Source organism: Prevotella sp. tc2-28 (assembly GCF_900107705.1).
Classification (GTDB): domain Bacteria; phylum Bacteroidota; class Bacteroidia; order Bacteroidales; family Bacteroidaceae; genus Prevotella.
This window is the reverse complement of the sequence record NZ_FNRE01000002.1, coordinates 287,797-372,130: the sequence shown is the minus strand read 5'-3', so window position 1 is coordinate 372,130 and position 84,334 is coordinate 287,797. Positions and strand designations below refer to the sequence as shown.

General features: G+C 51.7%; 64 protein-coding genes and 1 other RNA gene (1 of these 65 cut by a window edge). 33 read left to right on the top strand and 32 right to left on the bottom strand.

All coding sequences use genetic code 11. The annotated features are described in order from the left end of the window. On the top strand, positions 1-580 hold a 580-nt coding region (locus BLU47_RS14655; protein ID WP_091958300.1), incomplete at its 5' end, for an HU family DNA-binding protein. A gap of 77 nt (positions 581-657) precedes the next feature. Here BLU47_RS14655 and uvrA read toward each other — a convergent pair. From uvrA to ruvC, 4 genes are read right to left on the bottom strand one after another with little or no spacing between them, the layout of a single operon-like run. Next, positions 658-3,501: an excinuclease ABC subunit UvrA gene (gene uvrA, locus BLU47_RS03270; RefSeq protein WP_091958297.1), complete on the bottom strand. Its 2,844-nt coding sequence runs from the start codon at positions 3,499-3,501 to the stop codon at positions 658-660. A gap of 6 nt (positions 3,502-3,507) precedes the next feature. Next, positions 3,508-6,036, bottom strand: coding sequence for an ATP-dependent Clp protease ATP-binding subunit (locus BLU47_RS03265; RefSeq protein ID WP_091958295.1), 2,529 nt, complete (start codon positions 6,034-6,036; stop codon positions 3,508-3,510). 37 nt (positions 6,037-6,073) lie between these two features. Next, a complete protein-coding gene (locus BLU47_RS03260) occupies positions 6,074-7,423 on the bottom strand; it encodes an ATP-binding cassette domain-containing protein (protein WP_255402067.1) in 1,350 nt (449 codons plus the stop codon). Continuing rightward, positions 7,411-7,980: a crossover junction endodeoxyribonuclease RuvC gene (ruvC, locus tag BLU47_RS03255; protein WP_091958290.1), complete on the bottom strand. Its 570-nt coding sequence runs from the start codon at positions 7,978-7,980 to the stop codon at positions 7,411-7,413. The genes BLU47_RS03260 and ruvC overlap by 13 nt, the downstream gene beginning before the upstream one ends. Positions 7,981-8,097: 117 nt before the next feature. Between ruvC and BLU47_RS03250 the strand changes: the two genes are divergently transcribed. Continuing rightward, a complete protein-coding gene (locus tag BLU47_RS03250) occupies positions 8,098-10,404 on the top strand; it encodes a glycoside hydrolase family 3 N-terminal domain-containing protein (RefSeq protein WP_091958389.1) in 2,307 nt (768 codons plus the stop codon). A gap of 50 nt (positions 10,405-10,454) precedes the next feature. Continuing rightward, on the top strand, positions 10,455-11,603 hold the full coding sequence (locus tag BLU47_RS03245) for a GDSL-type esterase/lipase family protein (protein ID WP_091958287.1): 1,149 nt from the start codon (positions 10,455-10,457) through the stop codon (positions 11,601-11,603). Here BLU47_RS03245 and BLU47_RS03240 read toward each other — a convergent pair. From BLU47_RS03240 to BLU47_RS03190, 11 genes are all read right to left on the bottom strand, one after another. After that, the gene (locus BLU47_RS03240) at positions 11,551-12,174 is read right to left on the bottom strand and encodes a LolA family protein (protein WP_091958285.1); all 624 of its coding nucleotides are present in this window, start codon (positions 12,172-12,174) and stop codon (positions 11,551-11,553) included. The genes BLU47_RS03245 and BLU47_RS03240 overlap by 53 nt on opposite strands. A 57-nt stretch (positions 12,175-12,231) precedes the next feature. Beyond that, positions 12,232-14,130 (bottom strand): RecQ family ATP-dependent DNA helicase, encoded by a 1,899-nt coding sequence (locus tag BLU47_RS03235; RefSeq protein WP_091958282.1) that lies wholly within the window; start codon positions 14,128-14,130, stop codon positions 12,232-12,234. A 3-nt stretch (positions 14,131-14,133) separates the two neighbouring features. Beyond that, positions 14,134-15,852 carry a single-stranded-DNA-specific exonuclease RecJ gene (gene recJ, locus BLU47_RS03230; RefSeq protein ID WP_091958280.1) on the bottom strand — a complete coding sequence of 573 codons (1,719 nt, stop codon included), beginning with the start codon at positions 15,850-15,852 and terminating at the stop codon, positions 14,134-14,136. 157 nt (positions 15,853-16,009) lie between these two features. Next, the gene (locus BLU47_RS03225) at positions 16,010-16,609 is read right to left on the bottom strand and encodes a NanQ anomerase/TabA/YiaL family protein (protein ID WP_091958386.1); all 600 of its coding nucleotides are present in this window, start codon (positions 16,607-16,609) and stop codon (positions 16,010-16,012) included. After that, entirely contained in the window at positions 16,606-17,778 is a 1,173-nt protein-coding gene (locus BLU47_RS03220) for a UxaA family hydrolase (protein WP_091958277.1), read from the bottom strand. Before BLU47_RS03220 ends, BLU47_RS03225 begins: the two co-directional genes overlap by 4 nt. Beyond that, positions 17,775-18,896 (bottom strand): enolase C-terminal domain-like protein, encoded by a 1,122-nt coding sequence (locus BLU47_RS03215; protein WP_091958274.1) that lies wholly within the window; start codon positions 18,894-18,896, stop codon positions 17,775-17,777. The genes BLU47_RS03220 and BLU47_RS03215 overlap by 4 nt, the downstream gene beginning before the upstream one ends. Positions 18,897-18,898: 2 nt before the next feature. Further along, positions 18,899-20,182, bottom strand: a complete 1,284-nt coding sequence (locus BLU47_RS03210; protein ID WP_091958272.1) for an MFS transporter — start codon at positions 20,180-20,182, stop codon at positions 18,899-18,901. Between the two features lie 18 nt (positions 20,183-20,200). Then, complete coding sequence (locus tag BLU47_RS03205) at positions 20,201-20,944, bottom strand: SDR family NAD(P)-dependent oxidoreductase (protein WP_091958269.1); 744 nt, start codon at positions 20,942-20,944, stop codon at positions 20,201-20,203. Between the two features lie 12 nt (positions 20,945-20,956). Continuing rightward, positions 20,957-21,652, bottom strand: a complete 696-nt coding sequence (locus tag BLU47_RS03200; protein WP_091958267.1) for an RraA family protein — start codon at positions 21,650-21,652, stop codon at positions 20,957-20,959. 64 nt (positions 21,653-21,716) lie between these two features. Then, the gene (locus BLU47_RS03195) at positions 21,717-22,922 is read right to left on the bottom strand and encodes a C1 family peptidase (RefSeq protein ID WP_091958264.1); all 1,206 of its coding nucleotides are present in this window, start codon (positions 22,920-22,922) and stop codon (positions 21,717-21,719) included. A gap of 6 nt (positions 22,923-22,928) precedes the next feature. Continuing rightward, entirely contained in the window at positions 22,929-24,344 is a 1,416-nt protein-coding gene (locus BLU47_RS03190) for an aminopeptidase P family protein (protein WP_091958262.1), read from the bottom strand. Positions 24,345-24,437: 93 nt separating this feature from the next. Between BLU47_RS03190 and BLU47_RS03185 the strand changes: the two genes are divergently transcribed. Beyond that, positions 24,438-25,286, top strand: coding sequence for a patatin-like phospholipase family protein (locus BLU47_RS03185; protein WP_091958259.1), 849 nt, complete (start codon positions 24,438-24,440; stop codon positions 25,284-25,286). Here the strand turns inward: BLU47_RS03185 and trmD are convergent. The 5 genes from trmD to BLU47_RS03160 form a co-directional block, all read right to left on the bottom strand. Beyond that, positions 25,261-25,938 (bottom strand): tRNA (guanosine(37)-N1)-methyltransferase TrmD, encoded by a 678-nt coding sequence (gene trmD, locus BLU47_RS03180; RefSeq protein ID WP_091958383.1) that lies wholly within the window; start codon positions 25,936-25,938, stop codon positions 25,261-25,263. The genes BLU47_RS03185 and trmD overlap by 26 nt on opposite strands. A gap of 19 nt (positions 25,939-25,957) precedes the next feature. Continuing rightward, the gene (locus BLU47_RS03175) at positions 25,958-26,821 is read right to left on the bottom strand and encodes a patatin-like phospholipase family protein (protein ID WP_091958256.1); all 864 of its coding nucleotides are present in this window, start codon (positions 26,819-26,821) and stop codon (positions 25,958-25,960) included. Between the two features lie 30 nt (positions 26,822-26,851). After that, entirely contained in the window at positions 26,852-30,079 is a 3,228-nt protein-coding gene (gene carB / locus BLU47_RS03170; protein WP_091958253.1) for a carbamoyl-phosphate synthase (glutamine-hydrolyzing) large subunit, read from the bottom strand. 126 nt (positions 30,080-30,205) lie between these two features. After that, complete coding sequence (locus BLU47_RS03165; RefSeq protein ID WP_091958251.1) at positions 30,206-32,275, bottom strand: GH3 family acyl-acid amido synthetase; 2,070 nt, start codon at positions 32,273-32,275, stop codon at positions 30,206-30,208. A gap of 24 nt (positions 32,276-32,299) precedes the next feature. Next, the gene (locus tag BLU47_RS03160; protein WP_176780425.1) at positions 32,300-33,310 is read right to left on the bottom strand and encodes an NAD(P)/FAD-dependent oxidoreductase; all 1,011 of its coding nucleotides are present in this window, start codon (positions 33,308-33,310) and stop codon (positions 32,300-32,302) included. Between the two features lie 195 nt (positions 33,311-33,505). Here BLU47_RS03160 and rnpB point away from each other — a divergent pair. Then, positions 33,506-33,902: RNase P RNA component class A (gene rnpB / locus BLU47_RS03155), an RNA gene on the top strand. A 47-nt stretch (positions 33,903-33,949) separates the two neighbouring features. Further along, the gene (locus BLU47_RS03150; RefSeq protein WP_091958247.1) at positions 33,950-35,257 is read left to right on the top strand and encodes a YihY/virulence factor BrkB family protein; all 1,308 of its coding nucleotides are present in this window, start codon (positions 33,950-33,952) and stop codon (positions 35,255-35,257) included. Positions 35,258-35,263: 6 nt separating this feature from the next. On the opposite strand, the gene recQ is transcribed toward BLU47_RS03150, so the two are convergent. Continuing rightward, positions 35,264-37,090 (bottom strand): DNA helicase RecQ, encoded by a 1,827-nt coding sequence (gene recQ, locus BLU47_RS03145; protein ID WP_091958245.1) that lies wholly within the window; start codon positions 37,088-37,090, stop codon positions 35,264-35,266. A gap of 111 nt (positions 37,091-37,201) precedes the next feature. On the opposite strand from recQ, the gene BLU47_RS03140 reads away from it, so the two are divergent. The 7 genes from BLU47_RS03140 (at position 37,202) to BLU47_RS03110 (ending at position 44,315) form a co-directional block, all read left to right on the top strand. Beyond that, complete coding sequence (locus BLU47_RS03140; RefSeq protein WP_091958242.1) at positions 37,202-37,672, top strand: helix-turn-helix domain-containing protein; 471 nt, start codon at positions 37,202-37,204, stop codon at positions 37,670-37,672. Next, positions 37,669-39,612, top strand: coding sequence for a dipeptidyl-peptidase 3 family protein (locus tag BLU47_RS03135; protein ID WP_091958240.1), 1,944 nt, complete (start codon positions 37,669-37,671; stop codon positions 39,610-39,612). Before BLU47_RS03140 ends, BLU47_RS03135 begins: the two co-directional genes overlap by 4 nt. Beyond that, on the top strand, positions 39,609-40,229 hold the full coding sequence (locus BLU47_RS03130; RefSeq protein WP_091958237.1) for a DNA alkylation repair protein: 621 nt from the start codon (positions 39,609-39,611) through the stop codon (positions 40,227-40,229). Before BLU47_RS03135 ends, BLU47_RS03130 begins: the two co-directional genes overlap by 4 nt. A 70-nt stretch (positions 40,230-40,299) precedes the next feature. Next, the gene (locus BLU47_RS03125) at positions 40,300-40,803 is read left to right on the top strand and encodes a Fur family transcriptional regulator (protein ID WP_091958234.1); all 504 of its coding nucleotides are present in this window, start codon (positions 40,300-40,302) and stop codon (positions 40,801-40,803) included. Next, complete coding sequence (locus tag BLU47_RS03120) at positions 40,800-42,074, top strand: adenylosuccinate synthase (protein WP_091958232.1); 1,275 nt, start codon at positions 40,800-40,802, stop codon at positions 42,072-42,074. The genes BLU47_RS03125 and BLU47_RS03120 overlap by 4 nt, the downstream gene beginning before the upstream one ends. 37 nt (positions 42,075-42,111) lie before the next feature. Further along, positions 42,112-43,473, top strand: coding sequence for a histidine--tRNA ligase (gene hisS, locus BLU47_RS03115; RefSeq protein ID WP_091958229.1), 1,362 nt, complete (start codon positions 42,112-42,114; stop codon positions 43,471-43,473). Further along, entirely contained in the window at positions 43,470-44,315 is an 846-nt protein-coding gene (locus tag BLU47_RS03110; protein WP_091958226.1) for a rhamnogalacturonan acetylesterase, read from the top strand. Before hisS ends, BLU47_RS03110 begins: the two co-directional genes overlap by 4 nt. 33 nt (positions 44,316-44,348) lie before the next feature. On the opposite strand, the gene BLU47_RS03105 is transcribed toward BLU47_RS03110, so the two are convergent. From BLU47_RS03105 to BLU47_RS03080, 6 genes are all read right to left on the bottom strand, one after another. Continuing rightward, on the bottom strand, positions 44,349-44,804 hold the full coding sequence (locus tag BLU47_RS03105) for a hypothetical protein (protein WP_143025441.1): 456 nt from the start codon (positions 44,802-44,804) through the stop codon (positions 44,349-44,351). Further along, positions 44,801-45,664 carry a sigma-70 family RNA polymerase sigma factor gene (locus BLU47_RS03100; RefSeq protein WP_091958221.1) on the bottom strand — a complete coding sequence of 288 codons (864 nt, stop codon included), beginning with the start codon at positions 45,662-45,664 and terminating at the stop codon, positions 44,801-44,803. The genes BLU47_RS03105 and BLU47_RS03100 overlap by 4 nt, the downstream gene beginning before the upstream one ends. A 115-nt stretch (positions 45,665-45,779) precedes the next feature. Further along, a complete protein-coding gene (locus BLU47_RS03095) occupies positions 45,780-47,249 on the bottom strand; it encodes a trypsin-like peptidase domain-containing protein (protein ID WP_091958218.1) in 1,470 nt (489 codons plus the stop codon). Positions 47,250-47,557: 308 nt separating this feature from the next. Beyond that, a complete protein-coding gene (locus tag BLU47_RS03090; RefSeq protein WP_091958215.1) occupies positions 47,558-49,144 on the bottom strand; it encodes a mannitol dehydrogenase family protein in 1,587 nt (528 codons plus the stop codon). A gap of 93 nt (positions 49,145-49,237) precedes the next feature. Further along, positions 49,238-50,485 carry an ABC transporter permease gene (locus BLU47_RS03085; protein WP_091958213.1) on the bottom strand — a complete coding sequence of 416 codons (1,248 nt, stop codon included), beginning with the start codon at positions 50,483-50,485 and terminating at the stop codon, positions 49,238-49,240. 23 nt (positions 50,486-50,508) lie between these two features. Continuing rightward, a complete protein-coding gene (locus tag BLU47_RS03080; protein WP_091958210.1) occupies positions 50,509-51,708 on the bottom strand; it encodes a pyridoxal phosphate-dependent aminotransferase in 1,200 nt (399 codons plus the stop codon). Between the two features lie 92 nt (positions 51,709-51,800). On the opposite strand from BLU47_RS03080, the gene BLU47_RS03075 reads away from it, so the two are divergent. The 3 genes from BLU47_RS03075 to BLU47_RS03065 all read left to right on the top strand — a co-directional run bounded on the left by BLU47_RS03075 (position 51,801) and on the right by BLU47_RS03065 (position 54,357). Next, a complete protein-coding gene (locus BLU47_RS03075) occupies positions 51,801-53,069 on the top strand; it encodes a protein kinase domain-containing protein (protein WP_176780424.1) in 1,269 nt (422 codons plus the stop codon). Positions 53,070-53,086: 17 nt separating this feature from the next. Beyond that, positions 53,087-53,557: a DUF4494 domain-containing protein gene (locus BLU47_RS03070; RefSeq protein ID WP_091958205.1), complete on the top strand. Its 471-nt coding sequence runs from the start codon at positions 53,087-53,089 to the stop codon at positions 53,555-53,557. A gap of 128 nt (positions 53,558-53,685) precedes the next feature. Continuing rightward, complete coding sequence (locus tag BLU47_RS03065; protein WP_091958202.1) at positions 53,686-54,357, top strand: YggS family pyridoxal phosphate-dependent enzyme; 672 nt, start codon at positions 53,686-53,688, stop codon at positions 54,355-54,357. Between the two features lie 3 nt (positions 54,358-54,360). On the opposite strand, the gene BLU47_RS03060 is transcribed toward BLU47_RS03065, so the two are convergent. After that, positions 54,361-55,119 (bottom strand): EFR1 family ferrodoxin, encoded by a 759-nt coding sequence (locus BLU47_RS03060; RefSeq protein WP_091958199.1) that lies wholly within the window; start codon positions 55,117-55,119, stop codon positions 54,361-54,363. A 103-nt stretch (positions 55,120-55,222) separates the two neighbouring features. Between BLU47_RS03060 and truA the strand changes: the two genes are divergently transcribed. Continuing rightward, entirely contained in the window at positions 55,223-55,954 is a 732-nt protein-coding gene (truA, locus tag BLU47_RS03055) for a tRNA pseudouridine(38-40) synthase TruA (RefSeq protein WP_091958380.1), read from the top strand. 86 nt (positions 55,955-56,040) lie between these two features. Next, complete coding sequence (locus tag BLU47_RS03050; RefSeq protein WP_091958196.1) at positions 56,041-56,961, top strand: DMT family transporter; 921 nt, start codon at positions 56,041-56,043, stop codon at positions 56,959-56,961. Here the strand turns inward: BLU47_RS03050 and BLU47_RS03045 are convergent. Next, positions 56,917-57,504 (bottom strand): FHA domain-containing protein, encoded by a 588-nt coding sequence (locus BLU47_RS03045; RefSeq protein WP_091958194.1) that lies wholly within the window; start codon positions 57,502-57,504, stop codon positions 56,917-56,919. The genes BLU47_RS03050 and BLU47_RS03045 overlap by 45 nt on opposite strands. Before the next feature lie 3 nt (positions 57,505-57,507). After that, positions 57,508-58,581, bottom strand: a complete 1,074-nt coding sequence (locus tag BLU47_RS03040; RefSeq protein WP_091958191.1) for an HU domain-containing protein — start codon at positions 58,579-58,581, stop codon at positions 57,508-57,510. 96 nt (positions 58,582-58,677) lie between these two features. On the opposite strand from BLU47_RS03040, the gene rfbC reads away from it, so the two are divergent. From rfbC to BLU47_RS03010, 6 genes are all read left to right on the top strand, one after another. Then, positions 58,678-59,226 (top strand): dTDP-4-dehydrorhamnose 3,5-epimerase, encoded by a 549-nt coding sequence (gene rfbC / locus BLU47_RS03035; RefSeq protein WP_091958188.1) that lies wholly within the window; start codon positions 58,678-58,680, stop codon positions 59,224-59,226. Positions 59,227-59,277: 51 nt separating this feature from the next. Further along, on the top strand, positions 59,278-60,597 hold the full coding sequence (locus BLU47_RS03030; RefSeq protein WP_091958186.1) for a UDP-glucose dehydrogenase family protein: 1,320 nt from the start codon (positions 59,278-59,280) through the stop codon (positions 60,595-60,597). After that, on the top strand, positions 60,598-61,392 hold the full coding sequence (locus BLU47_RS03025) for a DUF4738 domain-containing protein (RefSeq protein ID WP_091958183.1): 795 nt from the start codon (positions 60,598-60,600) through the stop codon (positions 61,390-61,392). It abuts the gene before it with no gap. Next, complete coding sequence (locus tag BLU47_RS03020) at positions 61,389-62,153, top strand: nitrilase-related carbon-nitrogen hydrolase (RefSeq protein WP_091958181.1); 765 nt, start codon at positions 61,389-61,391, stop codon at positions 62,151-62,153. Before BLU47_RS03025 ends, BLU47_RS03020 begins: the two co-directional genes overlap by 4 nt. 360 nt (positions 62,154-62,513) lie before the next feature. After that, the gene (gene gyrA / locus BLU47_RS03015; RefSeq protein ID WP_091958178.1) at positions 62,514-65,024 is read left to right on the top strand and encodes a DNA gyrase subunit A; all 2,511 of its coding nucleotides are present in this window, start codon (positions 62,514-62,516) and stop codon (positions 65,022-65,024) included. Positions 65,025-65,050: 26 nt separating this feature from the next. Further along, positions 65,051-66,256 (top strand): tetratricopeptide repeat protein, encoded by a 1,206-nt coding sequence (locus BLU47_RS03010; RefSeq protein WP_091958175.1) that lies wholly within the window; start codon positions 65,051-65,053, stop codon positions 66,254-66,256. Positions 66,257-66,346: 90 nt separating this feature from the next. Here the strand turns inward: BLU47_RS03010 and BLU47_RS03005 are convergent, their stop codons facing one another. Beyond that, a complete protein-coding gene (locus BLU47_RS03005) occupies positions 66,347-67,585 on the bottom strand; it encodes a cofactor-independent phosphoglycerate mutase (RefSeq protein ID WP_091958173.1) in 1,239 nt (412 codons plus the stop codon). A gap of 6 nt (positions 67,586-67,591) precedes the next feature. Beyond that, positions 67,592-70,048 carry a bifunctional aspartate kinase/homoserine dehydrogenase I gene (thrA, locus tag BLU47_RS03000; protein ID WP_091958171.1) on the bottom strand — a complete coding sequence of 819 codons (2,457 nt, stop codon included), beginning with the start codon at positions 70,046-70,048 and terminating at the stop codon, positions 67,592-67,594. A gap of 155 nt (positions 70,049-70,203) precedes the next feature. On the opposite strand from thrA, the gene BLU47_RS02995 reads away from it, so the two are divergent. The 9 genes from BLU47_RS02995 to BLU47_RS02955 all read left to right on the top strand — a co-directional run. Next, a complete protein-coding gene (locus BLU47_RS02995; RefSeq protein ID WP_091958168.1) occupies positions 70,204-71,463 on the top strand; it encodes an S-adenosylmethionine:tRNA ribosyltransferase-isomerase in 1,260 nt (419 codons plus the stop codon). A gap of 48 nt (positions 71,464-71,511) precedes the next feature. Continuing rightward, positions 71,512-73,437, top strand: coding sequence for an NAD(+) synthase (locus BLU47_RS02990; protein ID WP_091958165.1), 1,926 nt, complete (start codon positions 71,512-71,514; stop codon positions 73,435-73,437). 2 nt (positions 73,438-73,439) lie between these two features. Further along, positions 73,440-74,225 (top strand): TrmH family RNA methyltransferase, encoded by a 786-nt coding sequence (locus tag BLU47_RS02985; protein WP_091958162.1) that lies wholly within the window; start codon positions 73,440-73,442, stop codon positions 74,223-74,225. Positions 74,226-74,496: 271 nt separating this feature from the next. Then, positions 74,497-76,872, top strand: a complete 2,376-nt coding sequence (locus tag BLU47_RS02980) for a TonB-dependent receptor (RefSeq protein WP_091958161.1) — start codon at positions 74,497-74,499, stop codon at positions 76,870-76,872. Positions 76,873-76,970: 98 nt separating this feature from the next. Further along, a complete protein-coding gene (locus BLU47_RS02975) occupies positions 76,971-78,536 on the top strand; it encodes a sensor histidine kinase (RefSeq protein WP_091958159.1) in 1,566 nt (521 codons plus the stop codon). Positions 78,537-78,606: 70 nt separating this feature from the next. After that, a complete protein-coding gene (locus tag BLU47_RS02970) occupies positions 78,607-79,305 on the top strand; it encodes a response regulator transcription factor RprY (protein ID WP_091958157.1) in 699 nt (232 codons plus the stop codon). Positions 79,306-80,123: 818 nt separating this feature from the next. After that, positions 80,124-80,699 (top strand): UpxY family transcription antiterminator, encoded by a 576-nt coding sequence (locus BLU47_RS02965; RefSeq protein ID WP_091958154.1) that lies wholly within the window; start codon positions 80,124-80,126, stop codon positions 80,697-80,699. Between the two features lie 215 nt (positions 80,700-80,914). Then, entirely contained in the window at positions 80,915-83,377 is a 2,463-nt protein-coding gene (locus BLU47_RS02960; protein WP_218131530.1) for an SLBB domain-containing protein, read from the top strand. 182 nt (positions 83,378-83,559) lie between these two features. After that, positions 83,560-84,334, top strand: partial view of a GumC domain-containing protein gene (locus tag BLU47_RS02955; protein WP_091958149.1) — the 5' portion only. Its footprint extends 374 nt past the window's final position; the window shows 775 of its 1,149 coding nt (coding positions 1-775); it begins with the start codon at positions 83,560-83,562; its stop codon lies off the right edge, out of view.

Below are 84,334 nucleotides of genomic sequence, written 5' to 3'. Positions count from 1 at the left end.
TTCGGAATCTGAACAGGCGGGCAAGCTGTACGCCCGCGTGAGTTACAAACAAACGATGGACCTGCACGACATGGCTCAGCACATGGCGGAGCACAACACGGCCTTCTCCGAGGGTTTGATAGTGGGTGTGCTGACCGACTTCGTGAAGTGCGTGCGCGAGATGGTGCTCAACGGCAACACGGTCAAGGTGGGCAACCTGGCTATCTTCAAGGCTACCGTGGAGTCTAACGGGTTGGAGGTGCTCTACGACGCTCAGAGCGACAAGGTGGCTTCGGCTACAATGGGCACACTGAAGGAGGGCGACAAGACCGGTCCTGCCGTGAAGACCATCAAGTTGCTGGCGCAGTCTACAGGCGACTTCACCCGCGACGAGCTGAAAAAGGATGCCAAGTTGGCGTGGACCGACAAGACCAAGGCGGAGATTGCGGCGGCTAAAGGTGACAACGGGAACGTTAACGGGAACGCTAACCCTAACCCTAACCCTAACGCTAACGCTAACGCTAACGATAACACTGGTGGCGACAACCAGGGTGGTGGCGGTGACAGCGGCAGCATTGTCGACGGAGTTGACGAGGGTTAAGCGACTGAACCCAAAGTGGAAAGGGGACTGGCAATCAATGCCGGCCCCTTTTTTTCTTATCTCATCCCTCTCACCTCTTACCTCTTACCACTCACCTCTAACTTCAGATACTTTCCCGTGAGGCTTTGCTCGCAGGCGATGATCTGCTCAGGGGTTCCGGTGGCCACCACCTCGCCTCCGCGGTCGCCTCCGTCGGGTCCCATGTCGATGATGTGGTCGGCACACTTGATGATCTCCATGTTGTGCTCGATGATGAGGATGGAGTGGCCGCGCGCGATGAGGGCATTGAAGGCAGCCAGCAGGCGCTCGATGTCGTGGAAATGGAGGCCGGTGGTAGGCTCGTCGAAGATGAAGAGGGTGGGTTCCTGCTTCTCCTGTCCGATGAAGTAGGCCAGCTTGACGCGCTGGTTCTCGCCACCGGAGAGCGTTGATGAGTTCTGTCCGAGTTTGATATAGCCGAGTCCGACATCCTCGAGCGGCTTCAGTCGGTTGACGATGGTTTTCTGTCCGTGGGCGGCAAAGAATTCGAGGGCCTCGCTGATGGTCATGTTCAGCACGTCGTCGATGTTCTTGCCTTCGTATCTGACGTCGAGGATGTCGCGCTTGAATCGGCGGCCGTGACACGCCTCGCATTGCAGCACGAGGTCGGCCATGAACTGCATCTCAACGGTGATGACGCCGGCACCCTTACACTCGTCGCAGCGGCCTCCGTCGGCATTGAACGAGAAGTACTGCGCCGTGAAGCCCATCTGCTTGGAGAGCGGTTGGTCGGCAAAGAGGTCGCGGATGGCGTCGTAAGCCTTGACATAGGTGGCGGGGTTGGAGCGTGTGGACTTGCCGATAGGGTTCTGGTCGACAAACTCGACATGCTTGACGGCCAGGTAGTCGCCATCGAGTCCCATATATTCGCCCGGCACGTCGGCCACCTCGCCAAGATGGCGCTTGAGGGCGGGGTAGAGGATGCCCTTGATGAGCGACGACTTGCCGCTGCCGCTGACGCCGGTGACGACGGTCATGACGTTGAGCGGTATCTCGACGGTGACGCCCTTGAGGTTGTTCATGCGGGCTCCCTTGATGATGATCTTGCGGTTCCATGGGCGACGGCTCTGGGGGACGGGAATCTCGTCCTCATGCGTCAGGTAGCGAACGGTATAGCTCTTGGGGTATTTCTTCAGCGCCGCTTTCGTGACCTCCTCGGCATTGCCCTGGAAGACGATTTCACCACCCAGTCGGCCGGCATCAGGACCGACATCGATGAGGTAGTCGGCAGCGCGCATGATTTCCTCGTCGTGTTCGACGATGACAACGGTATTGCCGAGGTCGCGCAACTCTTTCAGCACCTTGATGAGCCGGTCAGTGTCGCGCGGATGGAGTCCGATGCTGGGCTCGTCGAGGATATAGAGCGAGCCCACGAGCGATGACCCCAGCGAGGTGGTCAGGTTGATGCGCTGGCTCTCGCCGCCGCTGAGCGAGTTGGACATGCGGTTGAGCGTGAGGTAGCCCAGTCCGACGTCGAGCAGGAATTGCAGTCGGGCATTGATCTCGGTGAGCAGCCGGCGCCCGGTCTGCTGTTCCAGTTCGGTCAGTTCCAGCTGGTCGAACCATTGCTTCAGCCGCACGATGGGCATCTGCACAAGGTCGCTGATGCTGCGCCCGCCAATCTTGACATAGTCAGCCTCGGGTTTCAGTCGGGTGCCGTGACACTTCGGACAGTCGGTCTTGCCCCGATAGCGGCTCAGCATGACGCGGTATTGTATCTTGTACTGGTTCTCCTTGACCATCTGGAAGAAGGCGTCGATGGACACCTGGTCGTGAATGTCGCGATGGCGGTCGGAGGGCAGCCCGTGCCACAGCTGGTCCTTCTGCTGCTGTGTCAGGTTATAATAGGGTTCGAAAATGGGAAAACCGACTCCGTTGGCGTCGCAGTTTTCTTTCAGGGCAGCGCGCCGGCAGAACTCGTCCTTCCACATCTTCATCTTCTCGCCGTGCCAGCAAACCACACAACCGTCGTAGACGGAGAGCGTGGTGTTGGGGATGACCAGATGTTCGTCGATGCCGATAATCTTGCCGAAGCCCTGACACTCAGGACAGGCACCGGCAGGCGAGTTGAATGAGAACATGTTGTCGGAAGGCTCCTCGAAGGTGATGCCGTCGGCCTCGAAGCGCATCGAGAAGTCGTAGCAGATATTGGAGGGCAGGAACATCAGCCGGCAGCTTCCGTTGCCCTCGTAGAACGCCGTCTCGGCAGAGTCGACGAGTCGGGAAACGACATCCTTGGCATCGTCGACAGACAAGCGGTCGATGACGAGGTATAGTTCCGAGTGCTGGTCAATCTCAGCATGTTCGGCCAGAAAGTCGTCGATGCGTTGGATATTGCCGTTGACAGCCATGCGGGCATAACCGTTCTGGATGTACAGCTGGAGCTGTTGTTCGACGGTTCGTCCCTCAGCCGGTCGGATAGGAGCCATCACCACATATTTGGTGCCTTGCGCATATTGCCGGGTACATTGGATGATGTCCTCGGTGGAATGCTTCTTGACCTCCTGTCCGCTGATGGGCGAATAGGTGTGTCCGATGCGGGCATAGAGCAGTCGCAGGTATTCGTAGATTTCCGTCGTGGTGCCGACGGTAGAGCGCGGGTTGCGCGAGATGACCTTCTGCTCGATGGCGATGGCGGGCGGGATGCCCTTAATGAAGTCGCACTCCGGCTTGTTCATGCGCCCCAGAAACTGGCGGGCATAGCTGGACAGGCTCTCCACATAGCGACGCTGTCCCTCGGCATAGAGCGTGTCGAAAGCCAGCGACGACTTTCCGCTACCCGACACCCCGGCAACGACAACCAGTTTGTCGCGGGGAATCTTGACGTCGATATTCTTCAGGTTGTTGACCCTGGCTCCCTTGATCTCTATGCAGTCACTCATCGGCTATCAGTTGCTTTTGGCATCGAACGACAATTCGTCTTTTCCGTCTACCTTATTTATATATATCGTAGCGCCTGCAGGCAGGTCGCCGTTGACAATCAGTTCGGAGATGCCGTCTTCGATATAGCTCTGGATGGCTCGCTTCAGCGGACGGGCACCAAACTGCACGTCGTAGCCCTTCTCGGCCACAAAGGCCTTGGCCTCGTCGCTCAGCTCAATCTGGAAGCCCAGTTCGCCGATGCGCTTGTAGAGCCCCTTCAGTTCGACATCGATAATCTGCTTGATGGCAGCCAGGTCGAGCTGGTCGAAGGTGATAATCTCGTCCAGGCGGTTGAGGAACTCCGGCGAGAACTGCTTCGAGAGCGCTTTCTGCACAATCTGGCGGGCATGCTCCTTGTCCTGTTCGTTGAGCATGAGTGCCGACGAGGACGTGTTGAAGCCCACGCCGCGACCGAAGTCCTTCAGCTGGCGCGTACCGGCATTCGAGGTCATGATGATGACCGTGTTGCGGAAGTCGACGAAACGACCGTTGCCATCCGTCAGGCGACCTTCGTCGAGCACCTGCAGCAGCAGGTTGAACACATTGCCGTGAGCCTTCTCTATCTCGTCAAGCAAGACGATGGAGTAGGGGCGACGGCGAACGCGCTCGGTGAGTTGTCCGCCCTCCTCGTAGCCTACATATCCCGGAGGTGCTCCGATGAGTCGCGACACGTTGAACGACTCGGTATATTCGCTCATGTCGACGCGTATCAGGGCATCGGCAGAGCCAAACATGAACTCAGCCAGTTTCTTAGCCAGATAGGTCTTGCCGACACCAGTGGGACCGAGGAACATGAAGGCTCCGATAGGATGGTTGGGGTCTTTCAGTCCGACACGGTTGCGCTGGATGGCCTTGACCATCTTGTCGATAGCCTTGTCCTGGGCGATAACCTGGCTTTTCAGCTCCTGAGCCATTCCCCTCAGGCGGATACCTTCCTCCTGAGCCATGCGCTGGACGGGAACACCGGTCATCATGCTGACCACGTCGGCAACTTCCTCGGCGGTAACCGTCTGGCGGACATCGGTTTCGCCTTCCAGCCATTTGCGGTTCATTTCCTGCAGTTCCTTTTCCAACACGGTCTGGCGGTCACGATAGCTGGCTGCCAGTTCGAAGTTCTGGTTGCTGACGGCCTGTTGCTTCTTCTCCGTGACGTGCTTGATTTCCTGTTCCTTCTCCGTGATTTCCGGTGGGATGTTGGCATTCTTCAAATGTACGCGCGAGCCTACCTCGTCGAGCGCATCGATGGCCTTGTCGGGCATGAAGCGGTCGGTGACATAGCGGGCTGTCAGTTTGACACATGCCTCGAGAGCCTCGTCGGTATAGTTGACATGATGATGGTACTCGTAGCGGTCGCGCAGGTTGTGCAGAATCTCGAGCGTCTCCTCGTTGGATGTCGGTTCCACAACCACCTTCTGGAATCTGCGCTCCAGGGCGCCGTCCTTCTCGATGGAGTTGCGATACTCGTCGAGTGTCGTTGCTCCGATACATTGGATGGTGCCGCGCGCCAACGCTGGTTTCAGGATGTTGGCAGCATCCATCGAACCCGGTGTGGAACCAGCTCCGATGAGGGTGTGTATCTCGTCGACGAAGACGATGATGTCGGGGTTCTGCTCGAGTTCCTTCACCAGCATCTTCATGCGCTCCTCAAACTGTCCGCGATACTTGGTGCCAGCCACCACTCCCGTCATGTCGAGGGTGACCAGCCGCTTGTTGAACAGGGTGGGAGAGCAATGGCGATGGCTGATCATCTGAGCCAGTCCTTCGACGATGGCACTCTTTCCGACACCAGGCTCGCCAATCAGGATGGGGTTGTTCTTCTTGCGGCGCCCCAGAATCTCGATGACACGCTGTATCTCGCGCTCGCGACCCACACAAGGGTCCAGCTTGCCTTCAGCAGCCTGACGCGTCAGGTCGGTGCCGAAGTTGTCGAGCACAGGCGTCTTCGACTTCGTCTTTTGCTGCGTGGTGGTCTGTGTCGTTCCCGACTGATGGCTACCGCTGGCAGCATTGCCGGTCTGCTCTTCTTCTTCATAGTCTTCGTCGGGCAGACCTATACCGTTTTTCACGCTGAACAAGGTCAGCGCGTCTTCATAATTCACATTGTTCATTTCCAATACATGTTTTGCTCCGTTGTCCACTTGGTCGTGCAGGATAGCCAACAGCAAATGCTGTTCCTCCACTCGCGTTGTCCGTTGCAGGCGTGCCTCGAGGACAGCCAGTTTCAGAATGTTGCTGGCTTTCTCGTTGAGCACGAGGTCGCGGGTGTGTATGGGCATTCCTATCTCATCCTCCTTGACGCGCATCTCCAGTTCGGTCTTCACCGACTGGATATTGATGTTCAGCCGTTGTAGCAGTTCCGTTACCGGCCCGTCTTTGACACGCATGAGTCCGAGCAAGAGATGCTCAGGGCCCACGCTGCTGCTGGCGAGGCGGCTGGCTTCGTCGCGTGAGAAGGCGAGGACTTCAGATACTTTTGGTGAGAATTGACTAGTCACGGGATTTAATGATTTTACAATTTTACAATTTAGCAGGTTACAAATTCCGTGCCAAAAACAATTTGTTAGTTATGCCTTTGGGCAATTCGGTCTCGTAGTGTGTCACCATGACCATGGTCTTGTTGCGGCGCTGACAAAACGTCTCAATGACATCCTTGGCCAGTCGGCGGTTCCAGAGGTCGAGTCCGTGAAGGGGCTCGTCGAGGATGAGCAGCTGCGGGTCTTTGACGAAGGCACGGGCCAGCAGAATCAGTCGTTGTTCGCCACTTGACAACTGCAGGAAGCGGCGTTCTGCCAGATGGCCGATGCCGAAGATGTCGAGCCACCAGCGGCACTTGTCGTAGTCTTGCTCGTTGGGAACGGCATAGAGTCCGATGGAGTCCATGAGTCCGCTGGCCACGATGCGGATGGCAGGCAGGTCGCGTTTGTAGGAGCGGTGCATCTCGGGTGACACATAGCCGATGTGTTTCTTGATGTCCCAGATGCTTTCGCCAGAGCCTCGCGGACGGTCGAAGAGGGTGATGTCGCAGGCATAGCTCTGCGGATTGTCGGCACAGACAAGTGACAACAGGGTAGACTTGCCGCTGCCATTTTGTCCTGACAGCGCCCACCGTTCGCCATTCATCACAGTCCAGTCGAGGTCTTTCAGAATGGTGCGCTCGCCATAGCGGATACTGACACCCTTCATCTCCACCACGCGCTGGCAGTCGTAGTCGTTGTCGTGATAGGGCAGGTCAAGGATGGCCTGTCGCTTCTCGTCGCTCAGCACGTGAGGCGGAACGGGTTGCTGATGGGCATAGTAGTCGGAGGGCGTGGGATATTCGGCACTTTCGGCATCGTCGGAAATCTCGATAATCTTGTCGACGAAATCAGGAATGTCGTCGGTCTTCGAGAGTACCAGCATGATTTCCATGTCGCGCTCCTCGGACAGCATCCTCAGGAGTTCCTTCAACTGGTCGCGCGTCTCGGCATCCAGTCCGATAAAGGGGTTGTCCATGATAAGCAACCGAGGATTGGAGAACAGTGTCTTCGTCAGTTGGAACTTGCGCAGTTCGCCACTCGAGAGCGTGATGATGTATTTGTCCAGGAACTCCTCCATGTGGAAGAGACGGTACAAGTGCTTTTGCAACTGGCGGCGCTCATCGGTGTCGTCGCCCGCCAAATGGTAGGCACGCTCCAAGAGTTCGCCAACGGTAGGCGTCTCGTGGTCGATGTCGTGCTGGTTCCATCGCAGTTGTAGGTAATATTGTCCGTCAACATTGACTCCATAGGAGTCGGTGAAGGCCATATAGCGCACGCGGTCAGAGGCCAGCGTCTTGCGCAGTTGGTCGATATAGCGCGTCTTTCCGCTTCCGTTTCGTCCTACGACGGCTGTTACTTTTTGCATATCGTCTTGCTTACTTTGTCTTGGTTCTTGTTTACGAAATCTTTCCATCCCTTATAGTGGGCTTGGCTCTCCGGGCGGTTCATCTGCATGAAGTGGCAGTAGGCAGCTCCCAGGGCGTCGGTGGCATCCATGAACTTGCCCAGCGCCTCCTTGTCGAACTTCAGCAGTCGTTGGAGCATGCCGGCAACCTGTTCCTTCGAGGCGGCTCCGTTGCCCGTGATGGCCATCTTGATTTTCATCGGGGCATATTCGTGAATGGGAACCCCGTGGTGGATAGCAGCGGCAATGGCCGTTCCCTGGGCGCGTCCCAGTTTCAGCATGGTCTGCACGTTCTTTCCGAAGAAAGGAGCCTCGATGGCCATCTCGTCGGGCAGGTAGGCGTTGATGATGCCCGTCACTCGTTCGAAGATATGGCCCAGTTTCAGATAACCGTCACCAAATTTGCGCAGGTCGATGACACCCATCGTGATCATCTCTGCCTTGCCGTCCTTCACCTTGATGACGCCATAGCCCATGATATTCGTTCCAGGGTCGATGCCCAGTATGATCTTTTCCATTCCAATTTGCAAAGATATGATAAAAAGCGTGAAAAACCAAATTTATTAAGATAAATTGCGTAACTTTGCACTCACCTCTGACCTAAGAAAATATTAAAGTATATGAGAACTATTGTAATGACAGTCGTTATGGCTTGTATCCTGCCAATGGGGATGCAGGCGCAGAATCGTGTGAAACCGGCCATCCCCCGAGATGCCAAGTTGGAAAGCAGCATAGAGAAGACCCTGTCGAGGATGACACTCGACGAGAAAATCGGACAGATGCTCGAACTGAACCTGGACATCATGGGAAAGTACGACCCCACAGGCACCTGGAAACTGAACGAGACGATGCTCGACACCTTGATTTCAAAGTGGAAGGTGGGCTCGCTGCTGAATGCTCCAGGAACGCGTGCTGCTACCGTTGAGCAATGGCAATACTGGATTCAGCTGATTCAGAAGAAGTCGATGACCTATCTTGGCATTCCCGATATCTATGGACTCGACCATAACCACGGAGTGACTTATACCCAGGGGGGAACACTCTTCCCGCAACCCATCAACCTCGGTGCTTCGTTCAATGTGGAACTGGCACGCGAGATGGCTGAGGTGACGGCTTATGAGAGTCGCGCAGCTAATTGTCCGTGGGTATACAATCCCGTTGTCGACCTAGGGCGTGATGCCCGCTGGCCACGCATCTACGAGAGTTTCGGTGAGGATGCCGTCGTCAACTCCAAGATGGTTGTTGCCGAGGTGAAAGGCTATCAGGGCGAGGATAACAACCACATAGACCGCTATCATGTGGGAACCAGCACGAAGCATTATTTTGCCTATGGAGCACCCTGGACGGGAAAAGACCGCACGCCCGCCTACCTCTCGCCGCAAATGTTGCGCGAGAAGTATTTCGAGCCTTTCCGTCAGGCTGCATTGGCAGGAACGCTGACGATGATGGTGAACTCGGCTTCTGTCAATGGGGTTCCCTTGCATGCCAGCTATGAATACCTGACACAATGGCTGAAGGAAGACTTGCAATGGGACGGCATGCTGGTTACCGACTGGGCTGATATCAATAACCTGTTCCAGCGGGAGCATGTGGCCAAGGACAAGAAAGATGCTGTTCGGATAGCCGTCAATGCAGGTATCGATATGTCGATGGACCCCTATAGCGTTGACTTCTGCATCCTGCTGAAGGAACTGGTAACGGAGGGCAAGGTGAGCATGACGCGCATCGACGATGCCGTTCGTCGAATCCTTCGTGTCAAATATCGTCTCGGATTGTTCGAGCAACCCAATACCGGAGGCAAGGGCTACGAGAAGTTCGGTAGTGCTGAGTTTGCTGCCAAATCACTACGCGCAGCTGAGGAGAGTGAGGTGCTGCTGAAGAATGAAGGCGGAATCCTGCCATTGGCAAAGGGCAAGAAGATACTGCTCACTGGACCGAATGCCAACCAGATGCGTTGTCTGAACGGTGGCTGGTCATACACTTGGCAGGGTTCGAAGGCTGAAGACCTGAGTGAAAAGTATAACACCATCTATGAAGCACTATGCCTGGAATACGGAAAAGAGAACGTTATCCTGGAACAAGGTGTCGTTTACAACGAAGAAGGGGCCTACTACGAAGAAAAGGAACCGCAGATAGCCAAGGCTGTCAATGCTGCACAGAAGGCTGACATCATCATAGCCTGTATCGGTGAGAACTCCTATACAGAGACTCCAGGAAACCTCTCAGACCTGTGGCTCTCGGAGAACCAGCGTGAACTGGTCAAGCAGTTGGCAAAGACCGGCAAACCTATCATTCTGATACTGAACGAAGGACGTCCACGCCTGATTGCAGACATCGAACCGCTTGCCAAAGCGGTCGTCGACATCCTGCTACCAGGAAACTATGGTGCTGATGCGTTGGCCAACCTGCTCAGCGGCAAGGCTAACTTCTCTGCCAAGATGCCTTACACCTATCCGCGTGAGATTAACTCGCTCTATACCTATGACTATAAGGTCAGCGAAGAGGTGGGCACAATGGCTGGCGCCTATAACTATGACGCTAAGGTCAGTCTGCAATGGCCTTTTGGCTTTGGCTTGAGTTATACCACCTTCGCTTACTCCAACCTTCGTGTGGACAAGACATCGTTTAAGGCTGACGACGTGTTGACCATCAGCGTAGACGTGAAGAACAATGGCCAGCGTGCAGGCAAGGAACCTGTATTGCTGTATTCTAGCGACCTCGTGGCTTCCATCGTTCCTGACAACAAGCGGCTTAGAGATTTCACGAAGGTAGACTTGCAACCCGGTCAACAGCAGACCGTTACGTTCCGTCTTCCGGCACGTGAACTGGCATTTGTCGGAGCCGACGGCCAATGGCTACTTGAGGAGGGTGACTTCCAGTTGAAGGTCGGTGGGTTGTCGGTTCCTGTCACATGTACCCAGACTTTGTCATTCAAAAAATAGACTGTTGAAGATGTTGCTTGTTTTTGTTGGATATTATTTAGATTTAGTTAATGATTAATCACAAATGGGTGGCTTGCTGGGGTAATGCCACCTCTATCACCAACCGGCGTGAAGCCACCTATGCCAAAGACCTCACGCTGCGTTACCCCGTCAGGATGTGCTTTAGTGGCAGCATGCTCCGTTTCAGGTTCTCCAACCTTACAGGCACGGAACCGGTGACCTTGTCGAAGCTCTTTGTCGGTCATACGCCGATTACCTTTTCCGGAGGGCCAAGTGTCTGTCTCATGCCAGGCAAGGAGGTAGAGAGCGATGCCATCAGCTATGCCGTGAGTTGTGGTGATACCATTGTAGTGAGCTTCTATCTGGCTGACTATACGCAGATGAACAGCGGGACGCTGATAACTGGACCGCTGTCGAAAGGATACTTTGCCTACGGCGACTTTACCGAGGCCGACGCGTTGCCGCCCGACCTGTCACGTAGTACCAACTGGTTCTATTTCCTGAACACTATCGATGTGCTGACATCGGCTGACAACCATGCGGTGGTGTGCTATGGCGACTCCATCACTGCCCAGTCGTGGCCGGACTATCTGGCACAGCTTGCCTTCGGTTCCAAGGTATCTGTTATTCGTCGTGCCGTAAGTGGTACACGCATTTTGCGCCAGTACGACTGCATCACATACCAGGCCTATGGCTTGAAGGGCGCTACGCGTTTCCCCATAGAAATGAACGTTGCCGGAGCTACCGATGTGATTATCCAACACGGCATCAACGACATCATCCACCCCGTGGGAACCGGTGTGAATCCCTTCCGTCCGTGGAGTGACTTGCCAACGGTAGCGGAGATGGAACAAGGTGTGGAGGATATCTACGTCAAACCAGCCAAGGCAATGGGCTTGAAGGTATGGAGTGGAACGTTACTGCCTATCTTGGGATGGCGTACCTATAATGAAGAAAGAGAGTCGATGCGACAGGCATTCAATCAATGGCTGCGCACATCAACCATCTTCGACGGCTGCGTTGATTTCGACGAGGCTGTTCGCAGCACGGCTAATCCCAAGGCGTTTGCCGACGGCTATGACAGTGGTGACCACCTGCATCCCAGCGAGCGTGCCTACGAAGCTATGGCGCAGGCCGCCCATGAGGCTATCTGTGGTCTTCAAACTCACAATGCTTGTATTGCTCGCGAGGAAACTTGAACAGGTCGTCGCTGATACCGCCTATCTTGAAGTCGGAAATCTTGATGGTGGTATGGAAAATGCCCAGTTTGATGCGAATGCTGGTCGGATACTGGGTGTGCTTGTCTAACATGATGCGAGCCTCCTTGATGCCCTTGACGCCCTTCTTGGCTTTCAGCGTGATGGCTAAGCCTTTCTTGTCGTCCTTGATACTATAAGTGTAGTTGGTAGGGACGAACTTAAACTTCGTGGCATACTTGTCGCGATCGTCGGAGTGGGCATCGTAAACGACCACGCGGTTCTTCTTACGCTCTAGCCTGTAGAAAGTCACGTCGTCGTTCCATGCAATATATCGCTCGTCGATGAATTTGCTCTTCTTCTCCTTCATCCATATCGTGCCTTCGGTCTTGTAGATACCGATGATGTTCACCTTGTAATGCAGCGAACCGCCTTCCGGACCGTATAGCTTGTTGTAGATGTCCATGAAGATGCGTCGTGCCTGCTGAGCGTTCGGAGTTTCATGTTCCTGTGCTTGTACCTGAATACTGAATGCGGCTAATAAAAAGCCTAATGCTAATACTATTTTTCTCATATCGTGTGCAAAGTTACGATTAAGTGGGCAAATTGCCAAATATAACCGGACATTTCTTTATGTTACCTGCAACTGTCCGTCTTGTTGCTCAACCTGTTCCTCCTGTATGAGTTGGGTGAGGACATGGCTGACATCGTCGGTGGAATAGGGCAGCGAAGATAGCTCGCCTATCGGGTGTGGCTGGTGGTCGTTCAGCAACGTGAGGACGTGTTGCCGGATAGCATCAGCATCTTGTGGCTTTGACTGGCAGACATCACATAGTCCACAGTTATGCGTGATGTTCTCACCAAAGTATGCCAGCAGTTGGCGCGAACGACACAGGTCGTCGGAAGTGGCATAGTGCAGCATGGCATGGATGCGCTCCCGGTACTGCTCACGTCTTTCTTCGTAAACGTGAGGCGGGATGACGATGTGTTCCGCGTCCTCGCGTCGCTGCATATACCGGATGGTCGGGATGTTACGACGCGGTATGAAGTGAAGCAGACGGCGTTGCGAGAGTTCTTTCAGTATCTCGTAGGTTTGCGGTGGCGTCAGTCCGGCTTGCTGAGCAACGATACTCTCGTCGATGAACGCATAGTCTGCAAACAAGCCGCCATAATTGCGTAACAGGGCGACAACGACACGTTCTTCGTCGGGTGACAGATGGTCGAGTTGGTAAAGGTCGTCACGACCTACGAGAAAACGTACACGCGCCTGGTTGTCTGCTTCTTCGTCGTATTCAATATATCCGGAACGTTGCAATATCTGGAGGGCGGCATGCACCCGCACGGGGAAGTGTCGGAAACGCTGACAGAACGCTTCGATATTGAATTCGCGCAAAACGCCGTATCCGTCTCCGGTGGCTATCTGGAAGAAATAAGCCAGATGCTCGTAAACCTGTCGGATATAGTCCTTTTCCGGGAAGGTGTCGCTGATGCGCTTTTCCAGTTTCGCCCGGTCGCTGTTGTTATATAGCAAGACGGCTCGTGCGGTCTTGCCGTCGCGCCCCGCACGTCCTGCTTCTTGGAAATAGGCTTCGATGGAATCCGGACAGTCGTAGTGTAACACCAGTCGCACGTCGGGTTTGTCAATACCCATGCCAAAGGCATTGGTTGCCACCATGATGCGCGTCTGGTCCTGTTGCCATTGCTGTTGCCGCTCGTCTTTCTGGGCATGGTCAAGACCGGCATGGTAGAATGTGGTACTCAGACCCGCGTCAGACAGGTGCTCGGCTATCTCACGCGCATGACGACGGCTGCGCACATAAATAATGGCAGCTCCGTCGTAGCGTTGTAGCCAATGAACCAGCTCGTTCAACTTATCACCCGTCTTGCAAACGATATACGACAGGTTCTTCCGTTCGAAAGACATGCGGAAGACGTTGAAGGGCTGAGCGCTGAGGTCTGATGTCTGACGAGCAAGCTTCTGGCAGATGTCCTCCACGACGGTAGGAGTCGCAGTGGCGGTCAGTGCCAACACAGGTACATCAGGATGTATTTCGCGGATGATGGAAATCTCCAGGTATGAAGGACGGAAATCGTAACCCCATTGAGAGATGCAGTGGGCTTCGTCGACGGTGATAAACGACACTTTCATGTGGCGCAGCTTCGTCTGGAAGAGCGGTGACGAGAGTCGCTCGGGCGACACATAGAGCAACTTGATACCACCAAAAATGGTGTTTTCCAGGATGCGAAGTATCTCGTCGTGTTGCATACCGCTATAAATGGCCGCCGCACGGATACCCCGCTGACGGAGGTGCTGCACCTGGTCTTTCATCAGGGCAATCAAGGGAGTGATGACGATGCAGACACCTTCCATGGCAAGTGCCGGCACTTGGAAGGTTATTGACTTGCCGCCTCCCGTGGGCATCAGTCCCAGGGTATCATGACCGATGCACACTGACTCGATGATGTCGCGCTGAATACCCCTGAAATCATCATACCCCCAATATTTTTTAAGTAAATGAGTAATGTCCATTTCTCATTCCGAAGGCTTAATGTCTTCTATCTGCAACTGTATCTCACCGCGCTTATAACTGTTTTCCTCGATGGTATAGATGATGTCGAACGATCGCTTGCTCTTGATATAGTGCGCCGCAGCTGACTGTCCGAAGGCGATGCCGTTCATGACTACTGCCGACTTCGAGTCTACCAGTTCAAGCTTGATATGTTCTTGATGGCGCCCCACCACCTTCGATGTACCGTAGTCGTAAACATTACGTGTGAGGAATAGCGGTTTCTCGTTGCCCGGTCCGTGCGGAGCCAACCGTTTCAGTTCGCCCAGCAGTCGCTTCGAAATGTCGTGGAAGTCTAATGCCATGTCCACCTCCATCGTCTGTTGCGTCTGCTCGGGAAGGATATGCTGACTGACATATTCCTGAAAACGACGACGGAACTCAGGGATGTTCTCCTGACGAAGTGTCAACCCGACGGCATAGGTGTGACCCCCGAAGTTTTCCAATAGGTCACGACAGGATTTGACAGCATCATAGATGTCGAAACCCGCTACCGAACGAGCAGAACCAGACGCGATGCCGTCGATGATGGTCAGTACGACGGTGGGACGGAAATACAGTTCCGTCAGTCGAGATGCGACGATGCCCACGACTCCCTTCTTCCATCCCTCGTCATAAAGTACGATGCTCTGCATGTGCTGCTGACTTTCCAGACGCGCCACGATTTCGTTGGCTTCTTCAGTCATCTGCTTGTCCACGTCCTTTCGCTGTTCGTTGAGTTCGTTGATGCGCAGAGCCTGTGTGAGCGCCTTCTGCATGTCGCGCTCCACGAGCAACTCCACGGCTTCGCGGCCGTTCATCATGCGTCCTGAGGCATTGATGCGTGGACCTATCTTGAACACAATGTCACTCATGGTGAGTTCACGGTTCGTCAGTCCGCAAATCTCAATAATCGATTTCAGACCGATACTCGGACTCTGATTCAACAGTTTCAGTCCGTGGAAGGCTAGGATGCGGTTCTCACCAACCACCGGCACCAAGTCTGCTGCTATCGACACAGCACAGAAATCAAGCAAAGGTATCAGCCGGGAAAACGGGATGCCGTTGTTCTTGGCAAATGCTTGCATCAGCTTAAAGCCTACACCACACCCGCAGAGTTGCTTGAAAGGATAGGTGGAGTCCGTGCGCTTAGGATTGAGGATAGCCACTGCCGGCGGCAACTCGTCGTCAGGCACGTGGTGGTCGCAAATAATAAAATCAATGCCTCGCTGTTTCGCATAGGCTATCTCGTCAATAGCCTTGATGCCACAGTCCAGCACGATAATCAGTTTAACACCATTCTCTGCCGCATAGTCTATGCCCTGACGACTCACACCGTATCCCTCACCTTCGCGGTTGGGAATGTAGTAGTCGATGTTGGAATAGAACTGCTGCAGAAACTTGTAGACCAATGCTACCGCCGTACATCCGTCGACATCGTAGTCGCCGTAGACCATGATGCGCTCTTTGCGCCCCATTGCATCGTTCAGACGGTCTACCGCCACGTCCATGTCGTTCATCAGGAAAGGGTCTATCAGCTCGTTCAGCATCGGACGGAAGAAGCGCTTCGCTGCACTCTCTGTCTTGATGCCCCGCTGAATGAGCAAACCGGCCAGAATAGGACTCGCTCCAATCTTCTCGGCCAGTTCGTTAGCCGCCTGTTGCTTCTCTGGTGTAGGTGGTTCGTAATTCCATTTAAGTTGCATTTATATTTATTTTTATTTCTTTCGTCACTACGGCATATGGTACACTTCAGTCCATAATACGTTGCGAAGTTACGAAGAAAAAACAAAAAAACGGAAAATCCTGTCGTTTTTTTAACAGTTATATTCCGTTTTTATCATTTATAATGCTTTTTACCCCTTACTCCACGTAGTCCATCTTAACCACGATGACTCTGATCCGCTGGTCCTTCTTCTTGGTTTGTACCTTGGCAATATGCCAATCTGTAGGGAAGAAAATAACGAAATTCCCCTCCTTTACATCGAAGAAATGCGTTTTTTCTTTCTGATAATGATAGCGCATGACATCTTTTTTCTCGTCGTAGGGAACGCTGATGGTACTTGTCTGATGGTCAAGCAATGCAAATCCTTCTGTACCGCAAACCACTAGTTGAAAGTCAATCTTGCGCTTATGACTTTCTGTGTTGCGTTTCTCCAGAGGACCATTCTCTGAGTCTTCAACGCTGGCCACTAACGTTGAGTTAGGGATGGGGTGCTTACCTTTGGAAATGGTCTTCAAATCGGTGTCACGAAGCCATTGGAAAAGTATATCCCATTGTGCTTTGTTCTTCTCGTATTGTGAATAGAATTCGTTAATGTTCAACGTCTTATGAGGTTTCGCTTTTGTGAAACCTTGACGCCATTCACCTTGTTTTAGCCATTGCTTGGCTTCCTTGTTGGTTTGTGCTGATGCTGTTATGGTCAGCAGGCAGACGAGGATGGTCGTGATGATTTTTTTCATATACATATTTTTTTGAATGATTTATATACTAAACTGTATTCCCGGTGTCCTAGCAATTCCGATTTGGTGGGTACACCTGAAGCCGTTTTCTCGATACATTGCAACAATAGGTCGCGGACATCGTTAAATGATTGTCCGTCTGTTACGATGGCACCTGCATTGATGTCCATATCGTCAACCATTTGCTGATAGGTAATAGGATTGGAACAAACTTTCACCACGGGCGAGATAGCTGAGCCTGCTACAGAGCCTCGTCCGGTGGTGTAGAGTACCAAATGGCATCCGCAAGCAATCATCTCCATGATTTCTGCGTTGTCGTTGATATTCGGGAAACCCCAACGTGCCTCTCCGTCGGGAACGACGTCCATCATCCATAGTCCTGCAGATATCGGTCGAATGCCAGGATAGGTTAGTCCTTGTATGGGGCGGCTGCCGCTTTTGCAGTAGGATCCTAGCGACTTTTCCTCGATGGTGGTCAGTCCGCCTGTTGCGTTTCCTGCTGAGAAGCTGTCATGCCCCATCTGTTTATAATAATTGTTGGCTTTAACGATGCAGTTATATAATTGTACTCCCAATTCCGGAGTGACGGCTCTGTCCTGCAGCAGCTGTTCGCAACCGATGAGTTCGCCAGGCTCTTCGAAAATACAGGTTGCACCTTGGTCGATAAGATAGTCGAACGTGCAACCTACAGCAGGATTAGCCGTGATACCACTATATCCGTCTGATCCACCGCAAACAGTACCTATGACGAGGTTTGACCATTGAATGTTGACAACGGGAACTGTTTGTCTTTGTTCCAGTAAAGAGTTGATGATAGAAATGCCCTTTTGTATAGAAGGCATCGTACCACCTTCTTCTTGGATGACAATCAGAGAGGCTGGTCGCCCACTTTCCTTAATGTCTTTCAAGAGGCGATTACGTTGAAAGTTCTCACACCCCAACGACACTAGCAGTACAGCTCCAACATTGGGATGCGTGCATAATTGGCGCATCATCAACTCTGCATAGTCATTCGGAGCGCATCCGCTGAACCCAATCAAATGAACGTCATCGTCTTGAAAATGCTGGGCAATGCGAGAAGCCACATGGTGGGCACACTCTACCAGATACGTGACCACGACGACGTTACGGATACCCTTTCGTCCGTCTTTGCGCAGATAACCTTTCATGACAGTTCCAGAATCTTGTAAGACACACAGTTGTCATGGATGAGTTGCCAGTCGAGTTCCACACCAATACCGGGCTTCTTGGGTACGGTAATCATGCCTTTGGCATCGATGGGCAGCAGTCCCTTCATGGGAAATTGAAAATCTTCCTCTGGCACGAAGTATTCGAACCATTTGCAGTTGCGGATGGCACAAGAAACGTGTAGATTCACAATGTCCATATAGTTCATTGTCGTGGTATGTACCTCGCAGTTCATGCCGAAAGCCTCTGCCAGATGGGCTATTTTCAGAGTACCTGTGATGCCACACTTCCAGGACACGTCAGCGCGTACGATGTCTGCTGCTTGTTGGTTGATGACCTGCGCAACACCCCAGTGACACCCTCGTGTGGTCTCCGTAGCAGCGATGGGAATGTCAAGTGCTTTGCATAGCTGGGTGTACTTATAGAGTTCGAAATCGCGGAATGGTTCCTCCAACCAAATATAGTTCAATCGTTCCAGTTGACGACCTACGCGGATGGCTTCGTCGAGGGTGTATTCTGCCACGGGGTCACTCATCAGCCCGAAGTTTTCTCCGACGGCCTTGCGCAGATTCTCGTGAATGCGCATGTCCGTCTCGACAGGTCCGCAAGGATGCACTTTGTAGCAATTGATACCTCTTTGTTGGTAGAACAAAGCCTCGTCGATATATGCTTGTTCTGAGGTATGGAACAAACCGCTTGCATAGACGGGTAATTGTTCACGATAGGCTCCGATGTACTGGTAGAGTGGGAGTCCTGCTGCCTTGGCACAGATGTCCCACAGCGCTACATCAATGGGACCAGGAAGGTAGACGGGGAAGAACGTCAGATGACGATCAATATTCCACAACTCATGCCATATCTTCTCGTGTTCATAGGGCGAGCGACCCAGCACGACAGGGGCTATATTGTCGTGAATATATGCCTCTGTGACATTTCCCGAGCGGGCTGCCAGGGCGGTGGCTATTCCCTCGATACCGGTGTCGGTGGTCAGTTTCAGTACCAGCACGTCCCAGTCCATCGCACTTTTTCCCTTGCGCTTGTCGTCGAACAGGCACTTGTTACGACGTACCCACCATGTTTCAATCTTTTGTATTACCATAGTTATTTCGTGAAATCAATTTGTCTGATAGGAACGAACAGCCTCAGCGTGAGCCAGGCCACCAGATACATCGTGCTGGCAATCATGAAGATAGAGGCATAGCTGCCTGTCAACTCCAAGATTAGTCCGACAAAGGAAGAGGCGAGTGCACCTCCAACGGCTCCTCCGACGCTGCTGATGCCCGTCATCGAACCTACCACCTGTTTGGGATAGACGTCGGAAACGATGGTGAAAATATTCGATGCCCATGCCTGATGAGTACTCGTGGCCAGTCCGATGATGAACACCACCATCCAAAGGTTGTCGATATAGGGAACCGCATTCAGGGGAAGCACAAGTAGTGCAAACAGCAGAATCGTTGTCTTACGTGCAAAGTCGATGCTGCGTCCAAGGCGAATGAATTGTGAGGAGACATGTCCGCCATATATTCCTCCGATACTTGACATCGTATAAATAATGATAAGGGGCAGCACGGTGGCTTTCAGGTCTACACCATGTGTCTTGTTCAGAAAGTCTGGTGTCCAGAACAGGAAGAACCACCACACCCAGTCGGTGACAAAGCGCGAGAAGAGTATGGCATAGGTCTGCCGATGCTGGAACAGTTGCCGCCAAGTGACAGCCGCCCCATAAGCCCCATCGGCCTCATTGGCCCTATTAGCCCTATCTTCCTCCTCCTCCCCCTTGATATACTCCAGTTCCGCCTGATTCACGCCTCGGTGCTTGTCGGGGGAATGATAAAGTATCCACCAGATGACCACCCAGACGAATCCCAGCATACCAGTAACGATGAAAGCCCACCGCCAACCCCATTCCAGCGTGATGGCCGTCACAATGATGGGGGCGATGATGGCGCCAATGGTTGTTCCGGAATTGAACAGACCGGTAGCATAGGCTCGGTCGCGCTTGGGAAACCATTCTGCGATGACCTTCACAGCTGCGGGAAAGTTTCCTGCCTCACCCAAGCCAAGGATGGCACGTGCTGCTCCAAAACCAGTTACGGAGCGCACCGTGGCATGTAGTACGGCACCGATGCTCCACACGATAATGGCTATAGAGTATCCGCTCTTGCTGCCTAGCCGGTCGAGCATCCGTCCGCCTAACAGCATGCCAATGCCATAAGCTACCTGGAATGCGGTGACGATATACCCATAGTCTGCCTCTGTCCATCCAAGGTCATCTTGGATATAGGGCTTCAGCAGTCCGATAACCTGACGGTCGATGTAGTTGATGGTGGTGGCAAAGAAGATAAGGGCCACCACCGTCCAACGGATATTCGTTTTCTTCATAGTCGCAGTCCTTGCTCCTTAGAATGCTTCTGATGCTCCAGCGTCTACAGGAAGGAACACACCGTTCACGTAACTGCCTGCCGGAGATGAGAGGTAGAGTGCTGCATAGCCGATATCCTCTGGCTGGCCAAAGGTTTTCATGGGAATGCGGCGCAGGATATTGGCCTTGCGCTGGGGGTCGTTGTCAGTGGCTTTATGGAACATGGGCGTGTCTATCCAGCCTGGAGCAATGGTGTTGACACGTATGCCCTTGGGTGACAGTTCTGCCACCAAACTGCGTTGTAATCCGAGTACGGCTGATTTTGCCGTTGTGTAGGCAACGACTTGCTCCATCCCCATGATGGCTGTCATCGAACTAATCATGATGATAGAACCTTTGCCTCGCTCTACCATCAGTTTGGCAAACTCGCGACTCAGGGCGAAGACACTCATCACGTGGACGTTCAGCACGCTCAGAAATTCTTCGTCGCTGACATCGAGCGCCCATTTCTTCAGGTGTACTCCAGCGCAGTTAACCAGTATGTCGACTGCTCCGATGTCTTGTACAAGAGCTGGAATCTCATTGGTATTGGTAACATCGAAAGCCCGATAGCTGCATTTTTCTCCCAGTTGTTGCTGAGCCTTGCGTAATTTCTCTTCGTTTCTACCGATGATGATTACTTCGGCGCCGGCCTCTACAAATACTTTGGCAATACCCAGACCCAGTCCGCTGCCTCCTCCTGTTACGACGGCTCGTTGTCCGTCAATTCTAAATGCATTCATATTTGATTTGTTTTACATGATTCCAAATTTGGCAAAAGCTTCTACGGTGCTCATGCCTTGCTCCAGGGCTTGCTTGACCAGCTTTTCGCCACGGGCCTTCTCAATGGCTCCGGCAAAGGCTTCTTCCTCAGCCTCGCGGGGTACGATGATCACACCGTCAAGGTCGCCAAAGACAATGTCGCCAGGACGAACGGGAATGCCTCCGAACTCGATGGGTACCCGATAGTCTATCACTTTTCCGCGAGGTCCTTGGTCTTGTGCATAGGTGCCTTGTGAAAAAGTGGGAAAGTTCAGACGCAGTATCTCGTTGGTGTCTCGTGAGAAACCGTCAACCACTGCGCCAGCTGCTCCTATGGCAATAGCTCGTGTGCTCATCAGTCCGCCCCATAGTGCATAGCGTGGTGACGAACCACTACAGATATATACCTCACCGGCCTTCAGTTGGTCAAGTGCCTCAAACATGATTCCAAAGGGTTTCCGCATCACGTCGAGCTGTGTCTCCTGCTGTCGCTCTGCAAAGACGTCAGCTTCCAACACGGGCATTGCGCGTCCGATGACTACCATGTCACGTCGTAAGGGTTTGATATGTGGGGGCAGGAATTGGTGCAGATACCCCATTTTGTCCAGGACATCGCCTATCAAGGCTGTGAAGAGTTCGTTACGGGCTATACGGAACAGTTCTTCATCATTTTTCCATAGGTTTGTCATAAGTAGTTTGTTTTAGGTGAAAGAAATGAAAGGGATGCGCATGATGGCACACCCCTTCCATGGTTTAAAGTCCTAGCTTCTTGCGAATCTCAGCGGGAATAGCATTTTTGTTGATGAGGAAGTCCATGGTGTTGGCAGCGATGAAAGCCTTGGTCATATACCAGATGCCCTTGTAGTCGCCCGTCTTGCCCCATGAGTTCTGTACCATATAGTACTCCTTACCGTTCTGGTCCTTGGCAACACCGAAGATGTGCATGCCATGGTCGTCAGTCAGTTCCCAGTTGTCGAAGCGCTCCTGACGCATCTCCTGAGTAGGAACAATCTCAGGCACGGTGCAGCCCAGCGAGTCGATGATGTCACGCTTCTTGGCGGCAGTCATCTTCAGCCATTTGGCCATGTCGCTGCCTTGCAGGCTCTGTGTCTTTTTGTCATCTACAGCATAGGCCAGTCCCTTGCGGGTGAAGCCAGGCTCACTGACGTCACCGCCCCAGGCTACGGTATAGCCGTTCTTCACAGCGTTGTCGATAATCTGCATCATCTCGTCCATTGGCACGTTGTAGCTCAATGGGAAGCGCCAGTTGTCCTGTACCTCAACGGCGAAGGCGGTGTAGAAGGGATGGTGGGTATAGCTGGTGATGCTCACATAGTCGTCGAGATTGATACCCAGCGATGCCATGAAACTTTTCGGGGTATATTCCTTGCCTTCGTAGGTGAACTTCTCAGGGCACTTTCCTAGATAGGCGTCGAGTATGCCTTGCATACCGGTCTTCCATGCCTTGCTGAGTTTCTTGGCATCGCTCTTGGCGACAGCGGCTACGTATGGCTCCAGCACGCTGAAGAACTCGTTGAAGTTGTTCAGCGAGTCACCATAGAGTGAACCGGGGAAAGGCATTGCCTCGATGGGGCAGATACCATGGGTCTTCAGCGTGTGAAGCACGTCCTCAGAACTTCCGCCCTGTGCAAACTGGCAGTCACCGTGATAGCGAACCACTTGGATGGCACGCTCCATATAGGTCTTGTTGGCTACGAAAGCTTCACAGAGGGTGTACTTCTTGCCGGTAGCCTTCAGAATCTCAGCCTCAAAGAAGGAGAGGGTAGAGTAGTCCCAGCACGTACCCGAGCGGTTCTGGTCCTTGATGGTCGTGATAGGATTTTCCTTGACGACGGTGAATACGGGTTTGTTCTCATTTTTTGCAGGTGCCTTTTTCTTGGCAGCCTGAGCACCAACGGCAACGAATGCCATGAGTGCAAAGGTTAAAATTTTTTTCATAATTATCTATTGGTTTTTACTCATAAATGCTTCCAGCTCTGCAGGGTGGTACGGGATGCGCTTCGTTCCGAGGAATCTGCAGCCGTCTTTGGTAATCAGTACATCATCCTCGATGCGGATGCCGCCAAAGTCCTTGTAGGTCTCCAACTTCTCGTAGTTGATAAACTCCTTGCAGTGTCCGCTGGCTTTCCACTCGTCGATGAGGGCAGGGATAAAGTAGATGCCGGGCTCGTCAGTAACGACAAAGCCTTCCTGTAGCCTTCGACCCATGCGCAGACAGTTGGTGCCAAACTGCTCCAGATTGGGACGTGTCTCCTCGTCGAAGCCAACATAAATCTGTCCTAGACCTTCCATGTCGTGAACGTCCATACCCATCATGTGACCTAATCCGTGAGGCAGGAACATAGCGTGGGCACCAGCCTTTACAGCCTCGTCCGTGTCGCCCTTCATCAGTCCCAGTTCCTTGAGTCGTTCGGTCATCATCCGACAGACAGCAAAGTGGACATCCATATATTTCACACCAGGCTTTGCCACTTCCAAGACGTAGTCGTGACATGCTTCCACAATGCTGTAGATTTCCAGCTGACGCTGGGTGAACTTGCCGTTGACAGGCATCGTACGGGTATGATCACTACAGTAGTCGTCCAGTTCACAACCAGCATCACACAATACCAGACGACCATCCTCCAGTTTGTTTGCCGTTGGATTGCCGTGCATAATCTCGCCATGTTGCGAGAAGATGGTGGCGAAACTTGTCTGGTCGGCCAGTGAACGGGCAATGCCATCCACCTGTCCGCCAATGAAGCGTTCTGTCACTCCCGGCTTAATCAGCAATTGGGCGGTGGTGTGCATCGCATAGCCCACATCACAAGCACGATCAATAGCTTCTATTTCCTGTGCTTCTTTGGTGGAGCGCATCTTTACAACAGCTTGGATGAGCTCAAGTGATGCTGCCTCCTTTTGTTTTGATGGATGAATACCCAGCAAGTCCATGATTTGGATTTGGGTATCATGACGATAGGGTGGCAGGAAGTGGATGTTTTTAGTGGTGAGAGGTGAGTGGTGAGAGTTGAGCGGTGAGAGGTGAGCGGTAAGAGATTTCATGGGGGCAGTCTTCGTCACACCCACCTCAGCAGCCAAGTCAGCTACCGATGGTGTGAAGCCCATCCATACAATGTCTTCCACGTCAATGTCGTCACCGAACAGCCACTCTTCGTCGTTGTCGATGTCAATCACACCTACCAGTCCATTACGATGCTGTCCGAAGTAATACAGGAACGAGGAGTCCTGTCGCATCGGAGCATAGCAGTTGGCGGGATAGTTGCACGGTGCATCGTTGTTGCCAAACAGCACGATAACACCTTCGCCCACTATTTTTTTCAGTTCGGCACGTCGCCGGATATACGTATCTTTGCTAAACATTTATCAAAAAATCGGTTTGTTTGTCCATTTTGTTCGCAAAGGTACACATTATTTATTTATTTGCACTAACTTTGCACCCTAAAAAGTATTAAAATGCAAATATCATCCAACACAGGTCTGGTTCTCGAGGGTGGCGGCATGCGAGGCGTGTTCACGTCGGGTGTGCTCGACGCCTTGATGAAGCATGAGGTCTATTTCCCTTATGTAGTGGCTGTGTCGGCAGGAGCTTGCAATGCCATGTCGTATATGAGTCGGCAGCCTCGAAGAGCGCGCTGGTCGAACATCGACATGTTGCAGAAGTATGATTATATCTCACTGAAAGGTCTGGTACAGAAAGGTAGCATCTTCGATACCGACATCCTCTACGAGCGTTTTCCTAACGAGTTGGTGCCCTTCGACTATGCAGCGTATGAAGCAAATGCGGCAACCTTTGAGATGGTGACTACCAACTGCAGGACGGGTCGTGCGATGTATCTCTCGGAGCGTCATGACCATCAGCGACTCACCCAGATAGTGAAGGCGACGAGTGCGCTGCCTTTTGTGGCGCATATCGTAGATGTCGATGGCATCCCGATGCTCGATGGTGGTATTGTCGACAGTATTCCTATCGTGCGTAGCATTGATACAGGACATCAGGAGAATGTGGTCGTCTTAACGCGTAATCGTGGTTATCGTTCGTCGGAACCCGACATTAAGATGCCAAAGTTCATCTATCGGGAGTATCCCCGTCTGCGTGTGGCGTTAAGCAGACGTACGGCGGAATACAACAAACAACTCGACTTGATAGAACGGATGGAAGACTGGGGTGAGATAACCGTCATCCGTCCGGAGGCACCTATGGAAGTTGGGCGCATCACTCAGGATGTAGAGAAGTTGGAACGCCTATATGAAGAGGGGTTCCGCTTAGGTGAGCGCTTTATTCTTTCAGCAGGTCTGGTCTGAGGCGACGGGTGCGCTCCATCGCCTGTTCCAATTCCCAGTTGCGTATCTTGGCTTCGTTGCCCGAGAGCAGTATCTCAGGCACCTTCCATCCTTTATAGTCTGCCGGACGCGTATAGATGGGGGCGGCCAGCAGGTCGTCCTGAAAACAGTCGGAGAGGGCACTCTGCTCGTCACCGATGACACCAGGAACTACGCGGACTATCGCGTCAGCTATCATGGCGGCCACCAGTTCGCCTCCCGTCAGTACGAAGTCGCCAATAGAAATCTCTTTCGTAATCAGGTGGTCGCGAACACGCTGGTCAATGCCCTTGTAGTGACCGGCAAGGATAATCAGGTTTCCCTTCAGCGACAACTCGTTGGCCATGTGCTGGTCGAAACGTTCACCGTCGGGTGAGGTGAAGATGACCTCGTCGTAGTCACGCTCTGCCTTCAGTGCCGTGATACAACGGTCTATGGGTTCGCATTGCATCACCATACCCGCACTACCGCCATAGGGATAGTCGTCAACGCGACGCCATTTATCCAGCGTGTAGTCGCGCAGGTTGTGCAGTCGAATCTCAGCAAGTCCTTTCTTCTCAGCCCTTGCCAGAATACTCTCGTGTACGAAGCCCTCCAGCATTTCGGGCAGTACGGTGATGATGTCTATTCTCATAACAATGATGAATGATGCATTATGAATGATGAATTCCATAGAACGCTTGGATGCGGTCAATATACCTTTCGCCCACCTTTCGCCCCAGTTCGTAGACGTGGTGCATCTGTTCTGGGTTGTGTGAGATGTGGCCGATGGGTATCTTCTCATCCGGACGGATGACCAGACAACGACCCAGTCGCTCTGCATTCGCCACATATTCCAACTGGTAGTTGTACATCTGGTGGCGCTCGTCCAATGCTTTTAGGAAGTGGGGGTAGCGATGTAATGCAAGGCGCATTAGCGGCATCAGTCTGTTGTGCGCCTTCTGGTATCCCTGAGGCTGCGTCAGGATGACCACGTTGCGGTCATATCCCTTGCGCTCGAAGTATTCCAAGGGGATGCTGTCTGCCACCCCACCGTCAAGCAACAGGTGACCTTGCACCTTCACGACTTTCGACGCCAGCGGCATTGATGCAGAGGCTCGCAACCACTCCAGTTCGTCGTAGTCTACGTGGTCCATTACATGATATACCGGTTGACCCGTCTGCACATCCGTACAAACGATGGTAAACTCCAGGGGATTCTCCTCGAAGGTCTTGATGTCGAAGAGGTCGTACTCGTAGGGAACTACATGATAACCGAACTTCGCATTGAAGTAGTCGCCCGTGGTCAGCAGTGACCTCACACCACTGTACCTGGGGTCCTTGGCAAAGCGGGTGTTGTAGCGGATGGCGCGTCCGATCTGCTTCGATTTATAGTTGCAGCCAAACGCAGCCCCCGCAGAGACACCAATCAGTCCGTCTGGCCAGATGTCGTGTTCCATCATGACATCTGTCACGCCTGCTGTCCATAGTCCACGCATGGCGCCGCCTTCCAGAACCAGCCCCTTCTTCCCTGTCATCTCTTACCTCTTACCTCTCACCTCTTACCTCTAAGCATTATACTCCTGCCAAGACTTGATCTTGATGTCGTTCTCGCTGAGCGCGGTGAACGCCTCAATGTAGGCCTTTGCCAGACGCACATTGGTCATCAGAGGGATGTTGTGGTCGATGGCACCACGACGGATGCGGTAGCCGTTGGTCAGCTCACGCTTCGTGTGGTTTTTCGGTACGTTCACGATGAGTGCAAACTGGTGCTGGGCAATCATGTCCATCACATTGTTGTCGCCTTCCTCGTCAGGCCAGCTGACGGCTGTAGCCTCCACACCGTTATCGTTGAAGAACTTGGCAGTACCACCTGTGGCATAAACCTTGTAACCCTTTTTCACCAGGTCCTTGGCGGGCTCCAGCAGACTGACCTTACCCTTGGCAGCACCACTTGAAATAAGGATGTTTGCTCCTTGCTTCGGCAAGCGATAGCCTGTGGCAATCAGAGCGTTCAGCATGGCCTCGTTCAGGTCGTCACCCAGACAACCTACCTCACCCGTTGACGACATGTCTACACCCAAGACGGGGTCGGCATTCTGCAGACGGGCAAACGAGAACTGTGAGGCCTTGACACCGATGCGGTCGATGTCGAACTCCGAACGATCAGGACGAGAGTAGGGCGCGTCGAGCATAATCTTCGTAGCCGTCTCGATGAAGTTGCGTTTCAGGATTTTCGATACGAAGGGGAACGAACGTGATGCACGCAGGTTACACTCGATGACCTTCACCTCGCGGTTCTTGGCAAGGAACTGTATGTTGAATGGACCGCTGATGTTCAGCTCTTTGGCTATCTTGCGGGCAATCTTCTTAATCTGGCGAACGGTAGAGAAGTAGATGTGCTGGGCGGGGAACACCATCGTGGCGTCACCAGAGTGAACACCGGCATACTCTACATGCTCTGAGATGGCATACTCAACAACCTCACCCTTGTCAGCAACGGCATCGAACTCTATCTCCTTGGTCTCCGTCATGAACTTCGAAACCACTACAGGGAACTCCTTCGACACCTCGGTGGCCATTGACAGGAAACGGTGCAGTTCCTCGTCGTCGTAGCACACGTTCATGGCTGCACCCGACAGCACATACGAAGGACGTACCAGTACGGGATAGCCTACCTCAGCGACAAATTCCTTGATGTCGTCGAAAGAGGTCAGCGCACGCCATGCAGGCTGGTCAATGCCCAACTTGTCGAGCATGGCCGAGAACTTGTCACGATTCTCTGCACGGTCAATGTCCACAGGACTTGTTCCCAGTACGGGAACACCCTGGCGGTGCAGTTTCATGGCCAGGTTGTTAGGAATCTGACCACCCACGCTGACGATGACACCACGTGGCTGTTCCAGGTCTATCACGTCGAGTACGCGCTCCAGGGAGAGCTCGTCGAAGTACAGACGGTCACACATGTCATAGTCTGTAGATACCGTCTCGGGGTTATAGTTAATCATAATCGACTTGTAGCCCAGCTTACGCGCTGTGTTGATGGCGTTCACCGAGCACCAGTCGAACTCTACTGACGAACCGATGCGATAGGCACCTGAACCCAGAACGATGACCGATTTCTCATTTTTATAATAGGGTATGTCGTGACCTTCTACTGCATAGGTGAAATACAGGTAGTTGGTCAGCTCGGGATGCTCCGAGGCTACCGTGTTGATGCGCTTCACGGCAGGTACGATGCCCTGCTGTTTGCGGTATTGGCGAACAGCCAGATTCTCTTTCTCCATGTTGCCGTTCTGTGGCTTCAGCACGAAGCGGGCTATCTGGAAGTCGGAGAATCCGCATATCTTCACCTCTTTCAGCAAAGCGTTGGGCACGTCTTCCAACTTGTTGTACTGCTGCAACTGGTGTTTCAGGTCGACGATATGTTTCAGACGCTCCAGGAACCATACGTCAATCTTGGTCAGTTCCTCGATACGCTCAATGGAGTAGCCCTCTTCCAGCGCCTGTGCGATAGCGAAGATACGCAGGTCGGTGGGGTTTGCCAGCTCCTCGTCGAGGTTGTCGAATTTTGTGTGGTCGTTACCCACAAAACCGTGCATGCCCTGTCCGATCATACGGAGTCCCTTCTGGATCATCTCCTCGAAGGAGCGTCCGATGGACATGATTTCACCTACTGACTTCATCGAACTGCCTATCTGGCGACTCACACCAGCAAACTTTGTCAGGTCCCAACGGGGAATCTTACAGATCATATAGTCCAGTTGCGGAGCCACATAGGCAGAGTTGGGGGTTCCCATCTCACCAATCTGGTCGAGCGTATAACCTAATGCAATCTTGGCAGCCACAAAGGCGAGGGGATAGCCCGTAGCCTTAGAGGCCAGTGCGGAAGAACGACTCAGACGGGCATTGATCTCAATGATGCGGTAGTCGTTGGTCTGTGCGTTGAACGCAAACTGGATGTTACACTCACCCACGATGTTCAGGTGGCGCACGCAGCGGATGGTGATGTCCTGTAACATCTTCACCTGATCGTCAGTCAGCGAACAGGTAGGAGCCACCACAATCGACTCACCGGTATGGATGCCCAGTGGGTCGAAGTTCTCCATGGAGGCTACTGTGAAGCAATGGTCATTGGCATCACGGATACACTCAAACTCAATCTCCTTCCATCCCTTCAGCGATTCCTCCACCAGGATCTGAGGGGCGAAGGTAAAGGCACTCTCAGCCAGTTCGGTAAAGGCTTTCTCGTCCGGACAGATACCAGAACCCAGACCGCCCAGTGCATAGGCTGAACGGATCATGATGGGGAACCCAATCTCTCTGGCGGCTTTCAGTGCATCGTCCATGTTTTCCACAGCGTGGCTCACGGGAGTCTTCAGACTGATCTCGTCCAACTTCTTGACGAAGAGGTCGCGATCCTCCGTGTTCATGATAGCCTCCACCGATGTACCAAGCACTTCAACACCATATTCCTTCAGCACGCCAGTCTGATACAGTTCTGTACCGCAGTTCAGTGCCGTTTGTCCACCAAAGGCCAGCAGAATGCCGTCAGGACGTTCTTTCTTGATAATCTCCGTGACGAAATGAGTAGTCACTGGCTGGAAGTACACCTTGTCGGCAATACCCTCCGAGGTCTGAATCGTAGCGATGTTCGGGTTTACCAACACCGAGGAGATTCCCTCCTCACGCAAAGCCTTGAGCGCCTGTGAACCTGAGTAGTCAAATTCACCTGCCTGTCCGATTTTTAGGGCACCCGAACCGAGTACGAGCACCTTCTTGAGTTTTTTATCCATATAATGAAGTTAATTTTGATTGCATTTCAAGCGTGCAAAATTATAAAAAAAATAGGAGACGACAAAACATCTCCTATTTAAAAATTGCTAACGTGTATGATTCCTGCATATCGATACTCTTTTCCCTTAGTAGATGGTGAACAGTACCTTGTCGTCCTGTTTCTCCTGTATGCGCACGATGTGGTCGGTGACATATCGGTACAGTCCTGAACTGTTAGTGACCACCAGCTGGTAGGGTTCTCCCACCTTTACGTCGGTCGAGAGGACGGTGGCTGCAGTGTCGTCGCTGCCCAGAGGCAGGTACTCGTGGAAACTCGTCGAGGGAATAGTCTCGAACACATCACTGTTGTCTGCTACCGCCCTTCCGTAGACGGCCTCCTCGGTATAGTAGTAGCCGTTGTTATGGGGTGTCTGTCCCGTATACACCTTCATCTGGGTTGTGGCATCGTAGTATTCTCCTGTGCCAAAGGCAACGATGCGTTGTAGATTGGGCCACAGGGCGTTGGCTAATGGCTCTCCGGAGTGGAAGGCCACTTCCACCTCGTTGGCACGTAGGGCGTCGATGCCCCGTATCTCTTCTATCAGCTCCTCGCGATGGGCTGACATATATTCGAACATGTCTGCAATGCGTCGGGTGTTGATGGCTACCAGTTGGTCGATGTCCCGGTCTGCGAGTGCATAGAAGCAGATGGTGCGCATCTCCTCGTGGGGATTGGTTTTGAAGAAGAGGTCGTCAGACATGGAGAATGTCGCACGGCGCTTGCCACGGGCAAAGTGGTAGTACCACATATATTTCTTGACCATCTCACTCTCTAATGTCTCTACCGTACATCCGTCGTTAGTCTGCTTCTGTCGTAGACCTACCAAGGCCACCAATAGGTTATGATGGTGCTTCAATGTGGTAGCGAAGCTCTCCATATAAGGGCGCATATGACTCTGCGTACTGGGCACCCGTTGTCCTTTGGCGTTAATCAGATACAGGCTGGTGGGTTCGGAGGTAAGGATACTGCTCTCCCCGATGTTGGCCTGCAGGTCCAGTAACCGCTTGTAGTTGCTTTGGTCGGTCATAGGCACCTTTTGCTGGTAGTCGGCAAGTGTCTCTATCTCGCTGAAGTGATAACGGCGTCCGAAGTCGGTAGTAGAGTTGCTGCGTAGAATCTTCATCATAGCCGACCATCCGTTGCGCTCGTCGTAGAGTGTCGGACTTGCCCAGGGGTTCTCGGGGTTACCCAGCACTTCGCGTGGCAGGTGGTAGTTCAGGTAACACTCCTCTGGACTGTGAATCTTCGAGGGTGTCAACTTCTTCACCTGCATCAGGTACGGCCGTATCATGTCGCTCAACGTGCGACGTTGGTCGATGGTGAGGTCAGAGCCCAGATAGTATTGTGTCAGCAGTATCATGAGGGTTGTCGCTGTATCGTTGGTGTCCACACCAATTGCTTTCAGATCGTCGATGATGTGTTGTGCTGACCGGAAGCAGTCCAGCAAGTCTTCATACGACTTCTTCTTGTCCTGGATGATGGAACCGCTGTTGATGAAGTAGTGGTACCCGATGAACTGGGGTAGGTAGCACACACGGTCAGCCTTCATCAGACACATTCCCGTATGCCAAACGTCCTCCACCCACATCACGTCCTTTGAGAAGAACAGGTCGTTCTTGAACAGGAACTCCGTATCATACAGACGTGATGTTGAGAAAGGCCACAGTCCACTGAACATCTTGTCTTGCTGGAAGTCTTTACGCTCCATCACGATGCGCCATTCAGTCTGATTCCATAATACCGTCTCCGTATGTGGATGCAGACTCTCTTTCTCCAACTCGTATTCGCGACGGAAGGTCACCACCTGCGACTTGGTCTCTTGCATCTCACGGATAGCCACCTCCAGACACTCCGGGGTGTAGCTGTCGTCAGCGTCGAGGAATCCCAGATAGGGTCCAGTCACCAGATGCATACCGTAATTACGAGGTGTGGCGGGCGTGTGCATCCCGTCTCTGAGTTCTTTGAGGATGACGTTCTTGTCGTCCTTGAACATCTCCGTTAGCGTCGGCATGTAGTGTGGCTCACTGTTGTGTACGACGATAATCCACTCTATACGCTCGAAACCAATGGTCTGTGCTCGCATCGACTCGGCACACTTCTCAAACATGCTCATATCCACGTTGTGGAATGGCGTCACTACTGACACTTGATACATTTTTATATTTAGTTTTATGTGTTGTCATTTGCTGAGTCCTGCAACGAAGAGCTTACGCATCAGCGAATTGCAATGTGTCAGGTAACGGAGTAGACGTATACTTGAGGGACGATAGAGCAAATCGGTCAGGATACGTTCCTTGCGCTTGCGTCGCAGGATGTCTTTGTTGGTCTCTTTAAAGGACTTGCCGGTGAGAATGGCTTCAGCAGCATTTCGTCCGGTGGCAAAGGCATAGTACAGTCCTTCGTAGGTCATCTTGTTGGGAAATCCACCAGCATCACCTATCAGAATGACGTTATCCATGCCTGAGTCAACTTCCTCCACGGGAATGTTGGCTCCGTTAATCTTGGTTTCTTGGATGCCTAACTTGTCGAGCACTTCACGGAACTGCTGCAGGGTGACATTGGCAGATCCGAGTCCGACAATGTCGCATCCTATGCTGGGAAAGAGGTAATAGTAGCCGTTTTTGTATTCGTTGGAGATGACACCCTCGATGACATCACTCCTTTCCGCTATACGTTGTTCCAGACATAGCACATTACCGTGGTAGTTGCCGACGACTTGTTTGCGTACACGACTGTTAGCGCCATCAGCACCGACGAGGTAGTTGCAATGAAGCTGTTTCCCTGATTTGAGAGTGACGGTAATGGTATTGTCTTGCGCTACCGTAAAACGGGAGAAGGCGTCCTGTATAAACTGTCCCCCAATCTGCAGGTATTGTTGTAATAGGGTGTTGTCGAAGTCCTTCCTGTTGACCAGTCTGATCGGCTCTGGCACTTCTATCATCTTGGGAGACCGATGGTCAATGCTTAACTTGATTTTCCCGATGGACTTATAGGTATACTCGATACCTGGGAAGATGTCTTCCAGGAGCTTATAGGCCTTGGGGGTAAGTCCGCCTCCGCACACTTTTTGCCTGGGGAAAGTGGCAAAATCCACCAAGACACATGTTACTCCCGATTTCTGGAGCATATAGGCGCAGGAGGTTCCTGCGGGACCAGCTCCTATAATAACTGCTTTTACTGTATGATTCATCATTTATTTGTTTTTGCTGGTCAAAAGTAACACAAATCTTGCAGAATACAAAATAAATTTGCTTTTTTTTGTATTTCACGCGATTTGCACTACCTCTGACCCCTTGGTCGAAGGTAGGCTGCATCTCGGAAAAAAAATAAATTTGGATTTATTTTGTATTTCACTCGATTTGCACTACCTTTGCAGACAGAAAAAGCAGTGTCACGGTTTGTCGCTGGTGCTAACCGCCTCTTTACGGAGAGGGTAGAGCACGAGAGGAAAGTCCGGGCAGCATAGGACACGCTACTGGTGAAAATGCCAGCTATTGGTGACAGTAGGATATGGGAGAAGAGAATGACCGCCTCGCTTCGGTGAGGTAAGGGTGAGAAGGTGGTGTAAGAGACCACCAGCCGGCGGGTGATCGTCGGGCTGTTCCATCTAGCGGCTGCAAGTTCGCGTATACCATCGGTTGAGGGTTGTCCGCCCAAAACTCCTTGCGGGTTACGATGGAGGGTGGAATGCTTGAGCTGTCAGGTAACTGGCAGACTAGATAAATGACAGACGCCCTTTCTTTGAAGGGGTACAGAACCCGGCTTATAGGGACACTGCTTTTTTTTAAATACTGAATGATTAACTTTGACAATGAAGGGGTGAGGGACGATGGATCGTATCATACGTTTTTTTCAGACAGATCTGTGGAGAATCACGGAAGGTGATGTCTCTCCACTGAAATTTCTGTTTTTGGAAGTGCTGAAGAAAATCGTGCTGGCTGTACGTTTCTTCACGGCTAAACGGGTGTTGCAGAAAGCATCAGCCCTGACGTATTCCACCCTGTTGGCCATCGTGCCCATTTTTGCTGTTGTCTTTGCCATAGCCCGTGGTTTCGGTTATAACAAGTTTATAGAGGTGTGGTTCCGTAGCGCCTTTGAGTCGCAACCTCAGGCGGCTGACATCATCATAGGCTTTGTGAACAGTTACCTGGTTCATACCAAGAGTGGGGTGTTCCTGGGCGTCGGTCTGTTATTCATGCTCTATACCGTGCTGATGTTGGTGAGCAATGTGGAAGACACGTTTAATGCCATCTGGCAGGTGAAGAAGCCTCGTAGCATCTTCCGCACGTTTACTGACTATCTGGCTATGTTCTTCGTGTTTCCCATCATCATCGTGATAACCTCGGGTATCTCCATCTTCATGGCGGCTATTGCCGACTCGATGCCAGACTTCCTGCTGCTGGGACCGACCATCCGCTTTCTGATAGACCTCATCCCTTATGTGCTGATGTCTTGTATGTTCATTGCCCTCTACGTCTTTATGCCCAATACGCACGTAAAGGTGAAGAGTGCCGTCATCCCAGGTATTCTGGCAGGTATTGCCATGCAAGGACTGCAGATATTCTACATTCATTCACAGATGTTTCTTTCCAGTTATAACGCCATCTATGGCTCGTTTGCCGCACTGCCGTTGTTCATGCTGTGGGTACAGATATCGTGGACCATCTGCCTGTTTGGTGCCGAATTGTGCTATACGAATCAGAACCTCGACTTCTACGACTACGACGCACAGACGGGTGAGATCAGTCATCGTTATCGCATGATGTTGGCTGCGCTGTTAATGAAGAGGATTTGTTGTCGCTTTGCCGATGGAAAGAAACCCTTGACAGCTATGGAATTACGTGAGGAGACGACCATCCCCATCCGTTTTGTGAACGACTTGTTGTTCGACCTGATGAATGCCGGACTCATTGTTGAGATAACCAGCGACGAGAAAGGGGAAACCTCACGCTTTATGCCGGCAGAGGACATCCATAACCTGACATTAGGTACCATGATAGACCGGCTGGAGTCTGCCGGTCAATGGAAGATAGACCTGAATGTCAGTGATCTGTTCTCCGATGAATGGGCAAAGGCTATTGAGTTACGGGGTTCATATCTGCGTGAAGCCCGCAAGATAGCTCTTAAAGATTTGTAAACCTTTTTAGCTGCAGTATTTTTGTATGAGAGCTACAAAACGCTGACCGTATTTTTGTTTCTTGTGTTCTCCGATTCCCGAAATAAACCCGAATTGTTCCAGTGTTGTAGGTTTAATGGTAGCTAACGAGTGTAACACCTTGTCGCTGAACACAATATAAGGTGGAAAACCTTCTTCGTTGGCACATTGCTGACGAAGGACGCGTAGGGCTTCAAACAGCTTTTTGTCCTCTTGTCCGGAAGTAGAGGCTAATCCAGGAATCGAGATGGACGGAATCTCTAAGTGTAATCGTTTTTTGGACTTCTGCGCTTCCTTTAACGTACGGTTAATCACACATAAGGTTGCCTTATCGCGTCCAAAGAGGACGTTATTGCCACTGGGGGTGATGCGCACAATGTTCTTTTGGTCATAGACAATCTCGATGAATCCCAACTGTAGCATCTGTAGGAGATAGTCCTGCCAGTCTTGTGTCGAGAGTTCCTTGCCCACACCAAATGTCTTCAGCTGGTCGTAACCCATCCGCTTGACAGTAGGTGAGGGGATGCCCTTCAGAATTTCGATGATGGTAGAAGTGCGAATTTGTTCTTCTGCCCGCTTGATGGCACTTAGCGCCATCTGTACATATCGTGTACCGTCGAACCGTTTCGGGGGATTCTCACAGATGTCACAATTGCCGCAGTCGTGGTCCATCTGCTCTCCGAAATAGTTGAGCAAGATACGTCTGCGACAGATGCCCGATTCGGCATACTCTTGCATCTGGCGCAACTTGTCCTTGTTCAGTTCCTGTTGTCCACTGTCCTTGGCAAACTGTTCCAGTTGGATGATGTCCGAGAGCGAATAGAAAAGCACGGTGTCTGCAGGAGCTCCATCGCGCCCGGCACGTCCTATCTCCTGGTAGAAACTCTCGATGCTCTTAGGCATGTTATAGTGGATGACCCATCGCACGTTGCTCTTGTCGATGCCCATACCGAAGGCGATGGTGGCACAGACCACTTGAATGGTGTCCTGCTTGAACAACTCCTGTGTTTGGTTACGTTCTGCCTGGTTCAGTCCGGCATGATAGACACCCGCCTTGATACCGTGTCCTTGCAGGAATTGCGCCACTTTCTCCGTATTCTTTCTGCTAAGACAATAGATGATGCCACAGCTCGTTGGACGCGCTTTGATGAAATTCAGGATATATTGTTCCTTTTCTTTTGTCGTGTAGCCTCGCTTGACGTCCAGGCTGAGGTTAGGGCGGTCGAAGCTGGAGATAAAGAAACGGGCATCGTGTAATCCGAGTTGTTTGACGATGTCCTGCCGTGTTACCTTGTCTGCGGTAGCCGTCAGTGCCATGATGGGAACCTGCGGGAACTCCTTGTGCAATACGTCTAACTGCGTATATTCCGGTCGGAAGTCATGTCCCCATTGACTGATGCAGTGAGCCTCGTCGATGGCAAACAGGGAAATCTTGATATGTTTTAAAAGATAAGGTATCTCTGTCAGCAATTTCTCCGGTGAGATATACAATAGTTTCAGCGAGCCGTCCATACACTTTCGTCGGATAATCGTATCGGAACTGTATTCGTTGCCGCTGTTCAGCGCTTCTGCCTCGATGCCGTTGGCACGCAACGCTTCCACTTGGTCTTTCATCAGACTGATCAATGGTGATACCACTACGGCTGTTCCCTGCATGGCGATGGCAGGAATCTGATAACAGATGCTCTTGCCTCCACCCGTAGGCATCAATACCACACAGTCTTTTCCATTCATGATGGTTTGGATGATTTCCGCTTGATTTTGACGGAAAGAATCATATCCATAATAGCGTTTTAGAATCTCTTTTGCCTGCATTTCTTCAATTTTTGCACAAAATTAATATTTTTTTCGGAAAAAATTGTCGATTATAGAAAAAAAATGACTATATTTGCAGTTGGAAATGTATAATTTGTTTCCTCAGGGTTTATGGCAAAGTATAATATTACAGAAAAAAAAGAGAAAGAGGCAGCTTATAGGTGCCTCGTGAGCCCTCAGTTGATGGACGAGATGAAGGAGAGGATTCTGAACATCATCGTCATGCAGAAGAAGTACAAAGACAAAGATTATTCAGCCAAGAAACTAGCCGATGACTTAGGAACTAACACACGCTACATTTCAGCTGTTGTCAATGTCCGCTTCCACATGAACTACACCTCGTTCGTCAACAAGTTTCGAATTGAAGAGGCGATGGCCATTCTTGTGGATCGCAGGTATCAGGATCTCAATATGGAAGAGGTCAGTGATATGGTGGGATTCTCTAATCGCCAGTCATTCTACGCATCGTTCTATAAACTGATGGGAATGACACCTCGCGACTACCGCCTGCAGCATTTGGCTCAGCATCCTCAGGAAAAGGTGAAGAAACAGGCAAAACGTGCGAAGAAAACAAAGAAATGAAGTATTCCGACGAACGTTTTGCGGACATTCAATTGCTCAGATACCGTCTTAACGGATTTGAGCAATTATCTTTGTCTCAGAAGATATTGGTCTATTACCTCTCGAAGGCTACTCTCTACGGACGTGATATCACCTTCGATCAGTTTGGACGCTATAACCTCCGCATCCGCAAGATGTTGGAGGTGATATATACTGACCTGACCATCCCACACGACACAACAGACTTTGCCGCGCTGGAAACCTATCTGAAGCGGGTGTGGTTCTCCAATGGTATCTATCATCATTATGGTTGCGAGAAATTCAAGCCGGGCTTTAGTGAACAGTATCTTCATCAGGTCTTGCATCAGGTGGACGCCTCACGACTCCCCTTGAGAGATGGTGAGACCTTGGAACAGTTTTGTCATGAGCTCTTCCCGGTCATCTTCGACGAGAACATGTTGCCTAAACGTGTCAACAAAGCGGATGGCGAGGACCTTCTCCAGACCTCTGCCTGTCATTTCTATGAGGACGTGACGCAGCAAGAAGCAGAAGACTTCTATGCGCGTATGAAGGAGGCTGACAAGACCAATCCTGCACCACTTTCCTATGGACTCAACTCCACACTGGTCAAGAAAGGGGGCGTTGTCTACGAGGAGGTATGGTCGGCATCAGGGAAATATGCCAATGCCATCCGTCATATTGTCTATTGGCTGAAGAAAGCCTCTGAGGTGGCTGAGAACGAACGTCAGCAACATGTCATTCAACTGCTTATCGCCTATTATGAGACCGGTGACCTCGAGCTGTTCAATGACTATTGCATTGAATGGGTTGGCGAGCATGACGGACGTATCGACTTTGTCAACGGATTCATAGAGGTGTATGGTGATCCCCTTGGCATGAAAGGTTCCTGGGAGGGCATCGTCGAGTATAAGGACCTGGAGGCCACCAAGCGCACGCAGACCATCAGCCGTAATGCCCAGTGGTTTGAAGACCATTCTCCTGTTGATGCCCGCTTCCGCAAGGCGAAGGTGAAGGGTGTCGTTGCCAATGCCATCTGTGCCGCTATGCTGGGTGGCGACGAATATCCCTCTACAGCGATAGGCATCAACCTGCCCAATGCCGACTGGATACGTGCCGAGCATGGCAGCAAGAGTATAACCATCAGCAATATCACCGATGCCTACAACAAAGCAGCCCACGGCAATGGGTTCAAGGAGGAGTTCGTCATCGACGAGTCTACACTGAAGTTGATAGAGCGTTATGGAGATGTCTGCGACGACTTACACACAGATCTCCATGAGTGTCTGGGACATGGTAGCGGACAACTGCTTCCCGGTACGGACCCTGATGCCTTGAAAGCCTATGGCAACACGATAGAAGAGGCTCGTGCCGACCTGTTCGGATTGTACTATATCGCTGATGAGAAACTGGTCGAACTGGGACTTGTTCCTGACCAGGATGCCTATCAGTCGCAATATTATACTTATATTATGAATGGACTGATGACACAGCTCATCCGCATACAGCCTGGTCATCAGATAGAAGAGGCCCACATGCGGAACAGGGCGCTCATAGCCCATTGGTGTTACCAGCAGGGTGATGTCATCCAGTTGGTGAAACGGGATGGAAAGACTTATGTGCAGATTTCCGACTATCAGCAGTTGCGCCAGCTCTTTGCCCGTCTGTTGGCAGAGATACAGCGTATCAAGAGTGAAGGGGACTTCGAGGCTGCCCGCCAACTGGTTGAGCAATATGCCGTGAAGGTGGATGCCGACCTCCATGAGGAGGTGCTGGCACGCTACCGGAAACTGAACCTGGCACCTTACAAGGGCTTTATCAATCCTGTGATGCAACCCGTGTTCGATGACCAGGGGTCTATCTGTGACATCCAACTGAACTACTCTGAGAGCTATGCGCATCAGATGCTGCGATATAGCTCAGAATATGCAACACTGATATGAATAACCAGACAGCGGAAAGAATCAAGCAGATCAAGCAGTCGTTCCGTCAGATGATGGATGGAGCGGTGGCCCAGTCGATGCGTGATAAGGGTGTGAACTACCACCTGAACTGGGGAGCCACCCTGCCTCGTCTGCGTGAGATGGCTGATGAGATAGGACCTGATTACGACCTGGCCATTGCCCTGTGGAAGGAGAATGTGCGTGAGTGTAAGATACTGGCAACCATGCTGATGCCTCCTGACGAGATACTTCCGGAGGTCGTCGATATCTGGATGGACCAGATACCGTCTCTGGAGATTGCTGAACAGTTGTCCTTCAACCTTTGGCAATACTTGCCCTATGCCCCGGAGAAAGCCTATCAGTGGCTGGCCTCGGAAAGAGAGTACGACCAGTATTGCGGATTCCATGTGCTCACCCGCCTTTTCATGAATGGACAGGAACCCAACGAACGGGGCATCAATGAGTATGTCGACCAGTTGCTGTCGGCATTGCAAGGTCCTTATCCTTCTGTTCGTAAAGCCGCTATGCAGAGTGTTGTCCGCTTTGCAGAACTGGGCCTGCTATACGAGCGATTGGCAAAAAGTGCCTTGAAAAGCATCAATTTAGATTTTTTTTAAATTATTATTGCCCTTTTCTGAATAATTTTTCGTAATTTTGTGCGGTTTTTAACCAGTTTAACCACATAAAATGAGAGAGAATATTAAAGAAACGGTCAAGGTCATCTTGGCCAACTATTTGGAACTTAATAGAAACAGGAAGACGCCGGAACGCTTTACCATCCTCGATGCGGTATATAGCATCAACGGCCATTTCACCCTTGACGAGTTGAGCGAAAAACTCGTGAGTGAATATAATTTTCCTGTTAGCAGAGCGACGCTTTACAATACGCTGAAGCTCTTCATCGAGTTACGTCTGGTCATCCGTCATCGACTGCAGTCAACGACAAAATACGAAGCCTGCTACGATAACAACAGTCATAGTCATCAGGTATGCACCATGTGTGGACAGGTGACTGAAATCAAGTCGCAAGAGTTGACAGAAGTCATTAACAGCTTACATACGAAGCGTTTTCGTAAAGATGGCTATTCCTTATATATATATGGAATCTGCAGCAATTGTCAGGCAAAGATGACGCGCAAGGCTAAATTAGAAGAAAAAAAGAAACTTCAAAAAAATAAGAAAGAAAAATGAATCAAGGAAAAGTGGATGTCCTGCTCGGATTACAGTGGGGCGATGAAGGAAAGGGAAAGGTAGTCGACGTACTGACTCCTCAGTACGATGTGGTAGCTCGTTTTCAGGGTGGTCCTAATGCTGGTCATACCTTAGAGTTCGAAGGTCAGAAATATGTGCTTCGCTCTATTCCCTCAGGTATCTTCCAGGGGGGTAAGGTAAACATCATCGGTAATGGCGTGGTGTTGGCTCCCGACCTCTTTATGGAGGAGGCGCAGGCTTTGGAGGCCAGTGGCCATCAGTTAAAGGAGCGCTTGCACATCTCCAAGAAGGCTCATCTCATCATGCCTACCCACCGTGTGCTGGATGCTGCCTATGAGGCACAGAAGGGTAAGGATAAGGTAGGTACTACCGGTAAGGGCATCGGTCCTACTTATACAGACAAGGTTTCTAGGAATGGTCTGCGCGTAGGTGATATCCTGGACCATTTCGAGGAGAAGTATGCCGCTCATAAGGCACGCCATGAGGCTATCTTGAAGTCGCTCAACTTCGAGTATGACATCACTGAGGTAGAACAGAAATGGCTCAAGGGCATTGAGTATCTTCGTCAGTTCCACTTGGTTGATTCTGAGCATGAGATAAACCGAGCCATTCGTGAGGGCAAGTCCATCCTTTGTGAGGGTGCCCAGGGTACGATGCTCGACGTGGATTTCGGTTCTTATCCTTTTGTCACCTCTTCCAACACCATTTGTGCTGGTGCCTGCACAGGTCTGGGTGTCGGTCCTAACAAGATTGGCGAGGTCTTTGGCATCATGAAGGCCTACTGCACACGTGTAGGTGCTGGTCCTTTCCCCACAGAGCTGTTCGATGAGACTGGCAAGAAGATTCGTGACCTCGGTCATGAGTATGGTGCCGTCACTGGTCGTGAGCGTCGTTGTGGATGGATTGACCTCGTAGCCCTTCGTTACAGTATTATGGTGAATGGTGTCACCCAGCTCATCATGATGAAGAGTGATGTGCTTGATGGCTTCGACACCATCAAGGCTTGTACCGCTTATCGTGTGAATGGTGAACTGACACGTGACTTCCCCTATAACATCGAAGAGGGCATCGAACCTGTTTATGAGGAACTCCCTGGTTGGAAGACTGATATGACGCACTTCACCTCCGAGTCCCAGTTCCCCAAGCAGTTCAGCGACTACATCGCCTTCCTGGAGAAGGAGCTGGAAACGCCAATCCGTATTATTTCTATTGGCCCGGACCGTGATCAAACCATCGTGAGAGAAGATTAAAGATTTAATTTTTAATCTTTCTGAAATTTAATATAATATGAAACCAAGTATTCCTAAGGGTACGCGCGACTTTGGCCCTATTGAGATGGCCAAGCGCAATTATATTTTCAATACCATCCGTGAGGTGTATGCACTCTATGGCTTCCAGCAGATAGAGACTCCTGCTATGGAGACCCTCCAGACGCTGATGGGTAAGTATGGAGAGGAGGGCGATAAGTTGCTCTTCAAAGTGCTGAACTCTGGCGATTTCCTCTCGAAAAGTAGCGATGACGAGCTGTTGGAGCGTAATGCCCTGCACCTGGCTTCCAAGATCTGTGAGAAAGGTCTGCGCTACGACCTGACCGTTCCCTTCGCCCGCTATGTCGTCATGCACAGAGAGGAACTGCAGCTTCCCTTCAAGCGTTATCAGATACAGCCTGTATGGCGTGCTGACCGTCCACAGAAGGGCCGCTATCGTGAGTTCTATCAGTGTGATGCTGATGTTGTTGGTTCCGACTCCCTGCTCAATGAGGTAGAACTGATGAAGATCGTGGACACGGTGTTCAGTCGTTTTGGAATCCGCGTGCAGATAAAGATCAACAACCGTAAGATCCTGACGGGTATTGCTGAGGTCATCGGTGCTGCTGACAAGATTGTTGACATCACCGTAGCCATTGACAAACTCGATAAGATAGGTATCGACAATGTTAACCAGGAACTGCGTGAGGACGGACTTACCGACGAGCAGATTAAGAAGTTACAACCGATTATCATGCTCAGTGGCACCAACGAAGAGAAGTTGCAGACAATCTCTACCGTGCTGAAAGACAGCGAGATTGGCATGCGTGGAGTAGAGGAGATCCGTACTATTCTCGCACCGCTTACATCAAACGGCTCAGCCCTCAAGAATGAGATTCAACTAGATCTTACCTTGGCCCGTGGACTAAACTATTACACGGGGGCTATCTTCGAGGTGAAGGCCCTTGACGTGCAGATAGGCTCCATCACGGGTGGTGGACGCTATGATAACCTGACAGGTATTTTCGGTATGCCCGGACTTTCAGGCGTAGGCATCTCCTTTGGAGCTGACCGTATCTACGATGTGCTTAACCAACTGGACCTTTATCCTAAGGATTCCGTTACCACGACACAGGTGCTCTTCATCAATTTCGGTGAACGCGAGACGGCATACTGCCTGCCTATTATAAATAAGGTACGCGAGAATGGTATCCGTGCAGAGATCTATCCTGACGCAGCCAAGATGAAGAAACAGATGTCGTATGCCAACGCCAAGCTCATTCCCTATGTGGTACTGGCTGGTGAGAATGAGATCAATGCCGGCAAGGTGACGCTGAAGAATATGGAAACAGGTGAACAGCAGTTGCTGACACCCGAAGAACTCATTCAGACATTGGTATGAAGAAAGTGCTTATGGCCCTGGTGGCCTGTCTTGTGCTGAGCTCCTTTCAACAGGAGATGACCACCACGATATTCATCATTGGTGACTCGACGGCAGCAAAGAAAGACCTCTCCACAGGCTCTCCTGAACGAGGGTGGGGTATGGCCCTGCAGTGTTACTTCACTGACCCTATCCGTGTTGACAACCATGCTGTCAATGGTCGCTCCTCGTTGTCGTTCTATAACGAGGGCCGTTGGCAAAAGGTGTTGGAGAAAATCCGTCCGGGCGATTATGTCATCATCCAGTTTGGACATAATGACGAGAAGCCCAAGGGTGATCGTCATACTGAGGCTGGTTCCACCTTCCAGTGGATGCTTGAGCGCTATGTCCGAGAGACACGTGAGCGTGGGGGCATTCCCATCCTGATGAACTGTGTGGTCCGTCGTAACTATACCGTCAAGGTTGATCAGAAAGGTGACGACGAGGCCTTGCGTAACACGACATTCAAGGATGCTCCCAAGGTCATTGAGGGTGACACCCTGGTCGATACCCATGGTGACTATCGAATGGCTCCCCGTCTGGTGGCTGAGCGTATGAACACCTATTTCATTGATGCCAACCAGATTACGCACGACTTGGAGACGCGACTAGGAAAGGAAGGTTCCAAGAAACTGCACATGTGGTATAAGCCCGGAGAACATCCGGCATTGCCAAATGGTCGTCAGGACAATACCCATTATAATATCTGGGGAGCTCATCAGGTGGCTCGTCTGTTGGCTGATGCGCTATGTCAGGAGATTCCCCTTCTTCGGAAATACCGGGCTGACGACAAACCCTGTAGGATGGAACAACCCCAACGATAAACCATAAAAATAGAGGTGAGAGAAAACTCACCTCTATTTTTGTTCTTCTGACATGTCTATCGCTTCAAACTTAAAGTCTGCTGATGTCAGGTAGTTGACATCATAAGGTCGCCATGTCTGTTTCTTTTTCTTCTTCTTTTTCGTGTCAGGAACGTATTTCTTCATCAGCTTCTTCATCGCTTTCTCAATCTTTCGCTTGTTGGTAGCGAAGAAGACCATACAGATGCGGTTGGGCTGCTGTATCTTCTCTGTGAAGTATTCTTTCAACTGATACGAATAGTTGTCGCGTCCTAACAGAAACTTGGTCTTGCTGTCAATCCATGCACCCTGCACATCCTGTATGTCTGTGACGTAGATGGTCGAATCGGTGAATGATGCCGAGAAACCGAACATATAGACATGTGCCGGTTTGATGGGTTTGGCCATGACCTCGCACGTAAAGGCGAGTGTCAGCATACAGGCAAGGGTGATGTACCTTAGAAAATTCATTGTCCTAAATATGATTTTAATAATTTATTATTCGTACTGTTGCGCAACCGACGGATGGCTTTCTCCTTAATCTGTCGCACACGTTCACGGGTGAGGCCGAACTTGTTACCGATCTCTTCGAGCGTCATCTCTGGCTGTCCAATGCCATAGAAGGCGGTGATGACGTTGCGCTCGCGCTCATTCAACGTTTTCAGAACGGTGGCTATCTCAGAGCGTAGCGACTCTATGACTAGCTGACGGTCTGCCATGGGCGCATCATCGTTGACCAGCACGTCGAGCAGACTGTTGTCCTCTCCATCCACGAAAGGAGCATCTACGGAGACGTGGCGCGAATTGACCATGATGGCCTCATCAACTTTCTCCTGAGGGATGTCCGTCTGCTCTGATATCTCCACTGACGACGGACGTCGCTCGTTCTCCTGCTCAAACTTGTTGAGCATGCGGTTGATCTTATTGACTGACCCTACCTGGTTGAGCGGAACACGTACGATACGGCTCTGTTCGGCAATGGCTTGCAGGATGCTCTGTCGTATCCACCAGACGGCATAGGAGATGAACTTAAAACCTCTTGTCTCGTCGAACTTCTCTGCAGCCTTGATCAATCCCAGGTTGCCCTCATTGATGAGGTCAGGAAGCGAGAGACCTTGGTTCTGATACTGTTTGGCAACAGAAACCACGAATCTTAGGTTAGCCTTCGTCAGTCGCTCCAGTGCCTTGCGGTCACCCTTGCGGATGCGTTGGGCCAATTCCACTTCTTCATCCGTGGAAAGGAGTTCCTCTTTTCCTATCTCTTGTAGGTATTTTTCAAGTGACTCACTCTCACGGTTGGTTATAGATTTCGTGATTTTTAGTTGTCTCATCTGATGTACGTGTTAGTTGATTTTCCAATCTCAGCATGCAAAAGTAAGGTATTTTTCCGGAATAACCAAAAAAATACCTTACTTTTTTCTTACCTCTTACCTCTAACCTCTAACCTCACTCATTCTGCAGGTAAACGACGAAGCCACCTCGTTTTCCAGTGGGGAAGATACCCTTGATGACCAGCATCTGGTCTTTGGCATCTTTGACGGCTTGCTGTAAGTCATCGAACGAACGCATGGGTTGGTCGTTGACAACCTGGATGATGAAGCCCTTGGGTACGCCAGCCTCCTTCATCTTGCCTTCGCTGACCTTCAGCACTTCCAGACCGTAGGAGATCTCCAGCTGTTTCTTCTGTGAGTCGGTAACAGGACGTACGTCAATACCTAACACATCGACATCGGCATTCTTGACCACCTTGGTGTTGCCTTGCTCGTTCTTCAGGGTGAGCGTGGTGGTCTTCTCCTTCTTGTTGCGCAGGTAGGTAATCTTCACCTTGTCGCCCGGACGTTTCTGTGCCATGATGCCCTGCAACTCACCGAACTGCTTCACTTTCTGGTCGTCAATCTTGGTGATGACATCACCCTTTTGCAGACCACCGTCAGCAGCAGCTCCGTCTTCTACGACCTCAGCGATGTAGATACCTTCCATGGTACCCAGGTCAACCTCGTTGCCCTTTTCCTTCTCCACGTCTACGTAAGTGCTGACGTCGCTACCCTTGATGCCAATCATGGCACGTTGGTAGGTACCGTACTTCTTGAAGTCGTCAACAGCCTTGTTGACAATCGAGGTAGGAATAGCGAAGCCATAGCCGATGTTCGAACCGGTAGGCGAAGCCAGCATGGCATTGATACCAATCAGTTCACCACGGGTGTTCACCAGTGCACCACCTGAGTTACCTTGGTTGATGGCGGCATCGGTCTGGATCATCGAGGTGATACCACCCGTATTCATGGTGCGTGCCTTGGCGCTGACGATACCAGCTGTCACCGTGTTGTTCAGTCCCAGCGGGTTACCTACAGCCAGTACCCATTCACCAACCTTCACGTCGTCAGAGTTGGCAATGACGATGGCGGGCAGGTTCTTGGCGTCAATCTTGATAAGTGCCAGGTCAGTGGCCTTGTCAGCACCGATGATGCGTGCAGAGTACTCTTTAGAGTTCTCGTTCAGGGTAACGGTCAGCTCGTCAGCCCCGTCAACCACGTGGTTGTTGGTGACGATGTATCCGTCAGCAGAGATGATGACACCTGAACCGGCAGCAGCGCGCTTAGGTGTCTGTACCTGACGCTTACGTGTACCACCGTTGTTGCCCTGTCCACGTCCGAAGAAGCCACCAAAGGGGTCAGAGAAGAAATCCTCGAAAGGATCACTGTACTCTACGGTCTGTGTCTTTGAGTTGATGACGGACTTGATATAGACGACAGAGGGGAGAGACTTCTCTGCTGCATAGGTCAGGTCTACAGGTTGTCCTGCGGGTGCAGCAGCTGCAGTGGCAGGTGCTGCCTGTGTCTTGTTGCATGAAGCTGCCGAGAATGCGATTACCATCAGGTAAACAGCCGGCATGATAGTCTTTACAATCTTTTTCATATTCGTTATCATTTAATATGTTTAATGAGTCTTGTTTGTTGAATCACGATGCAAATTTAGGGCAACAAAATGAGAAACTGACAATTTGTCGTATCTTTTTGTCGCAATTTAACACTTACCCCCGTTGTCTTAACTGCTGTTAGAAATTAACGGTTAAAACCTTAAAAAACTGACAAAATTAACAATTTTGCCAGTTTTAGTTCCATATTTATTATTAATATTCCCGTTCCCTCCCATTATGGTTAGGGTTAAGGTTAACGTTAGCGTTCCCGTTCCCGTTAAGGTTAACGTTAGGGTTAAGGTTAGCGTTAACGTTGCTCCACGTACTTATGTAGCGTCTTGCGCACAGCCCCGTTACCAGCAAAGAGTTCTTTGACATAGCCCTCAATCTGTTCGCCAAGACCAGCTTCGTAGAGGTCTACTCCAAAGACATCCTTCCGGCAATAGAGTTTCTTCAGCGGACTCCAGTCCTGATCAGGCTTGCCAATCTCCAGGGGTGCAACGATAGCCTGCAGTTCTTCCAACATGGGGTCGGGAGAAGGTTCGAAGGCAGTGCCATCATCCTTGATACCTTTCAGGTAACGCGCATAGCCAGCCAGCGTGAGCGGAATCAGTATAAGGTTGCTCATATCCAAGCCACGGACCAGGTATTTCTTGATGGTCTCACCAAAGCGGATAGGCAACTTCTGTGATGTGTCCATGGCGATACGCTGTGGCGCATCGGGCATGAAGGGGTTGGGCAGACGACGGTTGATGACGGCACCAATGAACTCGTAGGGATTCAGCACCCCGGGGTCAGTCACTACGGGCATGGCCTCCATATAGCCAATCTTCTGGATGAAGGGACGCAGGTCCTCGTCAGCCATCTCTGCAGAGATGAGCGTATAGCCCAGCATGCAGCCATAGATAGACATGGCGGTATGGAGGGGATTCAGACAGGTTGTCACCTTCATGGTCTCCACCTTGTCAACAGTCTCTCGTGTGGTGTAGAGCGCACCACCCAGGTCGAGTGGTGGACGTCCGTTGGTATAGTGGTCTTCAATCACCAGATACTGCACCTCCTCGGCATTCACGAACGGAGCTGTGAAGGTGTGCTTCTCAGTCTCGATATAGTTGTTATCTTCAAAACCATCCTCAGCCAACATGTTCTTCACCTTCTCGTGAGGACGCGGCGTGATCTTGTCAATCATAGACCAAGGGAAGGTAATCTTCTGCTCGTTTTTCAGATAGGCGAGGAAAGCCTCAGGAACCAGTCCGTCCTTCACCCAGCGCTCGGCATAGGCAAAGACACCTGCCTTCACCTTGTCGCCATTGTGTGAACAGTTGTCCATCGACTGTATGGTGAGGGGCAGTTCGCCAGCCTTGAAGCGCTCGAAGAGCAGTGCACATACCTTACCCATTGCAAACAGAGGCTTCATGCCACGGGCGAGGTCAGCCTCGTTATAGGTATAGCCCTTCTCCGTAATGGTGAATGAGATCATCTGCAGCGATGGGTTCTTGAAGATGTCCACCAGTCTGTTCCAGTCTTCAAACTGCGGATCAGCCTTCAGTGCTTCTGTCACGCTGGCGATGACCTTCTTCTCGATAGAACCGTCTGAGCAGAGGTTCACGCAAAGCGACAGGTTGTTATAGGGTGCATAGGCCTTGTCGATGACTTCGAAGTCGAAGGTCTCTGCCACGATGACACCACGGTCGTACTTTCCTGTGTTCAGCGCATCGTTCAGGATGGCTGCGGGGAACGCACGGAAGATGTTACCACCTCCAAAGTGAACCCATGTCGGTTCCTTGGCGGTCTTCTCGCGAACCTCTTTAATATTATACTTAGGCAGTTCATACCCTTTTGCTTCCCATTCTGCGGCATTCATTTGTCCGCTGATAATCTCATTCAGTCTCATAGATAATAAGTTTTTAATTTTTATATGTCTGAGCCGCAAAGCGGCGAATTTAATCTTTAATCTTTAATCTTCAATTCTTCAATTCTTCAATTCTTATTCAAACTGCATCGACTTCGCCGGATGGATATGTGATACCAGGAAACTCGGTGCTATCAGCACCAGGACACTGATGATGAGCGTCGCGATGTTGAGGGCCACAATGATGGGGATGTTGAGTTCCATAGGAGCCGTGTCTACATAATAGCTGGCAGGGTCGAGGGTGATGAACCCCGTCTGTCGTTGGATGACGACCAGTCCGATGCCGATGAGGTCACCCAGCAGCAGACCTCTTCCGATGATGAAGGCGGCAAACCACAGGAAAGTGTGGCGTACCGTCTTGTTGCGGGCGCCCAGCGCCTTGAGCAGTCCAATCATCTGGGTACGTTCCAGGATGATGATAAGCAGTCCGCTAACCATGGTGAATCCTGCCACGCACACCATCAGTACGAGGATGATCCACACGTTGATGTCGAGCAGTTCGAGCCATGAGAATATCTGCGGATAGGCGTCGTGGATATTTTGCGAGGTATAGGTCTCCCCATATTTGTCACTGTCGTGGTTCACCAACCGTTGCACGGCATGCGTCGTCTCGTCCAGTTGGTTGAAGTCTTTAACGAGAATCTCCGCCCCACTGCATTGGTCAGCCTCCCAGCCATTCAGTCGGATGGGTATGCGGTAGTCAGTGAAACAGAGCAGTTGGTCGAACTGCGTCATGTTCGTCTGGTAGATGCCTGAGATGGTGAACTTCCTGGTGCGCACATCATCTTTACCGATAAAGTAGGCAAACACGCGGTCACCCACCTTGAGTGACAGCTTGTCAGCCATCCACTGTGATATCAGCAGTTGGTAGGACAGCTTCTCGCTGCTGAAGACAGGCATCTTGCCGTCTGTCAGGTGCTGTTGCAGGAAGTGGGTGTCATAGTCCTGTCCGATACCCTTGAAGGCCACCCCCATGAAGTCACCCTCTACCTTCAGGATACCCTGTGTCATGGTGTATCGTGCCACATGCTGCACCCCGGACGTCTTCCGCAACTGGCGCATCAGCGTGTCACTGATACAGATAGGTACCGGACTGGCCGTCTGCTGCGCCATAAAGCTCTCTACGCGTATATGACTGCCAAAGCCCACCACCTTGTCACGGATGGTGTGCTTGAAACCGAACACGACACTCACGGTGATAATCATCACCGCCAGTCCGATGGCAACACCAATGGTAGCGATACGGATAGCTGGGCGACTCACCTCCTGGCGGTCACCGTCAGCCTGATAGATTCTTTTGGCTATGAAAAGTGGAAGGTTCATTGCTTACCTCTTGCCTCTCTTCCCTAATCTTTCCTTCCTGGATACGCCTCTAGGGCCTTGCTTAATACTATCAAGGCGCGTTCCAGATCCTCCTTTTTCAATACGTAGGCAATACGTACCTGGTTGATGCCTGCTCCTGGTGTGGTATAGAAACCGGCGGCAGGAGCCATCATCACCGTCTCACCCTCATATTCAAACTCAGAAAGACACCAGCGGCAGAACTTCTCAGCATCGTCAACGGGCAGCTTGGCAACGGTATAGAAAGCACCCATTGGGATGGGCGAGTAGACGCCCGGTATGCGGTTCAGTCCGTCAATCAGACACTTACGACGCTCTACATACTCATCATATACGTCACGATAGTACTCCTCGGGAGCATCCAGCGAAGCCTCGGCAACAATCTGTCCGATGAGGGGAGGGGAGAGACGTGCCTGACAGAACTTCATCACCGCTTTCCTGACCTCGGCATTCTTCGTGATAAGGGCTCCTATGCGGATACCACACTCAGAATAGCGCTTTGATACGGAGTCGATGAGGATGACATTCTGTTCGATGCCTTCCAGATGACAGGCAGAGATATAGGGTGATCCCGTATAGATATATTCACGATACACCTCGTCAGAGAAGAGGTATAGGTCGTATTTCTTCACCAGGTCACGGATCTGGTTCATCTCCCGACGCGTATAGAGATAGCCCGTTGGGTTGTTCGGGTTACAGATCATGATAGCACGCGTACGGTCGTTGATGAGCTCCTCGAATTTCTCCACCTTAGGCAGTGAGAAGCCCTCGTCAATGGTGGTTGCGATGGTACGTATCTTAGCACCCGCAGAGATGGCGAAGGCCATATAGTTGGCGTAGGCAGGCTCCGGAACGATAATCTCGTCACCCGGGTTCAGACACGACAAAAAGGCAAAGAGCACTGCCTCGCTACCCCCTGAGGTGATGATGATATCGTCAGCCGTCACGTTGATGTTGTATTTCGCGTAGTAGCTGACGAGCTTCTCACGGTAGCTGAGATAGCCCTGTGAGGGAGAATACTCAAGGATGTTTCTGTCGATTTTCTTCAGGGCGTCCAGTCCTACTTGTGGTGTTGGCAGGTCAGGTTGTCCGATGTTCAGATGATAGACTTTCGTACCGCGTTTCTTAGCGGCAGCGGCCAGGGGTGCGAGTTTCCTGATAGGAGACTCCGGCATTTCCAGTCCGCGTACTGATATTTCTGGCATAATACTCTTATTTTCGTATTTTGCATGCAAAGGTACAATTTCGTGAGCAAAAATCCAAATTTTTTTTGGTGTTTCCCTTTTTATATGTAATTTTGCACGACGAAATCAAGAAAGAGCGTATGAACTACGAGGAATTGTTAGCAACGAAAAGCAGCGGAAAGCAGAATTTGACACATTTACCCATCGGTGACTATTACCGTACGCAGATTGACGAGAAGTATCGGGGCATCATCAAGATTAATCCCCAACTGCATCAGCAGATTGTGTTTACCAAGGCACTGCAGAAGGAGTGCCAGGAGAATGGCAAGCTGTCGAATGTCCACCAGTTGCACTTTGCACCATCAACCGACGAGAAGGAGATTAGTCAGCTGGATATAGAGATAGGAACGTACCTGTCTTTTGAGCAGTTGCTCAACGAGTCACCTGCCGTCGTTGCCCAGAAGGGTTTCATCGACGAGGTAATGCGGTCGCTGGTTGACATCACCACCTACCTCCACCAGCAAGGCATCTACCATGTCTGCTTCTCACCCCGCACGGTGTTTGTCAGGAAAGGTGACCATGCCGTGAAGCTGTTGTCGCACGGTTCCTATTACCTGGGTATGAAGGACCAGCAGGCGTTCTATGGCAGCGATGCCGAGTTCGTGGCTCCCGAAGTACTGAATGGTGGTACGGTAGACGAGCGTTGCGACGTATACTCCATCGGTAAGTTCATGAGTGTGCTCTTTGAACGTGCTGAGATGCCGCTGGAATACAAGCAGGCCTTGAAGAAAGCCACCAGTACCGAACCCGAAGAACGGTTCCAGACACCCGAGGAGATGTTGAAAAACCTGCAGAAGCGTCGTCAGACGAAGAACTCCGTGATCAGTCTGGTAGTCGCCTGTGCCATCGCATTGGTGTGCCTGGCAGTCTATTTCGATATGTTCCCTGAGTCGCATCCGGTAGAGTTTGTGAAGCCAGCCCCCGAGAATCCGCAGACCAACCCGTTGGACGAGGGCTTTGACCCATCGACACTGGGTGCTGCTGACGACGAGAGCGTCAGTGACAGTGCTGATATGGCCGCCAATGACGCTGAGTATCAAGCCAAGGCAGAGCAGATTTTCCGCAAGCGTTACGAGAAGGAGGCAGACCGCATCCTCTCGAAAATCTATAACAAAGACTATATGAATGTCAGCGAGAAGAAATTCATGGCTGACAATCAGGCAACCCTCAAGGAACTGATGGAGGTTCAGCAGCAGTTAGGCGAGGAAGCCAGCCTGACTCCCGAGCGCTCCCAACTCATTGCCAGCGAGATTATCGAGCGTATCACCAATGAGAAGAGACGTCAGTTGGGGTCGACAAATGCCCGTGGAATTCAGAAATAAATTAACATAACAACATCATGAGATCAAGAACAGCAACCTGGTTTGAGTGCAAGATAAGCTATGAGAAAGTCATGGAAGACGGCTTGCAGAAGAAAGTAATAGAGAATTATGTCGTTGACGCCCTGAGCTTCACCGAGGCAGAGAAGCGCATCATGGAAGAGATGTCGAGCTATATCAGCGGTGAATTCAAGGTCAAGGACATCAAGATAGCCCCCTATGGAGAGGTGTTCTTCAGCGATGAGGAGATGGCAGACAAGTGGTATAAGGCCAAACTGCAGTTCATCACCATCGACGAGAAGACCGAGAAAGAGAAACGCTCCAACGTCAACTACCTGGTACAGGCCGGAACCCTGAATGGTGCCGTGAAGAACATCGACGAAGTCATGGGCGGCTCCATGATCGACTACGTCATCGCTTCCGTTGCCGAAACCACCCTCATGGACGTCTTTGAGTATAACGCTAACGTTAACCCTAACCCTAACTCTTAACGGTTATTGGTTACCAGTTATTGGTTAATATGTGTTTGAACCGCGAAGCGGTGCGCTCGACCTTTGGTCGCTTGGCTCTGCCAAGAATTCTTCAATTTTTCAATTTTTCAATTCTTCAATTTTAGTTAATGTTTAACGTAAAAGAGAGTCTTCACGCTGTTCTCAGTCACTTGCCTGAGGGTGTCCGACTGGTGGCCATCAGCAAGTTCCATCCCAATGAGTATATCGAGGCAGCCTATGAGGAAGGACAGCGCATCTTTGGTGAGAGCCACGAACAGGAACTACGTGGCAAGGTGGAGACGCTGCCCAAGGATATCCAGTGGCATTTCATCGGTCATCTGCAGACCAACAAGGTGAAGTATATTGCCCCTTACATCACGATGATCGAGGCTGTTGACTCGTTAAAGTTACTTCGTGAGATTGACAAGGAAGCTGCTAAGAATGAGCGTGTTATCGATGTGCTCCTTGAACTGCACATCGCAGAGGAAGAGACGAAATACGGTCTTACGCCTGATGCCTGTCGCCAACTGTTGGCCGATGGTGCCTGGCGTGACTTGAAGCACGTTCGCATCTGTGGTCTGATGATGATGGCCTCCAATGTCGATGACGAGCAACAGATCCGCTCTGAGTTCCGCATCGCCCACAACCTGTTTGACGAACTGAAAGCCCAGTACTTCGCTGACGCCCCCTGGTTCTGCGAACGCTCCTGGGGCATGAGCCACGACTACCTCATCGCCATCGAAGAAGGCTCCACCATGGTCCGCGTCGGCACCACAATCTTTGGACCGAGGGTATATTAAAAATTAAAGATTAAACAAGTACTGTCCTCTCTTCATTTTCCCCCAGTGTATGGCATGCTTGGGACAGTGGTGATAGCAGGCAAGACAATTCGTACAACTGCCGTTATGCTTCCAGCGTGGCGGCAGTCCTTCTATATCATCGACAGGACACAGGCGGGCACATAATCCACACTGGATACAGGCATCCTCGTCCACCCAGAAGTGCTTGTCGGTAATCAGGTGCTTGTTATAGTAGCCACCAATGACGTAGGTATAGGTAAATGGGATGGCACCCTTGATGAGTTCCTCGACACCCTGCTGCTTGTCTTTCACCACCTGACAGATATGTGCTACCTTCTCCCGTGCCGCCGTGATTTTCTGCTGTTCCCGTTCTGGCGTGTCCAGATGCAGGAAAGAGAAACACACGTTAGACTCCGGCATCAGCACGGCAAATGTCGCATCCGTCTGCAACCCCTTAGCGCTCAACTCCTTGTTCAGAATCCGCATCGCATACCCCATATTATCCCCACACGTCGTCACCGCATAAATATAGTTCCCGTTAAGGTTAACGTTAGCGTTCTTAATAAACTCCCTGACGATATGTGGCGGTTGCCATCCGTGAGTAGGGAAGCAGAATCCCAGTCTTTCACCCGGTTGCAAAGTGTAGTGAAGCTTCCCTTTGCGCAACTCGTCGGGGATGTAATATAACGTGTCACCAGTAGCCTCAGCCAGTTGCTGAGCCACCCATTTCGTGTTTCCTGTACCTGAAAAATAGAAAATCATATCACTATTCGTAAAATTATCTGGCTGCGAAATTACGAAATAATTTGCAAATTTGTTTTGTAAACAGCCATAAAGTGCAAAAATAGTGGTAACTTTGCAGGCGATTATGCGATATTTTATCTGGTTTGGCTACGATGGGGCCAACTATCACGGTTGGCAGATACAGCCCAATGGGGTGACGGTGCAGAGTGAGTTGCAGCGTTGTCTGTCGCTGTTGATGCGTGAGGAGGTCAGTGTGACAGGTGCCGGAAGGACGGATGCTGGTGTGCATGCCCGACAGATGGCTGCCCATTTCGACACGGAGCAGGTGTTGGACACCGCCCTGATGGTGAAGAAGTTGAACGGTCTGCTGCACGACGACATTGCCGTATATAGCATCCAGCGGGTGGCTGATGATATGCACGCTCGTTTCTCTGCGACCTCGCGCACGTACCATTATTATATACATACCCATAAGTCGCCGTTCTTGCAACAGTATTCTCTGGAGATACATTATCAGTTGGACTATGCGCTGATGAATGAGGCTGGACGGATACTGATGGAATATGAGGATTTCGGGGCTTTTTGCAAGGCTGGCTCTGACGTGAAGACCACGTTGTGCAAGGTGACAGAGGCCCGTTGGGTGCAGACGTCGCCTACGGAGTGGTATTTCGAGATTACGGCCAACCGCTTCCTGCGTAACATGGTACGTGCTGTGGTAGGAACACTGGTTGAGGTGGGACGTGGTCGCATGTCGCTGGATGAGTTCCGGTTGGTCATTGAGGGTAAGAAACGTACGCAGGCGGGTGAGTCGATGCCAGCGAAAGGACTCTTCCTTGAAGAAATTAAATATTAAAAATTAAAAATTAAATGCGCCGCTTCGCGGCTTAGGAATTAAGAGGTGAGAAATGGTTAAGGTTAACGTTAACGTTAAGGTTAAATATGGCTTGGTTAATTTTAGCATTTATGTCAGCAGCCCTGTTGGGGTGCTATGATTCGTTTAAGAAACAGGCGTTGAAGTCGAATGCCGTTATTCCGGTATTGTTTTTGAATACGTTGTTCTCGTCGCTGATATTCTTGCCGTTTATCGTGCTGAGTGCAACGACGGATACGTTGGATGGTTCTATCTTCTACGTGTCGGATGGTGGATGGAATGAGCATAAGTATATTCTCGTGAAGGCGCTGATCGTGCTGTCCAGCTGGGTGCTGGGCTATTTCGGCATGAAGCACCTGCCGCTGACGATAGTTGGTCCGATTAATGCCACACGTCCGGTGATGGTGTTGGTGGGTGCCCTGCTGGTGTTTGGCGAGCGACTGAACGGATGGCAGTGGGCTGGTGTGGCACTGGCGGTGCTCTCCTTCCTGCTGTTGAGCAAGAGTGGCAAGAAAGAAGGTATCGACTTCAAGCACGACCACTGGATATGGATGATAGTGGGTGCGTCGGCACTGGGTGCTGTCAGTGGCCTGTACGACAAATACCTGATGGCTCCGGTAGAGAGTGGGGGCGTCGGACTGAACCGTATGCTGGTGCAGGCATGGTATAACTTCTACCAATGTGGGTTGATGCTGGCCATGTTGGTGATTATCTGGTGGCCCCATCGTAAGGAGATCACCCCGTTCCACTGGCATTGGTCGATTGTTGGGGTGAGCCTGTTCCTGTCTACAGCAGACTTCATGTATTTCTACTCGCTGTCGATGCCGGAAGCGATGATATCCATTGTGTCTATGGTGCGCAGAGGTAGTGTGGTGGTCAGTTTCCTGTTCGGAGCAGCCTTCTTTCACGAGAAGAACCTTAAGGCGAAGGCTTTCGACCTGGCATTAGTCTTGTTGGGAATGATCTTCCTCGCTATCGGCAGTGCGTAGGATGATGCTGGTGGCACCTAAGGTGAAGAGGGTGCCATCCTCTATGATGCGACGTTCGCGGGGCTGTAACTCCACGTCACCCACAAACGTACCGGTATTGCTGTTGTTGTCAAAAAGTGTATAGCGAAGACCGCCCTTCTTGTCGCGGCTGACATTGATGGTGCAGTGGTTCAGGTCTACACTGGGGTCGACGGTCTCGAACGTGCAGTTGGCTGGATTCCCTTTTTGGTAGCGGCCTATCACGTTGTTGCCCATCTGCAGGGGAATGACCTGTTTGAAGTGGAACACGTTCTCAATGACGATGATGCAGCCAGTTTTAGAGGTGAGAGGTGAGAGGTCAGAGGTGAGAGAATTGTTGGAGGTGAGTTGGTCTAATTCTTTGGATTCCTCTTTCTGGGTACTGCGTAGTTTGGATACGCCGATGCGAATGCCAAACTCCTTTCCGCACTCATTGCACTTGAATACCAACGACTGACCAGACGTGTATTTCGTCTCGTCAAACGTGATGTAGCTGTCGCACTTGGGGCATCTTACACGTTTCATGCTTTATACTTCTGCTTTTTTCTTGTAAACCCAAGCTTCTTCAAAGCCCGGTTTCTGATTCAGCTTTTGTTTCTTGCTGTTGGCTTCAGCCTCAGTGTCATACTCACCGCACAGCACGCGAACAACATTCTTGTAGATGTAAATACGGGCTTCGGGATATCCCTGACGGTGAAGCTGCTCAACAAAATCCTCGGCATTGCTCTTTCTGACCTGACTGGCAACCACCACGCAATAGCGCTTGGCATTGGCACTCTCTTCAGCCTGCTTCGGAGTGGTGTCCTCCTTTTTGCTGACGGGACTCGTCTGGACGTTCTTCGTGGGAATGGTGTCTTTGACGGGGTCAGCGGGAATGACGTTGCTGTCCTTGGGCATCAGCTTGTAGATGATGTTGCCCTGCAGGTTACTCATCGTGCGCGTACCTAAATCACTATTAATGACCGGTGTGCTCATGAGGAAGAAAGCAATGATGGCGGCAGCAACGGCTACCGTATTGCGAATCCACGACATCTTGATGCGTAACACATCACTGTGGTTATCGGTATCACTGGTCTCTCCGAATTCTATCAAGGCAGGTTCTTCCTCCTGCTGTTCTGCTATCTCGTGTCGGGTAGGGAGTAGCACCTGCTTGGCAGCAGTCTTCTCTTCCATCTTTCCTGTCTTCAGCTTCTGGAACTGGAAAGAATTAAGGCCATACAGCTCTGGAGAGAGGATGCCCGACTCATAGGGCTCAAACTCGTAGTTACCCTCCTGGTTGACGGTCAGCGTACCGAGGTTGCTCATGGCGTAGCTGCCTTGCTCGCTCAAGATGTCCTTCAGTTCCTTTACCTCTTCTTCTATCCTGCGCATAGCCTCAGGATAGCTGATGTCGTACGCTTCCACATAGGACTGTGCCAATACGGAATCGTTCAGTCGCAACTGCGGATTGAAGCCGAGTGTCCGTAGAGGAGGAATAAAAGATTGGTCGTCGGCATCATATCGTGCAGCGACGTAATGTGTCATAAATCCCCCAAAATCAGGCACTATCACACATTCGTTCTCCAAAAGGAGTATCTCTATATGTCGATTTAACTCAATCATCGTCTGCAAAATTACGATTTTTTTACGAAACAAACAAGTGTTGTGCCAAAAATTTTTTGTACCTTTGTACCCAATAAAAGTTATAATAACGAGTTAATGGAATACAAAGAAACTTTAATCAAAGGGGTGTATGTTATTGAACCACGCGTATTTAACGATTCGCGCGGATACTTTTTTGAGGCTTGGAAGAAGGAGGAATTCGAACAGCATATTGGTAAGATAGACTTCGTTCAGGACAACGAGTCGAAGTCCAGCTATGGTGTCTTGCGCGGCCTGCACTACCAGAAGGGCGCCTGTTCACAGGCAAAGCTGGTACGTGTCATCAAGGGCAAGGTGCTCGACGTGGCTGTCGATATCCGCAAGTCGAGTCCTACGTTTGGCAAGCATGTCATGGTGGAGCTGAGTGACGAGAACAAGCGTCAGTTCTTTATTCCCCGTGGCTTTGCCCATGGCTTCCTCGTATTAAGCGACGAGGCTATCTTCTGTTATAAGGTGGATAATGCCTATGCCCCACAGGCTGATGCCGGTATCCGTTGGAACGATCCCGACGTAGGCATCCAGTGGCCTATCGACCTCGGCAAGGTCATCACCAGTGAGAAAGACCTGAAGCAGCCCTTCCTGAAGGACGCGGAAGTCTTCGAATAGATTAAAGATTAAAAATTAAAGATTAAATTCGCCGCTTCGCGGCTCAGAGATATGAATATAGCAATTGTAGGAACAGGATATGTGGGTCTGGTATCAGGAACATGTTTTGCTGATACGGGTGCCAATGTGACGTGTGTTGATGTAGACGCACAGAAGATAGAACGTCTGAAGAACGGTGAGATACCCATTTTCGAACCGGGTCTTGACGAGCTCGTTCTTAAGAATGTCAAGGCAGGACGACTGCATTTCACCACCGACCTGGCTTCAGTGCTCGACGATGTGCAGATCGTGTTCTCTGCCGTGGGAACACCCCCTGACGAGGATGGCTCTGCCGACTTGAAATACGTGCTGCAGGTGGCTCGTACCATCGGTCAGCATATCAACCACTATACGGTGGTGGTCACCAAGTCGACAGTTCCTGTAGGAACGGCTGCCAAAGTGCGCAAGACCATTGAGGAAGAGTTGGAGAAGCGTGGCATCAAGGACCTGGAGTTCGATGTGGCCTCTAACCCTGAGTTCCTCAAGGAGGGTAACGCCATCAAGGACTTCATGTCACCCGACCGTGTGGTTGTCGGTGTGGAGAGCGAGCACGCCAAGAAAGTGCTCACCAAACTCTACAAGCCCTTCCTGCTGAATAACTTCCGTGTGATCTTCATGGATATCCCCTCGGCAGAGATGACCAAATATGCTGCCAACTCGATGCTGGCCACCCGTATCTCGTTCATGAACGACATTGCCAACCTGTGCGAACGGGTAGGGGCTGACGTTAACATGGTACGTGCAGGTATTGGTGCCGACACCCGTATTGGTCGTAAGTTCCTCTATGCCGGCTGTGGCTATGGCGGCAGCTGTTTCCCCAAGGATGTGAAGGCCCTCATCAAGACGGCCGACCAGAACGGCTATTCGATGGAAGTGCTGAAGGCTGTCGAGCGTGTCAACGAGCGTCAGAAGAGCATCCTCTTCGAGAAACTGCAGAAAGCCTATGGTGGTCAGTCGCTCAAGGGCAAGACCATTGCCATGTGGGGCCTCTCTTTCAAGCCCGAGACTGACGATATGCGCGAATCCACCGCACTGGTGATGATCAAGCTGTTGCAGGATGCTGGCTGTACCATCCGTGCCTACGACCCTGTCGCCATGGATGAGTGCAATCGCAGGATAGGCGACACGGTGACCTACTGTAATGATATGTACGATGCCGTGCTGGATGCTGATGCCCTGCTGTTGCTGACCGAGTGGAAGGAGTTCCGTCTGCCTACGTGGGCAGTCATCAAGAAAGCCATGCGTCGTCCGCTGGTCATCGACGGCCGTAACATCTTCGATTCAGAAGAGTTGGCAGAGAACGGCTTTGAATACCATTGTATTGGAAAATAAATGAAATACTACCTAAAAGTGCTCGCCCTTATGATGATGCTCGCCACAGCGATTACCAGCTGTGGTGGGCGTCAGGGCAATCCTGCTGACGCTCCGGAGAGTCTGGAGGCCAAGCAGTTGCTCCAGGGTGTCTGGGTGGATGATGACACGGAGGATGTGGTCTTCAAGATACAAGGCGACAGCGTGTTCTATGCCGATTCCACCAGTGTGCCCTCCTATTTCAAGGTGGTGGGCGATACGCTTTATATCGGAAGTACGGCACGATATCATATCGAGAAACACACAGAGCATGTGTTGTGGTTCAGGGGACAGAACGACGAACTGATGAAGCTCAACAAGGATGACGACCTCAAGGACGACTTCCAGCGCGAGGATACGAAGGTGCTGACGCTGACCAGCGTGCTGAAGCGCGATACCGTCGTCTTCTGGAACAACGAGCGCTACCACCTCTATATCGCCATCAATCCGACGAAATACAAGGTCACGCGTCATACGTTGAATGAAGACGGGCTGGACGTGGAGAATGTCTACTACGACAACATCATCCACCTCAGCATCTTCCGTGGCGACCGTCAGCTGTTCTCCAAGGACTTCCGCAAGCAGCAGTACCAGAAGCGTGTCCCTGAGCAGTTGCTGGCACAGTCGGTGCTCAACGACCTGCAGTATGACAAGACCGACGCCAAGGGTTTCCATCTCAACGCCTCCATCTGCGTACCGGGTGATGCTTCCTGTTACCTGGTGGAGAACGTCATCTCGTTTGATGGCAAGCAGACCACTAACTTGTTGGAATATTGAAAGTAACACTCTTACAAACAGACATCCGCTGGGCACAGCCTGAGGCTAACATGCAGGAGGCTGCGCGACTGCTCGATGCACATCCGGACAGCGACCTCTATGTGCTGCCTGAGATGTGGACGACAGGCTTTGCCACCAAGCCCGAGGGTATCGCCCATCAGGAGTGCGACAACAGTGCGCTGCAGTGGATGCAAGAGGAAGCCCGACAGCGCCACTGTGCCATCAGTGGCAGTGTGGCCCTCCAGCTGACTGACGGCACCTATCGCAACCGCCATTATTTCGTTGACGGACGACTCGGTAGCGTTTCCTACTACGACAAGCACCATCTCTTTACCTATGGCCATGAAGACCGCTACTATACGGCAGGTCAACAGCATGCCATCGTTGAATTCGCGGGTTCTCGCCTCTTGTTGCTCACCTGCTACGACCTCCGCTTCCCCTGTTGGAGCCGCTATGCTACCGACCGCGCCTACGATGCCATCGTGGTTGTTGCCAACTGGCCCGAGTCGCGTCAGTCGGCCTGGCAGATCCTCACGCGGGCACGAGCCATCGAGAACCAGTGCTATCTGATAGGTGTCAACAGGGTGGGCGACGATGCCTATAGCCACTATGCCGGTGCCAGTGTGGTGGTGGATGCTATCGGACGCACCCTGGCACAATGTCAGAAACACCTCCAACAAGGCCTTACCGTCGAGTTGGATTTGGCAGAATTAGCGCGAAGAAGGGCAAAATTCCGCGTTCTGGACGACCGTGACGAATAAAACTCTTAAAAATTCCTTAATTCTTTCGTTTTCTTTCGTTTTCTTTCGTTTATTTCCCAAATTTTTTCTACCTTTGTACGCTAATAAAAAATAGGTAAAATGCGTCAGCGGGCTTTAAAATGGCCTTAAACGCGAAATAACAATAAACGTTGGAGATTAAAGATTAAAAATTAAAGATTAAATTCTTTGCAAGCAAAGCGACCATAGGTCGAGCGCGCTTCGCTCAGAAAGCGACCATAGGTCGAGCGCGCTTCGCTCAGAACTAACCTCCAAGTGGTTAACGTTAGGGTTAAGGTTAAGGTTAGGGTTAGGGTTACCAATTGTAAAATAGTCAAATAAATTAGATAGTCAAATAATAAGATGGATCAAACTTTTGACAACGACAGAATCGTTAAAATCAACATCGAAGAGGAGATGAAGTCCTCTTACATCGACTATTCGATGTCCGTTATCGTGGCGCGTGCTCTTCCTGACGTGCGCGATGGTTTCAAGCCTGTTCATCGCCGTATCCTGTATGGTATGATGGGCATCAACAACGTCAGTACGCAACCCTATAAGAAGTGTGCCCGCGTAGTCGGTGAGGTGCTTGGTAAGTACCACCCCCACGGTGACTCCTCTGTATACGGCGCTTTGGTACGCATGGCCCAGGAATGGAACATGCGCTATACGCTCGTCGACGGACAGGGTAACTTCGGTTCTGTGGATGGTGACTCACCAGCCGCCATGCGTTATACCGAGTGCCGTCTCTCGAAGATGGGTGAGCATATCATGGACGACCTGGAGAAGGACACCGTCGATATGGTCAACAACTTCGACGACTCGCTGGTAGAGCCCAGCGTGATGCCTACGAAGATTCCTAACCTGCTGGTCAACGGTGGTAATGGTATTGCCGTGGGTATGGCTACCAACATGCCCACCCATAACCTGGGTGAGGTCATCGACGGCTGCTGTGCCTATATCGACAACCCCGATATCGATACCGATGGACTGATGCGCTATATCCCCGGACCAGACTTCCCCACAGGAGCCTATATCTACGGTCTGCAGGGTGTTCGTGATGCCTACGAGACGGGTAGGGGCCGTATTGTGATGCGTGCCAAGGCTGAGATAGAGTCTGGCGAGACCCACGACAAGATTGTCGTCACCGAGATTCCCTATGGTGTCAACAAGGCCGACCTCGTGAAGTATATCGCTGACCTCGCCAACGAGCATAAGATAGAAGGTGTGGCCAACGTCAACGACGAGTCCGGTCGTCAGGGTATGCGTATCGTGGTCGACTGCAAGCGTGATGCCAATGCCAATGTGTTGTTGAATAAACTGTTTAAGATGACGGCTCTACAGAGCTCATTCTCAGTGAATAACATCGCCTTGGTAAAGGGTCGTCCCCGTCTGCTCACACTGAAGGAGTGCGTCAAGTACTTCGTTGAGCACCGTCATGATGTGACCATCCGTCGCACCAAGTACGACCTGAAGAAAGCCCAGGAGCGTGCCCACATCCTCGAGGGTTTGATCATTGCCGTCAACAATATCGACGAGGTCGTACATATTATCAGAAACAGCAAGACCCCCAGTGACGCCCAGCGTAACTTGGAGGCCCGCTTCAACCTCGACGAGTTGCAGTCCAAGGCTATCGTCGACATGCGTCTGAGCCAGTTGACCGGTCTGCGTGTCGACCAGCTGCACCAGGAGTTCGACGATCTGATGAAGCTCATCGCCGACCTGGAGGAAATCCTGAACAACCCCGAGCGTTGTAAGGAAGTCATGAAGCAGGAGCTGCAGGAGGTGAAGGAGAAGTATGGCGACGACCGTCGTACCGAGATTATCCCCTTCGACCACGAGTTCAATGCCGAGGACTTCTATCCCGACGATCCCGTTGTCATCACCATCTCCCACATGGGTTATGTCAAGCGCACCAAGCTCGACGAGTTCCATGAGCAGGGACGTGGCGGCGTGGGTGCCAAGGCTGCCCGTCATCGTGACAACGACTTCACCGAGTATATCTATCCTGCCACCATGCATAACACGCTGCTCTTCTTCACCCAGAAGGGACGCTGCTACTGGCAGAAGTGCTACGAGATTCCCGAGGGCGACAAGAACTCGAAGGGCCGTGCTATCCAGAACATGCTGAACATCGAGCCCGACGACGCCATCAATGCCGTCTTGCGTGTGAAGAACTTCAACGACGAGGAGTTCCTGAAGTCACACTATGTTGTCTTCGCCACCAAGCAGGGTATCATCAAGAAGACACGCCTCGACCAATATAAGAATGTACGCGCGGCAGGTGTGCGCGCTATCAATATTAATGAAGGCGACGAGGTGGTAGGTGTTCGTCTGACCAACGGCAACAACGAGCTGCTGCTCGCCAACCGCAACGGACGTGCCGTACGCTTCCACGAAGACCAGGTACGTACCATGGGACGTGTCTCTACCGGTGTCATCGGTATGCGTATCGATGGTGGCGACGACGAGGTTGTCGGCATGGTATGTGTCAACGATCCCGCTACAGAGACCATCATGGTTGTCTCTGAGAATGGCTATGGCAAGCGCTCCGACATCGAGGACTACCGCAAGACCAACCGTGGTACCAAGGGTGTCAAGACGCTCGCTGTCACGGAGAAGACCGGTCGTCTGGTAGCCATCAAGGTGGTCACCGACGAGAACGACCTCATGATCATCAATAAGTCGGGCATCCTCATCCGCCTGAAAGTTGCTGACGTCCGTGTCATGGGACGTGCCACCCAGGGCGTCCGTCTCATCAACCTCACCAAGAAGAACGACACCATTGCTTCTGTCTGCAAGGTGATGTCCAACCAGGAAGAGGATGTGGAGGAAGCTGAGATTGTTGACGAGGAACTGAACCAAGAACAATAATTGTCTAACCAATAAATGAAAATCGTATGAAGAAAGTAATTGTAATGGCAATCGCCCTCATGGCCAGCACCATGACCTTTGCCAAGAGTGATGCTATCAAGCTCATCACCAAGTCAAAAGACTATGCCGAGGCCGTTCAGCTGGTAAAACAGCACCTGAACGAGTTGGCTGACAATGCAGAGAAAGCAGAGGCCTACAACCACCTCGTGGAACTCGCCATGAACAAGGTGAGCAACGAGACTGGTACGATGACCGAGAACCAGATGGCTGTCCAGATGGGTACCGGTAAGGTGAAGCCCTACGACACCCTCGGACTGGCTAACGCCATCTGCGATGCCATCGAGAATGCCATCGAGTGTAATAAGTATGACCAGCTGCCCAACGCCAAGGGTAAGGTAAAGCCTCAGTTCGAGAAGAACGCCGCCCGTCTGTGGGCCGTTCGCTCTCACCTTGTCAACATCGGTCAGGAAGCAGCCCGCAAGGGTGACAATGCCTCCGTGCTGAAGTTCTGGGGTATGTTCACCGACTCTGCTGCTGATCCCTATTTCGCAGCCATGGACAAGACTCCCGAGAAGGAGTATGCCGGACAGGTTGCCTTCTTCGCTGGTCGTTATGCTTTCGACGCCAAGGATATGGCACGTGCCAACCGTTATTTCGAGATTGCCAAGAAGGATCCCACCCAGAAGCAGGATGCTGAGAACTTCCAGCTCTATGCCATGCGTTCTAACCTGAAGAACCATGCTGACTCACTGGCTTTCGTTGACCAGCTGAAGCAGATGTATGCCGCTGAGCCCGAGAACGAGGTCATCGTAGATGCTATCAACGGCATGTACGAAGGTCTTGACAAGAAGGCCCAGAACGAGTTCCTCGACCAGCACCTGGCTAAGTATCCCAACTCCTTCACAGCACTGGCTAACAAGGGTCTGATGGCCGTTAATGCCAACAATGCCGAGGAGGGTGCCATGTGGCTCCGCAAGGCTGCTGCTGCCAAGCCCGACAATGCTGTCGTATTCACCTATCTGGGTGCTTGCCTCAGTGTACAGGCTGCCAACGAGAACGATGCTGCCAAGAGCAAGGAGCTCTACAAGCAGGCCATCGAAGCCTTCGACAAGGCTAAGGAACTCGACCCCAACAAGCAGGTTGCCAACTGGGGCTACAACCGCTACCAGGCCTACTATGGTCTCTATGGTGCCGACGATCCTAAGACCAAGGCTGCAGAAGCAGATAAATAAGAGGTGAGAGGTAAGAAGTAAGAGGTGAGAGAATAGCTTGATAAACTCAGGCATTTCTCTCACCTCTTTCATTTCTCTCACCTCTCACCTCTAAACACTCATAAATTCCTCCAAGAATTCATGAAGCCTCAGTAGGCCGTACGAGCCGTTGACGCAGGAGGTCTCGTCGTAGTGTTGTACGTCGTCGGGAGTGATTCCCGGGTACCAGATGATGAAGGGTACTGGTTCGTTGACGTGGATGCGCAGTTCGACGGGAGTGGGATGGTCGGGCAGTATGGCGATGCATACGGGTTCGTCCATCTGTTGTACCGCCTCGTAGATGGGCTTGATGAGTCGCTTGTCGAGGTAGTCGATGGCTTTCAGTTTGAGGTCGATGTCGCCGTCGTGCCCTGCCTCGTCAGTAGCTTCTACGTGTACGAAGACGAAGTCGTCCGTGCGCAGGGCGTCGATGGCCGCCTGTGCCTTTCCCTCGTAGTTGGTGTTGGCCAGTCCGGTGGCTCCCGGTACTTTGATGATGCGCAGTCCGGCATATTTGCCGATGCCTTGTATGAGGTCTACGGCAGAGATGACGGCACCGCTCTTGATTTGTGGATACTGCTCCATCAGTGTCTGCATGGATGGACGATAGCCTCCACTCCAGGGCCAGATGCTGTTGGCCTGACGCTCGCCTTTGGCAGCCTTGGCCAGGTTGTAGGGGTGCTTGGCAAGCAATTCCTGGGAGCGCACGATGAGGTCATTCAGCAGGTCAGCGGTGGCTTGGGGGGATAATGGGGCCGATGGGGCTGATGGGGCTGATGGGTCAGCTTTGACCAGCAGGGGGCGCCAGGGCTCGTTGGGATGGTCGTGTGGCGGATTGCAGATGATGTGTTTGTTGCCGCCTTTGATGACGAGCAGGTGGCGATATTGGATGCCACAGATGAACTTGACGCGTTCAGATCCTAGGTGTTGGTTGAGGTATGCTATGAGCTGGCGGGCATCCTCTGTTTCCAGGTTGCCGCCATTATGGGTGATTATTTTTCCGTCTTCCAGGGTGATGATGTTACAGCGGATGGCGAAGTCGTCGTCAGCCATCTCGTAGCCTATGCTGGCAGCCTCCAGGGGTCCACGTCCTTCATACACCTTGTTGAGGTCGTAGCCTAGGATGGCTGTGTTGGCCACTTCCGAACCGGGAGGGAATCCTTCAGGTACGGTGACGAGGCGTCCTGTGCGCCCTTCGCGCGCCAGCATGTTCATATATTCCGGTCGTGCATATTGCAGGAGTGTTTGATTGCCGAGGCTGGCCACCTGGTGGTCAGCCATACCGTCTCCGAGAATGATGATATGTTTCATAGCGGCTTAGATGTTAGCAATCGACATGATGTTGGCAAACACGCCGGCAGCAGTGACGGAGGCTCCGGCACCATAGCCCTGTATCTGCATGGGATATTCCTTGTAGCGCTCAGTGGTCAGCAATACGATGTTGTTGGAGCCCTCGAGGTTATAGAACGGATGATTGCGGTCTACCTCTCTCAGGGCGACGTTCGTCTTGCCGTGTTCCATCGTAGCCACGAAGCGCCAGCGCTTACCCTGCGCCTCCAACTGTTGGCGACGTTTTTCGAAGTCTGCATCAAGTGCAGGCAGCTGTTGCCAGAAGTCGTCGACACTGCCTTTGAAGAACTCGTCGGGCACGAAGAGGTGTTTCTCGACATCCTGTTGCTCCACCTGATAGCCAGCCTCACGGGTGAGGATGACCAGCTTGCGCACCACGTCGGTACCGCTGAGGTCGATGCGTGGGTCCGGTTCGGAATAGCCCTGTTCCTTGGCACGTCGTACGGTCTCTGAGAAGGGCACGTCGGCACTGATCTCGTTGAAGATGAAGTTGAGCGTTCCTGACAGCACCGCCTCGATTTTCAGGATCTCGTCACCTGAGTTGCGCAGGTCGTTGATGGTTCCGATGATAGGCAGTCCGGCACCCACGTTCGTCTCGTAGCGGAACCACACGCCGCGGTCGCGGGCTGTCTTCTTCAGTCGGAGGTAGGCGTCATAGTCGCTGGAAGCCGCTATCTTGTTGGCGGCAATGACGCTGATGTTATGTTCGAGGAATGACTGGTACAGTGCTGCGATGTCCTTGCTTGCCGTACAGTCTACGAAGACGGCGTTGAAAATGTTCATCTGGATGATGGCATCGCCCAGTTTCTGTTCCGGTAGCGGTGCATTCGTCAGCTGTTCCTTATAGTTGGCGAGGTCGATACCGTCGCGGTCGAGGATGTATTTCTTCGACGAGGCGATACCCACCACGTTGAGTTTCAGTCCGTTGCGCTGCATCAGCACCTCATACTGCGAGCGAATCTGTTCGATGAGCATGCCACCCACCGTTCCGACACCGCAGATGAAGAGGTTGAGCACCTTATATTCTGAGAGGAAGAACGAGTCGTGCAGCACGTTGAGTGACTTGCGCAGGAAGCGTCCGTCAACGACAAACGAGATGTTCGTCTCCGAGGCACCCTGTGCACAGGCGATGACGGAGATTCCCGAGCGTCCCAGGGTGCCAAACAGCTTACCTGCAATACCCGGGGTGTGTTTCATGTTCTCACCGACGATGGCGATGGTGGCAAGACCACTCTCCGCATGCATGGGGAACATGGCACCCGTCTCTATCTCCTTGGCAAACTGTTCGTTCAGCACCTCTACGGCAGCCTCGGCATCCTCGTCGCGCACACCGATAGACGTTGAGTTCTCTGACGACGCCTGGCTGACCATGAACACGGAGATGCCCTTGTTGGCGAGGGTGGTGAAGATACGTCTGTTGACACCGATGACACCCACCATCGAGAGACCTGTCACCGTGATGAGGGTGGTGCCCTTGATGCTGGAGATACCCTTGATGGGTTTCTGGTCGTTCTCGATATGGTCTTTGATGAGTGTTCCCGGGTGTTCCGGGTTGAAGGTGTTCTTCACCTTGATGGGTATGTTCTTGACGCAGACGGGGTAGATGGTAGGCGGATAGATGACCTTGGCACCGAAGTTACAAAGCTCCATCGCCTCGATATACGACAGTTCGTTGATGGTATAGGCTGTCTTGATGACACGCGGGTCAGCGGTCATGAAACCGTCGACATCCGTCCATATCTCCAGTACCTCGGCATCGAGGGCTGCTGCGATGATGGCAGCGGTATAGTCAGAGCCGCCTCTTCCGAGGTTGGTGGTCTCCCCAGTGTCACGGTCGCGCGAGATGAATCCCGGTACGACAGCCACCGTTTTATTCGTTGCAGTAGCACTGCAACATACGGGACGGAAGGCCTCACGCACCAAGCGGTTGGTCAGTTCTGAGTCCAGCGTATGCTTGCCGTTCTTGCGTTCTGTGCGGATGAAGTCGCGGCTGTTCATGCGGATGCCGCCCTTGATGAGCGACGCCACGATATTGGATGACAGGCGTTCACCGTAGCTGACGATGGCAGCCTGTGTCTTTTCACTCAGGTCGTGGATGAGGAAGACACCGTAATAGATGCTCTTCAACTGGTCGAAGAGCTGGTCTACCTTATTAAATAAGTCTACACGTTTCTTGTCATCCGTGATGATGGTGTCTATCATCTGGTGATGGCGCGTCACCATGGCGTCGAATTCCTCACGCCACCGGTCATCACCGTTCAGCGCCATTTGCGAGGTTCCTATCAACTTGTCGGTGATGCCGCCAAGTGCGCTTACTACCACTACGACAGGTTGCGTCCGAGCCTCTGTCTCCACGATTTTCTTCAAGCTAAGAATGCTTTTCACGGAACCTACGGACGTTCCGCCAAATTTAAGTACTTTCATATTGCTATGCGATTTATCTTACCTGACGGTACCCCTGAACGAGCGGGGCTTCTTTCCATCGGCGCGACAAAATTAGTACAAAAAGGCGAAAAACACAAAAGAAAACGCGTTTTTTTTCATCATGTCGTAAAAAAGCATTAACTTTGCAGTCTGTTATGAATACGCAAGAGATACATATTAGCGAATATAACTACGATCTGCCCGACGAGCGCATTGCGAAATTCCCGAAGGCAGAGCGTGACCAGTCGAAACTGCTCATCTACCATCATGGTGAGGTGGGAGAGGACCTCTTCTTCAACCTGCCCAAGTACTTGCCCAAGGGTGCACTCATGGTGTTCAACAATACCAAGGTTATCCAGGCCCGCCTGCATTTCCGCAAGGAGACGGGAGCGCTGATCGAGGTGTTCCTCCTGGAACCTGCCCAGCCTGCTGACTACGAACAGATGTTCCAGACTACGGAACGATGCTCGTGGCTCTGTCTGGTGGGTAACCTGAAGAAATGGAAGGAAGGGGCGCTGACGAGAGTCCTGCAGGTGAAGGATGAACAGGTGGTGCTGACGGCTGCCCGTCGTGGGGAACATGGTACCAGTCAGTGGGTGAACTTCTCGTGGGACAACCCCCAGGTGAACTTTGCCGAGATACTGGATGCCATTGGTGAGCTGCCCATCCCTCCCTATCTCAACCGTGAGACGCAGGAGAGTGACAAGACCACCTACCAGACGGTGTATTCAAAGATCAAGGGCAGTGTGGCTGCTCCTACTGCCGGCCTGCACTTCACCAACCGTGTGTTGGAAGCCCTCGATGCCCATGGCATAGAACGTGAGGAGCTGACGCTACACGTGGGTGCCGGCACCTTCAAGCCTGTGAAGAGCGACACCATCGGACAGCATGAGATGCACACGGAATATGTGGCTGTCAAGCGCCATACCCTGGAACGTCTGCTGGCTCACGACGGACAGGCCATTGCCGTAGGTACTACCAGTGTCCGCACGTTGGAGAGCCTCTATTATATGGGGTTGAAGGTGATGAACTGTCCCGACCTGACGGAAGAGCAGTTGCATGTTAATCAGTGGGAGCCGTATCAAGAGGTGAGAGGTGAGAGGGGAGAGGTGAGAGAAATGATTAGAGGTCAGAGGTCAGAGGTAAGAGGTGTGGAAGCCCTTCGGGCTTTGATGGACTGGATGGACCGTCATCGGCTCACCACGCTGCATTCCTCGACACAGATTATCATTGCGCCCGGCTATAACTATCATATCGTGAAGATGCTGGTCACCAATTTCCACCAGCCCCAGTCCACGTTGCTGTTGTTGGTCAGTGCCTTCGTGAAAGGCGACTGGCACCGCATCTACGACTATGCGCTGGCCCACGACTTCCGCTTCCTGAGCTATGGCGATTCCTCGCTGTTGATACCGTAGGTGTGTGAGTAATAATATATTGAAAACCAATTAATTAGATACGATAATATGAAGTACGGATTTATCAAAGTGGCAGCTGCTGTTCCTGCTGTGAGAGTGGCTGATGTGGAGTATAACGTACAAGAGATAGAGCGCCTGATAGGTCTTGCTGACGGAGAGGGCGCTGAGGTGGTCTGTTTCCCGGAACTCTGTGTGACGGGATATAGTTGTCAGGACCTCTTCAAGGAACAGCTGTTGCTGTCGAAGGCTGAGGACGGCCTGATATCCCTGCTTGACTTCACCCGTAAACTCGATATCATCTGTGTGGTAGGCATGCCCGTGCAGATTGGCGGCCTGTTGCTCAACTGTGCCGTAGTCATTCAGAGCGGTACGTTGCTGGGTGTCGTTCCCAAGACCTACCTGCCTAATTATAATGAGTTCTATGAGAAGCGTTGGTTCGCCTCCGCCTTCGACTTGAACCCCACGGAGACCTATCTGGCTGGAACGCCTATCACCGTGTCGTCAGAGCCACAGCTCTTCCAGACCGGCGATGGTGTTAAGTTCGGCATTGAGATATGCGAAGACGTGTGGGCACCCATACCGCCCAGCAACAACCTGACGATGGCTGGTGCTGACATCATCCTGAACTGCTCCGCCAGCGACGAGCTGATAGGCAAGCACCGCTACCTGCGCTCCCTGTTGGCACAGCAGAGTGCCCGTACCATCAGCGGCTACGTCTATGCCTCGTGTGGCTTTGGCGAGTCGACACAGGATGTCGTCTACGGTGGCAATGCCATGATTTTCGAGAATGGCAAGCTCCTTGCCGAGGGCGATCGCTACTCGTTTCAGCCCCAGTTGCTGGTGAGCCAGATTGACGTGGAGCGTTTGCGCACGGAGCGCCACACCAACACCACCTTTATCTGTGCGCAGCGTGATGCGGAAGCCATCGTCGTCGATGCCAAGTCGAAGCAGTCTGACGATCCTTTCCAGTTAGTCAGGGATATCGACCCGCATCCCTTCATCCCCTCCCATACGGAGATGGCAGAGACCTGCGAGGAAATCCTGAATATCCAGACTGCCGGTCTTGCCAAACGACTGACGCACACCCATTGTGAACATGTGGTGGTAGGTATCAGTGGTGGACTGGACTCCACGCTGGCGTTGCTCGTCTGCGTGCGTACGTTCGATAAGCTGGGACTGGACCGCAAGGGCATCATTGGTGTGACGATGCCCGGATTCGGAACTACCGACCGTACTCACGACAATGCTGCTTCGCTGATGCAGACGCTCGCCATCTCACAGATGGAGATACCTATTGGCAAGGCTGTCATGCAGCATTTCGAGGACATTGGTCATGATGCCACCAGGCATGATGCCACCTACGAGAACGCACAGGCCCGTGAGCGTACCCAAATCCTGATGGACCTCGCCAACAAGTTCAATGCCTTGGTGGTAGGTACCGGTGACCTCTCAGAGCTGGCGTTGGGATGGGCCACCTATAATGGAGACCACATGTCGATGTATGGCGTGAATGCCGGCATCCCCAAGACACTGATCCAGTATGTCATACGCTATATCGCCCTGTTGCCGATGTTCAGTGCCCAGCGCGACACGTTGATAGACATTGTCAACACCCCGATATCACCTGAGCTGACACCTGCTGACGAGCAGGGTAACATCAAACAGAAGACGGAAGACCTGGTAGGTCCCTACGAGCTCCACGACTTCTTCCTCTACTATTTCCTGCGCTTTGGCTTCGGACCAGCCAAGATCTACCTCATGGCACAGAAAGCCTTTGGCGATGCTTATCCGAAGGAGACCATCAAAAAGTGGCTGACCACGTTCTGTCGTCGTTTCTTCTCGCAGCAGTTCAAGCGTTCTTGTCTGCCTGACGGTCCCAAGGTGGGCAGTGTGTCGCTCTCACCGCGTGGTGACTGGCGTATGCCGAGTGATGCCTGCAGCACATTATGGTTGAAGGAGTGTGAGGAGTTGTAGTCATGGAACTGATAACGAGTGCCCAGAACCCCAAGGTGAAGCGCCTGCTGGCGTTGCAGCAGAAGTCTGCTGAGCGTCGCAGCAGTGGTCTCTTCGTGGTGGAAGGTCGTCGTGAGATAGAGCGTTGCATCAGCAGCGGCTACCAGGTGGACACCCTTTTCTGGTGTCCTGACATCTTCGGACCCGAAGAACCCGAGGTTGCTGGTGCCCGTATTTTCCAGGTGACTGCCGATATATATAATAAGGTGGCCTACCGTGGAGGTACCGAAGGTATCATTGCAGAAGTGGTCTGTCGACCGCACACCCTCCAGGACCTGAAGTTACAGCAGCATCCCCTCGTCGTGGTGATGGAAAGTGTCGAGAAGCCCGGCAACGTAGGAGCCATCCTCCGTTCCGCTGATGCTGCCAACGTCGATGCTGTCATTGTGTGCGACCCCCTCTGCGACCTGTACAACCCCAATCTCATCCGTGCCTCCGTAGGTGCCTTCTTCAGTGTGCCCTGTGTGGCCTGTACCTCCGAGGAGTGCATCCAGTGGCTGAAGGACAACGGCATTCAGATTCTGACCGCCCAGTTGCAGGACTCCTCCAACTATTACGAGACCGACATGACACAGCCCACCGCCATCGTGATGGGTACCGAGGCTACCGGTCTCACCGACAAGTGGCGCCAGGCCGCCGATGCCCACATCCGCATCCCCATGCTCGGCATAGGCGACTCCCTGAATGTCAGTGTCTCTGCCGCCATCCTCATGTTTGAAGCAGTCAGGCAGCGCAGCTGCTTTATTTAGTTTACTGTTTACCGTTTACAGTTTACTGTTTACCGTTTACTGTTTACCGTTTCTTGCGCTCCGTAGGTGCTCAGGCGAGCAAGCTCGGAGTCCCGTTTACCGTTTATTGGAGGTAAGCTCTCACCTCTCTCCACTCACCTCCAAATTGTTCCTGTTAACGTTCCCGTTCCCGTTAACGTTAAAAATCCTCATAAATGATGATTGCGAGTGTAAAGGAAAAGCAGTACCTTTGCACTCGCAAATTTTCAATGTGTAATAAACCTTATTAGTAATGAGAAAAATGCTTCTTATGTTCGGAGCTGTCAGCATGATGCTGCCTGCAGTGGCAGGAAACATCAGCGAATTGGCAGACTCTTCCCGTGTCTACGATTTGGACGAGGTGGTGGTCGTCGCTCAGTCCAAGGATTTCTACAAACTGCGTCAACAGCCCATGAGTGCCTCGGTACTGACCTCCAACGAGATGAACAAGTGGGGCATCTATGACCTTCGCGACGCCTCCGCCTTTGTTCCCTCCTTCGTGATGCCCGCCTATGGGTCGCGCTATACGTCGTCGATGTATGTCAGAGGTATTGGCTCGCGCATCAACAGTCCCTCGATGGGTGTTTATGTGGATAACATGCCGCTGATGAGCAAGTCGGCATTCAACACGCATTTCTACGGACTGGACCGTGTCGACGTGCTTCGTGGACCTCAGGGAACGCTCTACGGCATCAATAGCGAGGGTGGACTGGTGCGTATCTTCACCAAGAACCCCATGAACTACCAGGGCACTGACCTCCGTGTCAGTGTAGGCACCCATTTCCACCGCACCGTAGAGGCTGCCCATTATCACAAGTTCAGTGACCAGCTGGCCCTTTCGTTGGCTGGTTTCTATAACGGAACCAACGGATTCTTCCGCAACGAATTCAATCAGGAGCGTGCTGACAAGATGGACGAGGCCGGTGGCAGACTGCGTTTGGTGGCCAAGCCCTCCACGCGGCTGACCTTCGACCTGATGGCCGACTATCAGTTCGTACGCCAGAACGGTTTTCCCTACGGTTTGCTGGATGCCGACCGCAAGTATGCAGCCCATCCCAACACCAACCGTCAGGGCAACTACAAGCGTAACATGCTGAACACCGGCCTCAACGTGAACTATGCCGCTGACTGGGCTGACCTCATCTATACCGCCAGCTGGCAGTATCTCAACGACGATATGCTGATGGATATCGACTACCGTCCCCTCGACTTCATGCACATGCAGGAGAAACAGTTGCAGAACACGATCACTCAGGAACTCATGCTGAAAAGTCATCAGTTGGGTATCTGGCAAGGCACCACTGGACTCTTCTTCTCACACCAGTGGCTGAAGACCGACGCCCCTGTGTTCTTCGATACCGATATGAACAAGTTCCTCTCGAAGACTATTGAGGACTATGCCTACTATGGTATGCTCAACTCGATGGCAAAGCGTATGGGTATGGAGGCTGCCAAGGCAATGATTGAACGTGCCGGAGGCTGTCATATCACGATGGATACCGAGACGATTCCCGGCTTGTTCCGCACTCCCCAGACCAACTATGGTCTCTTCCACGAGTCCAACATCCTGCTCACTGACCGTCTGAAGGCCACCCTGGGATTCCGCTATGATATCACACGGAACAAGATCGACTATGCCACCAGTGCTATTACCCACCTCGACGAGAACGTGATGGGTGTCAACGTGAAGGCTACCGTGCGCTCCGTCCTCGAACATCAGGAGGATGCCACCTTCAACCAGTTCCTGCCTAAAATAGGATTGACCTACCGCATCGACAACAGCGGCAGCAATGTCTATGCCCTCGTATCGAAAGGCTATCGTGCCGGTGGTTTCAATATCCAGATGTTCAGCGACATCCTCCAAAGCGAGTTGCAGTCACAGGCCCAGTCAGTACGTGGCGACATGGAGATTGCCCACGACGAGCAAAGCTACGACAACATCCGCAACACCATTCAGTACCGTCCCGAAGAGTCGTGGAACTATGAGGTAGGTACCCACCTGAACCTCTTCGACAATGTCCTGCACCTCGACCTCAGTGCCTACTATATGCAGATTCGCAACCAGCAGCTGTCCGTCTTTGCCACACAGTATGGCTTTGGCCGTTCCATGGTGAATGCCGGCAAGAGCTACAGCTGCGGTGTGGAGGCAACACTGCGTGGTAGCGCTTTCGACGACCATCTGAACTGGGGGATCAGCTACGGCTATACCCGCGCTAAGTTCAAGGAGTATATGGACAGCGTCAGCGTAGACGGCAAGACGTCGCCCATCGACTATTCCGGCAAGTATGTGCCCTTCGTTCCTCAACACACGCTGGCAGCCAATGCCGACTATCGCTTCGACGTGGACAGTCCTGTGTTGCACAGCCTGACCGTGGGTGTCAACATGAACGCACAGGGTAAGACCTACTGGGATTCTGCCAATAGCTACGACCAGCAGTTCTACATGCTGCTGGGCGCCCATATTGATGCCGACCTGTCACCTGTTACCGTTTCGGTATGGGGACGCAACCTGACCAACAACAATTATAATACATTTGCCATCGACAGCAATTTTGGTGGCGAGAAACTTTACTTCGCCCAGCGAGGTAATCCGTTCCAGATGGGTGTTGATATAAGTATTCATTTTTAATTAAAACACGGCAAAATAGTTAAAGACGTTAAAATTAACGGAATTAATTAACTAAAAGACTTCTTCATATCGGGGAAAATGTTAATTTTGCAACCGATATGAAGAAGTCTACTATTTGGGCAATAGCCACCATCATGGGATTCTCGTTCCTGGCGCTGCTCTTCCTTCAGTTCTCCTATGTCGAGGAGATGGTCAAGATGAAGAAGGAGCAGTTCGATGAGAGTGTGAACCGCTCGCTCTACCAGGTCTCCCGTAATATGGAGATGAACGAGACCCTCCGTTACCTGGAGAAGGATGTCAATGCGACGGAGCGCAGGGCGTTCACGCAAGACTCCGTGATGGTCGACGGACTCGATGGCACCATCAAGCATTCCCACCAGTTTGCAGTGGCTGCTGACGACGGCACCGTCTACTCGTCATTCCAGCTGAAGACCTTCGAGATGAAGCCCGCCTCCATCCCCAAGGCCATCATCATGCGCAAGGATAAGAACACGTTGGCAGATGCCACCAAGTCGATGCAGGAGATAGTGCGCAACCGCTATGTCTATCAGAAGGCATTGCTCGACGAGGTGGTCTATAACATCCTGTATACCGCCAGCGACAAACCCCTGAAGGAGCGTGTCAATTTCCGCATGCTCGACCAGGATATCCGTACCGAGCTCATCAACAACGGCATCAATATTCCCTATCATCTGACCGTCTCTACCACTGATGGTCGTGAGGTCTACCGTTGTCCTGACTATACCGACGAAGGTAAGGAATATACCTACGAGAAGGTGCTTTTCCGCTACGACCCGCAGTCTAAGCGTGGTGTCGTGCGCATCCACTTCCCCGAGATGAACTCCTACATCTTCTCCAGTGTGCGCTTCATGATCCCCAGCATCATCTTCACCATCGTGCTGCTCATCACCTTTATCTTCACCATCGTCGTCATCTTCCGTCAGAAGCGGTATACCGAGATCAAGAACGACTTCATCAACAACATGACACACGAGTTGAAGACTCCGATAGCCTCCATCTCGCTGGCTGTCCAGATGATGAACGACGACTCCGTCACGAAGTCCGAGCAGATGACCAAGCACCTCGGTGGTGTCATTGCCGACGAGACGAAACGCCTTCGCTTCCTCGTGGAGAAGGTGCTCCAGATGTCGATGTTCGACAAGAAGAGCATCATCTTCAAGAAGAAAGAGCTCGACCTCAACGAGATGGTGGAGCAGATAGCCCAGACCTTCACCCTGCGTGTGGAGCATACGGGAGGCAAGATATACACCCAGATAGAAGCCGTCGACTCCGCCATCTATGTCGACGAGGTACATTTCCAGAATGCCATCACCAACCTGATGGACAATGCCGTGAAGTACCGCAAGCAAGACGAACCCCTCGACATCTACATCCGTACCTGGAACGACTCCGACAAGCTCTACCTCTCCATTCGCGACACCGGCCAGGGCATCAAGAAGGAGAACCTCCGCAAGATCTTCGATAAGTTCTACCGTGTACACACCGGTAACAAGCACGACGTCAAAGGCTTCGGCCTCGGCCTTGCCTACGTCAAAAAAGTCGTCGACCTCCACCAAGGCGAAATCAAAGCCGAAAGTGAAGTAGGGAAGGGCACCAAGTTCACGATCTCACTACCTATCTTTGAGGTAAGTGGAGAGAGGTAAGAGAATAGTTAAATACTAAAATTGAACAATAAATAGTAAATTGTAAATAGTCAAATTGTAAATTATCATTATGGACGAAAAGCTGAAAATTCTTCTTTGTGAAGACGACGAGAACCTTGGAATGTTGTTGCGCGAATACCTCGCAGCAAAGGGTTACATGGCAGAACTCTGCCCCGATGGAGAGGTAGGCTACAAAGCCTTCCTGAAGACTAAGTTCGACATCTGTGTCCTTGACGTGATGATGCCTAAGAAGGACGGTTACACACTGGCCCAGGAGATCCGTCAGGCCAATGCCGAAATTCCTATCATCTTCCTCACAGCCAAGACACTGAAGGAAGACATCCTCGAAGGCTTCAAGATTGGTGCCGACGACTACATCACCAAGCCCTTCTCCATGGAGGAACTGGTGCTCCGCATCGAAGCTATCCTACGTCGTGTACGTGGCAAGAAAAACAAGGAGAGTTCCGTCTACCGCATCGGTCAGTTCACCTTCGACACCCAGAAGCAACTGCTCACCATTGGTCAGAAGCAGACCAAGCTGACCACCAAGGAGAACGAGCTGCTGGCCCTGCTCTGCTCACACACCAATGAGATCCTGCAGCGTGACTTCGCCCTGAAGACCATCTGGATTGACGATAACTACTTCAATGCCCGCTCCATGGACGTCTACATCACGAAGCTGCGCAAGCACCTCAAAGACGATCCTCAGATCGAGATCATCAACATCCATGGCAAGGGTTATAAACTCATTGCACCGGAGCAAGATTAACCTTAACGGGAACGTTAACGGGAACGGGAACGGGAACCTTAACGTTAACCCTAACCTTAACGTTCTTGAGACCTACGGAACAAGCGAGCAAGCTCGAGCGAACGGGAACAATATACAGTAAACGGGACTCCGAGCTTTGCTCGCCTGAGCACCTACGGAGCGCAAGAAACGGTAAACTGTAAACAGTAAACTGTAAACTGTCAAGGCTGCGATTAAGCGAGAGCAAATAAAGCTTGCTTTAGATTTGCCGAGCGTGAGCAGGCTCGATACGAAGTATCAACTAACGAAAAAGTGAAAAAATCTTTTGCTAGATTTTTTCACTTTTCTTTGTTTATATCAAAAATAGTTACTATCTTTGCATTGCCCAAGCTGAAAAACTGAAGTCGAAAGACGGAGGTGGTAGGGTGGGTATTACATTGGAAATGGCGTCTACTGCGCTTTGTTTTGGTTAGTCGAATCTCGCAAATTCCTACAGTTCCAAGACATTGCAACGGTAAGATGCCCATATTTGGGAACAATTTAGTTTAATCTAAATATGTCTCAGCGTGGGGTCTTGCGTTGCTCGTTTTGAACTGAGGGCAATGCGAGAGCCTGACTAGCGGAATGAGCAACAGTGTTAGGCTCCCGCTTTTTTTGACACATGATAAAATGTGTCGGATTTTGCGTAAAGTTTTCCTAATGTTTTATTTATGTCAGTATAAAAAGGTTGCTGGGAAAGCACTGAGTAGTGAGCTGCATTTTTTATTTTTTCGAGTTTTCACTTACATCTTGTGTCCGTTACGCAGGCACTCTCTCTCTTTGTCTTTCCGCTCCCGCTTATGTCACGAAGTCTTGACGACATCAGTTGGTTCCCCATGTACTGTTCTTACAGGAGTGAACTGAAGGTAAAGAAGGAACTCGACCGTTTGCACGTACCGTACTATCTCCCGATGGAATATCAGTTGGTAGAGCACGATGGCGAGCGACGTCGCGAGCTCGTCCCTGCCATCCATAACCTCATCTTCGTGCACAGCAGTCAGCGAGAGATTACCAAGCTGAAGATGTATAACAAGAAATGTACCACCTTACAATATATGGTGAGCAATAGTGCCGACGACGAGAAGTCCGAGATCATTGTGGTGCCCAGTCGTGCCATGGAAAACTTCATCCGTGTCTCCTCCTCGCTCGACGAACATGTGCGCCACCTGACCTATAGCGACTACCTCGACAAGCAAGGCAAGCGTGTCCGCATCATCGACGGCAACTTCGCCGGTGTCGAGGGTGTCATCAAGCGCATCAAGCGCGACCGCATCGTCGTCGTTCTTCTTAAAGGCATCGCCGCCGTCGCCATCACGCAACTACCCCCAAGTTTCATCGAACTAATCGATGACAAAGAAGTAAGTGGTAACCAATAACCCGCTCGAGCATCGCTCGCTTAGTTAACGTTAAGGTTAGGGTTAAGGTTAACATATAAACAGTAAAGGCTGCGATTAAGCGAGAGCAAATAAAGCTTGCTTTAGATTTGCCGAGCGTGAGCAGGCTCGATACGAAGTATCAACGGTAAACAGTAAACGGTAAACAGTAAACAGTAAACAGTAAACGGTAAACAAGAAACAGTAAACCAAAAAATATGAATTTACGAATATTATTATTAAGTTTTCTCCTTTGTTGTATGCACCTCACGGTTTCCGCTCAGATGAGCGACCAGCAGGTGTTGCAGTTCATTGCCTCAGAGGCTCGGGCAGGGACCTCACAGGCTCAGATTGTCACCAAGCTCATGCAGAAAGGAGCGAAGATCGACCAGATTCGTCGTTTACGCAATCAGTACGACGACCAGCTCTCCAAGCGTGGTCTTTCCGCTGCTGCCGATGGTGCTGTCCAGATGGCCACGCGCCGCATGTCAGGCAATTCTGATGGTACGACCTCCCAGGAGTTGAATACCGCCAAGGTAGGTACGTCAGGAACAATCGAGACCGATGCCAGTGCTGATGTGGAGAAAGTCGAGAACGACGTGCAGGCCACACAGGGCCAGGCACCTGATGCCGCTGGCAAGCGAGTCTTTGGTCGTGATATCTTCCGTCAGGCCAACCCCAATTTCCAGCCCAATGCCAACATGCCCATCCCCGACAACTATGTCTTGGGTCCCGGCGACCAAGTCGTCGTCGATATCTATGGCGCTTCCCAAAACACCATAATCCATACCATTAGCCCTGAGGGAACCATCACCGTTTCCGGTTATGGTCCTATCTACCTCAGTGGCCTCTCTGTAGCAGGAGCCCAAAAGAAGTTGCGCAATACGCTGGGTTCCCGCTATAAGAGCAGCGACCTCAAGGTGACCATCGGCAATACCCGTACCATTCAGGTGAATATCATGGGAGAGGTGCGTAGTCCTGGCACATATCACCTCTCAGCCTTTGCCAATGTGTTCTACGCCCTCTACCGTGCCGGTGGTACCAGCGACCTCGGTACCTTGCGTAATATCAAGGTCTACCATAATGGTCATCTGGTCACCGTTGTCGACCTCTACCAGTACATCCTCAACGGCCGTATGGCAGGCAATGTCCGCTTGCAGGACAATGACGTCATCATGGTGGAGCCCTACCAGGCCTTGGTGGGCATCACGGGAAATGTCAAGCGCCCCATGTTCTACGAGATGCGTAAGAACGAGTCGCTGTCCACCCTGTTGCGCTATGCCGGTGGCTATACCGGCGATGCCAACAAGAAGAGCGCCCGTCTGGTGCGCCAGTCTGGCGAGCACTATCAGGTGTATAATGTCAACGAGTTCGACATGGCCAATTTCACCCTTGAGGATGGTGATGCCGTGACCATTGACGGCATGATCAACCGTTTCGAGAACATGGTTGAGATCAAGGGTGCCGTGTTCCGTCCCGGCCAGTTCCATCTGGGTGGCAATGTGACGAGTGTCCGCTCGTTGGTCAAGGCTGCCGACGGACTGACAGAGGACGCCTTCACTGGTCGTGCCGTCCTGCACCGCCTGAAGGCAGACCGTTCGTTGGAGACCGTCTCCCTCGACCTGGCAGGCATCATGTCCGGTACGGCAGCTGATGTCCCCCTGCGCAACGAGGATGTGCTCTTCGTGATGACGCAGGAAGACCTCCGTCAGGAGCGCACCTTCACCATCACAGGTGAGGTGATGAGTCCCGGCACCTATGAGTATGCCACCAACACCACCATCCAGGACCTTATCGTCATGGCAGGTGGCTTGCGCGACCAGGCCTCCCTTGCCAAGGTGGAGGTCAGCCGTCGCATCCTCGACCCGTATGCTACTGCGAAGAGCAATGTCATTGCCAAGACCTTCACCTTCGATCTGAAGGACGGCCTCGTGATGACCGGCAGCCAGGGCTTCGTCCTCGAACCCTATGATGTTGTCCATGTCTATCGCAGCCCAGCCTTCAGTGCCGCCCGTAACATCTCCGTACGTGGTGAGGTCAACTACGAAGGCAACTTCACGCTGCCTACCAAGAAGATTCGCATCTCCGATGCCCTCAAGATGGCAGGTGGCATCACCGACGCCGCCTATCTGCGTGGCGCCCGCCTCGTCCGTCAGATGAACGCCGAGGAGCGCATGCGCGCCCAGTCCACCGTCAAGGCCCTGCGTAGCATTTTGACCGAGCGTGGCGACTCTATCTCCATGCAAGCCCTGGCAGCTGCAGAGAACACCTACCTGGTGGGTATCGACCTCGAGGCGGCTGTCAAGCACCCGGGTTCCGACAAGGACATCCTGATGCGTGAGGACGATGAGCTGTTCATCCCCGAATACTGTGGCATGGTTCGCATCTCCGGTGATGTGTTCTATCCCAATGTGGTCACCTACGAGGAAGGCAAGAGTGCCAAATACTATGTCAACGAGGCAGGAGGCTATGGCAACCGTGCCAAGAAGTCGAAGACCTTCATTGTCTACCAGAACGGCAATGTCGGTGTGGTCTCCAAGGGTGCCAAGCCCGAGCCGGGCTGCGAGATTATCGTACCCTCTAAGAAACGCCGCACCCCGCTCAACCTCGCAGGCATCACAGGCATCGGCACCTCTTTGGCATCCCTCGCCACTCTGATCATAGCCCTCACTAAACTCTAAATTTCTCATTTTCGTTTACAGTTTACCGTTTACAGTTTACCGTTTACCGTTTACCGTTTACCGTTTACAGTTTATTGTTTACCGGTTATTGGTTAACGTTTATTGTTTCCCGTTCCCGTTAAGGTTAAGGTTAGGGTTAAGGTTAGCGTTAACGTTAAGGTTAAAAATTTTTTCAAAATTTTATGAATATTGAAAATATTCAGGAAAAGGTTTCCTTTTCCAATGTCTGGCAAGACATGCTGAAGCATAAGAAACTTTTTTATAAAGTTCTCTCCATCACGTTCGTGCTGGCAGCTATTATCATGCTGAGCATCCCCAACTACTACAACTGTACCGTTATGCTTAGCCCTGAGTTGAGCAGCCGTAGCGGTGCCTCTGGTTTGGCCTCCCTCGCCAGCAGCTTCGGTGTTAATTTGGGTAACAATGGCGCAGGTTCTGAAGCCCTCTTCCCCACACTGTATCCTGACTTGGTCAACAGTACCGACTTCAAGACCACGCTCTTCCATGTGCCTGTCACCATCGAGGGCGATAAGGAAGAGGGTGAGGCAGACCGCACCATGTCTTACTACGATTACCTGAGCAACGAGCAGAAAGCCCCTTGGTGGAGTGCTGCTATGAAGGCTGTCCTCTCCATGCTTAAATCTGATGACTCCAAGCAAAACGATAAAGTCAATCCTTTCCGTCTGACTGAAGAGCAAGCAGACATCGTCAAGGCGATTAACAAGAATGTGGTCTGCGATGTCGATAAGAAGACCATGGTCATCACCATCTCCGTTACCGACCAAAACCCTGTTATCTGTGCCACGATGGCAGACACCGTCAAGAACCGCCTGCAGAACTTCATCACCGACTACCGCACTTCCAAGGTGCGTGTCGACCTCGATTACAACAAGAAGATCTACAAAGAGACCAAGGCCCGCTACGAGAAGGCACGTCAGAAATATGCCGAGTTCATGG

What these genes read in the sequence shown, in the direction of transcription:
- uvrA (WP_091958297.1), bottom strand. Translation starts at nt 3,501, where the DNA reads ATGAGTGACTGCATAGAGATCAAGGGAGCCAGGGTCAACAACCTGAAG.
- BLU47_RS03260 (WP_255402067.1), bottom strand. Translation starts at nt 7,423, where the DNA reads ATGCAAAAAGTAACAGCCGTCGTAGGACGAAACGGAAGCGGAAAGACG.
- ruvC (WP_091958290.1), bottom strand. Translation starts at nt 7,980, where the DNA reads ATGGAAAAGATCATACTGGGCATCGACCCTGGAACGAATATCATGGGC.
- BLU47_RS03250 (WP_091958389.1), top strand. Translation starts at nt 8,098, where the DNA reads ATGACAGTCGTTATGGCTTGTATCCTGCCAATGGGGATGCAGGCGCAG.
- BLU47_RS03245 (WP_091958287.1), top strand. Translation starts at nt 10,455, where the DNA reads ATGATTAATCACAAATGGGTGGCTTGCTGGGGTAATGCCACCTCTATC.
- BLU47_RS03240 (WP_091958285.1), bottom strand. Translation starts at nt 12,174, where the DNA reads ATGAGAAAAATAGTATTAGCATTAGGCTTTTTATTAGCCGCATTCAGT.
- BLU47_RS03235 (WP_091958282.1), bottom strand. Translation starts at nt 14,130, where the DNA reads ATGGACATTACTCATTTACTTAAAAAATATTGGGGGTATGATGATTTC.
- recJ (WP_091958280.1), bottom strand. Translation starts at nt 15,852, where the DNA reads ATGCAACTTAAATGGAATTACGAACCACCTACACCAGAGAAGCAACAG.
- BLU47_RS03225 (WP_091958386.1), bottom strand. Translation starts at nt 16,609, where the DNA reads ATGAAAAAAATCATCACGACCATCCTCGTCTGCCTGCTGACCATAACA.
- BLU47_RS03220 (WP_091958277.1), bottom strand. Translation starts at nt 17,778, where the DNA reads ATGAAAGGTTATCTGCGCAAAGACGGACGAAAGGGTATCCGTAACGTC.
- BLU47_RS03215 (WP_091958274.1), bottom strand. Translation starts at nt 18,896, where the DNA reads ATGGTAATACAAAAGATTGAAACATGGTGGGTACGTCGTAACAAGTGC.
- BLU47_RS03210 (WP_091958272.1), bottom strand. Translation starts at nt 20,182, where the DNA reads ATGAAGAAAACGAATATCCGTTGGACGGTGGTGGCCCTTATCTTCTTT.
- BLU47_RS03205 (WP_091958269.1), bottom strand. Translation starts at nt 20,944, where the DNA reads ATGAATGCATTTAGAATTGACGGACAACGAGCCGTCGTAACAGGAGGA.
- BLU47_RS03200 (WP_091958267.1), bottom strand. Translation starts at nt 21,652, where the DNA reads ATGACAAACCTATGGAAAAATGATGAAGAACTGTTCCGTATAGCCCGT.
- BLU47_RS03195 (WP_091958264.1), bottom strand. Translation starts at nt 22,922, where the DNA reads ATGAAAAAAATTTTAACCTTTGCACTCATGGCATTCGTTGCCGTTGGT.
- BLU47_RS03190 (WP_091958262.1), bottom strand. Translation starts at nt 24,344, where the DNA reads ATGTTTAGCAAAGATACGTATATCCGGCGACGTGCCGAACTGAAAAAA.
- BLU47_RS03185 (WP_091958259.1), top strand. Translation starts at nt 24,438, where the DNA reads ATGCAAATATCATCCAACACAGGTCTGGTTCTCGAGGGTGGCGGCATG.
- trmD (WP_091958383.1), bottom strand. Translation starts at nt 25,938, where the DNA reads ATGAGAATAGACATCATCACCGTACTGCCCGAAATGCTGGAGGGCTTC.
- BLU47_RS03175 (WP_091958256.1), bottom strand. Translation starts at nt 26,821, where the DNA reads ATGACAGGGAAGAAGGGGCTGGTTCTGGAAGGCGGCGCCATGCGTGGA.
- carB (WP_091958253.1), bottom strand. Translation starts at nt 30,079, where the DNA reads ATGGATAAAAAACTCAAGAAGGTGCTCGTACTCGGTTCGGGTGCCCTA.
- BLU47_RS03165 (WP_091958251.1), bottom strand. Translation starts at nt 32,275, where the DNA reads ATGTATCAAGTGTCAGTAGTGACGCCATTCCACAACGTGGATATGAGC.
- BLU47_RS03160 (WP_176780425.1), bottom strand. Translation starts at nt 33,310, where the DNA reads ATGAATCATACAGTAAAAGCAGTTATTATAGGAGCTGGTCCCGCAGGA.
- BLU47_RS03150 (WP_091958247.1), top strand. Translation starts at nt 33,950, where the DNA reads ATGGATCGTATCATACGTTTTTTTCAGACAGATCTGTGGAGAATCACG.
- recQ (WP_091958245.1), bottom strand. Translation starts at nt 37,090, where the DNA reads ATGCAGGCAAAAGAGATTCTAAAACGCTATTATGGATATGATTCTTTC.
- BLU47_RS03140 (WP_091958242.1), top strand. Translation starts at nt 37,202, where the DNA reads ATGGCAAAGTATAATATTACAGAAAAAAAAGAGAAAGAGGCAGCTTAT.
- BLU47_RS03135 (WP_091958240.1), top strand. Translation starts at nt 37,669, where the DNA reads ATGAAGTATTCCGACGAACGTTTTGCGGACATTCAATTGCTCAGATAC.
- BLU47_RS03130 (WP_091958237.1), top strand. Translation starts at nt 39,609, where the DNA reads ATGAATAACCAGACAGCGGAAAGAATCAAGCAGATCAAGCAGTCGTTC.
- BLU47_RS03125 (WP_091958234.1), top strand. Translation starts at nt 40,300, where the DNA reads ATGAGAGAGAATATTAAAGAAACGGTCAAGGTCATCTTGGCCAACTAT.
- BLU47_RS03120 (WP_091958232.1), top strand. Translation starts at nt 40,800, where the DNA reads ATGAATCAAGGAAAAGTGGATGTCCTGCTCGGATTACAGTGGGGCGAT.
- hisS (WP_091958229.1), top strand. Translation starts at nt 42,112, where the DNA reads ATGAAACCAAGTATTCCTAAGGGTACGCGCGACTTTGGCCCTATTGAG.
- BLU47_RS03110 (WP_091958226.1), top strand. Translation starts at nt 43,470, where the DNA reads ATGAAGAAAGTGCTTATGGCCCTGGTGGCCTGTCTTGTGCTGAGCTCC.
- BLU47_RS03105 (WP_143025441.1), bottom strand. Translation starts at nt 44,804, where the DNA reads ATGAATTTTCTAAGGTACATCACCCTTGCCTGTATGCTGACACTCGCC.
- BLU47_RS03100 (WP_091958221.1), bottom strand. Translation starts at nt 45,664, where the DNA reads ATGAGACAACTAAAAATCACGAAATCTATAACCAACCGTGAGAGTGAG.
- BLU47_RS03095 (WP_091958218.1), bottom strand. Translation starts at nt 47,249, where the DNA reads ATGAAAAAGATTGTAAAGACTATCATGCCGGCTGTTTACCTGATGGTA.
- BLU47_RS03090 (WP_091958215.1), bottom strand. Translation starts at nt 49,144, where the DNA reads ATGAGACTGAATGAGATTATCAGCGGACAAATGAATGCCGCAGAATGG.
- BLU47_RS03085 (WP_091958213.1), bottom strand. Translation starts at nt 50,485, where the DNA reads ATGAACCTTCCACTTTTCATAGCCAAAAGAATCTATCAGGCTGACGGT.
- BLU47_RS03080 (WP_091958210.1), bottom strand. Translation starts at nt 51,708, where the DNA reads ATGCCAGAAATATCAGTACGCGGACTGGAAATGCCGGAGTCTCCTATC.
- BLU47_RS03070 (WP_091958205.1), top strand. Translation starts at nt 53,087, where the DNA reads ATGAGATCAAGAACAGCAACCTGGTTTGAGTGCAAGATAAGCTATGAG.
- BLU47_RS03065 (WP_091958202.1), top strand. Translation starts at nt 53,686, where the DNA reads ATGTTTAACGTAAAAGAGAGTCTTCACGCTGTTCTCAGTCACTTGCCT.
- BLU47_RS03060 (WP_091958199.1), bottom strand. Translation starts at nt 55,119, where the DNA reads ATGATTTTCTATTTTTCAGGTACAGGAAACACGAAATGGGTGGCTCAG.
- BLU47_RS03050 (WP_091958196.1), top strand. Translation starts at nt 56,041, where the DNA reads ATGGCTTGGTTAATTTTAGCATTTATGTCAGCAGCCCTGTTGGGGTGC.
- BLU47_RS03045 (WP_091958194.1), bottom strand. Translation starts at nt 57,504, where the DNA reads ATGAAACGTGTAAGATGCCCCAAGTGCGACAGCTACATCACGTTTGAC.
- BLU47_RS03040 (WP_091958191.1), bottom strand. Translation starts at nt 58,581, where the DNA reads ATGATTGAGTTAAATCGACATATAGAGATACTCCTTTTGGAGAACGAA.
- rfbC (WP_091958188.1), top strand. Translation starts at nt 58,678, where the DNA reads ATGGAATACAAAGAAACTTTAATCAAAGGGGTGTATGTTATTGAACCA.
- BLU47_RS03030 (WP_091958186.1), top strand. Translation starts at nt 59,278, where the DNA reads ATGAATATAGCAATTGTAGGAACAGGATATGTGGGTCTGGTATCAGGA.
- BLU47_RS03025 (WP_091958183.1), top strand. Translation starts at nt 60,598, where the DNA reads ATGAAATACTACCTAAAAGTGCTCGCCCTTATGATGATGCTCGCCACA.
- gyrA (WP_091958178.1), top strand. Translation starts at nt 62,514, where the DNA reads ATGGATCAAACTTTTGACAACGACAGAATCGTTAAAATCAACATCGAA.
- BLU47_RS03010 (WP_091958175.1), top strand. Translation starts at nt 65,051, where the DNA reads ATGAAGAAAGTAATTGTAATGGCAATCGCCCTCATGGCCAGCACCATG.
- BLU47_RS03005 (WP_091958173.1), bottom strand. Translation starts at nt 67,585, where the DNA reads ATGAAACATATCATCATTCTCGGAGACGGTATGGCTGACCACCAGGTG.
- thrA (WP_091958171.1), bottom strand. Translation starts at nt 70,048, where the DNA reads ATGAAAGTACTTAAATTTGGCGGAACGTCCGTAGGTTCCGTGAAAAGC.
- BLU47_RS02995 (WP_091958168.1), top strand. Translation starts at nt 70,204, where the DNA reads ATGAATACGCAAGAGATACATATTAGCGAATATAACTACGATCTGCCC.
- BLU47_RS02990 (WP_091958165.1), top strand. Translation starts at nt 71,512, where the DNA reads ATGAAGTACGGATTTATCAAAGTGGCAGCTGCTGTTCCTGCTGTGAGA.
- BLU47_RS02985 (WP_091958162.1), top strand. Translation starts at nt 73,440, where the DNA reads ATGGAACTGATAACGAGTGCCCAGAACCCCAAGGTGAAGCGCCTGCTG.
- BLU47_RS02980 (WP_091958161.1), top strand. Translation starts at nt 74,497, where the DNA reads ATGAGAAAAATGCTTCTTATGTTCGGAGCTGTCAGCATGATGCTGCCT.
- BLU47_RS02975 (WP_091958159.1), top strand. Translation starts at nt 76,971, where the DNA reads ATGAAGAAGTCTACTATTTGGGCAATAGCCACCATCATGGGATTCTCG.
- BLU47_RS02970 (WP_091958157.1), top strand. Translation starts at nt 78,607, where the DNA reads ATGGACGAAAAGCTGAAAATTCTTCTTTGTGAAGACGACGAGAACCTT.
- BLU47_RS02965 (WP_091958154.1), top strand. Translation starts at nt 80,124, where the DNA reads ATGTCACGAAGTCTTGACGACATCAGTTGGTTCCCCATGTACTGTTCT.
- BLU47_RS02960 (WP_218131530.1), top strand. Translation starts at nt 80,915, where the DNA reads ATGAATTTACGAATATTATTATTAAGTTTTCTCCTTTGTTGTATGCAC.